The 115,343-nt window shown below is 49.4% G+C and carries 103 protein-coding genes and 1 tRNA gene (2 of these 104 running past the window's edge); 52 read left to right on the forward strand and 52 right to left on the reverse strand.

The genetic code is table 11. The features are described 5' to 3' along the window. Together RGU75_RS11490 and RGU75_RS11495 are read right to left on the reverse strand one after the other, a co-directional pair. A protein-coding gene (locus RGU75_RS11490) for a M13 family metallopeptidase (RefSeq protein ID WP_322235986.1) crosses the window boundary here: on the reverse strand, nt 1-1,352 show its 5' portion. The gene continues 739 nt to the left of window position 1, outside the view; 1,352 of the gene's 2,091 nt are visible here — the first part of the coding sequence; its start codon is at nt 1,350-1,352; the stop codon falls past the left edge of the window. Between the two features lie 266 nt (nt 1,353-1,618). Further along, nucleotides 1,619-2,383 carry a hypothetical protein gene (locus RGU75_RS11495; RefSeq protein WP_322235988.1) on the reverse strand — a complete coding sequence of 255 codons (765 nt, stop codon included), beginning with the start codon at nt 2,381-2,383 and terminating at the stop codon, nt 1,619-1,621. 377 nt (nt 2,384-2,760) lie between these two features. Here RGU75_RS11495 and RGU75_RS11500 point away from each other — a divergent pair, with 377 nt between their 5' ends. Both RGU75_RS11500 and RGU75_RS11505 read left to right on the forward strand, forming a co-directional pair. Next, a complete protein-coding gene (locus RGU75_RS11500; protein ID WP_322235990.1) occupies nt 2,761-4,065 on the forward strand; it encodes an MFS family transporter in 1,305 nt (434 codons plus the stop codon). A gap of 326 nt (nt 4,066-4,391) precedes the next feature. Continuing rightward, on the forward strand, nt 4,392-4,700 hold the full coding sequence (locus tag RGU75_RS11505; protein ID WP_322240463.1) for a c-type cytochrome: 309 nt from the start codon (nt 4,392-4,394) through the stop codon (nt 4,698-4,700). A gap of 223 nt (nt 4,701-4,923) precedes the next feature. On the opposite strand, the gene RGU75_RS11510 is transcribed toward RGU75_RS11505, so the two are convergent. After that, a complete protein-coding gene (locus tag RGU75_RS11510) occupies nt 4,924-6,081 on the reverse strand; it encodes a branched-chain amino acid ABC transporter substrate-binding protein (protein ID WP_322235992.1) in 1,158 nt (385 codons plus the stop codon). A gap of 883 nt (nt 6,082-6,964) precedes the next feature. Between RGU75_RS11510 and RGU75_RS11515 the strand changes: the two genes are divergently transcribed. Next, nucleotides 6,965-7,432, forward strand: a complete 468-nt coding sequence (locus tag RGU75_RS11515; protein WP_322235994.1) for a pilin — start codon at nt 6,965-6,967, stop codon at nt 7,430-7,432. Nucleotides 7,433-7,521: 89 nt separating this feature from the next. Here RGU75_RS11515 and RGU75_RS11520 read toward each other — a convergent pair whose 3' ends face one another. Next, nucleotides 7,522-8,709: a branched-chain amino acid ABC transporter substrate-binding protein gene (locus tag RGU75_RS11520; RefSeq protein WP_322235996.1), complete on the reverse strand. Its 1,188-nt coding sequence runs from the start codon at nt 8,707-8,709 to the stop codon at nt 7,522-7,524. 444 nt (nt 8,710-9,153) lie between these two features. After that, entirely contained in the window at nt 9,154-10,299 is a 1,146-nt protein-coding gene (locus RGU75_RS11525) for a branched-chain amino acid ABC transporter substrate-binding protein (protein ID WP_322235998.1), read from the reverse strand. 182 nt (nt 10,300-10,481) lie between these two features. On the opposite strand from RGU75_RS11525, the gene RGU75_RS11530 reads away from it, so the two are divergent. Beyond that, nucleotides 10,482-10,991, forward strand: coding sequence for an Lrp/AsnC family transcriptional regulator (locus tag RGU75_RS11530; RefSeq protein ID WP_322236000.1), 510 nt, complete (start codon nt 10,482-10,484; stop codon nt 10,989-10,991). Between the two features lie 361 nt (nt 10,992-11,352). On the opposite strand, the gene RGU75_RS11535 is transcribed toward RGU75_RS11530, so the two are convergent. From RGU75_RS11535 to folD, 6 genes are all read right to left on the reverse strand, one after another. Continuing rightward, entirely contained in the window at nt 11,353-12,669 is a 1,317-nt protein-coding gene (locus RGU75_RS11535) for a D-amino acid dehydrogenase (RefSeq protein WP_322236003.1), read from the reverse strand. Between the two features lie 136 nt (nt 12,670-12,805). Next, complete coding sequence (locus RGU75_RS11540) at nt 12,806-13,228, reverse strand: hypothetical protein (RefSeq protein WP_322236005.1); 423 nt, start codon at nt 13,226-13,228, stop codon at nt 12,806-12,808. 45 nt (nt 13,229-13,273) lie between these two features. After that, a complete protein-coding gene (locus RGU75_RS11545) occupies nt 13,274-13,699 on the reverse strand; it encodes a DNA polymerase III subunit chi (RefSeq protein WP_322236007.1) in 426 nt (141 codons plus the stop codon). A gap of 31 nt (nt 13,700-13,730) precedes the next feature. After that, nucleotides 13,731-14,369, reverse strand: coding sequence for a glutaredoxin family protein (locus RGU75_RS11550; RefSeq protein ID WP_322236008.1), 639 nt, complete (start codon nt 14,367-14,369; stop codon nt 13,731-13,733). A gap of 320 nt (nt 14,370-14,689) precedes the next feature. Further along, nucleotides 14,690-16,798, reverse strand: a complete 2,109-nt coding sequence (locus RGU75_RS11555; protein WP_322236010.1) for a M3 family metallopeptidase — start codon at nt 16,796-16,798, stop codon at nt 14,690-14,692. Between the two features lie 3 nt (nt 16,799-16,801). Beyond that, entirely contained in the window at nt 16,802-17,647 is an 846-nt protein-coding gene (gene folD / locus RGU75_RS11560; protein WP_322236011.1) for a bifunctional methylenetetrahydrofolate dehydrogenase/methenyltetrahydrofolate cyclohydrolase FolD, read from the reverse strand. 522 nt (nt 17,648-18,169) lie between these two features. Between folD and gshA the strand changes: the two genes are divergently transcribed. The 3 genes from gshA to RGU75_RS11575 all read left to right on the forward strand — a co-directional run bounded on the left by gshA (nt 18,170) and on the right by RGU75_RS11575 (nt 21,191). Then, nucleotides 18,170-19,759 (forward strand): glutamate--cysteine ligase, encoded by a 1,590-nt coding sequence (gene gshA, locus RGU75_RS11565; protein WP_322236013.1) that lies wholly within the window; start codon nt 18,170-18,172, stop codon nt 19,757-19,759. A 185-nt stretch (nt 19,760-19,944) separates the two neighbouring features. Beyond that, nucleotides 19,945-20,445, forward strand: a complete 501-nt coding sequence (locus RGU75_RS11570) for a MarR family transcriptional regulator (protein WP_323509499.1) — start codon at nt 19,945-19,947, stop codon at nt 20,443-20,445. A gap of 320 nt (nt 20,446-20,765) precedes the next feature. After that, nucleotides 20,766-21,191 (forward strand): organic hydroperoxide resistance protein, encoded by a 426-nt coding sequence (locus RGU75_RS11575; protein ID WP_322236015.1) that lies wholly within the window; start codon nt 20,766-20,768, stop codon nt 21,189-21,191. A 157-nt stretch (nt 21,192-21,348) separates the two neighbouring features. Here RGU75_RS11575 and RGU75_RS11580 read toward each other — a convergent pair whose 3' ends face one another. From RGU75_RS11580 to RGU75_RS11590, 3 genes are all read right to left on the reverse strand, one after another. Further along, nucleotides 21,349-22,134: a class II aldolase/adducin family protein gene (locus tag RGU75_RS11580; protein ID WP_322236017.1), complete on the reverse strand. Its 786-nt coding sequence runs from the start codon at nt 22,132-22,134 to the stop codon at nt 21,349-21,351. A 574-nt stretch (nt 22,135-22,708) separates the two neighbouring features. Next, entirely contained in the window at nt 22,709-23,350 is a 642-nt protein-coding gene (locus RGU75_RS11585) for a glutathione S-transferase family protein (protein WP_322236018.1), read from the reverse strand. A gap of 143 nt (nt 23,351-23,493) precedes the next feature. Further along, nucleotides 23,494-24,402 (reverse strand): LysR family transcriptional regulator, encoded by a 909-nt coding sequence (locus RGU75_RS11590; RefSeq protein ID WP_322236020.1) that lies wholly within the window; start codon nt 24,400-24,402, stop codon nt 23,494-23,496. A 250-nt stretch (nt 24,403-24,652) separates the two neighbouring features. Here RGU75_RS11590 and RGU75_RS11595 point away from each other — a divergent pair, with 250 nt between their 5' ends. The 20 genes from RGU75_RS11595 to RGU75_RS11690 all read left to right on the forward strand — a co-directional run bounded on the left by RGU75_RS11595 (nt 24,653) and on the right by RGU75_RS11690 (nt 47,056). Further along, the gene (locus RGU75_RS11595; protein ID WP_322236022.1) at nt 24,653-26,671 is read left to right on the forward strand and encodes a hydantoinase/oxoprolinase family protein; all 2,019 of its coding nucleotides are present in this window, start codon (nt 24,653-24,655) and stop codon (nt 26,669-26,671) included. Continuing rightward, on the forward strand, nt 26,671-28,446 hold the full coding sequence (locus tag RGU75_RS11600) for a hydantoinase B/oxoprolinase family protein (RefSeq protein WP_322236024.1): 1,776 nt from the start codon (nt 26,671-26,673) through the stop codon (nt 28,444-28,446). Before RGU75_RS11595 ends, RGU75_RS11600 begins: the two co-directional genes overlap by 1 nt. A gap of 28 nt (nt 28,447-28,474) precedes the next feature. Continuing rightward, nucleotides 28,475-29,653, forward strand: coding sequence for an acyl-CoA dehydrogenase family protein (locus RGU75_RS11605; RefSeq protein WP_322236026.1), 1,179 nt, complete (start codon nt 28,475-28,477; stop codon nt 29,651-29,653). A 2-nt stretch (nt 29,654-29,655) separates the two neighbouring features. Beyond that, nucleotides 29,656-30,432 carry an enoyl-CoA hydratase/isomerase family protein gene (locus RGU75_RS11610; RefSeq protein WP_322236028.1) on the forward strand — a complete coding sequence of 259 codons (777 nt, stop codon included), beginning with the start codon at nt 29,656-29,658 and terminating at the stop codon, nt 30,430-30,432. A gap of 1 nt (nt 30,433) precedes the next feature. Next, nucleotides 30,434-31,630, forward strand: a complete 1,197-nt coding sequence (locus RGU75_RS11615) for a CoA transferase (protein ID WP_322236030.1) — start codon at nt 30,434-30,436, stop codon at nt 31,628-31,630. Then, nucleotides 31,630-32,754: a thiolase family protein gene (locus RGU75_RS11620; RefSeq protein WP_322236032.1), complete on the forward strand. Its 1,125-nt coding sequence runs from the start codon at nt 31,630-31,632 to the stop codon at nt 32,752-32,754. The genes RGU75_RS11615 and RGU75_RS11620 overlap by 1 nt, the downstream gene beginning before the upstream one ends. Nucleotides 32,755-32,918: 164 nt before the next feature. After that, nucleotides 32,919-33,347 (forward strand): Zn-ribbon domain-containing OB-fold protein, encoded by a 429-nt coding sequence (locus RGU75_RS11625; RefSeq protein ID WP_322236034.1) that lies wholly within the window; start codon nt 32,919-32,921, stop codon nt 33,345-33,347. A 183-nt stretch (nt 33,348-33,530) separates the two neighbouring features. Further along, nucleotides 33,531-34,766 carry an ABC transporter substrate-binding protein gene (locus RGU75_RS11630; RefSeq protein ID WP_322236036.1) on the forward strand — a complete coding sequence of 412 codons (1,236 nt, stop codon included), beginning with the start codon at nt 33,531-33,533 and terminating at the stop codon, nt 34,764-34,766. Between the two features lie 84 nt (nt 34,767-34,850). After that, a complete protein-coding gene (locus tag RGU75_RS11635) occupies nt 34,851-36,074 on the forward strand; it encodes an ABC transporter substrate-binding protein (protein ID WP_322236038.1) in 1,224 nt (407 codons plus the stop codon). Nucleotides 36,075-36,139: 65 nt separating this feature from the next. Next, complete coding sequence (locus RGU75_RS11640) at nt 36,140-37,465, forward strand: acyclic terpene utilization AtuA family protein (protein WP_322236040.1); 1,326 nt, start codon at nt 36,140-36,142, stop codon at nt 37,463-37,465. Then, on the forward strand, nt 37,462-37,776 hold the full coding sequence (locus RGU75_RS11645) for a hypothetical protein (RefSeq protein ID WP_322236042.1): 315 nt from the start codon (nt 37,462-37,464) through the stop codon (nt 37,774-37,776). The genes RGU75_RS11640 and RGU75_RS11645 overlap by 4 nt, the downstream gene beginning before the upstream one ends. A gap of 143 nt (nt 37,777-37,919) precedes the next feature. Beyond that, nucleotides 37,920-38,831 carry a crotonase/enoyl-CoA hydratase family protein gene (locus RGU75_RS11650; RefSeq protein ID WP_322236044.1) on the forward strand — a complete coding sequence of 304 codons (912 nt, stop codon included), beginning with the start codon at nt 37,920-37,922 and terminating at the stop codon, nt 38,829-38,831. A gap of 1 nt (nt 38,832) precedes the next feature. Further along, entirely contained in the window at nt 38,833-39,867 is a 1,035-nt protein-coding gene (locus RGU75_RS11655; protein WP_322236045.1) for a phosphotransferase family protein, read from the forward strand. Further along, entirely contained in the window at nt 39,867-41,162 is a 1,296-nt protein-coding gene (locus RGU75_RS11660; protein ID WP_322240469.1) for an acyl-CoA dehydrogenase family protein, read from the forward strand. Before RGU75_RS11655 ends, RGU75_RS11660 begins: the two co-directional genes overlap by 1 nt. Beyond that, the gene (locus RGU75_RS11665) at nt 41,159-42,793 is read left to right on the forward strand and encodes a class I adenylate-forming enzyme family protein (protein ID WP_322236047.1); all 1,635 of its coding nucleotides are present in this window, start codon (nt 41,159-41,161) and stop codon (nt 42,791-42,793) included. The genes RGU75_RS11660 and RGU75_RS11665 overlap by 4 nt, the downstream gene beginning before the upstream one ends. Nucleotides 42,794-42,825: 32 nt before the next feature. Beyond that, complete coding sequence (locus RGU75_RS11670) at nt 42,826-43,326, forward strand: MaoC family dehydratase (protein WP_322236049.1); 501 nt, start codon at nt 42,826-42,828, stop codon at nt 43,324-43,326. Between the two features lie 17 nt (nt 43,327-43,343). Further along, nucleotides 43,344-44,138, forward strand: a complete 795-nt coding sequence (locus RGU75_RS11675; RefSeq protein WP_322236051.1) for an enoyl-CoA hydratase/isomerase family protein — start codon at nt 43,344-43,346, stop codon at nt 44,136-44,138. A 39-nt stretch (nt 44,139-44,177) separates the two neighbouring features. Then, a complete protein-coding gene (locus tag RGU75_RS11680) occupies nt 44,178-45,032 on the forward strand; it encodes a 3-hydroxybutyryl-CoA dehydrogenase (protein ID WP_322236053.1) in 855 nt (284 codons plus the stop codon). Between the two features lie 195 nt (nt 45,033-45,227). Continuing rightward, complete coding sequence (locus RGU75_RS11685) at nt 45,228-46,202, forward strand: NADPH:quinone oxidoreductase family protein (RefSeq protein ID WP_322236055.1); 975 nt, start codon at nt 45,228-45,230, stop codon at nt 46,200-46,202. A 62-nt stretch (nt 46,203-46,264) separates the two neighbouring features. Beyond that, a complete protein-coding gene (locus RGU75_RS11690) occupies nt 46,265-47,056 on the forward strand; it encodes an SDR family NAD(P)-dependent oxidoreductase (RefSeq protein WP_322236057.1) in 792 nt (263 codons plus the stop codon). Nucleotides 47,057-47,269: 213 nt separating this feature from the next. Here the strand turns inward: RGU75_RS11690 and RGU75_RS11695 are convergent, their stop codons facing one another. The 5 genes from RGU75_RS11695 to RGU75_RS11715 all read right to left on the reverse strand — a co-directional run bounded on the left by RGU75_RS11695 (nt 47,270) and on the right by RGU75_RS11715 (nt 51,435). Continuing rightward, entirely contained in the window at nt 47,270-48,493 is a 1,224-nt protein-coding gene (locus tag RGU75_RS11695) for an ABC transporter substrate-binding protein (protein WP_322236059.1), read from the reverse strand. Nucleotides 48,494-49,173: 680 nt separating this feature from the next. After that, on the reverse strand, nt 49,174-49,440 hold the full coding sequence (locus RGU75_RS11700; RefSeq protein ID WP_322236061.1) for a hypothetical protein: 267 nt from the start codon (nt 49,438-49,440) through the stop codon (nt 49,174-49,176). A gap of 599 nt (nt 49,441-50,039) precedes the next feature. Continuing rightward, complete coding sequence (locus RGU75_RS11705) at nt 50,040-50,384, reverse strand: hypothetical protein (RefSeq protein ID WP_322236063.1); 345 nt, start codon at nt 50,382-50,384, stop codon at nt 50,040-50,042. A gap of 60 nt (nt 50,385-50,444) precedes the next feature. Then, on the reverse strand, nt 50,445-50,621 hold the full coding sequence (locus tag RGU75_RS11710) for a hypothetical protein (RefSeq protein WP_322236065.1): 177 nt from the start codon (nt 50,619-50,621) through the stop codon (nt 50,445-50,447). 52 nt (nt 50,622-50,673) lie between these two features. After that, a complete protein-coding gene (locus RGU75_RS11715; RefSeq protein ID WP_322240471.1) occupies nt 50,674-51,435 on the reverse strand; it encodes a substrate-binding domain-containing protein in 762 nt (253 codons plus the stop codon). A gap of 949 nt (nt 51,436-52,384) precedes the next feature. Between RGU75_RS11715 and RGU75_RS11720 the strand changes: the two genes are divergently transcribed. From RGU75_RS11720 to RGU75_RS11750, 7 genes are all read left to right on the forward strand, one after another. Next, nucleotides 52,385-52,651, forward strand: a complete 267-nt coding sequence (locus RGU75_RS11720; protein ID WP_322236067.1) for a hypothetical protein — start codon at nt 52,385-52,387, stop codon at nt 52,649-52,651. Nucleotides 52,652-52,684: 33 nt separating this feature from the next. Next, nucleotides 52,685-53,491, forward strand: coding sequence for a tyrosine-type recombinase/integrase (locus tag RGU75_RS11725; RefSeq protein WP_322236069.1), 807 nt, complete (start codon nt 52,685-52,687; stop codon nt 53,489-53,491). A 105-nt stretch (nt 53,492-53,596) separates the two neighbouring features. Further along, on the forward strand, nt 53,597-53,875 hold the full coding sequence (locus tag RGU75_RS11730) for a type II toxin-antitoxin system RelE/ParE family toxin (RefSeq protein WP_322236071.1): 279 nt from the start codon (nt 53,597-53,599) through the stop codon (nt 53,873-53,875). A gap of 12 nt (nt 53,876-53,887) precedes the next feature. Beyond that, nucleotides 53,888-54,214, forward strand: a complete 327-nt coding sequence (locus RGU75_RS11735; protein WP_322236073.1) for a HigA family addiction module antitoxin — start codon at nt 53,888-53,890, stop codon at nt 54,212-54,214. A 111-nt stretch (nt 54,215-54,325) separates the two neighbouring features. Beyond that, entirely contained in the window at nt 54,326-54,568 is a 243-nt protein-coding gene (locus RGU75_RS11740) for a hypothetical protein (RefSeq protein WP_322236075.1), read from the forward strand. Next, nucleotides 54,532-55,146, forward strand: a complete 615-nt coding sequence (locus RGU75_RS11745) for a type I restriction-modification enzyme R subunit C-terminal domain-containing protein (protein ID WP_322236077.1) — start codon at nt 54,532-54,534, stop codon at nt 55,144-55,146. The genes RGU75_RS11740 and RGU75_RS11745 overlap by 37 nt, the downstream gene beginning before the upstream one ends. Before the next feature lie 57 nt (nt 55,147-55,203). Continuing rightward, a complete protein-coding gene (locus RGU75_RS11750; protein WP_322236079.1) occupies nt 55,204-55,845 on the forward strand; it encodes a GIY-YIG nuclease family protein in 642 nt (213 codons plus the stop codon). 160 nt (nt 55,846-56,005) lie between these two features. Here RGU75_RS11750 and RGU75_RS11755 read toward each other — a convergent pair. The 9 genes from RGU75_RS11755 to ybiB form a co-directional block, all read right to left on the reverse strand. After that, nucleotides 56,006-56,084 (reverse strand) — tRNA-Ile (locus tag RGU75_RS11755). A gap of 151 nt (nt 56,085-56,235) precedes the next feature. Then, nucleotides 56,236-58,800, reverse strand: a complete 2,565-nt coding sequence (gene rpoD, locus RGU75_RS11760) for an RNA polymerase sigma factor RpoD (protein ID WP_416186810.1) — start codon at nt 58,798-58,800, stop codon at nt 56,236-56,238. Between the two features lie 373 nt (nt 58,801-59,173). Continuing rightward, nucleotides 59,174-60,970: a DNA primase gene (gene dnaG, locus RGU75_RS11765; protein ID WP_322236083.1), complete on the reverse strand. Its 1,797-nt coding sequence runs from the start codon at nt 60,968-60,970 to the stop codon at nt 59,174-59,176. A gap of 58 nt (nt 60,971-61,028) precedes the next feature. Continuing rightward, nucleotides 61,029-61,481: a GatB/YqeY domain-containing protein gene (locus tag RGU75_RS11770; RefSeq protein WP_322236085.1), complete on the reverse strand. Its 453-nt coding sequence runs from the start codon at nt 61,479-61,481 to the stop codon at nt 61,029-61,031. A gap of 290 nt (nt 61,482-61,771) precedes the next feature. Then, entirely contained in the window at nt 61,772-61,984 is a 213-nt protein-coding gene (rpsU, locus tag RGU75_RS11775) for a 30S ribosomal protein S21 (RefSeq protein WP_005665410.1), read from the reverse strand. Nucleotides 61,985-62,176: 192 nt separating this feature from the next. Continuing rightward, on the reverse strand, nt 62,177-63,373 hold the full coding sequence (locus RGU75_RS11780; protein WP_322236126.1) for an NAD(P)/FAD-dependent oxidoreductase: 1,197 nt from the start codon (nt 63,371-63,373) through the stop codon (nt 62,177-62,179). Nucleotides 63,374-63,426: 53 nt separating this feature from the next. Then, nucleotides 63,427-64,614, reverse strand: a complete 1,188-nt coding sequence (locus RGU75_RS11785) for a YbdK family carboxylate-amine ligase (protein WP_322236127.1) — start codon at nt 64,612-64,614, stop codon at nt 63,427-63,429. Between the two features lie 117 nt (nt 64,615-64,731). Continuing rightward, entirely contained in the window at nt 64,732-65,940 is a 1,209-nt protein-coding gene (locus RGU75_RS11790) for a cation:proton antiporter (RefSeq protein ID WP_322236128.1), read from the reverse strand. 388 nt (nt 65,941-66,328) lie between these two features. After that, nucleotides 66,329-67,345: a DNA-binding protein YbiB gene (gene ybiB / locus RGU75_RS11795; RefSeq protein WP_322236129.1), complete on the reverse strand. Its 1,017-nt coding sequence runs from the start codon at nt 67,343-67,345 to the stop codon at nt 66,329-66,331. Between the two features lie 335 nt (nt 67,346-67,680). Here ybiB and RGU75_RS11800 point away from each other — a divergent pair, with 335 nt between their 5' ends. The 4 genes from RGU75_RS11800 (at nt 67,681) to RGU75_RS11815 (ending at nt 71,625) form a co-directional block, all read left to right on the forward strand. After that, nucleotides 67,681-68,250: a sigma-70 family RNA polymerase sigma factor gene (locus tag RGU75_RS11800; protein ID WP_322236130.1), complete on the forward strand. Its 570-nt coding sequence runs from the start codon at nt 67,681-67,683 to the stop codon at nt 68,248-68,250. A 202-nt stretch (nt 68,251-68,452) separates the two neighbouring features. Beyond that, complete coding sequence (locus RGU75_RS11805) at nt 68,453-68,644, forward strand: zf-HC2 domain-containing protein (RefSeq protein ID WP_322236131.1); 192 nt, start codon at nt 68,453-68,455, stop codon at nt 68,642-68,644. A 138-nt stretch (nt 68,645-68,782) separates the two neighbouring features. After that, entirely contained in the window at nt 68,783-69,808 is a 1,026-nt protein-coding gene (gene tsaD, locus RGU75_RS11810; RefSeq protein ID WP_322236132.1) for a tRNA (adenosine(37)-N6)-threonylcarbamoyltransferase complex transferase subunit TsaD, read from the forward strand. A 272-nt stretch (nt 69,809-70,080) separates the two neighbouring features. Then, entirely contained in the window at nt 70,081-71,625 is a 1,545-nt protein-coding gene (locus RGU75_RS11815) for a DEAD/DEAH box helicase (protein WP_322236133.1), read from the forward strand. Between the two features lie 138 nt (nt 71,626-71,763). Here RGU75_RS11815 and gluQRS read toward each other — a convergent pair whose 3' ends face one another. The 3 genes from gluQRS to RGU75_RS11830 all read right to left on the reverse strand — a co-directional run bounded on the left by gluQRS (nt 71,764) and on the right by RGU75_RS11830 (nt 74,767). Further along, a complete protein-coding gene (gene gluQRS / locus RGU75_RS11820) occupies nt 71,764-72,663 on the reverse strand; it encodes a tRNA glutamyl-Q(34) synthetase GluQRS (RefSeq protein WP_322236134.1) in 900 nt (299 codons plus the stop codon). A gap of 44 nt (nt 72,664-72,707) precedes the next feature. Then, the gene (locus RGU75_RS11825) at nt 72,708-73,628 is read right to left on the reverse strand and encodes a LysR family transcriptional regulator (RefSeq protein WP_322236135.1); all 921 of its coding nucleotides are present in this window, start codon (nt 73,626-73,628) and stop codon (nt 72,708-72,710) included. Nucleotides 73,629-73,867: 239 nt separating this feature from the next. Then, nucleotides 73,868-74,767 (reverse strand): sulfurtransferase, encoded by a 900-nt coding sequence (locus RGU75_RS11830; protein WP_322236136.1) that lies wholly within the window; start codon nt 74,765-74,767, stop codon nt 73,868-73,870. Between the two features lie 136 nt (nt 74,768-74,903). Between RGU75_RS11830 and dnaE the strand changes: the two genes are divergently transcribed. From dnaE to RGU75_RS11850, 4 genes are all read left to right on the forward strand, one after another. Then, on the forward strand, nt 74,904-78,371 hold the full coding sequence (gene dnaE / locus RGU75_RS11835; protein ID WP_322236137.1) for a DNA polymerase III subunit alpha: 3,468 nt from the start codon (nt 74,904-74,906) through the stop codon (nt 78,369-78,371). A 147-nt stretch (nt 78,372-78,518) separates the two neighbouring features. Beyond that, nucleotides 78,519-79,766: an O-antigen ligase family protein gene (locus tag RGU75_RS11840; protein WP_322236138.1), complete on the forward strand. Its 1,248-nt coding sequence runs from the start codon at nt 78,519-78,521 to the stop codon at nt 79,764-79,766. After that, nucleotides 79,763-81,520, forward strand: coding sequence for a lipid A export permease/ATP-binding protein MsbA (gene msbA, locus RGU75_RS11845; RefSeq protein ID WP_322236139.1), 1,758 nt, complete (start codon nt 79,763-79,765; stop codon nt 81,518-81,520). Before RGU75_RS11840 ends, msbA begins: the two co-directional genes overlap by 4 nt. Nucleotides 81,521-81,604: 84 nt before the next feature. After that, nucleotides 81,605-82,732 (forward strand): glycosyltransferase family 9 protein, encoded by a 1,128-nt coding sequence (locus RGU75_RS11850; RefSeq protein ID WP_322236140.1) that lies wholly within the window; start codon nt 81,605-81,607, stop codon nt 82,730-82,732. A 12-nt stretch (nt 82,733-82,744) separates the two neighbouring features. On the opposite strand, the gene RGU75_RS11855 is transcribed toward RGU75_RS11850, so the two are convergent. The 10 genes from RGU75_RS11855 to RGU75_RS11900 all read right to left on the reverse strand — a co-directional run bounded on the left by RGU75_RS11855 (nt 82,745) and on the right by RGU75_RS11900 (nt 92,540). Further along, nucleotides 82,745-83,725, reverse strand: a complete 981-nt coding sequence (locus RGU75_RS11855) for a glycosyltransferase family 9 protein (RefSeq protein WP_322236141.1) — start codon at nt 83,723-83,725, stop codon at nt 82,745-82,747. Between the two features lie 247 nt (nt 83,726-83,972). Further along, nucleotides 83,973-84,950: a glycosyltransferase family 8 protein gene (locus tag RGU75_RS11860; RefSeq protein ID WP_322236143.1), complete on the reverse strand. Its 978-nt coding sequence runs from the start codon at nt 84,948-84,950 to the stop codon at nt 83,973-83,975. A 17-nt stretch (nt 84,951-84,967) separates the two neighbouring features. Further along, complete coding sequence (rng, locus tag RGU75_RS11865; RefSeq protein ID WP_322236146.1) at nt 84,968-86,446, reverse strand: ribonuclease G; 1,479 nt, start codon at nt 86,444-86,446, stop codon at nt 84,968-84,970. Next, entirely contained in the window at nt 86,443-87,063 is a 621-nt protein-coding gene (locus tag RGU75_RS11870) for a Maf family protein (RefSeq protein WP_322236148.1), read from the reverse strand. Before RGU75_RS11870 ends, rng begins: the two co-directional genes overlap by 4 nt. Before the next feature lie 112 nt (nt 87,064-87,175). Beyond that, on the reverse strand, nt 87,176-87,646 hold the full coding sequence (gene rlmH, locus RGU75_RS11875) for a 23S rRNA (pseudouridine(1915)-N(3))-methyltransferase RlmH (protein WP_322236150.1): 471 nt from the start codon (nt 87,644-87,646) through the stop codon (nt 87,176-87,178). A 12-nt stretch (nt 87,647-87,658) separates the two neighbouring features. Further along, complete coding sequence (gene rsfS / locus RGU75_RS11880; RefSeq protein ID WP_322236152.1) at nt 87,659-88,309, reverse strand: ribosome silencing factor; 651 nt, start codon at nt 88,307-88,309, stop codon at nt 87,659-87,661. Then, nucleotides 88,310-88,978, reverse strand: coding sequence for a nicotinate-nucleotide adenylyltransferase (locus RGU75_RS11885; protein WP_322236154.1), 669 nt, complete (start codon nt 88,976-88,978; stop codon nt 88,310-88,312). Between the two features lies 1 nt (nt 88,979). Next, nucleotides 88,980-89,915 (reverse strand): oxygen-dependent coproporphyrinogen oxidase, encoded by a 936-nt coding sequence (hemF, locus tag RGU75_RS11890; protein ID WP_322236156.1) that lies wholly within the window; start codon nt 89,913-89,915, stop codon nt 88,980-88,982. A gap of 380 nt (nt 89,916-90,295) precedes the next feature. Continuing rightward, entirely contained in the window at nt 90,296-91,570 is a 1,275-nt protein-coding gene (gene purD / locus RGU75_RS11895; protein ID WP_322236158.1) for a phosphoribosylamine--glycine ligase, read from the reverse strand. Between the two features lie 241 nt (nt 91,571-91,811). Next, nucleotides 91,812-92,540, reverse strand: a complete 729-nt coding sequence (locus RGU75_RS11900) for a YebC/PmpR family DNA-binding transcriptional regulator (RefSeq protein ID WP_322236160.1) — start codon at nt 92,538-92,540, stop codon at nt 91,812-91,814. A gap of 102 nt (nt 92,541-92,642) precedes the next feature. On the opposite strand from RGU75_RS11900, the gene RGU75_RS11905 reads away from it, so the two are divergent. The 5 genes from RGU75_RS11905 to RGU75_RS11925 all read left to right on the forward strand — a co-directional run bounded on the left by RGU75_RS11905 (nt 92,643) and on the right by RGU75_RS11925 (nt 97,511). Then, nucleotides 92,643-94,145 carry a DUF853 domain-containing protein gene (locus RGU75_RS11905; protein WP_322236162.1) on the forward strand — a complete coding sequence of 501 codons (1,503 nt, stop codon included), beginning with the start codon at nt 92,643-92,645 and terminating at the stop codon, nt 94,143-94,145. Nucleotides 94,146-94,451: 306 nt separating this feature from the next. Then, nucleotides 94,452-95,363: a DMT family transporter gene (locus RGU75_RS11910; protein WP_322236164.1), complete on the forward strand. Its 912-nt coding sequence runs from the start codon at nt 94,452-94,454 to the stop codon at nt 95,361-95,363. A 2-nt stretch (nt 95,364-95,365) separates the two neighbouring features. After that, nucleotides 95,366-96,145, forward strand: coding sequence for an SDR family oxidoreductase (locus tag RGU75_RS11915; RefSeq protein WP_322236165.1), 780 nt, complete (start codon nt 95,366-95,368; stop codon nt 96,143-96,145). A 189-nt stretch (nt 96,146-96,334) separates the two neighbouring features. Beyond that, a complete protein-coding gene (locus tag RGU75_RS11920) occupies nt 96,335-97,309 on the forward strand; it encodes a quinone oxidoreductase (protein ID WP_322236167.1) in 975 nt (324 codons plus the stop codon). A 22-nt stretch (nt 97,310-97,331) separates the two neighbouring features. After that, a complete protein-coding gene (locus RGU75_RS11925) occupies nt 97,332-97,511 on the forward strand; it encodes a hypothetical protein (RefSeq protein ID WP_322236169.1) in 180 nt (59 codons plus the stop codon). A gap of 134 nt (nt 97,512-97,645) precedes the next feature. Here the strand turns inward: RGU75_RS11925 and RGU75_RS11930 are convergent, their stop codons facing one another. Further along, on the reverse strand, nt 97,646-98,284 hold the full coding sequence (locus RGU75_RS11930; protein WP_322236170.1) for a DUF4136 domain-containing protein: 639 nt from the start codon (nt 98,282-98,284) through the stop codon (nt 97,646-97,648). 367 nt (nt 98,285-98,651) lie between these two features. Here RGU75_RS11930 and pepN point away from each other — a divergent pair, with 367 nt between their 5' ends. The 3 genes from pepN to RGU75_RS11945 all read left to right on the forward strand — a co-directional run bounded on the left by pepN (nt 98,652) and on the right by RGU75_RS11945 (nt 103,469). After that, complete coding sequence (gene pepN / locus RGU75_RS11935) at nt 98,652-101,378, forward strand: aminopeptidase N (protein ID WP_322236172.1); 2,727 nt, start codon at nt 98,652-98,654, stop codon at nt 101,376-101,378. 19 nt (nt 101,379-101,397) lie between these two features. Next, complete coding sequence (locus RGU75_RS11940) at nt 101,398-102,399, forward strand: class 1 fructose-bisphosphatase (RefSeq protein ID WP_322236174.1); 1,002 nt, start codon at nt 101,398-101,400, stop codon at nt 102,397-102,399. A 326-nt stretch (nt 102,400-102,725) separates the two neighbouring features. Further along, complete coding sequence (locus RGU75_RS11945) at nt 102,726-103,469, forward strand: transporter (RefSeq protein ID WP_322236176.1); 744 nt, start codon at nt 102,726-102,728, stop codon at nt 103,467-103,469. 68 nt (nt 103,470-103,537) lie between these two features. Here the strand turns inward: RGU75_RS11945 and RGU75_RS11950 are convergent, their stop codons facing one another. The 6 genes from RGU75_RS11950 to RGU75_RS11975 all read right to left on the reverse strand — a co-directional run bounded on the left by RGU75_RS11950 (nt 103,538) and on the right by RGU75_RS11975 (nt 108,760). Beyond that, nucleotides 103,538-104,605: a GlxA family transcriptional regulator gene (locus RGU75_RS11950; RefSeq protein WP_322236178.1), complete on the reverse strand. Its 1,068-nt coding sequence runs from the start codon at nt 104,603-104,605 to the stop codon at nt 103,538-103,540. A 424-nt stretch (nt 104,606-105,029) separates the two neighbouring features. After that, entirely contained in the window at nt 105,030-105,335 is a 306-nt protein-coding gene (locus RGU75_RS11955; RefSeq protein WP_322236179.1) for a transposase, read from the reverse strand. A gap of 19 nt (nt 105,336-105,354) precedes the next feature. Further along, a complete protein-coding gene (locus RGU75_RS11960; RefSeq protein WP_322236181.1) occupies nt 105,355-106,308 on the reverse strand; it encodes a hypothetical protein in 954 nt (317 codons plus the stop codon). A gap of 91 nt (nt 106,309-106,399) precedes the next feature. Continuing rightward, nucleotides 106,400-107,245, reverse strand: a complete 846-nt coding sequence (locus RGU75_RS11965; protein WP_322236183.1) for a hypothetical protein — start codon at nt 107,243-107,245, stop codon at nt 106,400-106,402. A gap of 750 nt (nt 107,246-107,995) precedes the next feature. Then, complete coding sequence (locus tag RGU75_RS11970) at nt 107,996-108,247, reverse strand: GlsB/YeaQ/YmgE family stress response membrane protein (RefSeq protein WP_322236185.1); 252 nt, start codon at nt 108,245-108,247, stop codon at nt 107,996-107,998. Nucleotides 108,248-108,559: 312 nt separating this feature from the next. Then, nucleotides 108,560-108,760, reverse strand: coding sequence for a hypothetical protein (locus RGU75_RS11975; RefSeq protein ID WP_322236187.1), 201 nt, complete (start codon nt 108,758-108,760; stop codon nt 108,560-108,562). Between the two features lie 48 nt (nt 108,761-108,808). Here RGU75_RS11975 and RGU75_RS11980 point away from each other — a divergent pair, with 48 nt between their 5' ends. Next, complete coding sequence (locus RGU75_RS11980; RefSeq protein WP_322236189.1) at nt 108,809-108,952, forward strand: hypothetical protein; 144 nt, start codon at nt 108,809-108,811, stop codon at nt 108,950-108,952. A 52-nt stretch (nt 108,953-109,004) separates the two neighbouring features. On the opposite strand, the gene RGU75_RS11985 is transcribed toward RGU75_RS11980, so the two are convergent. Next, entirely contained in the window at nt 109,005-111,104 is a 2,100-nt protein-coding gene (locus RGU75_RS11985; protein WP_322236191.1) for a 3-hydroxyacyl-CoA dehydrogenase NAD-binding domain-containing protein, read from the reverse strand. Between the two features lie 502 nt (nt 111,105-111,606). Here RGU75_RS11985 and glpT point away from each other — a divergent pair. Continuing rightward, nucleotides 111,607-112,959 carry a glycerol-3-phosphate transporter gene (glpT, locus tag RGU75_RS11990; protein WP_322236193.1) on the forward strand — a complete coding sequence of 451 codons (1,353 nt, stop codon included), beginning with the start codon at nt 111,607-111,609 and terminating at the stop codon, nt 112,957-112,959. A gap of 119 nt (nt 112,960-113,078) precedes the next feature. On the opposite strand, the gene RGU75_RS11995 is transcribed toward glpT, so the two are convergent. From RGU75_RS11995 to RGU75_RS12005, 3 genes are all read right to left on the reverse strand, one after another. After that, a complete protein-coding gene (locus tag RGU75_RS11995) occupies nt 113,079-113,603 on the reverse strand; it encodes a DUF2127 domain-containing protein (RefSeq protein ID WP_322236195.1) in 525 nt (174 codons plus the stop codon). Between the two features lie 168 nt (nt 113,604-113,771). Next, nucleotides 113,772-114,620, reverse strand: coding sequence for an ethanolamine ammonia-lyase subunit EutC (gene eutC, locus RGU75_RS12000; protein WP_322236197.1), 849 nt, complete (start codon nt 114,618-114,620; stop codon nt 113,772-113,774). An 81-nt stretch (nt 114,621-114,701) separates the two neighbouring features. Next, a protein-coding gene (locus RGU75_RS12005; protein WP_322236199.1) for an ethanolamine ammonia-lyase subunit EutB crosses the window boundary here: on the reverse strand, nt 114,702-115,343 show its 3' end. The gene runs 762 nt beyond the window's last position; the window shows 642 of its 1,404 coding nt (coding positions 763-1,404); its start codon lies beyond the right edge, outside the window — the gene reads right to left on this strand; the stop codon is at nt 114,702-114,704.

Below are 115,343 nucleotides of genomic sequence, written 5' to 3' on the forward strand. Positions count from 1 at the left end.
ATCGTGAGTGTTGCGTAGTCACGCCACTTGTTCGGATAACCGATCTTGGTCATCAACGTTGAAAGCTTTTTCTCCGCCTGCTGTTTGGTGGCCGGTCCCATCCAATCCAGCGTGTGGATACTTTCCCGATAGGCTGCGATCAGGTTGCTGACCAGTTTTTCCATGCGCGCTTTATTCTCCGGTGGGAAGTATTGCGCAACATACAATTCACCTAATCCCTCGCCAAGCGTATCTTCCACCATTTTTACACCGCGTTTCCAGCGTGGTTCGTTCTGTGGAACGCCGCGCAATACGCTGCCATAAAACGCAAAGTTTTCATCAACATAAGGCTTGGATAGCGATGAGGAAAATCTACTCAGGACATGCCATTTAAAATAGGCTTTCCAGGCATCCATCGAAGTCGATTCCAGCACATGATCGAAGCCTTCAATATAGCTTGGCTGACTGATCACCACGTACGATATTTTATCTTTCAGTCCAGCTTCTGCCAGATAGCTATTCCAATCGTTATGCGGTGCTAACGTTGGCAACTGGCTTAATTCAACTTTGTTATACGTTTTGACCGGATCACGATTTTGGACCTTGGTCCATTGCAGTTTTGCCAGCGCGGTTTCCAGCGTGAGTATGCTGGCTGCATTTTGCGCTGGGGCTTTGTCGCCAGCCAGCGTAAGCATCTTTTCGATGTGTGCAAGATATTTGATCCGCGTCTCTTTCAGCTTCGCATCGTCATCTTTGAGGTAGTAATCCCGATCAGGCAATCCAAGGCCACTTTGTCCCAGGTCGACAATGACTTTGGTGGAATCCCTGGCGTCCTGATGGATCCCGATGTCATAAGGGACTTTGACGCCGATGCGTGATAAATGCGCGATCATGCCAGCGATTTGTTTTTTGTTTTGCAGTGCATCAATCCGCGCAAATTGCGTGGTTAATGGCGCAACACCTAGTGCGTCGAGTGTATTTTCATCCATGAAACTTGCATACACGTCGGCGATTTTTTGTTCATTTGAACCAACTTTGACTGTCTTGTTTTTGCTCACAGAGTCAACGATAGTGCGTAGTTGATTTAACGAATTTTCGCGTAATTCATAAAAAGAACCCCAAGACGATTTATCGGCGGGAATCTCAGTCTTTTTCAACCATGTTCCGTTGACGTAGCTATAAAAATCATCTTGAGGACGCACCGCCGTATCGGCGTTATGCATATCGATGCCAGACATTAATGGCGTAGTTGAGTTTGTCATTGAGGTTGTCATAGTGGTGGCGAAATGCGCTCCTTGGGAGGCATCGGCAGCATTGCTTGTGCCGGTGGTAATCATCGTTAGTCCTGCTGCGGCGATGAGAGTTCTAGTCATAATACGATTCACGGTTAAAAAATCCTTTGCGAGATTATTCGGAGTGTAGTCTGAAATAAGGCGGTATGCAGAAAGCGCTGTCCAAGACTGAGTTCCAAGGCTGAGTTCCAAGGATATCTTAGGATGAGAAAGAAGGGCGCTTACAGCCTTGTAGTGTGGCAAAAATAAAAGACACCATTTGGCGCAGGTCAAACGTCGCGCCGCGGTAAACGCCACCAAGGTGTTCCTCATCTATGATTGTCGATTACGATCATGCGGGATAGTCATTAGCGGCGATAAGTACTCTCTTTGGTCGGTGGGCCGTTGAAATCACTACCGATTGCGTACAAGGAAATCACAATCCGTGCGGGTTCGGTAGTTCTGGTCAGAATAACTTTGCTGACCGGAACATCATCGACCACGCATTTGTTGCGTCGATCGATCCTTAACTCGACAACCGAATCGTTGGTGGCGACGATTGTATGGTTAGCCCGTTTGCAGTTCGGTGCATTCAATATCTTGTTGGAAACGGAGAGGGTCTCGTCCGTAGCGTAATTGACATTCGGAACGTCTGCGGACAGGCTTTCGGTCCACGTCCCTTTTGCCCATTGCGGCATAGAAAAGCCCGATAAAGAAACCGATGATACTGGCGTCGCTAATAAGCTAGGGAACACATCGTGTGCCATTTGACGGGTTAAAAACAGCTTTAGATGCGGCGTTTTGAGAGGGGCCATTAATTTGACGGTGCTGACGACGTTGCCATTCAGGCTAATTGTTAAATCTTCGTTGAGCGCGTCGCGAGTGACATCTTGCAGGCGGTGCAGGGCGGCCGGAGTAAGTTTTACGCTCAGCGCAACAAACTCCGTATCGTTTTGGCCCTGGTCGCGAATATTGAGATTAATTTCTGCAAAGTCGCGGTCTGATGAAAAATCAATTTCGGCAGCGTTAGCTGAGATAACAAAGAACGCGCTCAACGAAAGCATTAGAAGCTTAAGCTGCTGGCACCGTCTGGACATTATTTTCTCTCCAAAGCGCATTTTATCGGCATCCATTCGTATAATTATTCGATCTTACACAGATACTGGGAGAAAAGACGGTATTTGTACTATGACCTTGGCAGACCAGCGCTGACGTGACAAGGTGTCGACCCAGGTCGCTCACGTGATCGATTAGTGCGTGACCTAGTGCGCCATGTCGTTCGTCATTCGCTATCCATAAAATTGGAGTCATAGAACGGGATGAAGTTCACTTGCCTACAATCGGGAGAAGTGGTTCTGGAAAATATTGAATAGCCCCATTCCAGTTGTTTGTCCTACAATGCATGCGATAACATGAAATATAAAGAAACGGCTATATAAGATTTCAAAGCAGCCGTTAAAGACGTTGTACAAGACATAATATAAAAACGTTGCACTTAATGAAAGATAAGATGACATCTATAGCACAGCAAGAGCTTTCACCTGCAGACGACCGCCGCAAGCGTATTTTTGCAATTGTGGGTGCCTCATCCGGCAATCTGGTTGAATGGTTCGATTTTTATGTCTATTCATTTTGTGCAATCTATTTTGCACCGGCTTTTTTCCCCAGTGGTAATTCCACTACGCAATTATTGAATACTGCTGGCGTATTTGCCGCTGGATTTTTGATGCGCCCGATTGGTGGATATATTTTCGGTCGCCTTGCCGACAAACGCGGTCGCAAGACCTCAATGATGGTTTCCGTGTTGATGATGTGCACGGGATCGTTATTGATCGCCTGCCTGCCAACCTATGCCACCATCGGTGCTGCCGCACCCGCGTTGCTACTATTTGCGCGTTTGTTGCAGGGCTTGTCAGTTGGTGGCGAGTACGGCACCAGCGCAACATATATGAGTGAAGTCGCACTAAAAGGACAGCGCGGATTTTATGCATCGTTCCAATATGTGACCTTGATTGGTGGTCAGTTGCTGGCGGTATTGGTGTTGGTTATTTTGCAGCAATTGCTGACGACTGAACAACTGAAAGACTGGGGATGGCGTGTTCCGTTTGTACTAGGTGCTTGTGCAGCTGTCGTAGCGCTGTATTTGCGTCGCTCGCTGAATGAAACCTCGACCACAGACTCGCGCAAAAATAAGGATGCCGGAACCATCGCGGGACTGATGAAGCATAAGGTTGCCTTCATGACGGTGATCGGCTTCACTGCTGGTGGCTCGTTGATTTTTTATACGTTCACCACATACATGCAAAAGTATCTCGTGAACACCGCAGGCATGAACGCCAAAACAGCAAGCGCGGTCATGACTGGCGCGCTATTGGTTTATATGTTGATGCAACCGTTGTTCGGCGCGCTGTCGGATAAAATCGGACGGCGCACCTCAATGATCTGGTTTGGTGCGCTGGCCACGCTGATGACAGTGCCAATTTTGCACACCTTGGCCAGTGTGACCAATCCTTACGCGGCCTTTGGATTAGTTATTCTGGCGTTGGCGGTGGTGAGTTTATATACCTCGATCAGCGGCCTAATCAAGGCAGAGATGTTTCCACCCGAAGTGCGAGCGCTGGGCGTTGGATTATCTTACGCGTTGGGTAATGCGGTATTCGGCGGTTCGGCTGAGTTCGTGGCCCTGAAACTTAAATCGATTGGCATGGAGTCGACGTTTTACTGGTACGTCACTGCGCTGTGTGCGATTGCGATGATTGTTGCGATTCGCATGCGCGATCCGGGTACCGAAGGTTATTTGCGGCACGAGAATTAACACCAAAATTGGTGGACGCCTGAACCTGAAGTGGCAGTTATGTTTCGATTCAGGTGGCAACTTGGTGATGGTTGATATTGAATAAGTGTTGATTAGTGCGTGGTAAGTAATGAATGGCAAATGGCGAGTAGTAAAGGATGAGTAGTAAATGACGAGTATTAAATGACGAGTAGCGAATGCGTAACCGATGAGAGCTGAAAGCCTTCTCTCATTGGCAACGCGAAAGCACGTAAATGATCGCTGACCAGATGTTGAACAGCGCATCATTCTATCTGCGACATTTTTAATGATGTGGGCAATACAGTAATTTATTCGGAGAAGTGATGATGAAGCAGTTGTTATTGATTGGAGGCGTATTCGCCTTTTTAGTTTCCGGTAGTGCGTTGGCAAACGCAGATCTTGCCAAAGCCAAAAACTGTATGGCGTGCCACTCTATTGGCAATAAAATTGTCGGTCCAGCCTTTAAAGACGTGGCTAAAAAGTATGACGGACAACCCGATGCAGAAGATAAGTTAGTCCAAAAAGTATTGAAGGGCGGCTCCGGCGTGTGGGGTCAAATACCAATGCCTGCCAACGCACAAGTCAGCGATGCAGAAGCGCACACGCTGGTTAAATGGATATTGTCATTGAAATAGGCGATTGATCAGCGATTGATTAGCGCTTAACCACCGGTTGCGGGCAGATCGCTGAGACGCGCAGGCATGAAAGAACGTAAAAAAGGGTGCTCATTTGAGCACCCTTTTTTTGTAAACAACAGAGGACAAAAAATAAACAACGAAATCGACTGCGGACATTCGCAAACGGTATGTTGAATTTTCCCCCTGTTTATTTCGTACTATGAGACACCAAGTTACTGACTTACTTGGTTACGCGAATAAGTGTGCGTTGTCCCGCTTTATACGTATACAACGTCAATGTCGCATTTTTCATATCGCCGTGCGTATCGAACGCAATCGTGCCGGTAACGCCTTTGTGATTGATCTTCGCCAAAGCTGGCAAATAGACTTTTGGATCGGTGGAGTTGGCTTTTTGCATCGCCTCCACCATCGTCATCAACGCATCATAAGCATACGCCGCATAGATCACTACTTCGTGCCCATAACGCGCTTTGAAGGCCGTCTTAAACGCGTCTAGCGCCGGTCGTCCGGCATCAGGAACACCGCCCGCTTCTGCGCAAATGACTTGATCGTCGGACAGCGCATCGCCAGCCAGTTTAGGCAACTCCGTGGTGCAGATGGCATCGCCGCCCATCATTTTTGCCTTGATCCCTAATTGCTTCATTTGACGCAACATCGGCCCCGCGCCAGCATCCAGACCGCCGAAGAAAATCACGTCAGGTTTCTTTGCCTTGATCGCCGTCAAAATCGCGCTGAAGTCGGTTGCCTTGTCGTTGGTGTATTGGGTCGCAACAATATTTGCACCGGCTGCCTTGGCGCGCTTGGCAAACTCTTGCGCCAGACCTTGACCATACGCCGTGCGGTCGTCGATCACGGCGATATTTTTGGCATGCAAAGTCTGGACCGCATAGCGTCCCAATGCGCCAGCTAACTGACCGTCGTTTGCCACAACCCGGAACGCGGTGTTATAGCCTTGTAGCGTGTATTTGGGATTGGTCGTGCCGGGGGAAATTTGCGGAATCCCCGCGTCGTAATAAATCTTGGATGCAGGAATACTGGTGCCGGATTGCAGATGACCGATGACGCCCTGGACCTTGGCATCGACCAGTTTTTGCGCTACTGAAGTACCTTGTTTTGGATCGCCGCCATCATCTTCTGTCATCAATACAAATTTAATTTTCTTGCCACCTATCGTCAGGCCTTTGGCATTCAATTCTTCGACAGCCATATTCGCACCGTTTTGCAGATCCTTGCCGACGTACGCAATGGGGCCAGTTGTCGGGCCAACTTGCGCCAGCTTGACGATTTGTTCTTGCGCACATGCGCGACCAGAAAGTGTCAATGAAAGCGCCAGTGCAATGACAGCAGATAGAGAAATGATCGTTGTTTTAGATGGCATCGTAGATCCTCCTGAGGATTTCAAATTTGAGGGTATTCATGTAAAAGCGATTGCGGCTGGTTATTCGTCATTACGTTTCAATACGTTTAATTATGCTTCACCTTGCATCGCCATGCGTTGTGCCCGTTGGATGAATTAGATGCATTGGATGCGGTCCGCGACAAACATTGTAAATGAGCTTCTGAGTAAATTGATTATTTGCGATTGGATGGCGAAATAATTCTATCGTGCTTATCAACGATTTAGTTCTTTACTGATATTGAACGCATGTGTCGCGTGCAGGGATAACATTAGTGCGCGCCGCAATAATGCTTTACGAACGTAGTTTTTTATTCTTCTATTTAACGACACAATCTGTTTTTCGCAGCTGCTGGAAGATCGAGACGACTTTTTCATCAAGCACCGAAAGAGCAGCGTGAAAGCAGGGAAAAGGGCCTGCGATATTCACTGCGCTATCAACGTATGTAAAAACGTATGTAAAAGCAACGCCACAGTATCGTAAAAGAGACAGTTCCTTTGGACGAATCTTAAGGCGACAGTTTCTCTATTTTTTTCACCGGAATTTCATCTCTGTCTCCCATAGGATCAATCTTTTTGATCATAGCCTCTAGGACAATATATGTGATTTAAAAGTACAAATTTCGTGGATTGAGAACTAAGTAATCCCCCTAACTGCCTCTGTCACGCCGCTAATCCGTCGAAGCGTCGGGTTATAGTCTTTTCATACTATTAGGCATCGTTTCTACCAAATAGTTTTAGTCAATTGGCGCATGCACTCCATGCGGTTTGTTTGCTAAGTAGTTTACATAATTATTCACAAAAAAGTTCTATTTACGAAGGGCGAACCGAATTTTTTCGGCGCCACTAAAAGGGGAGTTTACGTATGAAATTTGCGCATTATAAACGGCAAGTACAGAAGGGTTTTACACTCATCGAGTTGATGATTGTGGTGGCAATTATTGGTATTTTGGCGGCTATTGCTATACCAGCGTATCAGGACTACACCTTTAGAGCGCGATTTGCCGATGTTATTGCAATAACCAATCCTTACAAGACCGCGGTTGGATTGTGTATCCAAACTACTGGAAGTGCAACCGCGTGTACAACAGGTTCAAATGGTATTCCGGCCTCGCAGGAAACTGCTAACGTCGCATCTGTAAATGTTGCAGGGGGAACAATTACTGTAGTGCCGACAATTACTACAAATGCAGATTCCACATTGATCCTTTTACCGGCGATTGGCCCTGCCGCAATTACCTGGTCTAACGCCGGTAGCGGATGTCTGACAGCGCGATCGCCAGCTCCAGTTCTATGTGAGTTAATCGCACCTATCGTTCAGCCAAAACCTTAATCTAAAGAATATGATTCAGTATCAGCGTTACCGCTTTGAATCGTAAAGTTTGCGGTGTAAGGGCAGCGTTGTAAATACTTACCAAGCTACTAAGTAACCGTCAAAACGGTGCGTTGTCCACCTCTAAAAGTATAGACGGTCAACGCACCATTTTTAATATCGCCATTCGCGTCAAAACCGATTTCGCCTGTCACGCCTTTGTGAACAATCTTCGCAAGTTGTGACAGGTATTTTTTTGGATCTGCTGAGTTTGCTTTTTGCATGGCGTCTGCAATGGTCATGACTGCGTCGTAGGTATAAGGCGCGTATTGTTTGATCTCGCTGTTATAGCGTTTCTTGTAGGCTGCTTTGAACGCATCCAGTTTTTTCTGCCCCGATTTTTCTACGCCACCCGCTTCTGCGCACACCACCTGATCATCACGCAAGCTGTTGCCAGCTAATAGCGGCAACTGATTGGTACAGATCGCGTCGCCACCCATCAACTTTGCGTTTATTCCGAGCATTTGCATCTGACGCAACATCAATCCGGCGCTGGCATCAATGCCGCCGAAGAAAATTAAGTCCGGCTTTTTTCCTTTGATAGTAGTCAGGATCGCATTGAAGTCAGTCGCTCTGTCGCTGATATATTGTCGCGTCACGATGGTGACACCGGCGGCTCTGGCGCTTTTGATAAATTCATCAGCTAATCCTTGTCCATAAGCGGTGCGATCATCGATGACCGCAATGTTTTTTGCGGTGAGCGTTTTTGCGGCATAGCGTCCCAACATGCCGCCAAGCTGACCATCGTTGGCGACTACGCGGAATGTCGTATTAAAACCTTGCTGCGTATATTTGCGGCTAGTCGCGGAGGGCGATATTTGGGGAATACCCGCGTCGTAATATATTTTTGATGCAGGGATTGACGTCCCGGACTGAAGATGGCCGATCACGGCCTGGACTTTTGCATCGACTAGTTTTTGGGCAGCGCTGGTTGCCATTTTCGGATCGCTGCCGTCATCTTCTGCCAACAGAACGAATGTCACTTTTTTACCGGCGAGGGTGACGCCTTTGGCGTTCAACTCTTCGATGGCCATGCGCGCACCATTTTCATTGTCTTTGCCCATGTGAGCAACTGGTCCAGTCAGTGGGCCGACGTGGCCGATTTTTACCAGCTGTGTCGGCGCAAACGCTTGCCCTTGGGCTGATGCGCTATCTGCGGTGATGACCAACGCCAGGACTGGAATTATTACAACAGCGATCATCGCCGACAATGGATCACGTCTGACATAAGCTTGCATGACTTTTCCTCTGAAAATAAAAACGGAGACGTTCACTTGCTATGCGATGCCATGCAGAACCAAGCGAAGAGTGCTTGTTTAATGTGAAATACACATGTGAAGTGCATGTCACGGTGTTTTATCGGGATGGCTGTACATTCCGATCATCACTAAAAAGGACTGGAAACCGTTCGATGGCAAGATTTTACACAAGCAAGATAGCAGACGCCAAATAGGGCATGCTATTTATGGGAAAAGAGTATAAAGCGAATGATATTTAAAAAGATCCGCTGTGAAGACGGACGAAAAAAAACGCTTCGGTGTTGAAGCCGAAGCGTTTTGAGAGTGTATATGATCGATAGCTTAAACTAAATGTAGCGAGGGTTTATTGCGATCAAGGTTAACTTTCTAGTTCACCGTTTGTCGCTCACCACTCACCACATACCGATCAATGGTTGCCGCACTTTATTTAGTCACAGCCAGCAACGTACGTACGCCGCCTTTGTATGTGTACAAAGTCAAAGAACCGTCTTTGATATCGCCTTTTTTATCAAAAGCGATATTGCCGGTCACACCTTTGTGACTGATCTTAGCCAGGAAAGGCAAATATTTTTTAGGATCGGCAGACTTGGCTTGCTGCATCGCTTCAACCATGGTCATCAATGCATCGTAGACGTACGGTGCGTAGATCACGACTTCCTGGTTGAATTTCTTTTGGTAAGCGACTTTGAAGTCTTCCAGTGCTTTTTTGCCAGCGTCTGGTACACCACCAGCTTCGGCGCAGACTACCTGATCATCCCGCAGGCCTTCGCCAGCCAGTTTGGCCAACTCTGTCGTGCACAGGCCATCACCGCCCATGAATTTAGCGTCGATACCAAGTTGCTTCATCTGACGCAACATCGGGCCACCGACTGCATCCATACCACCGAAGAAAATCAGGTCAGGCTTTTTGGCTTTGATCGATGTCAGAATCGCGTTGAAGTCAGTTGCTTTATCGTTGGTGAACTGGGTTGATACGATAGTAGCGCCGTCTTTTTTAGCACCTTTCGAGAACTCTTCTGCAACACCTTGGCCATACGCAGTACGGTCATCAATGACCGCGATGTTTTTGGCTTTCAGTTTGTCGACAGCGTAACGACCTAAAGTACCGCCCAATTGACCATCGTTAGCGACAACACGGAAAGCAGTGTTAAAGCCTTGTTGAGTGTATTTTGGGTTAGTGGCAGATGGTGAAATCTGTGGAATACCAGCATCAAAATAAATCTTCGATGCAGGGATAGTAGTGCCAGAGTTCATGTGACCGATAACGCCATTAACGTGCGAATCGACTAATTTCTGTGCAACAGTTGTCGCAAGTTTAGGATCGGACGCATCATCTTCACCATCCAAAACGAATTTTACTTTTTTGCCGCCGATCATGGTGCCTTTGGCGTTCAGCTCATCGATCGCCATTTTCGCGCCATTTTCATTGTCTTTACCAATGTGGGCGTTAGGGCCGGTGAGTGGGCCAACGTGACCGATTGTGACGACTTGTTCTTGTGCGAATACTGAACCAGCAAGTGCGAACGCAATGGCGCCAACTAAAGGAAGCATTTTGGTCTTGATCTGCATGAATTTCTCTCCTGAGGATTTAAAATAACACTAAGTACTACAAAGCAATATAGCTCGGCCCAAAAACTTTGTTCCTCCGTTTGCAGCTTATTAGGTTGCTGCGAACATGCAAACGGTACATCATAAAAAACAGTTCGCAAAGCGGTTTTATGCGTTTTTTTTGAATCCCTCACACTTCCCATATGACCAAACAACACGTCCTCGATAAGGTAGATCGCAAGTTACTCAACTTGTTGCAGCGCGACAATCAAATTCCTACTCGTACCCTCGCCGAGAAGGCCCATATTTCACAACCAACCTGTCTGCGCCGCATCCGCGATTTGCGTGAGGCTGGTGTGATTAACGCTGATGTGGCGTTGGTCGATCCGTTTGCGCTCGGGTACGGCATGCTCGCATTTCTCGAAATTTCTCTTACCAATCAATCAGATGAACATATGCAGGAATTCGAACTGCGTATGAACAAAGAGGTTGAGGTAATGCAGTGTTATTTTGTTTCTGGCGACTATGATTATTTTTTGGTAGCCCATGTTATAGACATGGATGCTTATTATCAATTCGTCAGACGGGTTATTTCAGGTTCTGGCAATGTTCGTCACTTTCAATCTCGTTTTCCTATGAAGCGTGCAAAATTTGTCACTCGGATTGCCTTTGATGAGAAGGCCGCGACAATTCAGGTTCGCGCGCCAAAATAGGCTGACGCCCTGAAATGATGCGCAATAGCGGCAGAACAGGTGCATTAATCCCTTTTTTACTTGCTCGCACGACTCATTACGCAATATCTGGGCCAGGCTGTTTAAAACAAAAAAAGCCCAATCCTGACAGTGGGGATTGGGCTTTTAAGTGGCACTCAAATACGTTGTGGCATTGAATGGTCATCAGATTCTCGGTGAGCTCGGAACTCGCTCGACCTAAATCGAACTAGTTCGAACCAAGTATTAAATACTGAATTTATTACTCCGACAAGCGCTGGTGCAAGGCGCGGCGCGTGACGCAAGTGCACTGGCCTTGCTATTCCGTTCAACTCATCTGAGTCCGATTTTTTATCGCTTTAGTTCAGACCGGAACTTCACGCGGTTGCAGTGCCTTTTGTGGAGCGCGACGCGGCATGCCGGTAAATGCAAAATCAATTTCAGGCTGGCGACCGGACATGATTTCTGCAATTGCGCGACCTGACCCGCAGCCCATGGTCCAGCCGAGTGTGCCGTGACCGGTGTTGAGGAAGAGATTGCTGATTTTGCTCTTGCCAATATACGGCACGTTAGACGGCGTTAATGGTCGCAATCCGGTCCAGTACGTTGGATTGTCGTAGTCGCAGGCGTCTGGAAATAATTCACGGGTACGACGTGTAATGGCTTCGCAACGGGTGGTATTAAGTTCACGCGTGTAGCCGTTTAGTTCGCACGTTCCTGCGACGCGCAAGCGATCGCCCAAGCGCGATATTACTAGCTTGTAACCGTCATCGGTCAATGACACGCTAGGCGCGGCGGCAGGATTGGTGATCTTATAGGTGGCGGAATAGCCCTTGCCCGGATAAATCATCAAATTAATACCAAGCGGTTTCAGCAATTGCTCGGAGAAACTGCCCATTGCGACCACAAATGCGTCAGCGTGCAAAACTTGATGTTTTCCTTCTGCGTTAATGATTTCGACGCCGGTAATTTTTGCGTTAGCGCCGTGGCCTTCGCTGATCAAACGCGTAACTGTGGTGTTGAATTGAAATTTGACGCCAGCTTCTTGTGCTTTGTCAGCGAGTCCGGTAGTGAACTTATAGACGTCACCGGATTCATCATTGTCGGTGAAGTCGCCACCCACAATTTTATCGCGTATGCGGGATAACGACGGCTCTATCCTGACGACCTCGTCGGCGCTGATGGAGTTGCGTGGGCAACCCAGATCGCGCATCAATTTGGCCGCTGCCAGTGAGTCGTCGAATTCTTTTTGTTCTGTGTAGAAATGCAGAATGCCGCGTACCAAATGATCGTATTCGATACCTGTTTCAGCACGGACCGACAGCAGCGTTTGACGACTGTATTCGCAGATAGCGACGATTTGGCGAATGTTGGCGGCGGTGCGTGATGGTGTGCATTCGCGTAAAAAATTCAACGCCCATTTCCATTGCAGCCATTCAGGACGAAAGCGATACAGCAACGGTGCATCTTCCTTGCCCAACCATTTCAGCACCTTCAGCGGCGCTTGCGGATTTGCCCATGGCTCGGCATGCGAGACTGAAATTTGGCAACCGTTCGCAAAACTGGTTTCTTGTGCTGCGCCTGCCTGACGGTCAATGACAGTGACGTCATTGCCTTCTTTGTTTAGGAACCATGCTGACGAAGTACCAATGATGCCGGCGCCCAATACAATCACTTTCATGCGAAATCTCCGAATTGTCTTAACTAAGTGCCAGTATTGTAAGAAATTCTTGATTGTTTAGGTAATTCAATTTGATGGTCACTTTTTTTCTATTTATTCATTAGCGGCTAATTTTTGATTAATAATCAAAAATTAATTATTCTAATTTTGTTTTTCGCAATTTAACTAATTCCAGCGTCACTGCACTTGAAATGACCTCATTTAAGGTCTGATGCAAGCCTGCTTTGATTTGATCAGCCATTGCCTTAACAGCCGATTGCAACACCTCTGCCAAACTATCCCGCACGCGTTGTTCGATGACAAAATCTATACGGTCTTGTAGTTGCCATAATATTTTTTCGTGCAATTCATGCTTAAGCGTTTCCCAGTCGCGCTCGGTTAATGTCATCGCTGCGTGGGTTGCGGGGTGGATAAACTGATCATCTTGCACGCTCGACTGAGATGCTTGGATATGGTCCGTGGCGTTAGTGAACCAGGTATCTTCAATCGCGTCATCCTCCGCCGTTTCAATGATTTCAGTCAACAATGGAATACCTGCATCCAGCGCGTTATTTTTCATAGAATCTCCTCATATATCGGCGGATGCCTGTTTTTGCGTGTGCACCTACGCGTTTGCGGCGATAGAGTGGCTAAGTTGGTAGCCACGTTGCTGATAAAAGCGATAGCGCTCGCGACTATTATTCTTGTCGGTCTCGTTGAGAGTGACGATTTCAAACATGCGTTCAAACCGCGCAAAATGAGAAGGTGTATTGCCGGATAAATTAATCAGTACCTGATGATGCGGCAGCACGATGGTTTCATCGTCGGTCAAAATGACTGGCGTTTGTTGGGCAAGCGGATCATTGGCGACAACATGCGGTACAAAATCGTGCTCGGAAAAGGTCCACAGCGTCCGATCCATAGTAGCGAGGTCTTCGGCGTTACTTGTTAATATTACAATTTGACATTGCGCCATCCGCGCTTTGCGGACGAGTCGACACGTATAGAGAAATTTGTCGGGAATATTAGTGTGAAAATCGATTTGCGTCATGGTCTGTGCCGAAGGGCGTGCTAATTGCGGCTTAAAATCTGAATCCAGGCGGCGTATTGCCTGTCGCGGGACGCGGCGTACCTTGTTTGCTATTGTCAGTTGAATCGTCTATCGCGGGACTCGCCGTACTCGTGTTTACCGTTGGCGCGGCGGCAGTCGCTTGTCCATTTTGATATGTTTTTGGCAAACGATTGTTTTGCGGGTAACCGGCAGCGCTAAGTGCCGCATTCCAGGAAGTCGCTTCAAAGCCACTTTCTTTATTGCGTCCGATCACCATGAATGGCAATTGACTCTCTCCGGCAACTTCCTTTAAGCGCGCAATGTCATTGTTGGTACTAATCGTTTTTTCGCGGAACGGAATACCCCGATTACGTAGTAATTTTCGTCCATCGTCGCATGGAATGCATTTGCTGGAAGTATATAAAGTGACCGGACTATTTTTTTTAGCTTGCGCCAATTCATACGGTAGGTCGCTATTATCAATGTCGCTTTCGCTGTTTTTGGAGAGCGATTTTGAATCAACGATTTTGCCTGAATTAGGGGGAATATCGCTGTAAGTAACGCGACCGTCTGCGCCGATGGATTTGTAGAGTTGGGCTTGCGCAACAGATGTCGCTAACAGGCAAACTGCGAGGCCTGCGGTTGAAAATAATGATGCCACCAGTTTCATCTAATTTCCTAAAATGAAGAATTGCCACCTTGGTTGTCCAAGGACAAGCGGTTGCAATTCGTTTGAGTCCGTATTGTATGCCGGGTAACGCCGCGGGTGCGATGACTTCTGCGCACTAGTCGCCCTTTGCCCATTATGCCAATAGCTTCTACAAAGAAAAAATAAGAAAAACCGGCGAATGACTATGGACCTGATGATGCCATTGATCGGAATGGCCGTGGAGGCGCTTTGGCACATTCCACGGCAGACCTGCTTATTACTTGCTTATTACTTGCTTATGATTTGCTTATGATTTGTTTTTTATTACCTGTTTCGATTGGTTACGCTGCCATTCCGCTATGCCGTAATAAAGCATCAATATTTGGTTCACGGCCACGGAAGGCTTTGAATGATTCCAAAGCAGGGCGAGAGCCACCTACCGCCAAAATCTCACGTTGAAATTTACTGCCAGTTTCTGCTGATATCACATTACCACCGTTAGCGATTTCTTCGAACGCGCTATAAGCGTCTGCGGATAATACTTCAGCCCACTTGTAGCTGTAATATCCGGCCGCGTAACCGCCAGCAAAAATATGCGAGAACGCGTGTTGAAAACGATTAAACGCTGGCGGACTGAGAACGGCAATCTGCTCGCGAACTTGGTTGATCAGTTCTTGCACCGTTTGAGTGCCAGACGGATCGTATTTGTCGTGCAGATGCATATCCAGCAGCGAGAACTCAACTTGACGCAAGGTTTGTAGCCCTGACTGGAAATTTTTGGCGGCGGTCATTTTGTCAAACAGCGCGCGCGGCAATGGCTGACCATTCGTAGCTTCGGCGGTCATGTCTTGCAGAACGTCCCATTCCCAGCAGAAATTTTCCATAAATTGAGAGGGTAATTCAACCGCGTCCCATTCCACGCCGGAGATACCGGAGACGCTAATTTCATCCACTTGCGTCAGCATGTGGTGCAAACCGTGACCAAATTCGTGGAATAAGGTGATGACTTCATCATGCGTAAACAGCGCTGGCTTGGTGATCCCATCGACCACCGCAGGTGCGGAGAAATTGCACGTCAAATAGGCAATCGGCGTCTGAATGCCTTCCCCGTCGTTCAATTTGCGACGCGCACGTGCGTCGTCCATCCATGCGCCGCCACGTTTGCCAGTGCGCGCATAGAGATCAAGATAGAACTGTCCGAGTATCTTGCCTTCTTTTTCGATCTTGAAAAACTTTACATCAGGATGCCAGACCGGTGCTTTATCCAGACTGATTTCGACCGAGAATAATTTTTGTACCAGTGCAAATAAACCTTGCACGACTTTTGTTTCAGGGAAATATTGTTTTACTTCCTGCTCTGAAAAGGCATAGCGTTGCTCACGCAATTTTTCCGATGCGTAGGTGCTGTCCCAAGCTTCCAGCGGCGTAATACCTAACTCGGTTTTTGCAAATTCACGCAATTCAGCTAGGTCTTTTTCTGCGAACGGACGCGCACGCTGGCCGAGATCTTCCAGGAAGGCGATCACCTCTTCAGGGGTTTGTGCCATTTTTGTCACCAGCGACAATTCGGCATAATTCTTCAAACCTAATAGTGCGGCTTCTTCGTTGCGGAGCTTTAGAATACTGACGATATTTTGGGTGTTATCCCATTCCGGTTTGCCGCTGAGCTCGGACGCTTTGGTAGCATTTGCGCGATAGATTCTTTCACGCAGGACGCGGCTATCAGCATATTGCAATATCGGGAAATAAGACGGAAAGTGGAGCGTAAATTTATAGCCTTCCTTGCTATCCTTTTGGGCCGCCGCAAGGGCCGCTTGCTTGACATCGTCCGGCAAACCAGCCAGTTCGGCTTCATCCAATACAAACAGCGCGTAATCATTGGTGGCGTCGAGTACGTTTTCTGAAAACCGGGTGGTTAATGCACCGTGTTTTTCTTGAATGTCAGCAAAACGTGCTTTCTCTGCGTCTGGCAATTCAGCACCACCAAGACGGAAATCGCGCACCGCATTTTTAATGATTTTTTGACGTGCCGCCGATAAGGTCGAAAAGTCGGCGCTGGTTTCCAGCGCTTTGTATTTGTCGAATAACGCCAGATTCTGTGACAACGAGGTCGAAAATTCTATCAGTTTCGGCTGATTTTCGTTATACGCCGCACGCAGTTCGGGACTGTCCATGACCGCATTCAAATGCCCAACAATGCCCCACGCGCGCCCCAGATTTTCGGTGGCGTTTTCTAGCGGCGTGACAAAGGTTTCCCATTTAACCGACGCTTGCGGCGCTTCCAGTTGCGTGACGACAATACTGGCCTGTTCGAGCAAATAGGCGATGGCAGGCGTTACGTGTTCCGCCTTGATGGTATCAAAATGTGCCAGACCAGAAAAATCCAGAAGCGGATTGTTTTGTGGTGTCGCTGTCGTTGTGTCGCTTACTATTGCGGACGTGGATGTCATAAATTAGTTTCTTTCTGCGGCTTCAATCGTATTGACCAGCAACATGGTGATGGTCATCGGCCCGACGCCGCCTGGCACCGGGGTGATATAACCCGCAACTTCTCTGACATTGGCAAAGTCGACATCGCCGCACAATTTGCCATTGTCATCACGATTCATGCCGACGTCGATCACGACAGCACCCGGTTTGACCATGTCGGCGGTGACGATATTGCGTTTGCCGGTAGCAACGACAAGAATATCAGCCTGACGCGTATGGTGACCAAGATCGCGGGTCTTTGAGTTGCAGATGGTGACGGTCGCACCCGCTTGCAAGAGCAGCATGGATTGTGGTTTACCGACAATATTTGACGCGCCTACGATGACCGCATGCGCACCACGCACCGGATAATCGATCGATTCCAGCATTTTCATGACACCGTAGGGCGTGCACGGGCGGAATAATGGCTTTCCTGTCATCAATAATCCAGCATTGCTGACGTGAAAACCGTCGACGTCTTTTTCTGCGGCGATGGCTTCAATCACTTTATTAGCGTCAATATGCGCAGGTAAAGGCAACTGAACCAGGATACCGTTGATTTTTGGATCGTGGTTTAGAGCGTCGATCCGTGCCAGTAAGTCAGCTTCGCTCAGATCGGCGTCATATTTTTCTAATACCGAATAAAGACCGTTGTCTTCACAGGCTTTGACCTTATTGCGGACGTATACTTGTGAAGCCTGACTCTCACCAACCAGAATGACTGCTAGTCCTGGTTGTTTGCCAAGCGCCGTCAGCGCGGCGGCGCGAGTGGCAACCTCGGCGCGTAATTGTTTTGAAAGGAGGGTTCCGTCAATGAGTTGAGCTGGCATAGTGGGGCGGTGTAAAAGCAAATTAAAACGAGATTATAAAGGTTCGCGTGCCATACAGAGAGTGGTCCGTGACTTTGCTGCCATATAGTTTCAGTATATATATGTCTCAAATCGACAATTTTCATCTTGGCAGCGCAAAGTTGTTTAATTTTATCCGGGACAAACGCTTTACGATCTAGTGTCCATGGTTGATTGAGCAAGTAAGCAGCCTTTAGCGCATCCGACGCACTTTTTGATTTTCGGCTATTCTCGCGTATTAGGACGCTACTGAACCTAAGAGTAGTCGGCTGCAAAATGATTTGGACGGCCCATGTTTCTTCAGTTTCTTGACCAATAGCTAGCTATTGGCGCTTCGAATCTGAAAAAATCTGTTCTCGCCTAGTTCATTTGTCGCTTTAACCTCGTAATTCCCATAGCATCCTGGAGACTTTTGGGTCTGATTCAGCACTTTAATGAATCACCCGATAACAATCGCCGCAAATAAAAAAATAGACGGTAAAGCACAATTAAAAGGATAGTGAATTGACAAATTATTACACCCGCCGTCTGGCTTTACTCGGACAAGAACAGCATCGCGCTTTGCTTGGCAAAGGGTTGCGCGGGATAGAACGTGAAACATTGCGTGTCAATCCAGACGGAAAGTTGGCGCTGACGCCACATCCGCGCGCCTTGGGTTCAGCCTTAACGCAGCCCCAGATTACGACCGATTATTCGGAATCGTTATTGGAGTTCATCACGCCACCGGAGAGCGATGTTGCGGTCGTGATGACCGAGCTAGAGGCTATTCATCGCTTTGCGTATTCGCAATTAGGCGATGAAATGCTATGGAGTGATTCCATGCCATGCGAGTTGCCCGATGAGGAGCAGATTCCTATCGCCTGGTATGGTACGTCGCATATTGGCATGCTAAAGCACGTGTATCGACGCGGCCTTGCGCTGCGGTATGGCAAGCGCATGCAGTGCATTGCAGGGATTCATTACAACTACTCGTTAGCGGATGAAATCTGGGCGGTGTTGCAACTTGAAGCCGGGCAGCCAACCTGCACGACAAAATCATTTCAGTCCGATGGTTATATTGCGTTGATACGCAATTTCCGGCGGTATAGCTGGCTATTAATGTATTTGTTTGGGGCCTCGCCAGCGCTGTCCAAGAATTTTTTGGCCGGTCAGGAACACAAGCTTGAAACGCTTGATGAAGATACGTTGTATCTGCCGTACGCAACCAGCTTGCGTATGAGCGATCTGGGTTACCAAAGCAAGGCGCAGGAGAACTTAACGCCGCATTACAACAATCTTGATAGCTATATTAAAAGTCTGTCGCAGGCAGTCAGTCAATCGTATCCCCCTTATGCCGCCATTGGCACGCATCGTGATGGTGAATGGATACAGATTAATACCAACATACTGCAGATCGAAAACGAGTATTACTCCACAATTCGCCCTAAGCGTGTAATTAACAGCGGCGAGCGGCCAATTCAGGCTTTATCGGCACGCGGGGTTCAGTACATCGAAGTGCGTTGTATGGACATCGATCCGTTTGAGCCAACTGGAATCAGCCTTGAAACAGGTCGTTTTCTAGATGCTTTCCTACTTTTTTGTGCGCTCGATGATAGCCCGTGCACGAGTGACGAAGAAAGTGTTGAAAACGTCGAGAATTTCTCTAAAGTGGTGAAAGAAGGACGTCGGCCGGGTTTGGCGTTACAACACAATGGCGCTTCCGTAACGTTGCAAGCATGGGGTTTGGCGTTGCTGGAAAAAATTTCAGCGGCCGCAACCTTATTGGATGCGCAGCGTGACGATCACCAACACAGTGATGCTCTGGAAAAGCAGCGTCGCAAATTGCACGATCCTGAACTGACTCCTTCTGCGCAGGTGTTGGCGGCACTGACGGAGCATAACGAAACCTTTGCTGAATTTGCGTTGCGTCAGAGCAATGTCCATGCCGCCCAATTTCGCGCTTATCCGCCAAGTGCAGAAGAGCACGCTTATTTTGCGGCCATGGCAGTAAAATCATTGGAAGAGCAAGATCAGATAGAGCGCACTCAAACCGGCGATTTCGATACCTTTGTGGCGGCGTATCGCGCTAGTACACTTGGCAATATGAGTGTCTAAATCCTGAGAGTGGCAGCAATTGATCGGCAGGTGGGAATAACGGGAAAATTCCTGTAATTCTTGGCCTGTGACTGTTGCTGTCATTTTTTTGCTGAACGCTGTGACACAATTAGACGTGTACCAACATGGTGGCAATTATATTAAATTGCTTGCAATTTAATTTTGCGCTGTGTATTATCTCAGTTATGGAAACGCACATTGAGAATGACATCAGTTACAAAGTAGACACAGAAAAAGATGTAAAGCATCTTGGATCTGAAACTTTGTTACTAGATAATCAATTGTGTTTCGCGCTATATTCCGCGTCGCTAACGATGACGAAGATTTACAAGCCGCTATTACAGTCATTAGGTGTTACTTACCCGCAGTATTTGGTCATGTTGACATTGTGGGAGCGCGACGAGATCACTGTATCGGAAGTCGGCGAGCGTTTGTATCTGGATTCTGGAACGTTGACGCCTTTGTTAAAAAGGCTTGAACTCAGTGGTTTGGTCAGGCGTCAGCGCTCAGTAAAAGATGAGCGGCAAGTGATTGTTAGTCTAACTGATCAAGGAAACGCTCTGCGGCAAGACGCCCGATTGATTCCGCAGCAAGTGAGTTGCTCTGCGCAATGTTCATTAGATGAGCTGCGCGCTCTGACAGGACAATTGCAGAGATTGCGCGCGGCGATGGCAAGTAATGTTTAGGTGACCCTGACGTCGGCGTAATTTAGTGGGCGCCTTTATTCCGGATCGCAATGTGACGTGAGCTGAGCATGCGTTTTTTATTTAAAAGATAGTATGCAATAGATTGCGCACAATTTTATTGTGTAAATTATATGCCTGGTTTATAGTTGATGTATAAGTACTTTTTAGATGCACGTTCTAAGAGAAGCTCTCACAGTATTGGTTTTTGTTATTTCATATAATTGATCTATTTTTATCCGACTTTTCAGTAGGGCCGACTGATTAGTTTTAACGGATTGTTTAAGCGGCCATTTCATTCAATTTGAAAAAAAGGAATCACCATGTCAGTCGAAAAAATTCTATTTACAGCCTCAGCCACAGCAACTGGCGGTCGTGATGGTCGTGCTACGACATCCGATGGCATTCTGGACGTAAAATTGACAACACCGAAAGAACTCGGCGGCGCAGGCGCGGCTGGTAGCAATCCAGAGCAACTGTTCGCAGCCGGCTATTCAGCTTGCTTTATTGGCGCGATGAAATTTGTTGCATCACAAGACAAAATCACATTGCCAGCAGACACATCAATCACCGGCTTGGTCGGCATTGGTCAAATCCCAGGTGGATTCGGTATCGAAGTCGAACTAAAAATCTCGATCCCGGGCATGGACAAAGCAGAAGCGAAAACATTGGTCGATAAGGCACATCACGTTTGCCCATATTCGAACGCAACACGCGGTAACGTTGACGTTACGCTGACACTGGTTTAATCGCATAGCGATAACCATTGCAATGACTTGTTGATCGCACCTTGCGATTAGCAGGAAGATCGGCAAGAAAGTAAAAAAGCGCATTACGTTCACCGTCATGCGCTTTTTTATTTTGCAGCAGATTGCCTCGTTATTAAAAAAACAGAATGTGCTCCGTTCAATGCCGGTAACTATTATCAATCCGGTCAAGCTTGCGCATAAGCGCCTCAAACTCAACCCCGCCTTCGCCTTGCGGATGCAAACTCTGAAAACTATCCAGATCTGCTCCGGATTGTGCGGCTAGCGTGATTGGCATGATATTGAGCTTGCCAGCGGCGGCGGCGTCAATTTGAACCTGACAGGCGCGTTCGAGTCGATACAAACGCAGGAACGTTTCGGGAACCGTACTACCCACAACCAGCAATCCATGATTCTTCAAAATCAGCGCTTTGGCGTTACCAAGTGACTTGACGATACGCTCACGCTCATCGAGCCGCAGCGCTGCGCCTTCATACTCATGATAAGCAAGTCGGTTATGGAACGCGGTAGAAAACATCGAAATCGGTTGGAGACCTTCTTCCAATGCTGCAACCGCCATTCCAGCGCGGGTGTGCGTATGCATGACGACGTGGTTATCTGAAGAGTGCACCATATGCACCGCGGAGTGGATAATAAAACCAGCGTAATTGACGGTGTGCCGCCGCCCCGCAATCACGTTACCATCCAGATCAATTTTGACCAGATTGGATGCCGTGATCTCGTCATAATTGAGCCCATAAGGGTTAATCAAAAAATGATTCTCGGCACCGGGAACGCGCGCCGTCAAATGACCGTAAATCATTTCAGACCAGCCATAAAATTCAACCAGTCGATAGGCCGCCGCCAGTTGCACACGCAGATTCCACTCTGCATCCGAGATATCCTGGGCATGCTGAAGCTGGATCGAATCAGGGTTTGTTGTCATCGTTCACCTCGTGATGTGTTGAGCCTTCGCTTGTTATCGAAGAACCGATTTTATAAGCTGTCAACATCTGAGTCGGAAAACACTGCGTTGGAACTGGCAGTATTTAGGTCCGATTGCGAAGCAAACTTACCGCAGCGTTCGGACGGATTATCAATGTCTCCAGATAGTTATCATGCCGAGGCAGGCAGCAAGGCAAAGTTTGCCTAACGCAATTCACGACAACGGCGCAGTTTTCCTACCTTTGGTCAGGTTATGCGCACAAGTACTCTTCGTTACTCTTGAGTTATATCGTATACCTCTTGGAATGAATAATCTAGGAGCGTGATATATTTTTTGCGTAAACTTTGGTTAGGCGCTGAGCAAACTGTTGGCATTCAACTATTTACTCAGTCGTTATTCGACACTTGAAACTCAGGTTCCAACGTCATTTATCCGTGTTGTCGATGCAATGTTTTTTGAAGCAGGATCAATGCCATTGTTAATTTTATGGTCGGCATAGATCCTGCTAAATATTATTCGTTGGCGCCACGTAAGTGATTTTTGCGTGCTCTTTATTTACTGATCAGGTACGTTTTCAGGTCAAAAGAAGTGTCATTCCCGGATCACCTTTTTCCATCGCACGCTGATAGCCTGTGCGTTGGCCGATCCGGCCAAGGTATGCCAGAATGTGCGGGTATGCGGTAAGCTCGAATGGCAAAAAGTAACGCATTGTCGTGAGCGAAAAGATGATCATGATATCCGCCGCCGTGAATTCGCGACCGGCTAGATAATCCACGTTCCCCAAGCGTGCTTCAACCAAGGCAAGCGCGCGATCCAGGCGCTCTTTTGTTCCTACCAAAGTCGGATTATCAGATGCTAAATTGAGTCGACGCAGCATCATATTTCGGCCCATGTGCGACTGAAGATTGGCGTTGGCAAAATGTAGCCAATAGAGATATTGCGCATAATCCGGATGCGTCGGGGCAAGGGCAAGGCGACCATCGCCATATTTACCAATGATGTATTCAATGATCGCCCCCGACTCGCCGAGAACCACTTCGCCGTCAGTAATAACGGGCGCGGTACCTAACGGATGAAGCGCTTTAAGTTCCGGCGGTGAGAGCATCGTAACCGTATCGCGCTCGTAACGCTTGATGATGTAAGGAAGGTCAAGTTCCTCGCAAAGCCAGATAATGCGTTCCGACTGTGATTTTCCGAGATGGTGAATAGTGAGCATTTTTTTGATCCTCGTTTAAAGTCCTGAGTGTACTAGTTTCTCGAAGATCGCAACGGTTGGTCGATTTTTTGTCGTTATTTTCTCTGTCGTTGCTGTCGTTGTTAATGTCGATCAAAGCCGGATTTACGCTTAGACTTTAAGCCCTATTTGTTGATAGCTGGAATTGGTTCTGCTCCGGCGACCGCCAGTCGCTTCCACATTTCTGTAGCGGCAACCGATAAGCTACGGTGCCTTCGTTTGACCATATAAATTGGTCGAAATGCTTTGCGATCACTCACCAGAACCGTTGCCAATCCCGGCTGACGGCATAGTTGCACGGCGAACTGCGGCACGATGCTGATGCCAAAGCCATTGACGACCAAACCGGCAAGCGTACTAAAGTGTGACACTTCCAGGCCGCTATCGTGAATCCCTGCGGCGCTCAGCATTGGTTGGGTCTGTTGCCAAACGCTGCCGGTACGCACTGTTTGAATAAACTCCTGATTGCGTAGTTCTTTTAGCTTGACCTCTTTTAGGTTTGCCCATGGATCTTCCGTCCGGCAGACAAGGTACATGCGCTCGTTAAATAGCAAATGAGATTCAAATTCAAGTTGATTTCCCTGTTGCGCATTCAAGCCGAAATCGACGTCACCATGCGCGATCAAATTCAGGCAACGATCGGACACCACATCATCGAGCCGCAACGCGATGCCCGGATATGCCTGACGGAACAGGGCCATTTGTTCGGGTAGCCAGGACGCCGCCATCGACGGTGGGGCAGCAATGGTAACGCGGCCCATGGTGAATTGCGCACGATCCCGCAACTCGGTCAGGGAGGAATTTATCTCAGCAGCAATACGGTGTGCGCCCTGAGAAAAAATTTCACCTTCTGGCGTCAGTGCGACGTTGCGCGTATCGCGGTCAAAGAGGCGTGCGCCGACTTGCGCTTCAAGTCGCGTGATCATCTGGCTGAATGCCGATGGCGAAACGTAACAACGCTCGGCCGCAATAGCAAACCGTTTAGTTTCTTCCAGCGCTAAAAAAGCATCAATTAACCGGCCCGATAGATTCATTAGCAAACCTGCATAATTGTTCAGATAAATTCAGTTTACATGGATAAGGCGCGAGAACACAATCAAAATAGTGGTGACGCTACCTGGACCAAATTGTTAACAACGCGATTGTGCAAAGCAGCAAATGCAAAGCCCGCAGAAGTTCATAATTTACATCGAAAAGTCGATCATCCATAAAAAGAAACATAAAGAAGAAAAATAAAAAAAGCATAAAAAATAAACCAAACGGCACGCAGCCGAAGGAGACGAAATGGCAGGTATAGTTGGCATCGATGTCGGCGGCACGTTCACCGATCTGTTTTATTCAGGTAATTCCACACAGCCGCACCTGATTTTAAAAGTCCCTTCAACGCCGCAAGATCCTTCCATTGGTTTGCTCAACGCATTGCAGGCTGCCGGTCTGACACCGGATGAACTGGATGCGATTCTGCACGGAACCACCATTGCAACCAATGCAGTAATTGAACGACGCGGGGCCAAATGCGCGCTTATCACCACTACCGGCTTCCGCGATATTCTTGAACTGGGACGCCGCGACCGCCCGACAATGTATGGACTGGAAGGCACACACGAACCGTTAGTGCCGCGTGACCTGCGTTTCGAGGTCAATGAGCGCCTTGATCATGAAGGCAATATTCTAGTGCCGCTGGATGTCGCAGGTCTGCGCACCATCGGCAACATGCTCAAGGACAGCGACATCGAGTCTGTCGTCATCGCCTTTCTCCATGCTTACGCCAATCCTGCGCATGAATTACAGGCCCGCGCTATTCTGGCCGAGATCAATCCGGCATGGGAGTTGGTCGTTGCCACTTCGGTGGTCCGCGAATATTACGAGTTTGAACGCACCAGCACTGCGGTAGTGCAGGGCTACTTGCAGCCTTTGGTGGCGCGCTATGCCAAGAATCTGGCGCGTCAGTTGAGCAACTGGGGCTTTGACCGGGATGTCGCCATCATGCAATCCAACGGCGGCGTGGCGCCGTTACGGCAGTTGGGTCAGCGCTCGGCCTACATTGTCCGCTCCGGCCCTGCCGCTGGCGTCATGGCCGCAGCCAGGTTGGCTGGCGAGGCTGGCTTCTCGCATATCATTACCGCTGATATGGGCGGTACCAGTTTTGATGTTGCCGTGGTGATAGATGGCGAGCCAAAAGTCGCAGAAATCACTAATCTGGATTTCCGCATTCCGCTGCGTTTGCCCATGATCGATGTGCATACCATTGGCGCGGGTGGCGGTAGTATTGCGTATCTGGACCGTGGTGGCATGCTGTTAGTCGGACCACGCAGTGCCGGTGCTGTACCGGGCCCCGTGGCGTATAGACGTGGCGGCACGGAACCGACAGTTACTGATGCCAACGTTGTGCTCGGTCGCATCAATCCCGAAAGCCTGATGAATGGATCCGATACTGCGCTTGACGTTGCCGGTGCGCGTGCCGCTGTGCAACGCTTGGGCATCCAGCTCGGTCTGGGTTTGGAAGAAGCCGCTGAAGCCATTCTGGCGGTAGTAAATCAACGTATGGCGGGCCGCATTCGCCTGATGTCAATTGAACGCGGTCTTGATCCACGCGATTTCGCCATGGTCGCGTTTGGCGGCGCTGGTCCATTACACGGTGGTGCATTGATCCGCGAAGTGGGCGTCGGGACCATGTTGGTTCCACTCTATCCTGGCGTGCTGTGCGCGCTTGGTTGTGCTTACGCCGACTTGCGTTACGACATTTCTCAAACCACTGAAAAGCGTCTCGACAAATTGTTACCTGGCGAGCTGAGCGACATTATTTTGCGGCAGCGTGAGGAAGGTCAACAGCAGCTCAACGACAGCCAGGTGCCAATCGACGTCACGACGATCACGCATGCAGCCGACATGGCCTACGCCGGTCAGATTCATTCATTGCGCGTCACGATCGAATCGGACTGGGATGCGCCACGACTAGAGCAGGCTTTTAATGAAGTGTACAAAGCCACCTTTGGCAACACGCTGGTTGGTATTCCAGTCGTGATCGTCAACCTCCGTACGATTGCCGTTGGGACTCGCACCAGCGTGCCATTGCCGCAGTGCAGCTCAACTGCAACTGGTCAGCCGAAGCCCTCATCGCGTCGTCGGGTCTATTTTGGTGGCTGGCACGACACGCCGGTATTTGCCCGTGAGAACCTTGCGCCAGGCATGCATTTCGATGGTCCGGCAATCATTGAACAAAGTGATACGACGACCGTTGTCGAACCGGGCATGCGCCTGGACGTCGATTCGAAGGGCAACCTCTTGGTGAAGGTCAAATAATGGATCCGGTAACTTTGGCCGTGGTACGCGGCAGTCTCGAACAAATCGCCGATGAAATGGATTTGCATCTGATCCACGCGGCCATCTCTCCCATCATCTCTGAAACCAACGACTGTGCCAACGGCATCTTCCACCCGATCACGGGAGAAACCATTGCGCAAGGCCGCTACGGTCTTCCTGTATTTCTGGCTTACATGCAATTCACGGTCCAAACCGTCATTGGCATGGCGCTCAAAGACGGCGGCTTCAAGCCTGGGGATATGTGGATTCTCAATGATCCCTACATTGGCGGCAGTCATTTGCAGGACGTTCAACTCATTGCACCGGTGTTTGTGGACGGTGAATTATTTGCTGTCATGGCGACTACCGGCCATTGGATGGATATCGGCGGCAACGTGCCCGGTGGATGGGCCCCGCGCGCTACCGAAATTCATCAGGAAGGCATTATCATTCCGCCGGTTCGGCTATACGATGAAGGCAAGTTGAATAAAGCATTGGTCAGCATGTTCAAAGCCAACGTGCGTTTGCCGAGTGAAATTGCCGGTGACCTTGCCGCCATGTCGAACACCTTCTCGGTGGGTACACGTGGTATTGAAGCCCTGGTCAAGCGTTATGGCCGCACGATACTGGACGAATGTTTGAACGAAATGATTGCGTACTCAGAACGTCAGATGCGCTCTTACATTGCAGAAATTCCCGATGGCACTTATGCCTTTGAGGATTACTTCGACAATGACGGCATCATTGATGAACCGATACGCATCAATCTTGCGATCACGGTCACTGGTGACGATATGCATTTTGACTTCACCGGGACCGGACCGACTTCACGCGGCCCGCTCAACATGTCGCGCAATACCACGCTGTCGTCCTGTTACGTCGCGATCAAACATATTTTCCCGGATGTGCCGGTCAACGGCGGAACCTTCCGACCAATACACTTTACGCTGCCCGACAACACTTTATTATCGGCCCAATATCCCGCCGCAGTCGGTGGTTATCTGGACCCGGTCGGGCGTGTCATCGATGTTGTTTTTGGTGCTTTGTCCAAGGTCATCCCAGAAAAATCGCCCGCTGCATTTTTTGGTACGACCGGCGTGGTGACGGTGAGTGGTGTGCATCCACGCACTAAAAATTATTTTGTAGGCGTGTTTCCATATCCGGGCGGCTACGGAGCAACACAAGCCAGCGATGGTTTGATTAACGGTAATCCGCCCCAGTCGATGGCTAATTTTATGTCGCTTGAGATGTCGGAGCATCGCTTTCCACTGCGTTTCGATTATTTCAAAATCCGTGACGATTCAGGTGGCGCTGGCTGGCATCGTGGCGGCTGCGGTACCGAATATGGATTCACTGCCTGGTCCGATTGTATCGTCTCGGTGCTTGGTGATCGGGTCGACTACGCGCCGTTCGGCATCGTCGGCGGCGGTCCAGCGGCCGCCAACAATGTCGAGTTTGTTACGCAAGGCAAAACCTGGAAACCAGAGTTACGCAGTAAGCAGGAAAAAGAGCCATTTACAGCCGGCGATTCCATTCGCGCAGCATCGCCGGGTGGAGGCGGCTTCGGCAATGCTTTAGATCGCGATCTGTTGATGGTCGAACGCGATCTGAACCGTGGCTACATCAGCCGTGAAACTGCTGAAAAGAGTTATGGCGTCGTCGTCGGCCAGGCAGTCGCGCTATCGGCCGAGCACACACGCTTCCAACTCGACCCGATTGCCAGTGCCACACGGCGTCAGACACTCCAGAAATTGTTAGTCAATTCCACCAAATAAAAACGTCAAACAACCAGAGGATTCAAGCATGGATAGGACAGGGAGTTGGGAACTACCGGAAGAACTGAGAATGCTCAGGGATACCGTGCGTCGTTTTATGGTGCAGGAAGTGAAACCGATTGAAGACAAGCTGGAGCACGATGCCTATACGCTGGAGCCTGAACCGCTTAAAGCCTTGCAGAGTAAAGCCCGCGAACTTGGGTTGTGGTGTCTGGAAACGCCTGCGGAACACGGCGGCGCTGGCTTGAATCTACTTGCACAATGCGTAGTGGCTGAGGAAACCTCCAAGTGTCGCATGGGCGCTTATATTGCTGGCTGCGGTGCGTTCGGTTTCGATCCTCCGAACGTGATCTGGAAGGGAACCGACGAACAAATTAACAAATTTGGTCGTGCTAATGTCGCCTCTGGCGACAAGGCTTTCGTTGCCATCAGCGAGGCCAGTGGCGGCTCAGATCCGGGCCGGTCCATTACAACGCGTGCTGAACGTAAAGGGGATCGTTATATTCTCAATGGTACCAAGTTATGGATATCCGGCGCAGGGCAGGCCAACTGGGGCATTGTATTTGCTCGAGTTGGAGAAAGCAAAGGCCGCGAGGGGATCACCAGCTTTATTGTAGAGAAAAATAAGCCGGGTATTTCGTTACAGCGGATTCCGGTGATTCGTTCATATTCGCCGTATGAAGTGCACTTTCAGGATTATGAAGTGCCGGTCGAAAATCGGCTGGGTGAAGAAGGGCAAGGCTTTGCGCTGGCTGAGGATTGGTTGGTACATGGCCGCGTGCCGTACGCAGCGGCGACGATCGGCATTGCGCAAGCCGCGCTCGATCTGGCGGTCGCATGGGCCAAACAGCGCAAAACATTCGGTAGCCATCTGGCGGATAAACAAGCCATTCAATGGATGATCGCCGACTCCGAGGTGGAACTGCGTGCCGCGCGATTGATGGTCTATCAGGCCGCTTGGAATGGCGATTTAGGGCGTGACATTAAGGTCGATGCGTCGGTTGCCAAGCTATATGGAACGGAGGCGGCAGGCCGAGTGGTTGATCGCTGCATCCAGATTTTTGGTGGTCTCGGTGTTGCGCAAGAAATGCCGCTTGAGCGTTGGTATCGTGAACTGCGCATCAAGCGTATCGGCGAAGGGCCATCCGAAGTCCATCGCATGGTGATTGCACGTGAACTGCTTGGCAGTAAGCGCGGGGAGTCCTGATTATGGCGATTGACTTTGAAGTATCAGATGATGGTATCGCGCTCATTACGATCAATCGTCCTGAGCGACTTAACGCCATGGATATTGATCATTATCAAGGATTATCACGTGCCTGGTGCACCGTGCGTGATGATCCGGCGATCCGGGTCGCCATCATCACAGGGGCGGGCGAACGTTCGTTTACTACCGGTGCGGATATCAAGAGTTTCGTCACCGCTCCGGCAGGTATTTCCGAAATGTGGCTGACGCAACGTGATCAGTTGCTCAATCGTGGCTTGGAAGTATGGAAACCCGTTGTGTCCGCAATCAACGGCTATTGTCTCGGGGGCGGTATGACGCTCATGATGGCGACCGACATCCGGCTCGCTGCGCCGCATGCGACGTTTAGTCTGGCCGAAGTAAAACGCGGCCTGATTCCCGGTAACGGTGGTACACAACGCGTGCTGGACCAACTGCCTTATCCCATCGCCATGGAAATGTTACTCACCGGCGATGGCATCGACGCCGTAGCGGCTGAACGTTGGGGGTTGATCAACAAGATCGTACCGTTGGAGTCGCTTCTAAGCACAGCATACGACTATGCGCGGCGCATCGCCATCAATGCGCCGCTGGCAGTGCAGGCGGCGAAAGAGCTCGCGGTGCGAAGCATTGACATGGATTTGGCGACCGGGTTGCGGATGGAAGCGGTCATCAATCGCATGTTACAGACTACCGAGGATGCGAAAGAGGGTCCTGAAGCCTTTAGCGCACGTCGAACACCGAACTTTAAAGGGAAGTGAAATGAGCGGCCACTATCCACTGGAAGGCGTCACCGTTATCGATCTTGGTCAAATTTATAACGGCCCGTATTGCACGTTCATGATGGCGATGGCAGGTGCAAAGATCATCAAAATTGAAGCAAAGGGTGGTGAACATTTACGCCGCCGTGGCGTAGTTGGCGGCGCGGCATTGCCGTTCGCCATGCTCAACTCAAACAAAACGTTTGCCACCTTAAATTTGAAATCCGAACGTGGTCGTGTACTGTTAAAAAAGATGGTGCGCCGTGGCGATGTATTGGTTGAAAATTTCTCGCCCGGTGCGATGGAGCGGCTTGGCCTTGGCTACGACGTTATGCGCGAAGTCAATCCTCGCTTGATTTACGGTGCCGGTTCCGGTTATGGCCGTACTGGTCCGAATAAAGACTATCCGGCCATGGATTTGACCGTTCAGGCGATGGCGGGGATTATGACAGTGACCGGATATCCGGATCGACCGCCGGTCAAGGCTGGCCCCGCGATGTGTGATTTTTTTGGTGGCGTGCATTTGTACGGCGCAATCATGACCGCACTTTATGAACGTGAAAAAACTGGCGTCGGCAGATTGGTTGAAGTTTCGATGCAAGAAGCGGTATATGCATCGCTCAGTTCCAACCTTGGTCTACATTACAGCATGGGCGAAACGGTCGCGCCGCGCACGGGTAACCGGCACGGTGGTCTGGCCGAAGCGCCGTATAACGTCTATCCAACCACTGACGGCTATATAGCGATTATTTGTGTCGGCGAGTCGCACTGGAAATCGCTCCTCAGTGTCATGAAGCGTGACGATTTGCAGACCGATCCACGCTATGCGGATTTACTTCATCGCGTGGAAAATATAGATGCCATAGACGAACTGGTCAGCACGTTCACCTCGGGTTATTCGAAACAGGCGTTGTTCGAATTGTTGATGGAGTATGGCGTTCCCTGTGCGCCGGTACGCAATCTTACGGAGGTCGTTAATGACCCGCATATGCATGCGCGGCGTGCGTTGGAATGGGTTGAGCATCCTCTGTACGGACGCGTCTGTTTGCCCAATTCGCCGCTACGCTTCGACGGTGTGGAGCCCATGGAAATCAAGCCAAGCGGCGAACTTGGTCGTGACAATCACGCCGTGTATTCCGATTGGCTTGGACTCAGCGATGCCGAAATCCAGCAACTGATCGAAGAAGAGGTGATTTGATGCGGGAAAAAGCAGTGATTGCAGGAATCGGACAAACCGCATTTGGCAAGCTGGAAGGACGCAGCACGCTATCGATGAATGTAGAAGCGGTAAGCAAAGCGCTGACAGATGCCGGAATCGATAAAAGTATGGTTGATGGCCTGTTCGTAAAGTGTCCGACATCACGGTTTGAGATGATGTACGCACAAAAACTCGCCGAATCAATGGGCATCATGCCGCGTATCGGCGGCGTATGGGATCAGGGTGGCGCATCGAGCGCAGGAATGATCGGTTATGCCGCGATGGCAATCGAAGCTGGACAGTGTGAAATTGCGTTGGTATGTCTTGCCGACAATCCAAAAACCGGATCACGCCAGGCATATGAAAAGGCCTGGGGCGATGACGGTCTGTATGGTTGGTTCGGTACGCCAGCAGGTTACGCGATGATTGCACGTCGCCATATGGGCGAGTTTGGGACGACTAGCGATCAACTGGGTGCGATTGCTGTGGCATGTCGCAAACATGGCGCAGCCAATCCACACGCGCAATTACGCAAACCGTTAACGCTGGATCAATACCGCGAGTCGAAGATGATTGCCGCACCGTTACGGCGTGACGATTGTTGTCTGGTCTCCGATGGTGGCGCGGCAGTCGTGGTGATGAGTGCCGAGCGTGCGCGTCAGTTGGGTGTTCCAAAGCCGGTCCCTATCCTGGGATTTGGACAAGGCCAGACCTCATGGGAAGTCGAACAGCGTCCAGATCTGACCTCAACCGAGGCGGTGATCTCGGCAAGGGCTGCGTTCAAGATGGCAGGATTGTCACCGAAGGATATCGATGTCGCGCAAATTTACGATTGCTTCACCATCACCGCGCTGATGACATTGGAAGACTACGGCTTCTGTGCCAAGGGCGAGGGCGGTCATTTTGTTGAAGATGGACGGATTGAAATCGGCGGTGATTTACCGATCAATACCGCGGGCGGATTGTTGTCGGAAACCGGCATGCCCGGCATGCAGTTGGTGCTCGAGGGCGTGCGCCAGATGCGGGGTGATGCATCGACGCAGGTCAAGAATGCACGCACCTGTGCGATTAGCAATCAGGGCGGGATCATGCACACGCACTCGACTTTGATACTTGGACAATGACAGCCGGACAATAACACCCAGACAATGATTCGATAAAACAATGAGACACACGCAAAACGGCTTCGCTAGCGTTAGCCCTTCCGCTTAGGTATCCGGGATGTCTTGGTCGGGATACCTCGACGAGTCGGTTTTGCATAAGTCCACAATAAGAAAGAATGTCATCTATGAATGCAACGTCAACGCCAGCTTCAACGCCATCCGCACCTGCGCCGCAGCGCGACGCCCTCAACGCACCGTATTGGGACAGTCTTGCGCGTGGCACTCTGTCGTTCCAGCGTTGCGGTTGTTGTGGAAAAGCATGGTTGCCAGCCCGCAGCGAATGTCCCGGTTGTCTGGCTACTGACTGGCGCTGGGAGCCAGCATCCGGCTCCGCCAGACTAATCAGTTGGGTCGTGTACCACGTGGCATATCACCCGGCATTCGAAAACCGCCTTCCTTATAACGTCGCCGTGGTCGAGCTGGACGAAGGTCCACGACTGATCAGCAATGTCGTCGGGATCGAAGATGCTGAAAATTTAAAAATTGATCAGCCGTTACGGCTAGTTATTGAAGAGGAAAACGGGATCGCGGTGGCCCGTTTTACACCGGCCTGATTGCTGTCAATAAACGCAGTAGAAAACGAGGCATCAGAGGGGGGGAACTGCAACGAAAATCATCCTGTAACAAGTAACAAAAAAAGCCGCAGCAACGTGGAACGTGGAACGTAGGACTTAGGGACGTAGGACCGAGCGGTGGAAATCATAATAATTATAGTTAGATCATTACAGGAGATGGATATGAAGGCATTGAAGAAGACATTAGCACGCGTCGCCGGGATTGGCCTTTTGGCCGGTACATGGATGTTATCCAATGCAGTTTTTGCTGCAGAACCGATCAAGATCGGGGCGATTAATCCTTTCAGTGGCGGGTTGGCGTTGTACGGTACCGAAATGACCCGCGGCTTTGATCTGGCGGTGGATCAGATTAATGCGGCTGGGGGCTTATTAGGCCGCAAGGTCGTATTGATTCGCGGTGACGCTGCCAATCCACAGCAGGGTATCGCAACCGTCGAACAACTTGCCGTTAAGGAAAAGGTTGATCTTTTTGTCGGGACTTATACCAGTGCTGTTTCCAATGCATCCAGCGATGCAGCGATGCGCTATAACAAACTGTATTGGGAGACGAACGCCTTGGTTGATAGCCTGACCGAACGCGGCTTGCCAAACTTTATCCGCACCGGCCCAAACGGCAGCAACTTTGCGGCAGGCACGGTCGATACTGTGCGCGACGTAATTGCGCCAGTGCTTAAAAAAGACATGAAGGACATCACCGTCTGGATCGAGCATGAGGATTCGATTTTTGGCACTTCAGTTGCCAACGAACAAAAGCGATTGCTGGAAGGTCTGGGCGTAAAAGTAGTTGGTATGGGCGCACATTCTGCACGTGCCATCGATATGACAGACATGGTGCTGAGGGCTAAGCAAGCGCATCCCGACGTGGTGATTGAGACGGGGTATGTACCCGACGGCAGTCTGTTATTGCGCACCATACGTGATCAAGGTTTCAAACCACCGGCGCTGGTCCTTGTTGGAACCGGCAATGAACCAGAAACCCTCGCAGCGGTGGGCGCACCTACACTCGAAGGCATGCTGGTAGTCGCCTATCCCCTGACCAATGTGGCTGAGAGTTATGCCCACGGCGCAGCGGCCTATCTTGAGGCTTATCGCACCAAATACAAGGTAGAGCCAAGTTTGCCGCAATCGATCAACGCTTATGTTGGTATGCAGATGCTGTTCGATGCAATCAAGATAGCTGGAAGCACCGATGTTGAAAAGGTGCGTGCTGCCGCAGCCACGATGGACAAACCGCTCGGTAGCTATGCAACAGGTTACGGCGTCAAGTTCGACAAGAATTTCCAGAACATCCGGGCACTCATCACCACGGTGCAATGGCAAGGTGGCAAGCCAGTAACGGTGTTTCCGAAAAAAGCGATCGCTCCTGGCGATGCGTTAAAAACGCTGGCACGTAATTAAATCGTAAGAGATTCTGCTGTGTTGGGATAGCAGCAAACTGGTCGGTGGTAACTAAAATAATTCAATAAATCACAGGAGAGAGACATGAAGGCATTTAAACGCGTCGCAGGCGTTGCGCTATTAGCTGGTACTTCGGTGTTTGGACAAATGGCATTTGCCGCCGACCCAATTAAAATCGGCGCCATTAATCCCTACAGCGGTCCTCAAGCGTTGTATGGAACCGAAGTGACGCGTGGGTACGAATTGGCAGTAGATGAAGCCAATGCCGCCGGTGGTGTATTTGGCAGAAAGATCGTATTGGTACGCGGTGACGCCGCTAATCCTCAGCAGGGCATTGCCTCCGTAGAGCAATTAGCCAACAAAGAAAAGGTCGACATGTTTGTCGGCACCTACACCAGCGCGGTCTCCAATGCCGCCAGTGATGCGGCGATGCGGTATAACAAACTGTATTGGGAAACAAACGCGTTGGTCGATAGCCTGACCGAGCGCGGATTGCCCAACTTTATTCGCTCCGGCGCTTACGGCAGCACGTTTGCAAATGGCGCGGCAGATACCGTCCGTGACCTGATTGCGCCCAGGCTTAAAAAGGATGTGAAGGACGTCACCGTCTGGATCGAGCACGAGGACTCGATTTATGGTTCTTCAGTGGCCAAAGAGCAAAAGCGCTTGCTCGAAGCAATGGGCGCAAAAATTGTCGGCGTTGGTGTTCATGCGTCCACTTCGATCGACCTGAATGATACTGTGCTGCGGGCTAAACAGGCACGTCCCGATGTGTTCATCGAAACCGGCTACGTACCGGATGCCAACTTGCTGCTACGCACGGCACGTGACCAAGGCTTCAAACCGCCTGCCATGGTGTTTGTCGGCACGGGTGATACACCGGAAACGTTGGCGTCAGTCGGTGCAGCTTCCCTCGAAGGCGTGCTAGTGGTGAATTACACGCGTAGCGACGTGGCCGAAAGTTTTGGTCCGGGTGGCAGAGCTTATTTAGCGGCGTATCGCGCAAAGTACAAGTCAGATCCCGTCGCGCCGCAGGGAATGAACGCCTATGTCGGCATGCAAATATTGTTCGAAGCGCTTAAAGAAGCAGGCAGCACCGACATGGAAAAGGTACGTGCAGTGGCTGCCAAAATGGATAAACCGTTAGGCAGCTATCCAACCGGTTCTGGTATCAAATTTGACAAAAATTTCCAAAATACACGTGTGGTGACGACCACCGTTCAGTGGCAAAAAGGGAATGTGGTCACGGTATTTCCTAAGAAAGCCGTCATGTCTGGCGTGGTCCTTGAAAACTTGGCGCGCAACTAGAAGATTGCTAAGTTATGAATAATCAGAAATATAAAGCAGGAATACTAAGTGGGGAAACTGAGACGATGAAAAATCAAAACACAGTGGTGTGCAGTATCGGCGCAGGCGCTGGTTTCGCTGGTGATCGCATCGATCCGGCGGTGGCGTTAGCCGCTTCTGGCAAAGTCGACACCGTGGTGCTGGAGTGTCTGGCGGAGCGCACGTTAGTACCGGCTCTCAAGGCACGTGCTGATAATCCGCGCGCAGGTGCTGATCCGCGCCTGCGCCGCCGCTTGACCCCGCTGTTGCCTGTTGCCGTGGCCAACAAGTGCCGTATCGTATCGAATCTGGGTGCCGCCAACCCACGCGCAGCGGGTGATGCCATTGCCAGACTGGCGGCTGAACTGGGTTGTCGCGGGGTGCGCGTAGCAGCCGTTCACGGTGATGACGTGCTCCATCTGCAAAATAACATTGCATGGGTCAGGCCGGTAGAGGGCAAGTTACTTGGCGCACACGTTTATCTCGGCAGCGGTGCACTGGCCGAAGCGCTAGATAATGGTGCTGATGTCGTGGTGAGTGGACGGGTGGCAGATTCTGCTCTATTTGCAGCAGCAGCTTTGCGGCATTTGAATCCGGGACCTGCGGCACTTGCCGGTGCGATTGCTGTTGGTCATTTGCTGGAATGTGGTGGTCAACTGACTGGTGGTAACTACGATCCGATCGGCCAAAAACTGCTCTCCGCAGCGGATTACGCAAAGCTTGGCTATCCGCTTGCGCATATATACGCCGACGGCAGCGCCGACATCACAATTCTGGACAATGCGCCGGGCATACTTGATGCGGAAACCTGCACGCTACAATTATTTTACGAAGTCCATGATCCGGCACGTTACGCCACGCCCGACCTGATCATCGATTTCACCGGTATTCGTTTTGAGCAGATAGGCAAAAATCGCGTACACATGTCCGGTGCTCGCTCACTGGGACCGCCGCCCACCTTGAAGGTCGCCGGTTTTCTAGAGTTGCCCGGTTACATTGCGGATGCTGAAATTGGATTTGCAGGGACCGGTGCGATGATGCGCGCGCAACGTGCTGCGGAAACCTTACGACTACGCTTATCGGATTGGAAGGATGCAGATATTGCGATTGATTTGGTCGGTGTCAACTCAGTGTTGCGGGCGGGGTCACTTGCGACATTATCGGATCCGGCCGAATTGCGGGTGCATGTCTCCGCACGTTGTGCCGATCTGGAAATCGCGCAAATCATCGAAGATGAAATCTACGCGTTAACATTATCTGGTCCTGCCGGAGGATGTAGCGTACGTAGCGAGCGCCGCCCGCGCATTGAAGTGTTGGATGGTTTTATCGCTCACGATCTGGTGCGACCAGAAATTGAATGGAGTCAATCATGAGAGTTGGTGATATTGCGACCGGCCGCGCCGGAGACAAAGGGAACGTCCTGGACCTGACACTCGTTGCCCGCGATGAAGCGGCGTACGCCATCCTGACGCGCGTTCTGACGGCAGAGTTTGTTGGCACGGCGCTTAACCGTGTCGTTCCAGGACCAACGGTGCGTTACGAAATTCCCGGACTGCGCGCACTTAAATATGTCTCGGATGAGGCACTCGCTGGTGGCGTTTATGCCTCGCTACGTCCAGGATTACATTGGCAAAAAGCGGCGATCTGGTTGCTGCTCGATTTGGATATACATGTTAGCGAATAATAATCCTAATAGTAATCCGTCTAAGCCTTCATCAGACCGCAAAAAAGAACAGAAAATAACCGCATGATGGCGTGATAATAAAAAATAGCTTGATAAAAATGACCGACATAGAGTCAACCCCAGGATAAGAGATCGGAGACGCAATGCAATACAGCACTATCGCTTATCGGGTGGAAAATGCGATCCTGACGCTCACTCTGAATCGCCCGGATCGCCTCAATGCGTTCACGGTAACGATGGCGGACGAACTGATCCATGCGCTTGATCGGGCCAGTGAAGATGATGCTGTGCGGGCAATTGTAGTCACAGGAGCGGGGCGTGCATTTTGTGCCGGTATGGATTTGGATGCATCCGTTGATGTTGGTAATGACGATGCTGATAGCAATAAAAATAACGTTTTCGGCCTCAACGAAGCGCTGCATCCAACCTTGCAAAGTCTGGAGGAGAACTTCGATGATCCTCTCGTAGTGAATGGTGTGCGTGATACCGGCGGCCGTGTGGTGTTGGCAATCTTTGACTGCAAAAAGCCGATAATTGCAGCTATTAATGGTGCGGCAGTCGGAGTTGGTGCAACGTTGACACTAGCCATGGATATACGCATCGCCTCAGATAAAGCACGTTTTGCCTTTCCATTTGGCAAGCTCGGGATTGTACCCGATGCCTGTTCAAGCTGGTTTCTCCCGCGGATTGTCGGTTTGGCCAAAGCGCTTGAGTGGACCTACACTGCGGAGATGATCGACGCGCAGGAAGCGCTGAACTGTGGATTGATAAAAGCCGTCGTGCCGCAGGAAAAATTGCTGGAAGAGGCATACGTTATTGCACAAAAAATCAGCACCGATCGTTCGCCGGTCTCGGTCGCACTGATACGGCAAATGATGTATCGCAATTCAGCAGAACCGCATCCGATGCAAGCGCACAAGATCGAGTCGCTGGGTATTTTCTATACTAGTCAAGCGGATGGTAAGGAAGGTGTCGCTGCCTTCCGTGAAAAGCGACCTCCTCATTTCAAGGCGGCATCCTCCGAGATGCCGTCATTCTATCCCTGGTGGAAATAATATGGACTTTGAACCAGCTCGTCTGGAAGCATTTTTGAAGAATGCAATTCCTGCGTTGGAAGGTGATATGACGCTGGAACGCATCGGCGGCGGCCAGTCCAACCCGACCTATTTTGTCAATTTTTCCAACCGCTCGTTGGTGCTGCGCAAGCAACCGGCGTCGAGTTTGTTGCCATCCGCGCATGCAGTAGACCGTGAGTATCGGATCATGCAGGCATTGTTTGGCACGGATGTACCAGTCCCAAAAATGGTGTTGTTCCATGCTGAGCGCGACGTAGTTGGCACGCCGTTTTACATCATGGAGCGATTGCAGGGCAGAATTTTTCCTGGCTATGCACTGCCGGGGATGGTGCCTTCTGAACGGCACGCCATCTATATGGCGATGGCCGAGGCCATGGCACGCTTGCACAAAGTTGACTGGGCAGTGATTGGGTTGACCGATTACGGACGTCAGGGCAGCTATTTCACACGCCAGATTGCGCGTTGGACCAAGCAATGGCAGATGTCCAAGACGCGTGAAAATGCGGACGTTGAGCAGTTGATCGTCTGGTTACAAAAAAATATCCCTGATGAAACAGAGACAAGGATCAGCCACGGTGATTTTCGGCTTGGGAATCTGATGTTTCATCCAACCGAGCCACGTGTGATCGGGGTGCTTGACTGGGAACTCTCGACCTTGGGCCATCCGTTGGCCGATGTGGCTTTCAACTGCATTGCTTACCGTACAGTGCCGTCCGAATATGGCGGCATTCTGGGGCTGGATCATGCCGCGATGGGGATTCCATCGGAAGTTGAATATTTACAACATTATTATCTCCACAGCGGGCGCCGCGATGGCCTCACTGCGTTCCATTTTGCTTTCGCATTATTTCGTCTTGCGGTAATTTTTGAAGGCATTGCGGCGCGCGCGCTTAGTGGCAATGCCGAGGCTGACAACGCACTTGAAGTTGGAGAGTTAAGTGTTGCTTTCGCCCATCGCGCAGTGGAATTTATTAACGGCACATCGCAACCTTCACCTAAAGGAAATTCCGCATGATGAATTTTGAATATTCGGAGAAAGTCACCGCACTACAGATTCGCGTGCGCGACTTCATGGAGCGCCACGTTATTCCCGCAAATACCGATTGGCATCATCAGGCTGACCAAGGCATATTTCCTATCGAATTAATGGAAAGGCTCAAGGTATTGGCGAAGACTGAAGGTTTGTGGAATTTTTTTCTACCGGGGCTGCGGGAGAATGAGCCGGGCACACGTCTGACCAATCTGGAATATGCACCGCTGGCAGAAGCTATGGGCCGGATTCCGTGGGCGGCTGAAGTGTTTAACTGCAATGCGCCCGATACCGGCAACATGGAGATGTTGCATCTATGCGCGACACCAGAGCAATCGCGACAATGGTTGCGGCCAATGCTGGAGGGACAGATTCGCTCGTCATTTTCGATGACCGAGCCAGAAGTTGCATCCTCTGACGCCACCAATATTCAAACCACTATTCGTCGCGACGGTGATCACTACGTTATCAACGGGCGCAAATGGTTCACCAGCGGTGCTTTGCATCCATTATGCAAAATGACCATTGTTATGGGCGTGTCCGATGAAAGTCCGGACGCAGCCAAGCATCGACGTCATTCCATGTTGGTGGTGCCGCTTGATACGCCCGGCATGCAGATTCTCCGTAATGTTGCCATCATGAATCATTTGGCACCGGAAGGTCATTGCGAAATTGTATTTAAAGACGCACGGGTTCCGCTGACAGCGCTGCTGGGTGACGAGGGCGGTGGTTTTGCATTGGCGCAAGCGCGCCTGGGACCCGGTCGAATTCATCATTGCATGCGCACTATCGGACAATGTGAACTGGCATTGGAAATGATGTGTGAGCGTGCCTTGGAACGACGTACTTTTGGCAAGCACCTGGCCGATTACGCCAACATTCAGGATTGGATCGCCGAATCACGGCTCGAAATCGATCAGGCCCGTTTGCTGGTTCTGCGCGCCGCATCGATTATTGACCGCTTCGGCAATCAGGCGGGACGCGTCGATGTGTCAGCGATTAAAATCGTCGCGGCACGATTACAGACGCGGGTTCTGGACCGCGCGATTCAGGTTTTTGGCGCAATGGGCATGACGCCTGACACACCGCTTGCATTCTTGTGGACATGGGGCCGAGCGATGCGTTTCATCGATGGGCCGGATGAGGTACATTTGCGTGTAGTAGCGAAGAATGAATTGGCCAAAGCAAAGGCAAATATGGGCAGCACCAAAGCTTATTTTACTTTGCCACAGCGCAGCGATAGCATCACACCAGATCAAAACAAGGATCACTTGAAATGAAACAATGGGACGATACCTGGCCTGCCACGCGACTGGAAACACATTTTGACGGGCGCGTGGTGCGCTGTTTTGTTGAGCGTCCAAAAAGTGTATACGCGATGCTGGATGATGCTGTGCAGCGCAATCCCAACGGAGATGCCATGGTGTGCGGCGCAGACCGCATTACGTGGAAGGGTCTACGCGATTCATCAGCGCGCTTAGCGACAGGTCTGGCAAGTCGTGGTATTGGTGTCGGCGATCGCGTGGCGATGCTGATTGGAAACCGTAACGAATTCGTCATCAGCTTATTTGCCATCGCCCGTCTCGGCGCCATCGCGGTTCCGCTCAGTATCCGCGAGCAGACTCCCGGGCTTGCTTATATGCTCAATGATTGCTCAGCAAGCCTCATCGTGCATGACGCCGAATTGGGTGAACGGCTGCCAGTCAGCGCTGACGTGCCATCACTGAAGACTCGCGTGTCAATCGGCCATTGCAGTGGATCTGAAGAATTCGCATCTTTGATGACCGCTTCGTCGAAAGAACTGCCAGCCAAAGTTAACGAAGAAGACGTCGTTGCAATCCTGTATACCTCCGGTACCACCGGTAAGCCGAAAGGTGCCGCCCTGACGCATCTTGGCGTTGTGCATTCTGGCATGCATCTTCAGACCGCAATGGGATTGACGATATACGACACTGCCGTGGCATCCGTGCCGCTAAGTCACGTCACCGGCCTGATTGCACTGGTCGCGACGATGGTGCGCTGCGCTGGAAAACTGGTCATCATGCCGAGTTTTAGAGCGACTGATTTTCTCGCGCTGGCAGCGCGTGAACGCATGACCTACACGCTGATGGTTCCAGCGATGTATAACCTGTGCTTACTGCAACCCGATTTTGAACGCCATGATATTTCCTCGTGGCGGGTGGGCGGATACGGTGGTGCGCCAATGCCGGTGGCGACCATCTCCAGCCTCGCCCAAAAAATACCAAGCCTGACCCTGATGAATTGCTACGGCTCTACGGAAACCACATCGCCTTCCACGTTAATGCCGCAGGGAGAAACTGCCGCCCATAACGACACCGTTGGCCGTGCTCTGGCGTGTGTTGAAATGGCGATTTTCGATGAATCCGGGTGTGAGGTCGAACCGGGTGTGTTGGGCGAAATATGGATCAAAGGGCCGATGGTGGTAAAAGGATATTGGAACAATCCAAGTGCCACCGCTGACAATTTTACCGGTGGATTCTGGCATTCTGGCGATATAGGCTCCATCGGTTCGGACGGTTATATCAAGGTAGCCGACCGGATGAAAGACATGATCAATCGCGGCGGCTATAAGATATATACCATCGAAGTTGAGAACGTCCTTTACCAACATCCCGCTGTGCTGGAATGCGCGGTAGTTGCTAAGCCTTGCCCGGTGTTGGGCGAGCGTGTGCACGCATTCGTGACGTTGCGCCAACCTGATACGCTTGCCGATGGTTTGTTACAAGCTCTCACGACATACTGCGCGGAACGTTTGTCCGACTACAAAGTGCCAGAAAGTTTTACGCTCTCAGAATCACCGTTGCCGCGCAATGCCAACGGAAAACTACTCAAACGCGCGCTGCGCGATCAGGCCAGCGCGCTGTTGCCAACCCCCAAAGCGCACCAATAATGACAGCGTCGGTCACCATCAAGGAAATCCCCATGCCGGAATCAATCATTCCACAATCAACCATTCTGCAACCCGATATCGGTACGCTGGCACTTCTCCGCACGCACATAGGAAGTGAGATTTTTGTCTCCGATTGGGTGCTGATGTCACAAAGCCGCATCAATCAATTCGCGGAGGCGACGGGCGATTTTCAGTGGATTCATGTCGATGTTGCCCGAGCAAAAAAAGAGTCGCCGTTTGGCTGTACCATCGCGCATGGTTTTCTGACGCTATCGTTGCTCGGCAAGTTTTATCAGGACAATTTTGAGTTGCCGTTCTGCGAGATGGGGATTAACTATGGTCTGAACAAGGTTCGTTTTACAAATCCGGTGCGGGTCGACAGTCGGGTTCGCGGTCGATTTTTGCTCAGCAGCGTCGCGGATATCCCCGGTGGCATCCAGATTGTCTTGACGGCAACGATTGAGATCGAAGGTGACGCCAAACCAGCCTGCATCGCTGAGTCGGTGGTACGCCAATATTTCACCAAAACCTAAAAATCAGGAACACAGCCATGAGCAATAGCGACGCAACCATTTTGTTTCATGTAGAAGATCAGATTGCCAACATTCGTTTCAATCGACCATCGGCCCTGAATGCGCTTGATCGCACTATGGCCGAAGGCTTGCTAACGATTTGCAAGAGTATCAAGGCTAGCCAAGATATTGGGGTCGTTGTCATTAGCGGAGAAGGGCGTGCGTTTATGGCAGGCGGCGATCTGGATTATTTTAAAGCTGATCTGGCCGCCGCTGCACAAGCAGCGCCAACTGTCATTGATCCGTTGCACGAAGCATTGTCGATTTTAACCAATCTGCCGCAACTCGTGATTGCCAGTGTGCACGGTGCAGTGGCGGGCGCGGGCGTCAGTCTTGCGCTGGCTTGTGACCTGTCAATTGCTGCAGAAGGCACGCGGTTTAACCTGGCATATTCCAAGATCGGTGCGAGTCCGGACGGATCGGCCTCGTGGTCGTTACCGCGCATGGTCGGCTTGCACAAGGCGCTTGAACTGACACTGTTGGCCGAGACCTTTGACGCAGCAGAAGCGCAGCGTCTTGGCATGATTAGTCGCGTGGTTCCAGCGGCGGCGCTGGCTGCCGAAACAGAAGCGCTGGCGCAACGTCTTGCATCGGGACCGGCATTCGCCTTTGCGAAGACTAAACAATTAATGCGCGCATCATTTGCGCGCACAATGGAAGACCAAATGCTGGCCGAGCGCGAATCCTTTATCGCGTGCGCTAAATCAGCAGATTTTGTTGAAGGCGTCAGCGCATTTTTTGACAAACGTCCGCCGCGCTTTACCGGAAACTGATTGCTCTACAATAGTTAAATTTAATTGAGGGAAGCAGCAATGCGCAAAATCAACACAGTCGGCGTTATCGGTGCAGGGATCATGGGCAACGGGATTGCGCAGTCATGCGCTATGGTGGGCATACCGGTTGTCATGTTAGACATTAGTGAGGTAGCAGTACAAAAGGGCCTAGTAAAAATAGGCAATAGTCTGGACCGACTGATCAAAAACAATACACTCACCTTGGCGCAAAAAGACGCTGTGATAGCGTTGATCACGGGTACGACTGATATCAATGCGTTTAAGACCGTTGATCTGGTAATTGAAGCCGCTACTGAAAATCAGGCGCTCAAGATAAAACTCTTGAAAGAAGTGGACGCTGTCATCGGTGAAGAGGTGATTCTTGCCAGTAATACTTCATCGATTTCCATCACAAAACTGGCCGCGGCGACCAAGCGTTCGGATAGAGTGATTGGCATGCACTTCTTCAATCCGGTCCCATTGATGGATTTGGTCGAGTTGATACGCGGACTTCAAACCAGTGACGCCACGCATGCAAAAGTGGAAGCGTTCGCCAAACAATTGAACAAAAGCCCCATCACGGTGCGGAACAATCCCGGCTTCGTAGTTAACCGGATTCTATGTCCGATGATCAATGAGGCGATCTTTGTTCTCGCTGAAGGATTGGCCACTGCCGAAGCAATCGATAACGGTATGAAGCTTGGATGCCATCATCCAATCGGCCCGCTGGCATTAGCCGACATGATTGGTCTGGATACGTTGTTAGCCGTAATGGAAGTGCTGTATGAAGGATTTAACGATTCCAAATATCGGCCCGCACCACTGTTGAAAGAGATGGTCGCGGCTGGCTACCTAGGGCGCAAATCTGGACGTGGATTTTTTACGTATTCTTGATGCGGTCGATTGAAATTAACTAAAAGGTATTGCGTGGACGTCGTTGTCGACATTTGGTGCTTAACCACCAATTTGGCATTGAACGCCATGTTCGAACAATCATCAGCGTGATAAATCGTCACTTTCACAAATTGGCAGGCGCGCTGGCGCAAGATAGATTGCCGAGTTTGAGAACTTATTCAGGAGAGTGTGACAATGAGAGCAGTACGATGTCATCAATATGGGCCGCCCGAAATGTTGGTGGTCGAAGATATTCCATCGCTAATCCCCGATGCTGGTCAGGTGATTATCAGCGTAAAGGCGGCTGGTGTGAATTTTCCGGATTCACTGATTATTCAGAATAAATATCAAATCAAAACCTCACTACCGTTTTCGCCGGGTGGTGAGTTGGCTGGTGTGATCAAATCGGTTGGCAGTGGCGTCACCAAATTCGTGGTGGGCCAGTCGGTGATCGCATTCTCTGGTTGGGGTGCGTTTGCGGAAGAGATTGCGATAAGTCAAGATAGCCTGATTCCGATGCCAGCCGAGATGTCCCACGAGATTGCAGGGACTTTTTTGATGACTTATGGTACGGCGTATCACGCGCTGAAAGATCGGGCCCAACTTGCTAAAGGTGAGACGGTGCTGATTTTTGGCGCTGCCGGTGGCATTGGCATTGCGGCTATCGAGATTGCCAAAGCGCTGGGCGCTAGAGTGATCGCCGCCGCATCGTCTGCCGAAAAACTGGCAGTTTGTAAAGCACACGGCGCGGATGAATGCATTAATTACCTCACGGAAAATCTGCGCGAGCGGCTCAAAGTACTGACTGATGGGCGTGGCATTGATGTCGTGTGCGATCCGGTCGGTGGCGCATACAGCGAACAGGCAATCCGCAGCATGGCGTGGCGTGGACGGTTTTTGGTGGTCGGTTTTGCAGATGGCGAAATACCCAAAATTCCACTCAATTTACCGTTGCTGAAAGGCTGTTCGATTTTAGGCGTTTTTTGGGGTGATTTTATCCGCAGAGAACCAGAAAATCTGGAGGCCGATTTAACCGAACTGGTATCGCTTTATCGACAGAAAAAAATCAAGCCATTGGTATCGGCACGTTATCCACTTGAAGGTGTCTGCGATGCGCTGAATGCGATGATGCAACGCAAGGTGAGCGGAAAAATCGTCATCATTCCATAGCACTTGCAACATTGGCACAAAATGCCATCCGTTAGTTGTCCTGCATTGTTGAGAGAAACCCTATGTTGACGAATCGAAGAGTCGCACTTATTACCGGTGGCGCGACTGGCGTGGGCGCGGCGGTCGCCAGGTTACTCGCCAGCCGACATTACAATGTGATGATTAACTATAGCCGCAGCAGCGAAGCCGCCGCTGGCGTGGTTGAAGACTGTCTGGCCCTGGGCGCGGATGCCGTCGCAGTGCAAGGCGATGTGTCCAATGACAATGACTGCAACGCATTGGCGTTACAAGCGATGGCGCGTTGGGGGCGTATTGACGCGCTGGTCAGCAGCGCGGGTACGACCCAGTTTATCCCGATGGCGGATCTGGACGCTGTGACCACTGCCGACTTTGAGCGTGTGTATGCGGTCAACACGATTGGACCATTTCAGATGGCTCGTGCGGTCAAAAAGTATATGCAACCTGGCAGTGCGATTGTGAACGTCTCATCGGTCGCTGGCGTTACTGGCAGCGGTAGTTCTTTCCCTTATGTATTATCCAAGGCCGCATTAAACACGCTGACCGTTGCGCTGGCGCGCACGCTCGCTCCGGCTATCCGCGTCAATGCCGTATTGCCCGGGTTGATCGAGGGACGATGGATGCGCGATGGTCTGGGTGACGAGGCCTATGAGCGCGTGAAAGGGGAATTTGCCGCCGTCGCTTTACTGGGAAAAGTCAGCACGCCAGAGCAAATTGCCAGCGCTATTTGTTGGTTGCTTGAGCCGGATTCAGTTGTCACTGGTCAGCTCATTACGGTAGATGGTGGATTTACTTTAGGACGGCCGCCATCAGCGGCAGGACAGTCGATGAAATAAAGAAGGTGGCATTTTTAAAGCGCCTGTGTGGCGCTTTTTTGATGACCATTTTATGGCAATACAACTTTAAAAATTGATGCCACGAATGGCGCGTTACATAAAGTAAACGCCAACGTATTGAAAAATAAATACCCACGTGTTGTAAAACGCGTTCGAATCAATACGAGGTGCCGCTCGCATCGTGCAACGGCCCCCCGATTCATCATTCTATTATCAATTTCTTGCCAGATTCTGAAGAACAACGCCAGGCGCTACAGCCTTTTCTGGGAAGACTGTCACCATCTTGCCCGACTGCCATTGTCCGGTGGTGGGAGAGGCTCGCATATTTTGGAAATTTTTGTCGAATTTGATGCCGAAGCCGGTTGCATAGCTTCCTAGCGGTTTATCCATATTTGCAGCGGCAAGACGGACTTTTTCGAGATCAATGCTGTTCGCTGCTTTAATTGTGTCGAACAACATTTGAAGGCCAACATAGCCTGCCATACTTTGGGGTGCGATGGGATCACTTTTAAACTTGGCGCGATAGGCGGTGAGAAATGCTTTAGCACCGGGGCCAAAGCTTTCAATGACATCGTTGCGCGGCCATCCAACCACCAACAAGCCTTCCAATGAAGTGCCGCCCAAAGACGCCAGCGTTTCGGCAGTATCACCCGTTCCGACGTATAGCATCGCAGCGGGCTTGAATCCTTGATCACGCGCCGTGCGTAGTAGCAGATTGCCATCCGGGACATAGCCAGTTTCGATGAACACATCAGGATTGGCCTGTTTGGCACGCAGGATCGTATCGTTCATATCAATCGAACGGGACGCATGCGCGCCCACGCCCACAATTTTTGCGCCTAACGCCTCCAGCATGCGCTTCTGTGAGATTGCAATTGACGTTCCGTAAATCGAATCCTCATGTTCGATCCATACCTTCAGATCTTTGACATTTTTTTTCAATGCAGGCGCGATCAAATCCTTCACCGTATCGACAGTGCCAGCAGCGAAGCTGAGTGCGTAAGTGCCGGAACGTATAAAGTTCGGCAAGCCGCGTTCTGTCAGATTTTGCGCCACCGCACCGGTATCCCAATAGAGCTTGTTATAGCGACTTGCCGCATCGCTTGCTGCGTTGGAGACCGCGCTAATGTAAGTGCCAGAAAACATATCAACGTTATCGTTGGTCACTAGCTGCTCGACAGCGGCAATCCCTTGCTGCGGATTGGCGGCATCGCCACGCACCAATGCCACTTTGCGGCCAAGCAATCCGCCACTCGCATTAACCTGATCCACCGCTAGTTCATAACCGCGTGTCATCTCAACGCCGTACAAAGCGAGTGGACCGCTAAAGGGATTGATAACGCCAATCTTGATCGGTTCGGCTGCAAAGAGGGCGGGTGATAATCCAGCCGCGCCCGCTATCAGGGCGATACTGGTAATCTTTTTTATTACATGCATGTTGGTCTCCGGGACTTATTTTTTATATTTTATTTTTATGCTTTAGTTTGCGTGCTACAGACATTTTTTTATTTATCCATCCATGTGATGACCTCTTTCTTTTTCGCGATTATTTTTTTAGGGCAGGTACTTACAGGGTTTCTTTTTTAATGTGTTATTTTCGCATTCTCGAAATCTGTTATGAGATTTTTTAATGTGCTTTAGTATGACCCGACATTGAAAACTTATGTGCATAAGTTGAGCAACAATGCGCTATCAACCGAAAAGCTTTTGCTGGTTGGATTGATGGTAAATTATCGTTTAGTTTTTTGCGCCAACTTCACGTCACGCAGACTTTTCTATTTGATTTTTTCTTGTTCCAGCCAAGAAATTCATTCAATTTTTTTATCTATTTTTTTATTTGTTTTTTGATTTTTTGATTTTTTGATTTTTTTAATAATATTTTTTGAAAGCATGTCCGCTTTCAACGTGAGTAAAAATCATCCTAAGGAAAAAACGCGATGCCGACGAAGCTATCAGTAGTTTTTATTCCCGCCTTATGATGCGATGCCAGGCTTTATGGTCGGTGCGTGGCAAATCCAGCAATGCATCTCTGCGGAACGATTACCAATTGAAGCAGTTAATTGAATCAGTGAATTGAAGTTGGTGGCGACTACCAAAAGAGTCGTCGCCATCATTCATCATTCGCTTCTGCGTAAAGTTAAATCACGTTTATTGTGGCGTCGCGGAGATATGGGAGGACAGTTCAGTCCCTGTCTGAAGCGGCTATCAAGTCTATTGATATGCCGTGCAGCGGTGTCGGCCAGCATCTGCGATGACGTGAGAGCAAGGCGCAACAAACGCTCGGTGGCAATTATATCGAGTGTCGGCATGGTGTCGGTGCCACGATCCGCGTTGCTGACCTGCGTGACGTCAATACAGGTTTGAATGCCATGACAGACATCCATCGTCAGAGCATAAAATTGTGCCGACTCATTAGTTTGGATGCGCTGGTAACCATGAAAATGCGTGATGGAATGCTTCGGGTTCTGGAGGTGGCGACGATGTTGTTATGGTCGCGCCTCACGACTAGAAGTCGCTTGGCAGGCAAGTCGCTTGATGAATTGTATTTGAGGGAGAGTCGGGGAAATAATGGTGTTGAGCATTGTTGCTTTCTTTGTCCGGTTGAACCGCTCCCGCTGTCAGGCGGGTGGGGGGCAAATAACAGGGTTGACAGACCGACGTACAAGATCCTCGGCAGGCCGAAGCCTCCCTGCCACTGCCGCCCATAAAAGGTGCAACAACGGTTTACACACATAAAAAGACCGCTATGCGCGGTTTGTGCGTTTTGTACGTTCGAGCTGTCAAACCCGTTCCCCTTTTTTCGGGGACCTATAAACGATAGCGGAGATTTCCGATAAGCATAATCTTTTAAATAAAAAGCAAGATTTAACTTACGTAAATACCTAGGCAATTTCGGAGAAGGACGCACAAATGCAGGCGACCGAATCATTCCCGTTGCCTGCAAAAGTTGCTTCTGTTATACGACATCGACTACGACGACAATTTACTTACCAATTTGTCGGCTGACGCCATTCTCTTGCTGGTTCAACACTGATTGTTCGGCTTTGGTGATGTGACCGCCATTTTGCCGGGACATATCACGTTCTTCTTGTCGAATCGCATGGTCATCCTTGTGCAAGGTTCTGGCCTGACCTTTGGTTATCTGACCATCTTTGACTTCAGTCTTGATACGATTGTTTTGATTGTTCAGCCGATTATTGACCTGTTCCCGGCGTGGATGATTTTTTTGCCACGTTGTCTCAGCCATTACACTACCGGCTGCGCTGGCAAAAACCGTGACAAGTGCAGTGAGTATGATGGCTTTACCTGAGCGATTGCGCGTAAACATAATGTGTCCCCTAATTTAGGTGCAGTATTTGGCGTTAATATTGATGGGTGCTACGTGACATTAACGTTGGTGCTCTTTATTCGGCTGACGATACAAATTGTTTTTGTCGTAACGAATTGTTTCTGCAATCGCTTTCGATCTCTGCTGTCTCTCTTTGGTAGTGCCGAGTGTGGGGATATAAATTGTTGTCAGGTGGAGCGAGACGGTGTGCATCACCACTGTCAACATGCTAGCCATTATCAGACCCAGTTATGGCCCATTGAGCTGATAATAGACTAGTGGGAGGCTATTACTTTGGATCGAGTCCACTCTTGATGACATCGGCGCGCGCTTCTGGCGAGGCAAGGTAACGAATCAATGCGCGGGCGGCTTCCGGATGTTTGGCACCGACTGGAATGCCGGCTGAGAAGGTGGTGATACTTTGCACCTGCTCCGGGATCTTGCCGACAAATTCGATGCCCTGCACCGGCAGAATCTCGCTCACCTGCTGGAAGCCTAGTTCGTATTCACCGCTGGCCACTAATGAACCGACCGGGGTTTTCTCAATCATGTGTGCTTTCGGAATGATCTGTTTTTCAATACCCAGTTTCTTGAATAGTTCGGCCTCAATGTAGACGCCACTGGCGCTATCGGAATACGCGATTGATTTTGCATGGATCAACACCGACTTAAACTTCTCCACTGTGCTAATGTCCGGCTTGGCACTGCCTGCTTTGACCGCCATGCCAATGCGGGAGTCGGCCAGATCAACGCGGCTATCTGCCATCACTTTACCCTGTTTGATCAGATCGCCCAATGCATACCCTACCATGATCACGACGTCAGCCGGTTCGCCACGCGCCAGACGGGTGGGGATTGCCTCCGGCGCTTTGCCCATTGATGGCCCCCACGCGGTCGTCAGCGTGTTGCCGCTAGCCGCTTCATATTTAGGTTGGAGTGCTTTATAAGCAGCGGTAAAGCCACCTGAATTCATGACATTGAGTTCATCGGCTTGGGTCGCGCCAGAGCACAAGGCCAGGCTGAGCGTGCCGAGAATGAATAGCTTTGGCATGATTTGTTTAATACGCATAATCTTTGACTCCTGCTTTTTTTAGATATCGAATGGGTTTTGCCGAGTCATTATCGCGAACGTGATTGATAAAGTAAATTCGCTCAGTTTTAATGCGTAGAGCGCATCAATAAAAAGAGCCCTCCACGATTATGGCAATCGTCGCGGCCAGTTTTTTCGATCGTCTGATACAACTTGTCTGTCGCAGGCGAAAGCGCGGGACCATGGCGTTTAGTCAGCCCAGCCGTCCGATTCACAAACCACACCGCAAACCTTTTCAAATCGGCTCAAAATCGATCCTCGATTCCTTGATTCTATCGATGGAAGGCCATAAGAACTGTCGAATAATTTACAGTCGGATGTGTGAGCCGCCATGAAAGCCATCTCTCTTCATGATTAATATAAGATTTTTTTCTTCGGCATTTTGGCGCTCTACAGCTTAAAACCTGTGGTGGCTGCATGGAGGATGTATTTGGATCAACTGGCCCAGCCATGGGGCGATGAAGAAAGCTGAAAGAAAAAAGGGTTACGAGCCGAAGCCCGTAACCCTCTGATTGCATTGCCTAATTCTGGTGGCCCCCCGCAGAGTCGAACTGCGCACCAACGGATTATGAGTCCGAGAAATAAGGTGTTTATCGGTGTTGATTGATAATCCTAAAAAATACAATTTATATAAATCAATGACTTAGTAAAATTACAGTGTTGATTTTTGTTAATCGATATTGCTTGATATACTCCAAATCGGGTTACATGGCGGTTACATGGTTTACATGGGAGTGTTTGAGGGATGGCAAAGGTAAATTTTACGGCTGGTCGGGTAGCTGATTTTGAATGTGATTCTGGCAAAAGCCAATGTTTCCTTTGGGACACGTCTGCACCGGGTTTGGGCCTGCGAGTAACAGCGAATGGTGCAAAAGCATTCATGTTTTAAGCCAAGTTGAATGGCCAAGCGATGCGTATAACAATCGGCTCGCCTTCCATCTGGACCATAGAAGCCGCAAAAATCGAATCTCGCCGTCTGAAGGTCATTATTGACAACGGCCAAGACCCGCGCCAAGTGAAAACTGACGGGCTGGTCGCAGCGCAAGTAATCCGTGATGTTCAGGAAGCCAAAAAAACAGCCGCCGCTACACTAGCAGCCAAAAACTCAACTACTTTTAAACAGGTATGGAATATTTACCTGCAAGAACGAAAACCTCATTGGGGCGAGCGTCATTAACTAGACCACCTTAAAAAGATTGCTGCTGGTGGCTTGCCTTCGCTGCGGGGAACCCGTGGTCTTGGCGTAACGATAGCTGGGCCGTTGCACTACTTTTCTGCAATGCCATTAAATAATGTTGATACCGAAATAGTGGAAGCATGGGCCAAGCTGGAAGGCAAGGTCCGTCCCACTTCGGCACGGCTTGCGTGGCGTATGTTGAAAGTATTTTTTCAGTGGTGCTACGAAAGCAAGACCTACCGCGACCTAATTCAACCGCAGAACCCCGCTAAGACAAAGAAGAGCGGTGAGGCTTTAGGGAAGGCCAAGGCAAAACGAGACGACCTGGAAGCGGCACAGCTTCAGGGGTGGTTCGATGCCGTCCAAAAACTGGGCAACCCAACCATCAGCGCCTATCTGCAAACCTTGCTTCGGTCCGGTGCCCGTCCCGGTGAAGTACTGGAAATGAGGTGGGAGGATATTAACTGGCGCTGGGAGTCTATCGTTATCCGAGACAAAATGGACGGGGAGCGGACCATACCATTAACTCCTTTTGTCGCCCATCTGTTAGCGGCATTGCCAAGGCGAAACGATTACGTTTTCTCAAGCGCATTAAAAGAGGTAGCTATCATCGCCAAACCACATTTACCGCATAAGCTGGCGTGCGATGCTGCCGGGCTACAAGGCCTGACCTTACATGGTTTGCGGCGTTCGTTTGCTAGCCTTGCTGAACAGACCGAAGCCCCCGGGGGGTGGCTGCACAGATTCAAGGCCACAAACCCCAGAGCGCCAGAGAGAAAAGTTACATCGTTCGACCAATGGATTTTTTACGTAAATGGCATTTCATTATCGAAGCAATAATTTTAAAGCAGGCTGGAATCGACTTTGTTCCCGAGCAATCAGGTTTGTGCATGATAAAAGGTTGATTGATATTGATGCGTGTAACGTTACGCACTACAATAGCGTATGATTAAGACATTCCAGCACAAGGGCTTGAAGGCCTTTTTCGAAACCGGGAGCATGGCTGGCATTCAAGCGACGCACGCCCCGCGACTAGCCGCCATGTTGCGCCGTCTGAATGAATTGCCCGATGCGTCAGGTATGAATTTGCCGGGCTGGGGATTGCACCCATTACGAGGCGACCTTAAGGGCCATTTTTCGGTAAAGGTCAACGCAAACTGGCGCATGACATTCAAGTTTGATGGCACGGACGCCGTACTGGTCGATTATCAAGACTATCACTGAGGAGAATTTACTATGGCACGCATGTTTAACCCGCCACATCCTGGATTAACTTTACGCGATGACGTATTACCGGCGCTGGGTTTGTCGGTGACTGAGGCCGCGCAACAACTCGACGTAAACCGCGTCTCACTCTCCCGCGTGCTCAATGGGCGCGCTGCAATTTCGCCAGAGATGGCCTTGCGTATTGAGGCATGGCTTGGAGTGGACCGTGGCGGCGATGCCCGCATATGGCTGGCAGAACAAAGCGCCTATGACATGTGGCAAGCCGAGCAGCGGTTTAAGGCTGTACCGATGCATGTTCAGCCTGCACCGACGATAAGCATGCCTGACGCCGCCTGACGTTAGGCAAATAGTTTAAAGCGCCAGTCTATCCCGACGGGGAGACAAACCGGAAACCTTCACCGGCCTGACTGGTGCCCCATTTAATGAAGGCGCTTGAAGGAGCGCAGCATGAGTGAAAATTTACTTGCTATTCCAATATGCATTCCCATAACGTCAGACATTAAAGCACATTTGCATAAGGCTTTTGACGAACTTACTCCTGTGTTGGCCGCCAGAGTGGAGCAAGCATTTAAAGCGGTCGTTCTCGATTCACAGTTAGATGAATTAACGAGTGATGAACGGAAAAAACGGGATATTTCCACGTCACCATCGCCATGCTTGAGAACGCCCGTAAGAAATTGCGCACCTTAGTCAAATTGATTGAAAAGGGCAAAAAGAACATCGTATACACAGATTTTCGAGATGAATTTGGTGAGGATACAGCGATTACGTTGCCGGGTATCAGTACAGGTATGAACTTCGCTAAGTTCAAGGAAAAAGCCCGGCAGTTTCTGAGGGTGCATGAAAGTCACCTGTCTTTGCAGCGCCTGCGTCGCAACCAACCGCTGACGTCTTCCGACCTTGAAGAGCTGGGACGCATGCTGGAGGATGCCGGTGGTTCCGCCGATTTGATTCAACAGGCAACAGAACAAAGCCAGGGGCTTGGTATCTTTATTCGTTCTCTCGTTGGGTTAGACCGTGAGACTGCTAAGCAGGCATTCAGCCAGTTCGTGGTGGGTACTACTGTCACCGCCAGTCAGTTGGAGTTCATTAACCTCATTGTGCAATATCTGACGGAAAACGGAGTAATGGATGCGGCACGGCTGTATGAGTCTCCGTTTACTGATATCAGCTTGCAAGGGCCCGAGGCATTGTTCTTGCCAATTCGCATGACGGAGATGGTACTTGTTCTCGATGAGATAAGGAAACGTGCGATAGCGCTAAATTAGCGTTCAGCAACAGATTAATCTATAGGCAAAACATGAGACAGGCAAAAGACGGAAATTATGGCAGAAAATAGCAATCAAATTGTGTATGTACTCACAAATCCTGCAATGGTTGGATTGGTAAAAATCGGAAAAACGTCTCAGTTTGAGGTCGAAGAGCGGATGAAGCAGCTCTATGGGACCTGGGTGCCAGTTCCTTTTGAGTGCGCGTTCGCCTGCCAAGTTAAAGACGCGAGCGAGGTCGAGAAGGCATTGCATTACGCTTTTGGTAAAACACGCATCAATCCGAGCAGAGAGTTTTTTAGAATAGAGCCAGACAGGGTGATAGCCGTTTTGAAACTACTTAAGGTCGATGACATAACTGTTCAATTTGAACAACAGTTGACTAAAGAATTGGACGCTGTTGATAAGCAGTCCGGGCAAAATCTAAAAAATACGAAACGTCCCTTCATGAATTTCCACGCGCTTGGTATGCCAGACGGCTCTGTTCTGGTTTCAAAGGATGGTGCCATGCAAGTAACCGTCGCCAGTGAACGGAAAGTGAACTTTGAGGGCGCTGTATGTTCATTAATAGTGCCCACAAGAAAATTACTAAATTTAGCCTTAGATTACCCAATTCAGCCGTCCCCATATTGGACATTCAACGGAAGCACAGTTAAAGAAATTTATGAAGCATTTCATAATGAATCAAACAACGACTAGGCCAAGCCAGGCTGTGCGTTGTTAGCGGCTCTATATCTGTGAAGGTGTGGTCATTTCCTAAATCGGGTTACACAGCGGTTACATGGAACGATAAAGCAAGCAGGGAAGAAAAAGGGTCACCAGCCGAAGCTCGTAACCCTTTGATTTTACTATCTAATTCTGGTGGCCCCCCGCAGAGTCGAACTGCGCACCAACGGATTATGAGTCCGCTGCTCTAACCAAGCATGAGCTAGGGGGCCGATTTCCTACTTAAACTATTATTGCTGCCGGTATTCGCTGGCACTATTGTTTTATAAGCGGATCAGCATTGTAGAAGAATTTAGCTCTTGATAGCAACTATTGTTGAAGATTGCTACGCAAGAATATCAATGCAAGAACCGCTTAATGTTTTTAGTTGCCTTCGAGGAAGCTCTTCAGCTTGTCGGAACGCGAAGGATGACGCAGTTTGCGTAATGCCTTGGCTTCTATTTGACGGATACGCTCACGTGTAACGTCAAATTGTTTGCCGACTTCTTCTAGCGTGTGATCTGTCGACATTTCAATGCCGAAACGCATGCGCAGCACTTTGGCTTCGCGTGGTGTCAGTGAATCGAGAATGTCTTTGACCACGCCGCGCATTGATGCATGCAATGCAGCGTCGGCTGGTGCCAGCGTATTGTTATCTTCGATGAAATCGCCCAGATGTGAATCATCGTCATCGCCGATCGGTGTTTCCATCGAAATCGGCTCTTTGGCGATCTTCATGATCTTGCGGATCTTGTCCTCTGGCATTTCCATCTTGATCGCTAATGTTGCCGGATCTGGCTCAGCGCCGGTTTCCTGCAAAATTTGACGAGAAATACGGTTCATTTTGTTGATCGTTTCGATCATGTGAACCGGAATTCGGATGGTACGTGCCTGGTCGGCGATCGAGCGAGTGATCGCTTGACGGATCCACCAGGTTGCATATGTCGAGAATTTATAACCGCGACGGTATTCAAATTTGTCGACGGCCTTCATCAGTCCGATGTTGCCTTCCTGGATCAGATCCAGAAACTGTAAACCACGGTTGGTATATTTCTTTGCAATCGAAATCACGAGGCGCAAGTTAGCCTCAGTCATTTCGCGCTTAGCCATACGCGCTTTTTTCTCGCCAGCGCCCATCTTTTTGTTGATGCCGCGCAGATCCGGCAGTGGCAACACGACGCGCGCTTGCAGGTCTATCAGGCGTTGTTGTAATTCTTTGACTGCTGGGACGTTGCGGCTCAATACAACGCTGTATGGATGATTGCCGTTGACTTCACCATCAACCCAGTCCAGATTGGTTTCGTTGCCTGGAAATACTTTGATGAAGTGTAGGCGCGGCATGTCGCATTTGTTGACTGCGACGTCCAGAATTTGACGCTCAATCTTGCGAACTTCATCCACCTGACCACGCAACGTATCGCACAGTTTTTCTACAACTTTGGCCGTAAAACGAATCCCAAGAAGCTCGTGCGAGATGATCTCTTGCGCTTTGGTGTATGGTTTTGAGTTGTAGCCATCTTTTTCGAAGGCTTTACGCATTTTGTCGAATTGGGTCGAGATGGTTTCGAACTTGGCCAGCGCATCGCGCTTTAACTGCTCAAGTTGTTCTGCCGAGAATCCTGCAGCACCGGAGTTGCTGTTGGCTTCTTCCTCTTCCGCTTCTTCTTCGTCTTCTTCTTCGTCTTCTTCTTCGTTTTCGTCGTCAGCAGTTACGGCGGCGGCGGTAGTGACCGCTTCGTCTGTTGCGTTCAGGTCAACAAGTCCGTCAACGATTTCATCGATCTTTATTTCGTCTTTTGAAATTCTGTCAGCAGCAAGAATGATTTCCGCGATCGTGGTTGGGCACGCCGAAATTGCCTGAATCATATCTTTCAGGCCGTCTTCGATACGTTTGGCGATTTCGATTTCGCCTTCGCGCGTCAGCAATTCAACCGAACCCATTTCCCGCATGTACATGCGGACCGGGTCGGTAGTACGACCGAAGTCTGAGTCCACGGTTGAAAGTGCGGCTTCTGCTGCTGCTTCTGCTTCATCATCGCTGGTAACGGTTGCGACGTTATCGGACAAAAGCAGGGTTTCGGCGTCTGGAGCGTGCTCCGAAACCGCAATACCCATGTCGCTGAACGTGCCAATGATGCCTTCAATCGCTTCCGGGTCAATGATGTTTTCAGGCAAATGATCGTTGATTTCTGAATAAGTCAGGAAGCCACGTTCCTTACCCATTTTAATCAGCGTCTTGAGCTTTTGACGACGTGCTTCGAGTTCTTCTTCAGAGGCTTCAGTGTCTGAGGAGAAAGCGTCTTTCAGGAGCGCTTTTTCTTTGGCTTTCCGATCCTTCGCTTTGGCCTTGTCGACAGCTTTAAGTTCGGCGCGCTCGACCGCATTCAGCGCGGCGATTTCGTCGTTCTCTGGCTGAAATTCTTTCGGCTTGCGACCACGACGACCCGGCACTTTAACCGAAGGTAAAATGTAGCTGGACGTGTCAATCGCGGCAAGAGTCGCGGCATCGGTAGTCTGACTGACGCCCGATCCGATCATTACGCTCATGTCCTTCGGGACAACTACTACGACTACTTCAGCGGCAGCAATGTTTTTAGGCGACTTGACGACTTTGAGTAAGGGTTTCTTGTTTGGCACAGGGGCTTTCGATTTCACAGATACTGGCTTCGCAACAGTACTTGATGCACTTTTTTTCGTGGGCGTTGCAGCCGCCTTGGAAACTGCCTTTGGAGCAGCTTTGACGGCTACTTTAGGCGCTAGTTTTTTGGTATCAGGGCCAGCAACTTTCTGACCCGGCGATTTTCCTGCCGTTTTACTAAGCGACTTGATAGCGGTCGTTTCGGTGGGTTTTACAATTGAAGAATGCGCGGCTGATTTTTTTGCCGTCGGCTTCACTATCTTGGTTGAAATTGTCTGGGTTTTCGCGGGTTTCTTCATTGCGTTCGCCATGGAATCATTTACCAAACTGGTTACACTAATTTGCGCGATGCTTTGTGATACTTTGCTTAGGCCTAGTCAATCTTTTAACTTACACGCATTATTGACTTTACATAAATCGCCAATTATTAACTATTGCGTATTTGCGCACCAATCTTCAACTTTATTATTAACACTTCAAAACATTCCATCTCTATAATTCTTTGTCTGCGCTTATTGCATGATGTATTGCACGTTAAGACAGTGAATCCAAAGCCTTCTATTATAACATATGGAGGGACACTTCTCCAATTCAAGAGCATCGCTATATGATCTATAATTTGATGACTTATCGCGGTTAACGTTCCATTCGCCTGTTTGCGGATGTTGTTTTTAAAGCTGCATGTTAACGCTGTGCCAGTTCGGCTTCGGCTTTGCGACGCAAATGCTCTTTCTTTAAAGTTAACTCTTGATAACGTTTCCGCTCGTCATCTGTTCCTTGCCACGTTGCTGCTAATTGATTAAGTTCTTCTGTAATAGTCTTCATTTTGGTCTGATGAATGGCGTCGGTTAATTCCATCCGGGCTGTTTCAATTTCAGATTCCGCTTGAGCTGCTATTTCGGCAATCAGGGATTCGAATTCCGCACCGCCTTCACGTAAATGTTCGGCAAGCGAGGCAAAATTTGCTTGTGCGCCCATTGTGCGGCTGGCTTCAATCAGTTGCGCTAACATTTCTGCACGGTCTGGCGCAAAGTTTGCCACTGCTTCCAATGCCGATTCGTCTAACTCAGATGTCAATGACGGATGCGCCACCATCAATCGAATTATCTGTCTTTCAATTCCTACCGGTGCAGGGCGATTGCCGCGCGGTGGTGCCTGGCGCGCACGGGCAATCGGTTTTACCAATTCGAATAACGATTCGATTTCGGCTGCGGTTGACTGCGTTAACTGTGCTAACCCACGAACAATCTGCAATCTGAGGGAAGAGGGCGGCATAATTTGCAGCAGCGGCTTGGCATCAAACTGCGCACGCGCACGCCCCTCAGAAGTAGTCAAGTCCGCTTCAGCGGTGACTTCATTGAGTAAGAATTGCGACAAAGGCATGGCGTCATGGATTTGTCGCTCAAACGCTTCAGCACCTAATTCACGTACGTAGCTGTCTGGATCATGTTCTTTTGGTAAAAATAAGAACTTAATAATCTTGTTGTCGCTGGCGTGCGGCAAGCAGGCGTCGAGCGCCCGCCGTGCGGCACGGCGTCCGGCACCATCTCCATCAAAACTGAAAATAACCTGATCGGTCTGCCTTAATAGCTTGTGGACATGTGTAGGCGTGCAAGCAGTTCCTAGGGTGGCCACTGCTTGCGGAAAACCTAATTGCGCCAACGCAACTACGTCCATATAACCTTCCGTCACTAATACATAACCAGCATCGCGAATGGCTTGTCGTGCCTCAAATAAGCCGTATAACTCATTACCCTTCTGAAATAGGGGTGTTTCCGGCGAATTCAAGTATTTCGGCTCTCCGTTACCCATGACGCGACCACCAAAGCCGATGACCTGACCTTTGGTGTTGCGAATTGGAAACATGATGCGATCACGAAAGCGATCATAACGTTTGCGGTTATTGCCTTCTTCGTCGGTTCGGTCGATAACCAATCCGGATTCGACGAGGGCGGTGACTTCGTAATCAGGGAAAACGGTGCGCAGGCTATCCCAGTTGTCTATTGAGTAACCCAATCCAAACTTGGCAGCAATTTCGCCGGTTAATCCACGGCCTTTTAAATAGGCAACGGCGTTTGGAGCCGTGCGCAAATTTTGTCGATAGAAGTCGCAGGCAATCGTCATGGCTTCAGATAAGGCCAGACTTTGGGCCTGATAAGCCGCACGTTGCGCCGGTGGAATCTTGTCGTCGCTTTCTGGCACGACCATGCCGACATTTTGGGCTAAATCCTTTACTGCTTCGACAAATCCAAGGCCGGAATACTCGATCAGAAACCCAATCGCCGTGCCATGTGCGCCACAGCCAAAGCAGTGATAAAACTGTTTGGTAGGGCTAACAGTAAAGCTCGGGGATTTTTCGTTGTGAAAAGGACACAAACCCATGAAGTTTGCGCCACCTTTCTTGAGCTGCACATAGCGACCCACCACGTCGACAATATCAACGCGGGTAAGTAGATCCTGAATAAAGGATTGTGGAATCACTGCGGCTAATCTTTTCCGAGTTGGTCGAGTTTTGGTCGAGTGCTAGTGTGGATCAAAATTAAGCTTTGGGAGATAACGCGACCTTCACGAGCGCGGACACCGCGGTAAGGTCAGCGCGACCGGCTAATTTTGGCTTTAAGATGGCCATCACTTTACCCATGTCTTGCGGTCCGGCAGCACCGCTGGCGCTAACGGCTGAGGCAACTTCGGCGTGAATTTCTGCGTCGGATAATCCTGCTGGCATATAGGCGACAAGGATAATGAGCTCCGCTTTTTCTATATCAGCTAAATCCTGACGATTTCCTGCTTCAAACTGGGTTATCGAGTCCTTGCGCTGCTTGATCATTTTTTCAATGATGGCGAGAACTTGTGTGTCGGTAACGGTAATCCGTTCATCGACTTCTTTTTGCTTTATGGCGGCAGTGATCAGGCGAATAGTGTTAAGTTTCGCTGCTTCTTTGGCGCGCATTGCGCCCTTCATGTCTTCGGTAATTTGTTCTTTAAGACCCATGTGATTCTCCAAGGTGAAATCAATAGACTTTTTCTGAACCTGCTGCGCTTGGCAGTGGTGACAATCCTCATGTACCCAGGCAACTAAACTATCGTTAGGCAGGATTCCGTGCGCATCGTTTTCACGAGGCTTTCTACGGTCCGGCAAGAAGTCTAATTAACAAGTCTAAAACAAGCCTAGTTAAATTAGGCTAAATAAGTAAGTCTGATAAATGGGAAAACCCGCTGCGGAACAACACCGGAGCGGGTTTGTAATTCTTGTCTTGCCACCGCAATAAACGCGGTGAAGAATCAGTACAGCTTTTTCGGCAATTGCTGGCTGCGGATGCGTTTGTAATGACGCTTCACTGCAGCTGCTAGCTTACGCTTACGTTCAGCTGTCGGCTTCTCGTAAAACTCGCGCGCGCGCAACTCGGTCAATAGACCTGTTTTTTCGATGGTGCGCTTGAAGCGACGCATTGCGACTTCGAACGGCTCGTTTTCTTTAAGACGAATTGTGGTCATGTAAATTCAAACCATGGTTAAATTGGGAAGAGGGCGATTATAGCAGGGGAAATCAATAAAGGGAAGCGCTCTGATATTCCCTAATCGAAGGTAAGTGCAAATGCGCCACAATTAGTGGCAATTCAGAACTAACTTTCGCTATTCTATATTTTTTTCGCCATATAGACATTGAAATTGGAGGGCAGTCCGAAATTAAAAAGACATTCCTGCCGCCGTTGCCGAAGCCCATGCCCATTGAAAGTTATAACCACCGAGCCAGCCCGTGACGTCTACCGCCTCGCCAATAAAGTGGAGTCCGGGTACTTTATTGACCATCATGCTTTGTTGCGACAATTCGCGCGTGTCTACGCCGCCAAGCGTGACTTCAGCTTTACGGTAGCCCTCCGAGCCGTTGGGAGTGATCTCCCAGCGATTGATGGCGTCGCTCAGTGTGCGCAGCATACGGTCTGGAGTGTCGGCAATCCGCGCTGTCGGATCAATACCATTGGCCTCTAAAAGCCCTACGGCCAGACGATTCGGTAGCCATTGGGAAAATAAATTACTAAAATTCTTCTTGATAGACGTTTTGCCAGCGATCAAGGTCTCGGCAATATCAATTTCAGGTAACAAATTCAGGTTGAGTGGTTGCCCCGGTTGCCAAAAACTTGAAATTTGTAAAATGGCAGGCCCGGATAAGCCGCGATGCGTGAAAAGCAGGTCTTCTTTAAAGAAACCACGGGATTTTTTGTCGCCGGCTTCGACTTCAACTGGCAACGCTATTCCTGCGAGTGGCAAAAACGGTTGCCAACCAGCAGCATCAAATGTCAGTGGAACAAGGCCGGGACGCGGCGGAATCATTTTTAGGCCGAACTGTTGCGCGATACGATATGCAAAATCAGTCGCGCCAATCTTGGGAATTGATAACCCTCCAGTGGCGATGACGACATTCGCTGCGAGTATTTCTCCGATACCGGTATCGAGCCGAAATAAATCACCTTCTTTACCAATACTGGCAACACTGCAAGGCATGCGCCAACTAACGTTGCCGAGTTCACATTCGGCTTTCAGCATGGCAATAATTTGCTCTGCCGAGTCGTCGCAAAATAGTTGTCCCTTATGCTTTTCGTGATAGCCAATACGATAGCGTTTTACCAGGTTAATGAAATCCTGCGGGCTATATCGGGATAATGCACTTTTGCAAAAGTGTGGATTTTGTGAAAGGTAATGCTGTGGTGCGGCAGCGGCGTTGGTGAAGTTGCAGCGACCACCACCAGAAATGCGGATTTTTTCCGCCAACTTTGGAGCGTGGTCAATCAGGACTACTTTTTTCCCTCGCTGACCTGCTACAGCGGCACACATCATGCCTGCAGCACCGGCGCCAATTACGGCGACATCGAATTGTTTTGCCATTACTTTTTGGTATTTTTGTTGTGTGTATGTTGCGTATTTTCAATATTTTTTGATTATTGAAAGTACGGTGGAGGCGTTAGACCCATCCATAATTCTGAGGACAGTCGCATCATGTCATTTAATGAGCCGCGTTGGGCAAACGTTTTGCGCAACCAGCCAGCATCGCTAAGGCGCTCATTGGCCATATTGGCTAAACGTTTGAGTGATGATCGCTCGGCTTCGTTTTGAGTGTAACGGTCAAGATCTTTTAAATGTGTCAGCAAATGGGCGTGAATAGATTGTTTGGTAGATGTGGCTAATGTCTCTCCATGGATCGCGTAGGAACCATTTAGCCCGTAGCGACTGGCTTCAAAGCGGTTGAATTCATAGAGAAGATAAAAGTCGTTACGTATCACAAAAGGTCGCTCGGTCAATATCCAGCGCGCTAGTAGTTGTGCATAGCAACCCAGATGGGCGGCATGTTCGATGGTGAGTGGCGTGTCGCAAACGCGAATTTCAACCGTGCCGTATTCTGGTTTTGGTCGGATATCCCAGTAAAAATCTTTCATACTGCCGATGATGCCCATTTGGAGCAACTCGTTGTAATACCGTTCAAATTCTGTCCACCGATGCATGACTGGCGCGGTACCCGATAGTGGAAACGCACGGACTACATTGCTACGCGACGATTCGAATTGCGTGTCTGCGCCTTGATAGTATGGGGAGGCGGCAGAGAGGGCAATAAAATGGGGGACAAATCGCGAGAAGGCATGGGTTAAATAGAGGGCATCGTCGCCATTCGGTACACCGATGTGAATATGTTGACCGAATACAGTGAAAGATTTGGCGAGATAACCATATTTTTCATACAAGTGATTAAATCGTTCACTTGGCGTAATACGTTGTTCGTTCCAGTGTTGAAATGGATGAGCGCCACCGCCGGAGACATCGATATTGAGGTACTGTGCGCCTTTGTTGAGGGCCGCGCGCAGTACTTTTAGTTCTTCTATCAAAGAGTCTACGCTGGTGTGGATGTCGGAATTGAGCTCGATCATGCCCTGGGTTACTTCCAGTTTGATTTGCTTTTGCAAATCGCGTGGCTCAATCCAGGTCAGCAAATCTACCGCGTCGCTAGCGAGATTGTAATTACGTCGATTGACAAGTTGCAACTCCAGCTCGATTCCCATCGTATATGGGGTCGAGGAGGTAAATGGTAATATTTCCGGGTTTGCCGGAGCGTTTAGATCGTCGGATTCAACCATGTTTTTTCTCCGTTGGCCTTATACCGGCCAACAATTGTGTAACCTGAATTGGGTAGTTGGATAGGTCTGAGTGTGCATTTTTTAGATAAAACGCAGGGTCAATTGCCGAATTCAGGTTTAACCTTCGCGTCCACTTTCGCCAGATTTGATCAGGGCAAATTGTGTCGCTATGGGACCAAATAGTTCCAGCACGATCAGGCAACCTGCTAGCAGCGGAAGGACGTCCGCAGTCGTATGCGGATAAAGATAAGAAATAGTTTGCATCAAGCCAAGGCCCGCCTCTGTCATTGGTAACGTTGCGAGTGTTATCAATCCTGCTTGTTTCCATTTCATTCTGGCGAAATGCGCAAAAGTGAATACGCCGCAAGCCATTGCGAGGAAGCGGGCGCCAATTAATACCATCACCGATGTGCCGACCATCGATAGATCGGTCAGGCGAATCGATGCGCCGATAGAGACAAATAACATGACGATAAATAACTCGTTGGCGATGCCAAATTCCAACTCCATCAAATCGTATTGATGATCGAGGTTTTTTGACATAATCGCGAAGACGAGCATCGTCAGCAATACAGGTAGTTGTAAGGCATGTGCGGCACCGATCGCCAGCGAGATAACGGCAATGACGAGTACGAACTGACGACTTGGTTGGCGACCTAGTAAGCGTGCCAGCGGAATCATCAGCCGGTAGGTGGCATACGCCAGCAGCAACGATCCAACGAGTGAATAAGCGGTGTGCGCTGCTAAGGTTAAGAAGGGCGTGCCTTCATGCGCGATGATTGGCAGTAGGGCGTAGGCAACGAGAATGGCGACAAAATTATTCAGTGCGGTCATTGCTGCCAGGCGCCGTGTCACCTGACCTTCTGCTTTAAGGTCTCTTAAGACGACGATAATAACGGCCGGTGCGGTGGCGATGGCGAGGACGCCACCCAGCATTGCGACGACTTTTGACGTGCCGACCCAGATTAGCGCGCTGCTGACGAAGCCAAAGCAGAGTGCTGAACTTAATAAGACTGTGGCAGTTAGCCATTTTTCGCGCCGCAGCCAGCCAATGTCTACGTAACGGCCAAGTTGATAGACGACCAGTGCAACTGCAATATCGGCAAAAATATTTGCTAATTTTAGTACATCGCCAGAAAGCAGATTAAGACCACCAACGCCAAGAATAAATCCGACGACCAGATAGCCCGTAATTCGTGGAACCCAAGGGGTTTTTGTTGCTATATAGCCGCCCAGCAATCCGAATAACAGCAAGCTGCCAAATAGCAGTAGTGCATTCCACTGTATCGGGTCTGCTAAGGCAAGGGACGGAAGAGCCCAATCCATAGATACTCCCGGAGGTTAGTTTTGCTGATCTTATGCCAATCGCAATCTTTAAAGTTAGCGATAAAGTGTGGCGCAAGAAGCTGATTATGGAGAACAAACGATTAACTGCATTGCTGCAGAATTAACGCAGAATTTAATCTAGATTGAAAGAATCTGAACTATGCGAAATACCTGAGGAAAACCAAGTCTTAGCAGCGGGGTGATGGTTTTTTGATTACATCTATTATAATAAGTACGTCGCATTGGCTTGCTCCTGAAATCATGGAAGGACATTTCTGGACTTTACCCTCGTGAATAAGATATTCGTGCGTTAAATCATTAACGATTTGTCAGTTTTTATCTGAGTTGGTTCCATATTTGCACTATTTTGGTACGCTTGTAGTGCGACTTAAGGCAAAAATGGTAGTGAAGTTTGCCTGAGTTTAAGTATTTTGCAAACCTCTTTGCAATGCGAGACCTGTTCCAGGATCGGTTTTGGTATTGCAATTCGACCATCTAACGCGTCGTTTATCCAGAGCGCTGTCACACTTGCATCGCGTTCTACGGGTAGGGCAGGGATTTCTTCAGCAACGTTTTGTTTTTCTACCAACGTGCTTTGTGTGCCAAGGTGAAACCATTCTATTTGCTGTGCCCTTTTTGCATTGGCGACCGTTTCGCCCTCGGTACCACGCATGAGAAAAACATCGCCTCGTTCTGCTGCTGCGGTAGTTTTAAAATAGGTACTCAGCATGGCCAGATATTCTGGGTGCGTGTAAGAAGTCAGGCGCAAGGCCGGCGCGCTGAATGGTTGCATAATTTTTACTAACGTGTGTGTCGAGTTGCGTACACCCAAAACACGGCGCATTTCTAGCAAACGCGACATTTTTGGTGCTAGGGCGGCGATTGGCATAAAAGCGGGTTGAAGCCGTGCAAAACGTTGCGTTGCTTCATCGATGCTGGTGGCGTGCGTTTGTCCAAGTGCGGTAAAAATTTCTGCTGTGGTGATTCTTCCCGGGTCGGTGAGTACGCCATGCACCAGGACGGGAATACCTTCGCGGGCTAGCAATAACGCCAGTAAGGGCGTGAGATTGGCCATATGACGGGCGCCGTTGTAACTGGGAATGACCACCGGCGCGTAAATTGATGATCCGGTTACACCTTCAGTTTCGGGAGCGGTCGGTAACGTCGGAAAGGAAGCTTCAGCGGCGTCGAGAAAACCGGCAATTTCATCTACTGATTCGCCCTTGATGCGCATTGCCAGCAAAATACCGCCCATTTCCAGATCAGAGACACGACCATCCAACATGGCAGTATAGAGATCGTAGGCATCCGAGCGAGAAAGGCTGCGCGCACCGTCTTTTCCACGTCCGATTTCCTTGATGAAGCGGGCTGCTTTGAATGGCTCTTGTAATGTTGTGTTTTGCATATGGCAATGTGACAATGTCAGTAAAGAAGGGTTGAATAATGCCCAAATAATGTGTAAGGCGACTGACGGTATTGCAAAGTAATTAACTATTAAAACGAATGAATTTGTCGACTAATTTTGATGACAAGGCGCTATCGGTTGCATCACAGTCAGGTAAAATCAGGCTTCTAATTGATCAATCTCGTCGATGTTGTCGATCAAGCGTTTGAATACGTTGTGTGTACAAATGCTTATTTGTAGACATCATAGCGTCATTCGTGAGGTCGTTTATATGTCTTCGCATGGTCTTTGTGCCATGACTGTGTGCTATCAGTCACTCTTTTTTTGGATCAAACATGGCAATTGACCCCCGCGATCTAGAGGCTCTGCGCTCACCGTTGTTAAGATTTGCGCAACTTCAGTTACGCAACACCAGTTTGGCAGAAGACGCTGTCTCGGAAACCATCGTCGCGGTGATGGAACATCCTGATCGATTTCAGCAGCAATCTTCCCTCAAAACCTATGTTATCGGTATTCTGAAACACAAATTGATTGATCAGTTGCGACGTGGCAAGCGCGAGATCCAACTTACTGATGATCCTTATGATGATCGCAGTGATGCAGATATGGTGGATGCATTGTTCAACAGCCGAGATCACGCAACTGAAGCAATGCCCGATTGGGGAAATCCAGATCAGACACTGGAGCGCAAGGAATTTTTTGATATTTTGCAGTTGTGTATAGACAAGTTGCCAGCCAAAACAGGGCGTATTTTTATGATGCGCGAATGGTTGGAGTTGGACACCGACGCGATCTGCAAGGAACTGGATATTACTACTGCCAACGCGTGGGTGCTGTTGTACCGGGCACGTACGCGCTTGCGCGAATGTCTGCAAATTAATTGGTTTGGTATTCATCCCGCGTAGCGATCGGATAATAGTGTAGTGCCATAAAGTATGGTGTTGTAGTGTGACGTGTTATTTGTTGTTATTAGTACATGTATTTAATCGACAGATATTGCAATTAGATGTAATTTTCGCGGCGTTTCCACGACTACAATTTATGCGTTCTTGTCTTCATGTGTACTTGATGCGTTTTTTTACTGACCTTTATTCCAATAAATAAAATATGCCCCGTCAACGTCTATTTCCTACTTGCCGTGAAACGCAAAGCCTTTTGTCAGAAGCGCAGGATCGAACGCTTTCACCCATCCATCGCGTTCGCGTCAGGGTGCATTTGTGGACTTGTACTGCGTGTACCCGTTTCTCCCGCCATATTCATTTCTTGCGTGATGCAATGCAACGCTTGGGGAAAGATTAAGGACGCACAGCGTTTAAAAAGGTGTTTTGATGCTGCTGCAACACAAAATTTCTCCATAGTTAAGCCCATATGCAGAGAGTTATCTAGCCAGCGTGCGCATTCCATTACAATGCGAGATTGTAAAAATTACCTATTACCATGATTGTTCTCGGCGTTGAATCATCCTGTGATGAAACCGGTATTGCGTTATACGACACACAGCGCGGTTTGCTTTCTCACGCACTTTATTCACAAGTGGCGATGCACGAACAATACGGTGGCGTTGTACCAGAATTGGCGTCCCGGGATCATATCCGCCGCGCAATCCCGTTATTACAACAAGTATTGACTGAGGGAAACACGCATCTTGACGATATAGATGCCATCGCTTATACACAAGGGCCCGGATTAGCTGGTGCTTTGTTGGTCGGTGCGTCAGTTGCCTGCGGTCTCGGTCTGGCTTTAGATAAGCCAATGCTGGGCGTGCATCATCTGGAAGGGCATCTTTTGTCCCCGTTGCTGGCGAGTAATCCACCGAAATTTCCGTTTGTGGCGTTATTGGTGTCGGGTGGACATACGCAATTGATGCGTGTGGATGGCGTAGGGCAATACACTTTGCTTGGTGAAACGTTAGATGACGCTGCGGGCGAAGCTTTTGATAAATCGGCCAAATTGCTGGGTCTTGGTTATCCCGGTGGACCAGCAATATCGCGTCTGGCAGAGTTTGGAGACCCAACAGCGTATCAATTGCCGAGACCAATGTTGCATTCAAAAAATCTGAATTTCAGTTTTTCTGGCTTGAAAACAGCGGTACTGACCTTGGTGAAGAAGCAAACGATCAATATTTGCGAGCAGGATAAAGCTAACATCGCGCGCGCTTTTGTGGATGCTTTGGTGGAAGTTCTGGTGGTCAAATGCATTGCTGCCTTAAAACAGACAGGGCTTAACCGCTTGGTAATCGCCGGGGGCGTCGGCGCTAACCTGCAATTGCGCGACGCGTTAAATGCGGCTGCGGTGAAGCGGCGTTTCAAGGTGTTTTATCCTGAACTTGAGTTCTGTACCGATAATGGCGCAATGATTGCTTTTGCCGGTGCAATGCGTTTGCAAATCAGTCCGGATGCTGCGCAGCGCGATTATGCATTTAATGTGCGACCGCGCTGGCCGTTAGATCAGATAGGGATATGAACAGAAATGAAGAAAATTGGCGGCTAGGCGTATAATGCTGGACTAAATGCTGGACTGTAATGCAAAAGTGTGCTGATCGTACGACAGTTACACACCCCTATCGATTCAACTTGAAACTAGTCGGACGTTGCTGTTAGCGCCTTTGACATGATGTAAAAGTTGACACGAAATCACGAATTCTTTGAAAGCAATAGTGCCTTTAGGCGAATGAAAATTCGTTAATGCCACGTCTATATACATGAATGATATAGCGTGAAAGGCCGCCAATTACTATGCCTGACACTCAGTCTGAAAAGCAACAAGAAATTATCATAGCGTCCGATGCGGAAGCATTAGAGGCATCCATTAAATTTACAGATTTTGGGTTGTCTCCAGACATCTTGCGGGCGCTGAGCGATCAAGGATATGTCAACCCGACGCCTATTCAGGCCCAAGCCATTCCGATCGTTTTACAAGGTCGGGATGTGATGGGCGCGGCCCAAACCGGCACCGGTAAAACGGCAGGATTTGCGCTCCCGATTATTCAGTTGTTGCTGGCGCACGCCAACACCAGCGCCTCACCAGCACGGCATCCGGTCCGCGCCTTGATTTTGACGCCAACCCGTGAACTGGCGGATCAGGTTGCCGAAAATGTTAAAGCCTATTGCCGTCATACGGCATTGCGTGCAACGGTGGTGTTTGGTGGTATTGATATGGCCCCACAAACTGCGGCACTGCGTTCAGGTATCGAAATTGTGATTGCAACGCCGGGTCGTTTGCTGGATCACGTTCAACAAAAAACCATCAGCTTGTCGCAAACGCAAATTTTGGTGATGGACGAGGCTGACCGCATGCTTGATATGGGCTTTCTGCCCGACTTGCAACGGATTATTAATCTGCTCCCGAAAGAGCGTCAGAGTCTGATGTTCTCAGCTACGTTTTCTGCTGAAATCAAAAAACTCGCAGGTAGCTTCCTCAAAAATCCGGTCACCATTGAAGTCGCACGCAGTAATGCGACGGCTGACAATGTCACACAAACGATGTATCGGATTGATGATCAGGCAAAGCTGGACGCGGTGTCTTTTATTATCCGCGAACGCAATCTTAAGCAGGTCATCGTGTTTTCGAATACGAAAATCGGCGCATCACGTCTGGCCAAGCATCTGGAAAGCGAAGGCGTTAATGCTTCTGCGATCCATGGTGATAAAAGCCAGAACGAGCGGATGGCAGCGCTGGAAGCTTTCAAGCAAGGTGCGATTGAAGTGTTGGTCGCGACCGATGTTGCCGCTCGCGGTCTCGACATCGCTGAGCTACCATGCGTGATTAACTTCGATTTGCCTTATAACGCGGAAGATTACGTCCATCGTATCGGCCGTACCGGTCGTGCTGGCGCGTCGGGCGATGCCATTTCGCTGTGTACTGATAAAGATGAGCGGTTGTTGGTAGATATTGAAAAAATGATCAAGCACAAGTTTGTTCGTGCTGAGTTGGTGGGCTTTGTGGCGAAGGCACGCGTGGTTGAGCGTGAGCGCTCGCCGCGTCGTGATGACGGTGATTCGCGTGGCAATGCTCGCTCAGATTCACGTTCAGATTCACGTTCGGACGCTCGCTCGGACAGCAGAACCGACTCACGTTCAGGATCCTCGGATCGTAGCAGCCAGCATACGCGTAGCGCCTATACATCGTTGCCGCGCAAAGAGAAAATTGATCCGTGGTTCTTGAAACCGTACGAACCTACGCTTTCGTCAGTTGAGAGCGCGCAAAATAGTCAGTCAGGTCTTCCGGTCAAGCCTAAAGGAAAGCTTGCTGCGCTATTAGGCGGAATGCCTAAGCGCTAAGCCAGGTTATCCACAAGGTGAAATAAGTGTGCCAGTAAAATGCCCAGGCAAATTACTGGCTTTTATGTGCCACCGCCTAAAAAAATGCCATCGCAGTATGAGAGACATAGAACGTTTTGCTTCGAATCTGCTACCGTTTTAGTTGATGTTACGGCGCTCTACGCGCTGACTAGCCCAGGCTGCAATGGCAACGGCCCAGAATGTTTCAACTGAGGCAACGTGGCCAATTTCCAATCCTAGAAACCATGCGGCCTTGACCAGCGTTTGAAGTGGTTGGCTCAAATCCAGCGGTTGTGCGTCGTATTGTTTGGATAATTTTTCACCGTTGGCGTTGGTGATAACCGGCACATGCAAATAGCTTGGTGTTGTCAATCCCAGTTGCCGTTGCAAATAAATTTGTCGGGCGGTGGAATCAAGAAGATCCGCACCACGCACAACATGTGTCACACCCTGATCTGCATCGTCGACGACCACGGCAAGTTGGTAGGTCCAAAATCCATCTGCACGTTTCAGCACAAAATCGCCGACCTCTATTGCAAGATGCTGTTGCATTAACCCTTGCCATCTGTCCTCAAACCTGATCAGTTCAGCCGGGTGACCGGCATCGGGTACCAGCAATCGATAGGATCGGGTCGGCTTGCCAACTGGCAGTCCTTCCCTGCAAGTGCCAGGATAAACTGCGGCACCATCGGACGCGACACCAATTTGTGAGTCGACGATTTCACGGCGCGTACAGCCGCATGGATAGGCTAGTCGTCCTAGTTTGTCAAATGCCGCCTGGTACAAATTTGTGCGACAGCTTTGAAATACTACCGGCCCATCCCAAGCCATCTGTAGTGTCGATAACGCTTTTAAAATCGCATCGGCTGCGCCGGACGCAGTGCGTGCTTCATCAACGTTTTCCATCCGCACCAGCCATTGACCCTGATGCGCTTTGGCATCGAGATAACTCGCCATAGCGGCAACCAGCGAACCATCATGCAATAGCCCGGTCGGGGAGGGAGCGAAACGTCCAATGTATGGGCTTGCGTTGAGCATTGTTAAGTAATTAGAAAAAAATAAGGATCTGTATTTGGCATTGACTAAGGCCACTCAATAAAATTCTGCACGGTTCCAGGATCGCTCAATTGATTAATAAACCATTTAAGAGATTTTCCTAAGACCGGCGTTCGCCATGCGATTTGCGATTTGACGCCCGGTTTTGCCTCCAGTGTTTCTTTTTCAATCAAAGCGCCCGATAAAAAATAAGGAGCAGCCAGACGACGCGGCAAATGGCCGCATCCCAATCCGTTCAGTTGTGCTTGCAATTTTGTCGACATCGTCGGTACGGTTAAGATATCTTGGCCGATTAACAGTCCGGAGGTAATGCTGGGTAAAACGCGTCCCGTGTCGCCGACTGCAACCGCCCTGTACTGTTGGATCGTATTAGCGGTCAAGGGTTCCGGTGCACACGCCAAAGGATGGTGCGGCGCAACCGCGAAGGCCCAGTCGGTGAGGCCTAATTGGCGTGTCTGGAAATCTCCGCTCATACGCACGTAGTCGGGTCCGTCATGTGGCGCGGCAATGGCCAGATCGGCGCGATCATTGATCAGGGCTTCCCACACACCGGAAAGGGCCTCATGAAAAATGCGCAAGCGCGTTCCTGCATTTTCACGATCAAAAGCGGCGATCATTGGCATGAGTGTCTCGAACGGCACAATACTATCCAATACGATCCGCAGTTCAACCTCCCAGCCAGTCGCGGTACGTTTTACGCGCCGCTCCAGTTCTTGCGCTGCCTGGAGTAAGTGACGTCCTTCGGTCAATAGTTCGAGACCGGCAACTGTGAGTTTGGCGCGATGACCGGTTCGGTCAAACAATAAAACATCCAGATCTTCTTCTAACTTGCGGATACTATAAGTGAGCGCTGACGGCACCCGATTGAGTGCTATGGCGGCGGCGCCAAAGCTTCCTTTGCGGTCAATGGTATCGATGATCTGCAATGCTTCGAGCGTCAAATTCATGGTTCGCTTAGCGCCGTGATAGTAAAGTTTATCGATTTACCGCATTATGGAATAAATGAATGATATAGCTAAAATTTGAGGTGCCCATCAAAGGATGGTTAAATTAACTCTTATTTATTGCTGCCGTCGATCTCCACCCCGTTCTGCGTGATGTGTGATCTGTATACAGATTAGAAAAAAGCCCATCCGAATCAATGATGAGCTTTTATGTCTGTCAACGTGCGTAGTGGCTATGTCGTTTATGGAGTCGACGTGATTTTTGGCACTGTTGTGTCTTGTGCCGACATTTTTTTCATTCGATTGGTGGCGCAATGCGGGCAAGAGACGCCGATGATGTATTCCGGCGATAGTTGTTCGCGGGGGGTCACGACAGTGCGGCAGATGAAGCATTGCGAAGCCGCTGTTTCTTGAAGCTGAGGATTGAGCGCTGTTCGGTAGTCGAACACAAAGCAATCACCGTTATAGTGCGCGCCGCCGCATTCCTCGAAATACTTAAGAATGCCGCCATCTAGTTGATAGACGCTGTCAAAGCCAATCTCCTGCATATGAATAGCGGCTTTTTCGCAGCGGATACCACCGGTGCAAAAGGTAACAACAGTTTTGTCGATCAATGCTTCTTTGTGGGCAGAAATGACTTCCGGAAATTCACTAAACTTGTCAATGCGATAATCGACCGTGTTTTCGAAAGTGCCGACATCCACCTCGAAACCGTTACGCGTATCGACCATGACCACAGGACGACCATTGTCATCGTGGCCTTGGTCCAGCCAGCGCTTGAGTGTTTTCGGCGCAACAGAGGGCGCACGCCCTAACTCCGGTTTAATCAAAGGGTGTTTCATCGTAATGATTTCCGCCTTTAACTTCACCAGCATGCGTGTAAATGGCTGATTTTCTGAATAACTTTCTTTTACTTCGACATCAGCGAAGCGCGGGTCTGACCGTAGCCAGACTAAAAACTGATCAATTTGTTCGCGGAAGCCCGCCAAAAACATATTGATGCCCTCAGGACTCAGCAGAATGGTCCCTCTTAGCTGAAGTTGAGTACAGGTTGCCAGAAATTCCGCGCGCTTCTCTGCGGTATCATCGAAAGTGATAAATTTGTACGCTGCAATGTTGACGTAAGTAGGTGTGGACGACATAAGCTTGATTCTCTGAGGTTCTTTGAAGTTTCTGTAAGTCATTGATTTAACAGTATTATAAACGCGGCGCGACTTTTCAACGTGATTTGCTGTGCGAAAGCCGCTTCAGAGCGGGTGGCGGGGTAAAATACGGGCTATGACGACACCGCAATTTACCCATCTCCGCCTGCATTCCGAATATTCAATCGTCGATGGCTTAGTCCGCATCGATGACGTAATTAAAGCCGCTGCAGACGATCAGCAAGCCGCATTAGGAATCTCCGATCTCGCCAACCTGTTTGGCATGGTCAAGTTTTATAAGGCTGCGCGCAGCAAAGGCGTTAAGCCGATCATTGGCTGCGACGTCTGGATCACCAACAACGAGGCACGCGATAAACCATCACGTTTACTGTTGCTGGTGAAGAGTCGTGTCGGTTATTTACAGTTATGTGAATTGCTGTCCAAGGCATGGATAGAAAATCTACACCGCGGCCGCGCCGAAATTCGCTCCGAGTGGCTGGAAGACCTTCAGCACCAATCGGGTGGCAACGGCCTGATCGCACTTTCCGGAGCGCATTTTGGTGATGTCGGTATCGCCATTGATAACGGTAATCTGGCAGCGGCTAAACGTTGTGTCCAGCACTGGATGGGTATTTTTCCCGATAGTTTTTATATCGAAGTGCAGCGTGCTGATCAGCCGAATATGGAGGCGAACGTGCGCCACGCGGTTGCGCTGGCATCCGAACTGCAACTGCCGGTGGTAGCAACGCATCCGATTCAATTTCTTGATAAAGAAGAATTCATTGCGCACGAGGCACGCACTTGTATTTCTGAGGGCGAAATGCTGGCAAATGCGCGGCGCGTGCGACGTTTCAATGATCAGCAATGCTTTAAAACCCAGGCCGAAATGGCGGCGTTATTTGCTGACATGCCGGCCGCATTGCAAAACTCAGTAGAGATCGCCAAGCGTTGTAACTTGTCGCTGCAACTGGGCAAGCCGCAACTCCCGGATTTTCCGACGCCCGAAGGTATGTCGATTGGTGACTTCCTTGATGAGCAGTCAAAAGATGGGCTCGCGATGCGCATGGTGCATCTGTATCCAGACCCTGAAAAGCGTGAAGAGAATCGTCAGCGTTATGAAGATCGGTTGAAGTTTGAGATCGATACCATCGTCAAGATGGGATTTCCCGGCTATTTTCTGATCGTTGCCGAATTCATTCGCTGGGCTAAAGAGAATGGTGTGCCGGTTGGGCCGGGCCGGGGTTCTGGCGCTGGTTCACTGGTGGCGTACTCACTTCAAATTACCGATCTTGATCCGTTGCGATATAACTTGCTGTTCGAACGGTTTCTGAACCCGGAACGGGTTTCTATGCCCGATTTCGATATCGACTTTTGCCAGGAAGGCCGCGACCGTGTTATCCAGCATGTTAAGGATTTATACGGTAAGGATGCAGTGTCGCAAATTGCGACTTTCGGGACGATGGCCGCAAAAGGTGCGATTCGCGACGTTGGTCGCGTTCTCGATTTTGGCTACAACTTCTGCGACGGTATTTCCAAACTGATCCCGTTCAAGCCCGGTAAGCACGTGACGATTGCGGACGCTATTAAAGAAGAGCCGATGCTGGCCGAGCGTCTGGAAAATGAAGAAGAGGTCAAGCAGCTATTGAGTCTGGCGCAGCAGGTTGAGGGCATTGCCCGCAACATCGGCATGCATGCGGGTGGCGTACTGATTGCGCCGGGCAAGTTGACCGATTTCTGCCCGCTCTACACGCAAGGTGGCGATGCCGGTGTGGTGTCGCAATACGACAAGGACGACGTGGAAGCGGTCGGACTGGTTAAGTTCGACTTTTTGGGTTTGACCACGCTGACGATTCTTGATCGTGCAGTGCGCTACATCAAACAGCTTGATCCAGCGATGGCTGACTTTAGTCTGGAAAAATTGCCGCTGAATGACCGTGCTTCTTATCAGTTGCTGACGGCCGCCAAAACCGTCGCCGTATTCCAGCTCGAAAGCCGCGGTATGCAAGGGATGCTGAAAGATGCGCGACCGGATCGATTCGAAGACATTATTGCGCTGGTGGCACTCTATCGTCCCGGTCCAATGGATCTGATTCCTGATTTCTGCAAACGTAAGCATGGCGAACGTTTTGATTATCCTGATCCACGCACCGAAGGGATTTTGTCGGAAACCTACGGCATCATGGTGTATCAGGAGCAGGTTATGCAGATGGCGCAGGTCGTCGGCGGTTACTCGCTCGGCGGTGCGGATTTGCTGCGGCGCGCAATGGGTAAGAAAAAAGCAGAAGAAATGGCCGAGCATCGTCAAATCTTCCGCGACGGTGCCGCCAAGGATGGTTTGAGCGAAGCCAAAGCCGACGAAATTTTCGATTTGATGGAAAAATTTGCGGGGTATGGTTTTAACAAATCACATGCCGCTGCGTACGCGTTATTGTCTTATCACACCGCTTATTTAAAAGCGCATCATCCGGCAGCTTTCATGGCGGCTAACTTGTCGCTGGCGATGGATGACACCGAAAAAGTAAAAATTCTGGTGGCGGACGCGCTTGATATCTGCAAATTGACTTTACTGCCACCGGACATTAATTTATCGGAATATCGCTTTACGCCCGAAGCTGAGGCAGGTAAAAAAGCGGCGTTTATTCGTTACGGTTTAGGTGCGGTTAAAGGTTCTGGTCAAAACGCGATTGAGGCGATTGTCGCAGCGCGAAACGTCAAACCTTTTGTGGATTTGTTCGATTTTTGTGTGCGGGTCGATAAACGTCAGATTAACCGACGCACGATAGAATCCCTGATTCGTGCTGGCGCATTCGATTGCTTTAAAGTGGATCGTGGCATTTTGTTGGCATCGGTGCCGCTGGCGATGGAGGCGGCTGATCAAAAACTTGCAGCGGCAAACCAGGTCAGTTTATTCGGTGGCGATGATAGTGATCTTGAACAACCGCCAGAGTATGTCAAAGCGATGCCTTGGACTGATAGGCAAAAACTCACTGAAGAAAAGTTGGCACTTGGCTTCTATTTATCAGGTCATTTATTTGATATTTATGCGCCAGAAGCCCGCCGCTTTGCGCGCACGCCTTTAGGTAATCTGGAGCCGTCACGCGATCCACGGACGCTGGCTGGCATTATTTCCGGCTTACGAACACAAATGACTCAGCGCGGAAAAATGGTTATCGTGACATTAGATGATGGCAGCGCATCGGTCGATGTAACCATCTACAACGAGCAATTCGAACCGAATAAAGCCTTCTTCAAGGAGGATGAGTTTTTGGTCGTACAAGGTAAAGTCTCGGAAGATCGCTTTAATGGTGGCTTACGCGTATCCGCAGAAAAAGTAATGGATATCGCGAATGCACGGATTCATTATGGTCGGCAGTTTGTTTTGTCGTTGACGGCATCCAAACAACAGATCGACGTCAGCGAACTGAAAACAATGTTGTCCTCGCATCGCTCTGAAGCTGGCTTGCCGTTGACTGTCCGCTATACCGGCGGCGGGGTCGGCTGCGAGATATTGTTTGGGGATGGATGGCGGGTCTCGCCTAGCGATGGTTTGCAAAGCTCTCTGGCTGAGAAGTTGGGACGGGAATCGGTATTGGTCGAATACTAAATAGTTACAATTAATGATTAATGACCGATGATTGATGACTATTTAATAATAGTCATCAATTTTTTAATTTTATCAATAATTAGCCCGACTTCGGGCGTGCGACTCGGAAGTTAAGTAACGCAACAAAAAAATATTCGGAGAAGAACTTTGTCTTATTTGAAATGGCCGGTAATTCTCGTTATTACGTTTTTTCCTGCGCTCTCGATTGTTTTGCATAATGCAGGTAACGCCGGTTTATATTTGCTTTTCTTGTCCAGCATTGTTGCTTTGATTTGCCGGTTCAAGCCGATGGGGGCAAGTTTCAGTCAATTGCTAAAGCAATACTGGCCGCTTCATCTTGCTATGGCTTCGCTGTTCTGTGCTGTACTTATCAATCAACTCGTCTCAGGAAGTTTTCAGTTTAAGCAGTATGACCGGGCGATCAGGCTCGCCGTATTTGCTCCTATTTTCTGGGTGATACTGAGTGTGCCACTTCGCTATCTCAAGAATGTGCAGTGGGCTTTTGTTGTCGGTGTGGTAGCGGCGATGATAAAAGCGTATATGTTAACTGACGCCGGCGTAAATCGCTTCGGAAATATTGGGTTTTTATCAACCATTGCATTTTCTAACATCGCACTCTTGTTAGGAAGTATGGCGTTAATTTCCTTCGGCTGGAATGATCGTCGTGACAAAGTTATATTTGCCTTAAAAGTATTGGCGTGTTGTCTTGGCTTATATGTGACCTGGTTAGCGCAAACTAGGGGAAGCTGGATCGCGATACCCTTTTTTCTAGTGGTCGCATTCATGTTTTTTAACAACATTCAACTGCGGAATAAACTGGCGATTGCGGTAATCGCACTGGGCATATTAGTTGGCATAGTGACGTTTAGTAGTAGCGTCCAAAACAGACTGGAAGATGTGAAAGAGGATGTCACTCTTTACACGGACGGCCAAAACGCTGACACTTCCGTAGGCATTCGCCTGCAACTATGGAATGCAGCATGGATCTTATTTAAAGAGCATCCGATCGTTGGCACAGGACGTGAGAATTACAGTAGCAATGTCAATGAGTTGGTATCCCGTAAAATAGTGAGCCCGGCGGCGGCGGCTTTTGCGCACTCGCACAATGAAATTTTGTTTAATATGGCGATTCTGGGCGTATTTGGATTGCTGGCGAGCATCTCGATTTATTGCGTGCCTGCCTACTATTTTTTGCGCGAAATCCGTCATTCTGATGAAGATATAAAGACTGCAGCAGCGTTGGGAGTGACGCTTTGCCTCGGATTTTTTATATACGGCCTTACCGATCTGATGTTCTTTTGGACCGTCCTCGGTGGATTTTACACAATGAGTGTGGCGACATTTCTTGCCTGTATCATTAAACGAAAAAAAGAACTTGAATTGACTCAACCATGACTGCACCATCGTATTCAACGTATTTCAAGCGACTGGCAACATTCCATCGTCCTTACAAAAAACGGTTGGCGTTGGCCTTCCTCGGAATGGTTGTCACCGCCGCGACCGAGCCGCTGGTGGCGTATATCTTTAAGGTTTTACTCGATCATGGGTTTGTCGAAAAGCCTTCGTTCCCGTTGTGGATGGTGCCGGTGGCGGTGGTCGGTGCGTTTGTTGCACGCGGAGCCTCCACATTCTTAACGACCTACATGACTAACTGGGTGTCTACGCGCGTGCTTAATACGTTACGGCGTCAAATGTTCAGTCGTTTGCTCAATGTACCGATTGATTTTCATGCCACGTATACCGTGGGACGCGTGATCAATTCGATTATGTTTGAAGTACAGCAGATCATTGACATGATTAGCAAACTATTTACGTCTATCGTGCGTTGTATTTTGACAGTTATCGGCTTACTGGCGTACATGTTGTATATCAGCTGGAGTCTGACGATTGTCGCGCTGGTGTTGATGCCGTTGATGATGGTTGTGGTGCGAACCACTGGAAAGCGCCTCAAGAAACTGAATAAAGATGCCCTGAACGTTAACGCGCAACTGACCCAAGTAATTGAAGAAACGACGCGAGCACAACAAGTCATCAAGATTTTCGGCGGACAGGATTATGAAAAAAAACGTTTCGAAGCGAGTGCTGATCATCTTCGACAATTCAGTATGCGGCTGACAACGACCTTTGCGGCGACTGTTCCGGTTACCCAAATCATGACCGCTTGCGCGATGTCCGTCATGATCATGATGGCATTGGTGCAATCCAGCCATAACCAGATCACGGTGGGTGGATTCATCTCATTTTTCACCGCGATGATTGCATTGTTAGCGCCGCTCAAACAACTGGCAGAAGTGAATGGGCCGTTGCAACGTGGGATGGCGGCTGCAGAAGCGGTATTTACGCTCATCGATAGTCAGGTGGAGCGCTCCGATGGCAAGCAACTTGATCAGCGTGCGCGTGGCAGGATCGATCTGGTCGATGTGAGTTTTTCCTATCCTGGCCAAGAGGCGCGGGCTTTGGATGGCATTAATCTGAGTGTTGAACCGGGCGAAACGATTGCATTTGTTGGGATGTCGGGTGGTGGCAAATCTACCCTTGTGAATTTAATACCCGGCTTTTATGCGCTGACCGGAGGCCAAATTTTGCTGGATGGCGAACCGATCGAAGATATTGCGCTGACGAGTTTGCGCGAGCAAATCGCGATGGTAAGCCAAAATGTTATCTTGTTCGACGACACGATTGCCGCAAATATTGCCTATGGCGACAGTACGCCGGATCGCGGTCGTATTGAGGCTGCAGCAAAGGCCGCTTACTTGACCGATATGATCGCGAGCCTGCCTGATGGACTGGAAACACAGGTTGGAGATAACGGTTCACGCTTATCAGGCGGCCAACGCCAGCGGCTGGCAATGGCGCGGGCAATCTATAAAGATGCGCCAATCCTGATTTTGGATGAGGCGACGTCGGCGCTGGATAGTGAGTCCGAGCGCGCTGTACAAGCTGCATTAGATAAATTGATGGAAGGCAGAACCACGTTTGTGATTGCCCATCGTCTCTCCACTATTGAGCGTGCCAGCCGCATTGTGGTGCTTTCTTCGGGGCGGATTGTTGAAGTTGGCACGCATGACGAATTGCTGGAAAAGCAGGGTGCTTACGCTAACCTGTATCGCCTGCAGTTCTCCAATGAAGTGGTGAATGTCGAGGTATAAATGCCGACAGTTAGGCGACCTGGTTTTGATCGATCATCGATCGCGCTAACGTACTTGAATCCTTTTACTTGAGTTCAAAATTTTATGGTTACACAGCTGATTCCAAGCGATGTATTAAAAAAAGCGGATAAAATTTTGTTCATTGCTCATCTTGCTTTGGGCGATTTCACTTACTTGCAAAACTGTTTTCAGTCCTTTGCAGAAGCCTATCCGCACATCAAGATTCATATATGGATTGATGAAGTTCGCCGGACTAATCGACCTGAGAGTTGGGTGTTTTTAAAAAAGTATGCGTTGTACGATTGGGTCGCCGCATGTCCGTTTGTGACCAAGCTCTATAACCAGACTTATAGTCCGCCGTTGTTTCAGCAGTCCATAAAAGAAGCCCAGCAAGAAGCTTATCCGGTAGTCGTGTCGCTTTCAACGTTACGGCCGCCGATGTATGCGTCACTTGCCCGTGAAATCAGTCCACAAGGTTTTGTCGTGGGCATGAAAAAGTCGGCGAGTCTGTTTGCTGTACATAAACATTTGGCGTATCGAAAATTGGATGCGGCCCTTAATCCAGACGAGGCATCGGCACCAGGATTGCACATCAGCGATATTTACGCGGGCTGGTTCAAGCGCTTGTTTGGTATTGATACCTCCGCGTCCTCGCGATTGCCTTTTGTTCAGATTCCAGAGCGTTGGACCGATTACGCAAAGCAACAATTACGCGACTGGGGATTTGTGCGTGAGAGCGGCCAGACCGAAATCGAACCGAAGCTGGTATTCATCAATCCGTATGCAAAGACCAAGAAACGTTGTTGGCCCTTAGAGCGCGTAGTTGAACTGGCCCTGGCAATAAGAGCGCAGGACAGCTGGCGTAACACTGATCTTGTGGTGAACGTCGTACCCGAGGAAATGAGCGCTGCCAAAGCATTTTTTGCACAGCAAAAACTAGAGCGGTTTCAGCTTTTTAGTGCGCAGGAAAATTTCTTCCAGTTACCAGCAATATTACAAGAGTGCGATTTAATTATCTCGGTCGAAACCGCTGTGATGCATTTGGCCAATGCAGTGCACGTGCCGGTGATTGCGCTGATGCGCCAAAAAAATCCTGAGTGGGCGCCGGTTGATAAGGCAAATAGCATCGTCGTCAACGCACCCAATCGTAGGGATTGGGTGAGAGCGATTACCGTTGATCAGGTGATCGCTGTTTTGCCGCCCAATACCTGATTGATTTGACTGTCAGGCAGTGACCGGGATCGCTTCCTTGTGCCATTCCAGGACTATCTTTGCGACGGCACCAGGAGAGATTTTTAGCATACAAGCACATTCGGCCGCGTCAATATCTTTACATCCGGCACAATTGGTTGGGATGCACAAACTTTGGGCGTGCGTCCCTACCGGTGCCCATCTTCCTGGATGCATCGGTCGGATCGGTGGAAATAAACCGAGAGTGCGCTGCCCAATAGCTGCAGAGATATGCAGCGGGCCTGTGCCGCTGGCAATCAAACCATCTGCCGCTTTGATGAAAGAGGTGAAGACATCAAGTGTGAACCTGCCGCAAACATTACTCACATTGGGTAATCTCAATAATTCTCCCGCATTTTCTGCGAGCCACTGTCCTTCTGTGGCGCTGCCGGTTAGCCATAACTGGATATCTTTGTACGCGCTAAGTTGCTTGGCAAGCGTCACATAATGTGCGATTGGCCATTCACGACCATGTCCGTTAGATTTTGTATGAATAATCAGGTTGAACGGATGCTGCGCCAATAGACCGTTAACCTCTTCGTTCTCGGGAATGTCGAAGTCATAAAGTGCCGCAATCTCAGCAATTTCGGGAATGGTCTTAAGACCAAACGGGCGCAGAAATTCAAAGTTGAATTGCGCTTCATGATGTTCTGAATTACCTTTTTTGAACCGCACCCGACGATTGCAATATAACAGTTGGTACAACTTTTGACGGGCATTGCCAATACGATTTTTAATTCTTGCTTTGAATGCTAGTTGTGCTAATTGCTTGACCGGTTGTGCAATGATGACGGTATCGATACCAGCACGTGCAAAATACCCGGATGGATCGGATAAGAAGTCCTCCAGTTCGACTACCTCGTCAACACTGCGGCAATGCCTGACGACCGGGGCTGCATAAGCTCGACAAAGGAAACTTATTTTGATCGAAGGATGTTGTTGCTTCAGACGCGCCGCAATGGGTAGCGTTAGCATGACATCACCGATGTTGTCGGTGCGGCATATTAAAATGTGTGCGCTTGTTATTGCCATTTGTAATCGATTAAAAACGTCATGTGGAAACTGATATCAGTATCAGCGATAAAAGTCAGAAGCGACCCCGCGATTCTGACTTTTACAGAGTCTGATTATTTGCCTATTATCTTGGATCAGGTATGTACTATTTAAGTACAAGTTGAGTGGCACATTTATGTTCTGGTTTTGTTTCTTTCTTCTCTTTTTTTCAACGCGCTGAAAGATATTTCATATACCACTTGAAGCTATTAAAGACCTCACCGCGCTTCATTAGGAAACGCGAAAACATGCGCATCTCTTTATAATTTCGCGGCTCGGGATCAAGGGCTATATCGGCCCAGGGTGATAGCTTGTGGTACTTGATAAACAGGTCGGTCGATGCATGCAAACACCAATCGTTCCAGGGTTTGACTGCGCCGGCAAAATGAATGAAACCGATCTCGCCAATGTCACGCATTTGTCTTTTGTCTTTTTCCAGGTCGTGAATCAAGTCGTATAGAAAATTCCATTTTCTTTCGATAAACGTAATTTTTCCTTCAAGTACAACATTGAGCGCATCTTGATCCGGGAAGCGGTAATTTTTTCCATTTTCTAAAATCGAAAGAATTGTTTTCTCGGTGATCTGTTGTGACATCCAGACATCGACATTCATGTACATTACGCCGGAGTTAAAATAGCGCTGCGATGAAAGCTGTAAAGCAGCACAGCGTCTGCGCGTAGTTTCATCCGCGTCAGGAACCACGATCGCTGCGCTATCTCCGAAATCCATTTGAATCAGTTCAGCGATACTTCCCAGGCATAAAATATCCGCATCCAAATAAAGGACTTTATCCGTGATTCCTTGCAACGTGGAAGGGATCAGCAGACGTGTAAAGATGGTTGGAGAATAATATGAAAATTGCGAGATATGTGCAAACGGTTTAAAGATCACCGGATCAATAATATGAATGTGCGTCGCGACTCCGTACTTGGTCGTTAGCTGATTGAAACGTTGCCGGTTATCTTCGGAAATCGCAAATGCAAAAACGTGAAACGTGAAGTCAACGCCCGGATTATTATCAATGATCGACGTGATTGTTGCGCCCATGCTGCGGCAATAATGGTCGTCGACACAGAACGCAATATGAAAGGAGCGCGATGGATTTTTTTCAGATGACTGAGAAATAGCGTTTAAAGATGCATGCATTGGACTGTCCTGGAAGCCTACATCAAAATAATGTCGTACTGCTCTTGCGGATAAACCGTTTCGACTTGCAATGAAATCGGTTTAGAGATGAAATCGCCGAGCATGGCGAGATGTTGTGACTCCTCCTCTAAGAACATGTCAACTACCGCTTGCGATGCCAGAATGCGAAATTCACGCGGGTTGAATTGTTTTGCTTCGCGCAACACCTCTCGCAAAATTTCGTAACACAGCGTGCGGGCGGTTTTGACTTGTCCTTTGCCATTACATACCGAGCAGGTTTCGCACAGAATATGTGCCAACGATTCACGCGTGCGTTTGCGCGTCATCTCGACTAAGCCCAGCGCCGAAAAATCGGATACCGATTTCTTGGTCCGATCACGCAATAAGGCTTTGTTGAGTTCGGACAATACTGCTATCTTATGCTCGACATTTTCCATGTCGATAAAGTCGAGGATGATGATGCCACCAAGGTTACGCAACCTGAGCTGGCGGGCGATGGCGTGGGCGGCTTCCAGATTGGTTTTAAAAATGGTGTCGTCAAAATTGCGACCATTGACGAAGCTGCCAGTATTGACATCAATCGTGGTCATTGCCTCGGTCTGATCGACGATCAGGTAACCACCAGATTTAAGCGGCACACGACGACTCAATGCATTCAGAATCTCTTCTTCAACACCGTACAAGTCAAATAATGGTCTTTCGCCTGTGTAGTGGATTAAGCGCGCATTGACGGACGGCGTGTAGGTACTGGCAAATTCTTGCAGCTTGATAAAATTCTCGCGCGAGTCGACCTGAATACTGGTCGTTTTATCGTCGACAAAGTCACGCAGCACGCGTTGCGCCAGACTTAAATCTTGATGCAGTAGCGTCGGTGCCGGACGGCTTTTTGCCAGCTGTGTGATCGAAGACCAGGTTTTACGCAGGTATTCAATATCCATTTGCAGATCGGTGTCGGACGCATCTTCAGCCATGGTGCGAATGATGAAGCCGCCTTTCTCCTCGGGTGGAAGCAACTGTTGTACTTTAGTACGCAACAATTCGCGTTCTGCTTCGTTTTCGATGCGCTGAGAAATACCAATGTGATTATCTTGCGGCAGATACACCAGCATGCGGCCAGCGATGGAAATTTGGGTGGATAATCGTGCGCCCTTGGTCCCGATAGGGTCTTTAACAACCTGTACCATCAACGGTTGTCCGTCGAATAACAGCTTTTCAATCGGCATCGGTATCGTTGGCTGTCCATCGGCTGCTGGTACTCCACGCACGCGGGCTTCCCATATATCGGCCACATGCAAAAAGGCCGCTCGCTCCAATCCAATATCGATGAATGCGGATTGCATGCCGGGTAAAACGCGGACGACTTTGCCAAGATAGACATTTCCGGCCAATCCGCGGGATAAGGTGCGTTCGATATGTAATTCTTGCACAGCGCCTTGAAAAATCAGCGCGACACGCGTTTCTTGCGGGGTAATGTTAACCAGTATGTCTTCGCTCATAAAATATCGATTCCTGCCTGTTGTAATAGTTGAGCGGTTTCAAAAAGGGGTAAACCCATAATGCCGGAATGACTACCATTGATACGTTTGATGAACATGGCAGCAAATCCCTGGATACCATAGGCCCCGGCTTTGTCGTAAGGTTCTGCCGTCGCGCAGTAGCTTCGGATTATTTCATCGCTAAGGGTTTGAAAAACCACTTCAGATGTTTGTGTTATTTGCCAGGATTGCAGCTGATACACCACAACAACGCTGGTCAATACCTGGTGCGTTCGGCCTGACAATTGTCGCAACATATTTACTGCTTCTGCGTTATCGGCCGGTTTGCCCAATATTTTATTATCAATGGTGACTGTCGTATCTGCGGCGAGGAGCGGCCTCATTGGCAACTTACGCTGCTGCATGGTGTGGAAAGCAAATGCGGCCTTTTCCAGGGTAACGCGTTCTACATAAGCGGTTGGCTGCTCATTTGAAAGGACTTCCTCACTGACATCTGGTCCGCGTGGGGTGTTTTCGCGTAATAAGAGTAGCTCAAAATCCACACCAATTTGACGTAAAAGTTCACGTCTTCGGGGACTTTTTGATGCAAGATAAATTTTTTGGTTCCAGATTTTCATTATTTGGGCAGTAGCATTCTTCCTAAATAACCTGTTAATTCAGGTAACCTAATTTACCTCATTTTTGGTCGAACTCATACTCGCCGGATTGATATCCGTGATATCCGGCGCACTAAATCCTGTGATAAGGATGATTTTGGGTAATTGACCAGGCCCGATAAAGCTGTTCCGCCAAAAGCACCCGTACCATGCCATGCGGTAGCGTTAAACTGGAGATACGCAGCAGCGTGTCCGCCTTTGCTTTAAAAGCAGGATCAAGACCGTCGGCGCCGCCGATAATAAATGCGACGTCGCGGCCATCTTGTTGCCATTGGATCAAATGCTGCGATAGTTGCACCGAGGTCAGGTCTTTGCCGTGCTCATCCAGAGCGACGATGCGAACACCTTTGGGCAAGACAGCTTCTATGCGACCACGCTCAAGCGCTATGGCAGTTTCCGCCGTCTTGCTGCTGGAGCGATCAACCGGTTTGATTTCTTTGAGGACGATCCGGCAATCCGGCGGCATGCGCTTTGCATACTCGCCGAATCCGGTCTCAATCCAGGTCGGCATTTTGTGGCCGACCGCAGCGATGATGAGCTGCACGTTAACCTACACTCAGGCTTCGTCTTTTGGTTTAGCTGGCGCACGCGCTGTCGTCGGCGCTTTTCTTACTGGCGCTTTCCTTGGCACAGTGGCGGCTTTATGCGCAGCATTTTTGGTAGTGACGCTTTTCGATGACTTTACTTTGATGGTTTTGCCGACCGCTTGTTTAGGATCGCTTTTTACCGGTTTTTTGCGTGCAGGTGCTTTTTTCGGTGCATCGACTTCTGGTGCCAACGCTTGTGACGTGGTCAGATGACGCGACACTTTCTTCGCGGCAGCACCTTCTTCAGCGTCCGGTGCCGTGCGTTGAGAAACACGTTTGGCAGCGCCCATTTTGACTTCTTTTTCGCCCCAGATTTCTTCCAGACGATAATAAGCGCGAATCGCCGGTTGCATGATATGCACGACCATATCACCCAAATCGACCAATACCCATTCTCCGGTACCTTCGCCTTCGACGCTTAAAATATTGCCGCCGTTTTCTTTGACCTTGTCGCGGACCGATGCAGCAAGTGCTTTGGTCTGACGATTGGAGGTGCCGGACGCGACCACGATGCGATCAAACAAGCTGGTCAGATGGGATGTATCAAATACGCGGATTTCTTGCGCTTTGACGTCTTCTAGAGCGTCAATGACGAGGCCTTGCAGTTTTTTGATTTCCATTTAATTCTTATAAAGATGGTGTTGTTCAATATAGTCTAGCACTACCGCCGGGATCAGCGAGTCTGGTCTTTTTCCAGAGTGCAATGCAGCACGAATTTTTGTTGCTGATATGTCTACAAATAGGTTTTCCGCCAGATAAGTCAACCCGTGCGGACTCTGGCGAATCTGCTCGGGGGTCGCTGCGCGGCGCGTAAATTCGCGCGTGACCTCGGGCGGTACCTGTGATGCATCCAGCGCAAAGCCGGGCCGGGACGCTACTCCCAGATGCGCATAATTGAACAGTTTGTCCCAACCCTGCCAAGTATTCAGATGTTGTAACTGGTCAGCACCCATTAAAAAGATAATGGACGCCTCCGGACCCAGTTCAGCCCGTAACGATTGCAGCGTATCAATAGTGAAAGTCGCCGTTTGGCGCTCGATTTCCTGCTGATCGATGACGACCTTGACGGCCTGGTCGCTAAAAGCGCGTCGTACCATTTCTACCCGATCCGCGGCACTTGCTTCCAAACCGTGCTTTTGCCAGGGATTACCTGTTGGAATCACGCGCAAGAGATCTGGTGATAGCAAGGTGACAAAGTAACGGGCCAGAGCCACGTGACCGTCATGAACCGGATCAAAACTACCGCCTAAAACAGCGACGCAACAACGTGGATGTTGATCAGCACGCATGTCAGAGCCAGTCTCGATGAATCAGGAAATCCGAATATAGCCGTGCTTCCGGGCTTCCTGCGGTTGGTTGCCAGTTATAGCGCCATTTGACCACTGGTGGCATCGACATCAGGATCGACTCGGTACGACCACCGGATTGCAAGCCGAACAAAGTGCCGCGATCATACACTAGATTGAATTCAACATACCGTCCACGACGATATGCTTGAAAATCGCGTTGTTGTTCGGTAAATGGTATTTCTTTGTTATTACTCAAAATCGCACCATACGCGGGGATGAAGGCATTGCCGACACTTTGCATCATGGCGAAGCTTTGGTCGAAGCCAAGCTGATTGAAATCGTCAAAGAAAATGCCGCCCACGCCGCGCGGCTCCTGACGATGTTTCAAATAAAAATACTCATCGCACCATTTCTTGAAGCGGGGATATAAAGCCTGATCGGTATTTTTATCTGCATCAGTATCGAATGGCGTCAATGCGTCACGGCAAGTACGATGAAAGTGGCGGGTGTCCTCTTCCGAGCCATAATACGGCGTCAAGTCCAGGCCGCCACCAAACCACCAGATCGGCTCTTTGCCTTCTGCTGTAGCGGTAAAAAATCGTACATTCATATGCACGGTTGGTGCATGGGGATTACGCGGATGCATGACTAGTGACACGCCCATCGCTTCCCATTGACGTCCAGCAAGTTCAGGTCGACTGGCAGAGGCAGATGGTGGGAGGGTTTTCCCCATCACATGGGAAAAGCCGACGCCGCCGCGCTCAAACACATTACCTTCTTCGATAATGCGTGAAATACCGCCGCCGCCTTCCGGGCGATCCCAACTATCGATACCGAAGGGTTGTCCGTCGATATGCTCCATGGCAGCCACAATGCGCGTCTGCAGATCCAGCAAGTAGGATTTGACCGCCGTTGCGGACGGGATATTTGATGTCATTACGTTAAAGGACAAAGAATGCACAAATTGCAAAAAAATCGCGCATCAGTGTGCGCGGATCATATAAATCACGGGATAGCAGGGATTGTACCTTGCCGAGGCGGTCCTTGATAGCGGAATGGCAAAGGACGGTTGATTACCAACTTTTAATTAATGTGGATTTGGGTTAGTAATACACATTATTAATAGCCCTCAGTATTGATTCTGGCGAAATCGCCACTTTGCCGTTTTAAGGTACAACGAATCATTATTACCTAGGAAACATTTAGTTGCTTTTGATACCTCGGTTTGGCGTTCATTGCGGGGAACATTGTAAAAGCATCTAGTTATCGTTTATTGATAGCAAGATTTTTAACGCAAATTGACGCAGCCAAGGCGACTTATCCAGGCCGTTTTATCGCACGCCAGCCAATGTCACGACGAAATTGCGCACCGCTAAAATGAATGATGTCGACGATGTTATAAGCGTGCTTTTGCGCTACTTTGACGCTGTCGCCTAGGCCAACAACGCATAGGACGCGTCCGCCGGAGGTGGTTAGTCGCGTCCCGTTCAGTGTCGTGCCAGCATGAAAAGTGATGGCGTCCGCAGTCTCAGGGGGAATACCAGAAATCAGATCGTCGTTGCGCGGCGCGTCAGGATAACCAGCGGCAGCCATAACGACACCTAACGCGGTGCGGCGGTCCCATTCCAGTTCGATGGTATCGAGCGTGTTGTTGACGGCGTGTTCCATCACCATCAGCAAATCGGTTTTCAGGCGCGCCATAATCGGTTGCGTCTCGGGATCGCCCATACGGCAATTGAATTCGATGGTCTTTGGGTTGCCCTTGTCGTCAATCATCAAGCCAGCGTATAGAAAGCCGGTAAAAGGATTGCCTTCTTTCGCCATGCCTTGGATGGTCGGTGTAATGATGTCGCGCATGACGCGCGCATGCACCGCGGGGGTGACGATCGGTGCAGGGGAATAAGCGCCCATGCCGCCGGTGTTCGGTCCCTGATCGTCATCTTTTAAGCGTTTGTGATCCTGGCTAGTGGCAAGGGCAAGAATATTTCTGCCATCGACCATGACGATGAAACTGGCTTCTTCGCCGGTCAGAAAGTCTTCGATGACAACGCTTGATCCGGCGGTACCGAATTTGTTGTCAGCCAGCATCATATCTACTGCCGCATGCGCTTCCTCTGGTGTCATCGCAACGACCACGCCTTTACCTGCAGCAAGTCCGTCAGCCTTGATGACAATTGGCGCACCCTTTTGGTCAAGATAGCGATGCGCGGCTTCGACGTCGGTGAACGTTTGATAATCTGCTGTGGGGATCTTGTGGCGCTGCATGAAGGCTTTAGCAAAATCCTTGGAACTTTCCAGTTGCGCCGCTTCTTTGGTCGGGCCAAAAATTTTGAGGCCACGGTCCCGGAATACGTTCACGATTCCGCCAGCTAACGGTGTTTCAGGGCCAACGACGGTGAGGGCGATGCGCTCTTTTTCAACAAAGTCTGCCAGTGCTGAATAATCGGTAATGTCGACGTTTTGCAGGCGTGAATCGAGTGCAGTACCCCCGTTACCGGGCGCAATAAAGACGGTTTGGATACGGGGCGATTGGGCGATTTTCCACGCTAGTGCATGTTCACGGCCACCAGAGCCAACGACGAGAATTTTCATAAGATGTCCGGTTTTACGCATTTGTTGCTGACTATGCCGCCGATAAGAGCGCGGTCAGATGCCTGCAAATAGTGCTATCAATAGTTGCCAAAAAGAGATGGCAGAAAGGTTTATGAAAATAAGTTGATTTAAATAAATAAATAAATAAATAAATAAATAAATTTAATTTCATTAAATTTCATTAAATTTAAATCAACTTGATGCCATTTAATTACATAAGCCTAAGCACCTAAGCATGCTATCAATGATCTTCAATAATGGCGTTGCTGAAAACTTCCTGAACGTCGTCCAGATTTTCCAGCGCATCCAGCAATTTTTGCATTTTGACTGCATCTTCACCCGCGAACATTGTTTCAGTCGCTGGCTTCATGATGATTTCGGCCATTTCTGCTTTAAAGCCTGCTTTTTCAAGCGCCGACTTCACTACCGAGAACTCAAACGGTGCGCACAATACTTCGATTCCGCCTTCTTCATCGGTAATAACGTCGTCAGCGCCCGCTTCCAGAGCGGCCTCCATCAACGCATCTTCGTTGGTACCGGGCGCAAATAGGAATTGACCGCAATGTTTAAACATAAAGGCGACTGAGCCTTCAGTGCCCATATTGCCACCGTTTTTCAAGAACGCATGACGGACTTCAGCCACGGTGCGAATTTTGTTGTCAGTCATGCACTCTACGATGATGGCGGCGCCATTAATGCCATAGCCTTCATAGCGGACTTCTTCGTAGTTGACACCATCCAGTTCACCCGCACCGCGCTGAGTTGCGCGGACTACGTTATCCTTGGGCATATTGGCGTCGCCTGCTTTGTCGACTGCGAGGCGTAATCGCGGATTGGTGTCTGGGTCGCTACCGCCCATCCGGGCTGCGACGGTGATCTCTTTGATCAAGCGGGTCCACACTTTGCCGCGTTTGGCATCGGTGGCTGCCTTTTTATGCTTGATATTGGCCCATTTACTGTGTCCCGCCATGATGGTTCTTTCTTGCTGTAGTTAGCTATAATCAAAGCAGCATTTTATCATAGTGCACCCTCTCAAAAATCGACTTTACCGTCGCTCAGACCAAACAAAATTATGCTCAATCCCCTTCTGATTGCTAAAAATACCCAGCACGACCTTGCTTTGTTACCTGCTCTGGTGAATCGCCATGGCTGCATCACAGGCGCTACCGGCACGGGCAAGACGGTGACGCTGAAGGTGTTCGCGCAGGCGCTATCGGATATCGGAGTGCCGGTTTTTATGGCTGACGTCAAAGGTGACTTGTCTGGAATCGCCAAAGCAGGGACGCAATCGGCAAAATTGAAGGAACGTTTGGCAGCACTTGGCATGGATGAACCGCAATGGGCCGCTGCCCCGGTGACGTTTTGGGATGTCTTCGGAGAGCAAGGTCATCCGATCCGGGCCACTATTTCCGATCTTGGGCCACTTTTGTTAGCCCGCATGCTCAATCTTAACGACACTCAGCAAGGTGTCTTGCAACTGGTATTTAAGATTGCCGATGACAATGGCCTGTTATTGCTCGATACGAAGGATTTGCGGGCGATGTTGCGGTATGTCGGTGACAACGCGCCTGATTTTAAAACCGAATACGGCAATATCTCGGCGGCCAGTATCGGTGCCATTCAGCGCGGATTGATTGGTATTGAAGAGCAGGGCGGAGATAATTTCTTCGGTGAACCGATGCTGAATATCGACGATTTGTTGCAGACTAACGGCGATGGCAAAGGGATCGTGAATATTTTAGCTGCTGATAAACTCATGCAATCGCCGCGTCTGTATTCAACTTTTTTGTTGTGGCTGCTTTCAGAATTGTACGAGCAACTTCCTGAAGTGGGCGATCTGGATAAGCCAAAGTTGGTGTTTTTCTTTGATGAGGCACATTTACTGTTTGCCGAAGCGCCTAAACCATTGCTACAGAAAATTGAACAAGTGGTGCGTTTGATTCGCTCAAAAGGAGTGGGTGTCTACTTTGTGACACAAAATCCTCTGGATATACCGGATACGGTGCTCGGTCAATTAGGTAATCGTGTACAGCATGCCTTACGCGCTTATACGCCGCGGGATCAAAAAGCGGTGCAAGCCGCAGCGGACACATTCCGCGCTAACCCCAGTTTAAATACGTCGCAGGTCATTAGTGAACTTGGTGTTGGCGAGGCGTTAGTTTCTTTCCTGGACGAAAAAGGCCGACCGACCATTGTTGAGCGTGCGTATATTCTGCCGCCAGCATCGCAAATCGGGCCGATTTCGCAAGAGGAGCGTCAGCAGTTGATTGCCGGATCAATCGTCGCTGGTGTGTACGACACCGCGGTTGATCGGGAGTCTGCATATGAAAAATTGAAAGGTCGTACCGCAGCGACTTCAACGGGTGGCGCTGACGTCACTGTGCCTTCAACTATTCCCGCTACTGGCGGTTCGTGGACTGACGCATTAGGCGGTATGTTGGGTGGCAAAACCGGTTCTGGTAGCCGGGATACGTTGGTCGAAACCGTTGTGAAATCGGCTGCTAGAACAATGGGTTCGCAGTTAGGGCGGCAAATTATTCGTGGCGTTCTCGGATCGATTTTTAAAGGAAAGTAATCGATCGCATTCTGTGCTGGCCGGAGACTACTGCCTCGCAGAAATTGACAGTTTTTGCTCGCAGGCGATAAATTAAATATTCGCTCCACGCTCCTTCTGTGTCGCTTGGGCCGAAGATAGCATTGATCGCGTGGTTATTTGTGTTGTAGCTATTGATCTGCGTCGTCAATAGCTCCGTTTCAATCGAACAGGAATGCGGGCCTGACATGGGGCCTTTACCTTCCGTCGATACCTGCTTTGTGTAGACGACTCTGCTTAAATCACGCTATCAAAACGCAATTTTTTTATACCATTTACAATCCTAATATGACATCTTTACCGTTGCAGTCAGTCGACCGCAAGATTTACCTTAGTGGCTTGGCAATTGGCATTATCGGGGCTGTTCTTTTTTCTGCCAAAGCAATCGTGGCAAAGTTGATTTATCGGTACGATGTTGACGCCGTGACGTTAATTATGTTTCGTATGCTATTCGCGTTTCCTTTGTTTGCAGTGGTTGCAATATGGAAAACCCGGTCCGCGCCACCGCTGGCAAATATTGACCGTATTCGTATCGTGATATTGGGTCTAGTGGGATATTACTTGTCGAGTTTTCTCGATTTTATGGGTCTGCAATATATATCAGCGGGGTTGGAGCGGTTGATTTTGTTTTTGACGCCGTCGTTTGTTTTATTGCTGTCGTTTTTCTTTTACCAGCGACGCGTTACGTTGCTTGAATGGGGAGCTTTAGGGCTTTCTTATTTGGGCACCGTTTTGGTATTTATACATGACGTGCGACTGGGCGGGCCTGATATCGGATTGGGCAGTGCACTAGTGCTAGGCGCAGCGATTACGTATTCGTTCTATCTTTTATTGTCGGGTGAATTGGTGAGCCGTGTCGGTGCGTTGCGATTGGTGGCGTATGCAATGTGTATTTCTTGTGTCGCTTGCGTAGTGCAATTTTTTCTTTTGCGTCCGGCTTACATGATCGTGCAACCGACAGCTGTGTATGGCTTATCTTTGATTAATGCGGTTTTTTGTACAGTATTACCGGTATTTTTAACGATGATTGCGGTGGCACGGATTGGTGCCGCGACTTCGGCGCAAGCCGGCATGGTCGGGCCGGTTTCAACCTTGTTTTTGGGCGCGCTCATATTGGATGAACCGATTACGGGTATTCAGCTGGCAGGAACCGGATTGGTGTTAACGGGTATTTATCTGATTTCAAAGAAGAAAGTTTAAAAATGGATCTTGGAATTCGTGGCAAGCAAGCCTTGGTCTGCGGTGCCAGCAAAGGATTAGGACGCGGATGTGCTGAAGCATTAGCGGGCGATGGCGTCAATTTAACATTGGTAGCACGGACAGCGGAAACGCTGGAGCAAACGGCGCAGCAGTTGCGCGATGCCTACGGCGTTGAGGTAATTGCTGTTGTCTGTGATATCACCACAGCGGAGGGGCGAGCGCTGGTGTTGGCTGCTTGTCCGCAACCGGATATTTTGGTGACTAATGCTGGCGGTCCACCGATGGGTGATTTTCGTGATTGGCAGCGGGACGACTGGATCAAGGCGCTTGACGCCAATATGTTGACGCCGATTGAACTGATTAAGGCCACTGTGGATGGCATGATCGCCCGTGGTTTTGGTCGTATCGTGAATATCACATCAAGCTCGGTGAAAGCGCCGATTGACGTACTCGGTTTATCGAACGGTGCGCGTTCTGGTCTTACCGGATTTGTTGCAGGTATTGCTCGCAAGACAGTCGCACACAACGTAACGATCAATAATTTATTGCCGGGTGCGTTTGATACTGATCGTTTGCGTTCGATGCAGGCCGCATCTGCTTCAGCTAACGGTACGACCATTGAGCAAGTACAGCAAGCAAGAGCTGGGCAAATACCAGCAAAACGATTTGGAAATGCCGCCGAATTTGGTGCGATGTGTGCATTTATGTGTAGCGCACATGCCGGTTACCTGACGGGGCAAAATATTTTGCTCGACGGCGGCGCTTATCCGGGCACCTTTTAAAAATAAATTAAAAATTGCCTGTTGGTTGAATGTTTCTTGCAGTCTCGGCGGCCTCGACTCTCGGCACCTCGTACTGTTTTGTCAGAGGGTAATAAGCAGTGAGTTACCCGAACAAATTTGTGTCAGACTCATCGTTTAGGTTGGCCTTGTAAATAACAGAGCATTTTTTTATTTAGAATCGAGAAAATAATGGTTAAAGCAATCGTAATTCGCAAGACAGGTGGTCCTGAGGTGATGGAGTACGTCGATGTTGAAGTTGGCGAGCCTGGGCCGGGCGAAGTCAGAATTCGGAATGTTGCATGCGGGGTAAATTTTATCGATGTCTATTTCCGAATCGGCTTGTATCCGCAACCGCTGCCCGGTGGTGTGGGGCAAGAGGGCGCTGGCGTAATCGAGGCTGTCGGGTTGGGTGTTCTTGGTTTTAAACGGGGTGATCGCGTCGCCTATGCAGGGCGGCCAAATGGCTCCTATTCCGAAGTCCGCCTGATGCCTGTGGCGATGCTGGTTAAATTACCAGACGAGATTTCGTTTGATGTCGCAGCCGCTTCCCTGTTACAAGGGCTGACGGTTCAATATTTGTTCAGACGGACCTTTCCCGTAAAAGAGGGCGACACCATACTATTTCACGCGGCCGCTGGCGGGGTAGGGCTGATTGCCGCGCAGTGGGCGCGTTCGCTCGGTGTGAAGATGATCGGCACGGTCAGCTCAGACGAGAAAAAAGCGTTGGCGCTGGCCGCAGGTTGCACCCATGTGATCAATTCGAAGACCGAAAATATCGTTGAGCGGATGAAGGAGTTCACCAATGGCAAAGGCGTGCCCGTGGTGTTCGATTCGATTGGCAAGGATACCTTCATCGACTCATTGGATTGTCTCTCGCCGCTCGGAACGATGGTCAGCTTTGGTAGTTCTTCCGGACCGGTGCCACCGTTTAGCTTGAATGAACTGGTTTCGCGCGGTTCGTTATCCATTACACGACCATCGCTGTCACACTACATCTCGACGCGTGCCGAGCTTGATGCGGCCGCTGCTGATTTGTTTCAAATGATCGGTAGTAAAAAAATCGTGATCGATATCAATCAACGTTATGCTCTAAAAGATGCTGCGCAGGCGCACATCGATCTGGAAGGGCGTAAAACAACTGGCTCGACGATTCTGATTCCTTAATTTTTTTATTATAAAGTAAGCCATGAGCGACAAAATCGAACACCAGGAAACGGTCCATGAAAATAATCCAATGGGCCATCCAGAAGAGCAGCCGACCGGTACGGATGGTACGCCGAAATTTGGTCGCTTGCTAATAGTGCTGATATTAATGGTGATCTTGATTGGCTTTATTACGTTTGCCAGCGAGTGGTTTTATACCTGATTGTTTCAACATTAGTCTCAATTGGCTAATAAATTCCGCCACAAACGATGAAACCTGCGCCTGTCGTAAAGACATGGTGCAGGTTTCCATCGAACTATTCCTTGAGCATAGCAGCTACCCGATTTGGTGGGTCACTATTTGCTGTCTTCAACTTTTAGCTTTACCTGCCGTGGAACACCGCTTTGCCCAGGGAAGTCGCTAAATGCGCTACGGATTAAATAAGGCATTACCTTTGGCAATGCGCTGACTCGTCCCTCGCTGACAACGGTCACGTCATACAATTTTTTGGCGTCGCTGATGCGGGAAATGCCAACATTTGCACGGCGTGTGAATACCTGAAAATTCAGCTCGCGCTGGGTCACTACCGGTGTGCCGTACCAAAATGGATCATTGAATGGGCCGTAGAATCCGCGGTATCCCCATCCTGGACCATAGAACGGAGACCCATAAAAACCAGGATCAATCACCACTGGTTCCACAACGTGCACGTCGCGCGCGGTGACACCGTATGTTAACGCTACAGTTAGCGCGGCTTGCGCGCGGTTTGCCGGTTCGGTAAAGCCAAGCCGTTGAAGCTGCTGGCGCACCAGGTTCTCGTAGTTGCGGTATTCAAGATCATTATCTTGCTCGGTTGAGTGGGTAAAGGTGAATGACTTGTTGGTCAGATCAGCGGGCCACTCGTTGAACGCCGTGACGTCACTACGGATGAAAGAGGCGCAACCAGCCAGTAGCAAACACATCGCAGCCATACAAAGAACTAAAAACCGTTTCATAATTTTCCTCGGTAGAGCGCAATAAAAAAATTCTCGTCTGTTGGGTGGACCGTATTCTTGGAGTGAAATATTGCCGTAGAGTTCATCCCTGATAACTCGACGTGAAATAACGCTAACGTCGGCGATCCGTCGTTATCGCGAGCACTTCTTCTTATAGGGGATTGTACGCGTCCGTCTGTGATTCTGTTTGTCATGGACTAGTGACGCTTGTTCGTGGTCTGAATGGCTGGGGTTGTGCTCAAACAATGTAATAACAATACGCCTTTACATCTCATGCCCTGACCAAGCGTTACAGCCAAATTGCATGAACATTCGGCGGTTGCTTGGTAGAATCGTGTTTTCTACGAATTTCTCATCACTAGATCCTATGCGTAACGATACGGCAGCAACACCATCTACGATTTATCGTAAAGATTACACCGCTCCTTCTTACTGGGTTGATACGGTAGATATGGGTTTCGATCTTGATCCCGCTTCGACTCGGGTTGCTACCCGCATTGTGATGCGCCGTAATCCGGCAAGCCTTGACAAAGGAATCGTACTGGTGGGTGAGGAGCTGGAACTGATCAGCTTGCGTCTGAACGGCAAGCAGTTAAAGTCAGGCCAGTATCAGTTGCAGGGCGGCACGTTGCGAATCCCGCTTGCGCCAGCCAAAGTTACTCTTGAAATTGAAACGCTGACCCAACCAGAAAAAAATACGTCGTTAATGGGTTTGTATGTGTCGAATGGTAATTTTTTCACACAGTGTGAAGCGGAAGGTTTCCGCAAGATTACGTATTTCCCGGATCGCCCGGACGTGATGGCGAAGTACACCGTCATGCTGCGCGCTAATAAGAAAAAATATCCAGTGCTGTTATCAAATGGCAATCTGATCGAAAAGGGTGATTTGGGTGATGGTCGCCATTATGCAAAATGGGAAGACCCGTTCAAAAAGCCTTCGTATTTATTCGCGCTGGTTGCGGGCAAGCTGGTTTGCCAGCAAGAAAAATATACGCTGAAATCAGGTCGTAAAGTATTGCTGCAAGTATGGGTCGAAAAAGGAAATCTCGACAAAACGCAACATGCGATGGATTCGCTCAAAAATAGTATTCGTTGGGACGAAGAGCGCTTTGGATTGGAGTTGGATCTGGATCGCTTCATGATCGTGGCGGTCGGTGATTTCAATATGGGCGCGATGGAAAATAAGGGTTTGAATATATTCAATACCAAATTTGTCCTCGCCAATCCGCATCTGGCAACCGATGTCGATTACGCCAATATCGAAGCGGTAGTCGGTCATGAATATTTTCATAACTGGACCGGAAACCGTGTCACCTGCCGTGACTGGTTTCAATTGTCGCTTAAAGAAGGATTGACTGTTTTCCGTGATCAGGAATTTTCTGCTGACATGGTCGGTACCGATAGTGGTCGTGCGGTGAAGCGTATCGATGATGTGCGCGTATTACGCCAGGCGCAGTTTCCAGAAGACGCGGGCCCGATGGCGCATTCAGTGCGTCCGGACGCGTATGTTGAAATCAACAATTTCTACACCGTTACCATTTACGAAAAAGGTGCCGAAGTTGTCCGTATGTATCAAACTTTGCTTGGGCGCGACGGATTCAGAAAGGGCATGGATCTGTACTTCAAGCGTCATGATGGTCAAGCCGTAGCCTGCGATGATTTTCGCGCTGCCATGGTGGATGCCAACGGTCGCGACTTGACGCAGTTTGAACGCTGGTACAGCCAGGCGGGAACCCCGCGTGTGCATGCTAAAACACATTACGATCCGATTAAAAAAACCTTCGACGTGACGCTGACGCAAACGTGTCTGCCTACACCGGGTCAAAAGAAGAAATTACCGTTCCATATTCCTGTGGCGATTGGTTTGGTTGGCAAAAATGGTAGCGATTTGCCGTTGCGCCTGAAAGGAGAAAGCGCAGTTGATCACAAAGACTTACCGACTGAAATTACCCGCGTTCTTGAGCTGACTAAAGCACAGCAAACCTTCCGTTTCATTGACGTGGCGGAACAGCCTGTGCCATCCATCCTGCGCAATTTTTCAGCGCCGGTTGTACTGGATGTTACGTATACAGATGCTGAACTGGCCTTCTTGCTGGCACATGACAGCGATCCATTCAATCGTTGGGAAGCGGGTCAACGGTTGGCCACCCGCAGCTTGCTTACGTTGACAATGACGGCTGCCGCAGCCGCAATGTCCGCCACCCCGAACGAAGCGTCATTGGAGGCTATGCTGAGCGCTGCGGGAGCGAATAGCGATGCGCTTGGCGAGGCTATGCGCATTATTTTGAACGATGCAACGCTGGATGAGGCTTTCCGGGAGTTGGCGATTACCTTGCCGTCTGAATCAGTACTGGCTGAGCAAACCGAGGTGATCGATCCGCAGGCAATTCATGCAGCGCGCCAATTTTTGCGCTCCAGCCTTGCGCAGACATTGCGTACTGACTTGTTGGCCGCATACCACGCCAATCAAACTCCCGGCGCTTATAGCGCAGATGCACTTTCTGCTGGTAAACGAGCGCTGAAAAATGTAGCGCTGTCGTATTTGATGGAAGGCGACGACGATGAGATACATGCACTGGCACAGCAACAGTACAACGATGCCACTAACATGACTGATCGCTTTGCTGCTTTGCTGGCTCTGACGAATAGCAGTGCGCCAGGAAAAATTGCTGCGTTATCGCAGTTTTATACCGATTTCGCGCAGGAGGCATTGGTGATCGATAAGTGGTTCGCGTTGCAAGCCATGGCACGCACCAGCGACGTAAATGCGGTCAGGGATTTGCTTAAGCATCCGGCCTTTACTTTCAGCAATCCAAATCGCGCGCGGAGTTTGATTTTCAGTTTCTGTAATAGCAATCCAGCCAATTTTCACGCTGTTGATGGCAGCGGTTATGCATTCTGGGCAGACCAGGTGATTGCTCTCAATAGCGTAAATCCGCAAGTTGCCGCTCGGCTGGCCCGTACGCTGGATCGCTGGAGAAAATATGCGCCGACGGTGCAAGAAAAAATGCGCGGCGCTTTAGAGCGCATCGCCGCAACACCGGATTTGTCCAAAGACGTGCTGGAAGTTATTTCCAAAGCACTTGCTCATTAATATTTTAGGAAAAATTCACATGAAACGTGTAAGCCTCACACAACATCTTATCGAACAACAGCGTCTACACAATAGTATTCCTTCCGAATTACGTTTGCTGATCGAGGTCGTCGGGCGCGCCTGTAAAACGATTAGCCATGCCGTCGGTAAGGGTGCGTTGGGCGAAGTACTGGGAAGCGCTGAAAGCGAAAACGTACAGGGCGAAGTGCAAAAGAAACTGGATATCATTTCTAATGAAATTCTGCTTGAGGCGAACGAGTGGGGCGGTCATCTGGCAGCGATGGCATCGGAGGAAATGGAAACTATTCATCCGATTCCCAATCGCTATCCGCAGGGCGAATATCTATTGTTGTTCGATCCACTTGATGGCTCCAGTAATATTGACGTCAATGTCTCGATCGGTACCATCTTTTCAGTCCTCAAAGCGCCGGATGGCATGCAAGCGCCTACCGAGCAAGATTTTTTGCAATCAGGTCGCCAGCAAGTCGCCGCCGGTTATGCGGTCTACGGCCCACAAACGATGCTGGTATTGACTACCGGAAATGGTGTGCATTGCTTTACTCTGGACCGGGAAATGGGCGCATGGGTGCTGACGCAACGTGATATTCAGATACCAACTGAAACCAAGGAATTCGCCATCAATGCATCGAACACCCGGCATTGGTTTCCACCGGTCACGCGTTACGTCAATGAGATGCTGGAAGGCAGCGCCGGACCGTTGAAGAAAGATTTCAACATGCGCTGGGTTGCCTCTATGGTGGCAGACGTACACCGTATTCTTAGCCGTGGTGGCATCTTTATGTATCCAGCCGATTCACGCGATCCTGATATGCCAGGAAAATTGCGCTTGATGTATGAAGCCAATCCAATGGCAATGCTGGTAGAGCAGGCGGGCGGTGTGGCGACGGATGGAAAACAGGCAATCCTGGATATCGTCCCGCACAAACTACATCAACGTGTGCCGGTGTTTTTGGGATCTAAAACGGAAGTAGAGCGCGTTACCCGCTATCACAACGAATAAAGAGTTCAGTAGGAATGGGTTGGGTGAGATGCTACTTGGTGGAAAATTGGTACACATCCATTCCTTCTAATTCTCAATAAACGTTTAACGCTCTATATAGAGTGATACACCTGCATTTGGCCGCAATGGATAACCGTCTTCGAAGCGCACTTTCGAAGACGGTGCGGTGATAATCCGAGTCTACATTGATGGCCTGCATACAGCGTCGCAAGACTCCTAAGTAACAAGTCATATTCTTGAAATTATCCGCAGGTAAAATAGTGGAGTAATAAAAAAATAATCTGACCGCAGCTTTCAAGGCTTGGTGGTGGAATCAGCGAAGGTCAATGATGTTATTTAAAAAAATGCACGCATTAAGTGCACCTGCGCTATTGATGTTTTTGCAATCAGCGTTTGCGGCCCATCCGCTCGTCACTGACGACACCAGCACGCAGGATGTCGGAAACCGACAACTGGAAGTGAATACCGACTGGTACAAAAAACAAGGTGATTTCAGCCATGTTGCTGACGTTACTTTTACCTATGGCGTGCTATCAAATGTTGATCTTATTAGCGATGTTCCCTCGACATTATCGTCACCGCGCGGAGTGAATGATGGCTCGCTTGGGATTAAATGGCGGTTTTATGAGCAAGGTCCGATCAGTTTGGCTATCAAACCCATTTTGGTTCTGCCGACCGGTAATCAAAACAGGAGTTTGGGGACCGGTCGCAGCAGCGGAGCGCTGACCTTGATTGGGACCGTCGATATGTCTCCATGGATGTTTCACGGAAATATCGGGGTTAATGTTAATCGCTATGCGTTAGCATCAGATCGACAAAGCAATCGCGACGCTCTTTGGCGCGCATCTGCTGCGGTGTCTTACAGCCTTACCCCAAAATGCAGTGTAGTTGGAGATATCGGAATTACCCGTAACTCCGATGTCATGAGCACGATCAATCCTGCCTTTATGCTCACGGGGCTGATTTACTCTCCTAATAAAGATGTTGATCTTGATGCTGGTATAAAATTTGGTCTGAATAGCGCGGAAGTCAGCCATCAGCTTGGTGTCGGCTTGACCTGGCGCTTTTGATGTTAGCTGAAAAATAAATTACGCCAGGCAGATAGTCGACGTTTAAAATCTTCCGTGGTACCAACCGTTTAACAATCCGGTAGTCCGGCAATCCGAAGTTGCGGCGCCTTGCTTTCCGACGGGCGAATGCCACGACGATATTCTGTTGGTGATGGCCACATCTGCTTGCGGAAAAGTTTTGCGACATTCGCGCCACTGAACAGTCCACAACGACGGGCAATCTTATCGACTGGTAAATCGGTCTCGGTTAATTGCTGACGTACCGCTTCCAGTCGCAAGTTTGTGAGAAAGTCGTGTGGCGTTTGACCAGTTTCTCGTTTGAACTGGCGAACGAAGTTACGCTCACTCATGTAGACATAGTTGGCGGCATCAATCACTGAAACAGGATCGCTAAGGTGTTCAACGAACCAGAGAGAAGCCTTGTGGATTTTGCTATTAATCATCGATTCGACGGGACGCGCTGGGTTATTGATAGGTGAGGTGTCTCGGCGTCGTTGGCACACTACAAGGTTTTGCGCTACACGTTGCGCAACGGCGGGTCCCAAATCGTTTTCCAATAGACGTAAAGCGAGATCGGTAGCCATGCCAACATCGCATGATGTGAAAATATTATTGTCGTCCACGATCTGGGCTTCCCTATCAATGTTGATTTTAGGAAATTCACGCGCGAGTTTGTCTGCCAGTGCCCAATGTGTGGTGGCGCGGCGATTGTTCAGAAAACCTGCTGCCCCAATGACAAATACGCCGGTGCAGATTGCGGCAAGGCGGCGAACCTGGCTGCGCTTTTTTTGTAGCCATGTAATGAGCACTGGATCGCGATACGCGTCAAAGTTACCCGTGCCGCTGGCAATGAGAAGGGTATCAAAATCCTGATTATCGAATTGTGTAATCGGTGCTGTCAGAATTTGCACTGCGGCAGAGGACGTTACCATGCCGCCAGAAATCGACATAATCGATACCTGATAGCGCGTAGTGCCGGGAAATGCGGTTGAAATGAGTTTGTCTCCGATTCCGAATACATCCGCCGCACCCACTACATCGGCCAGTATTACGCCATCGAAAACCATAATGCCAATATGCTTGACGGCGGAAATATCGTCCGTCGCCCCGACTGTGTTTAAGCCCCCAATATTCATGAAGCTTCCCCCTAACGGCAAGTTTTAGTATTGTTATTTAGTAATTTATTGTTGCCAAATAATCATCTTTAATACTCCTATAATTGCAGACAATTTCCTTGACCTATATCAAAAAAACTTAAAAATGGTCAAATTTAGATGTAAAAAAGACAATATTTATTTCTGCTTTATTGACATCAATTAGTTTCTTTTCAGGAACTTTCATACCAAATTGATGGTTTGTTTGCATGAGGAAAGAGCGTCTTGTTAGTCGTGATAGGGTTAATTACCTACACTTCTTTCCAATGTTTTTGCGTCGCTTCACAACTCATAACCTCGCGTTATGGTTCCTAAGCCCAGTCTACAACGCCAACTTTAACGTTGGTTTTGACCGATTTAGCCTAGACCGAAATAGCGTCGAGATCGCGTTTGAATCAGCATGTTATCAATGACTGAGATGCTTGTTTTCCAATGCATCCTCAAGGCGCGAGTTTTCAAGGGTTAGCTCAGCTACAATTTGTTTCAGCTTAACGTTCTCCTCCTCCAGGCATTTCAATCGCTGGGGGTAATCCTGTAAGCCACCGTATTGCTTTTTCCAGCTCTGAAAAGTACGCTCGGTTATCCCGGCTTGTCGAATTACGTCAGCTACCGGCATACCGAGCTCCTCCTGCTTAAGAGCCTCAGCAATCCGATCGCGGGAAAGTGGCGTGCGCTTCATTGCATGTCCTTCGCCTTCTATTGATTCACTCATAGCTATGGTTAGACTATGACTATTTGGTAGTAGTTTCATCTTGTAGTGGTTCCAGGCCGAGGCGACGGCGTACGAATGGATCGCGATATTCGGTATTATCGGGATCACTGACGCTACTAGCGGTTACTGTACTAGGAACAGCAGCTGGGGCAGCCACGGGAGCAGGTGTCGGTGCAGCAGGAGCCGCTACATCGTTACGAGATATCTGTGCTAGTGCTGGTGCTGTATTTGCTGCCGCGACTGCTGGTCTTGCCATACCTGGACAATCATGACCGGTTGCCTCTACAGCTTTTCGATTGGCATCGCTTTGGCATAAGAGTGCTAGCGCCACATCGTTGAGACCCATTGCACGGAATTCCCTTGAGTCAAGGCGACGTACGCAGGCTTGATCCACCATGGTCGAGGCGGCGGTAGCGCCGAATCCAGTCAGTGATAAGCCAAATGATACTGAGCCCATGCAAGTATCGGACAGCGTTGTGGTCAGTGATGGTGCGGTAATTGAAGGTGCGCTTTTCACTGTATAAGTACCGCCATATTCGACTTTTGCGGTCGTAGTGTTTGGATCAGTCGCTGCTGTTGTGGCAGCTGTGGTCCCCGTCGTACCGGTTGTACCTGATCCTGTACCAGAGGTTCCGCTGCCTGACCCAGTGCCGGAGCCCGACCCAGAGCTGGAGTCACTGGAGGATCTGCTTGGCAAGGTCACCGAAACGCTCACGGTCGACGTATTACCGTTGGCTGTAGTACCTGAAACGGTATTTGATGCCGCTCCGCCGGTAGCGCTGCCGCCGGTAGCTGCTCCGCCAGTGGCAGAACCACCATTGGCTGATCCACCTGCTCCACCTGCTCCACCACTCGCGGTTGATGTTGATGTCGATGCGGAGGTAGGCGACACTGGAGTCGAACTGTTCGCTTCCGCGACTACTGGTACTGTGAATATTGAGGCTACCAGAATACCTAGAAGTTTGTGTTTCATGGCTTCTCCGTTATTTTTCTGTATGTTCCAGGAGAGAGGGAAAGTACTCTTTCCCTCTTCCCCTTCCCTTTACGCGAAAAACTTTATAAAGTTAGAGGTTACCCGAGGCTGCAGCTGCAGTTGCGCCGCCACCGTTACCGCCGTCACCGCCGATTGCTGGACCGCTCTTTGCGCTTCCCCCAATTGTTAAGGAGTATGCAGAACCAGCGGTATTGCTGTTACCGTTCACCGAGCTATCTGCGATACCAGTTTTGGAGCTAGCACCACCACCAACTGCCAAAGAATTACCGTTTGCGGTTTGTGACGAACCCTTAGTGAGGGTGCCAGCGCTGCCGCCTGTGGCCCCACCACCGGTAGCGCCAGAGCCACCACCGTTGCCGCCAGTAGTGTTGCCAGTTGCAGATGCATTTGCTGTAGATGAAGTAGAACCACCGCTGCTAGGCATTTTTTTCCAGCCGCTTGAGCTTCCAGCGCCAGCAGCGCCAGTCGCTGCAGAATCTGCACTGGCAGAGTTGCCTTTTGCATTGCCGGCAGGACCACCAATCGACGAAGCAGGGCCGCCAGTAGCAGCACCTGCGGTAGCAGGAGCGCCGCTAGTATTGCCGGCTGTGGTATTGCCACCTTGTGAGCTGGCTCCGCCGCCGCCAGTGCTATTGTTGCCGCTGTTAGCGTTGCCGCTCATGTTGGTTTGGGTTGCATCGCCTGCAGTCACAGCACCGCCGGATGTCGGGCCGCTTGTTACGGAGCCACTAGTGGCGCCGCCACCAGCTCCGCCAGCGCCTGCAGTTGCACTGGCGCTGGAAGAGTTTTTGACAGTTAACGTTGTCGTTGTTGTCGTTGTTTTTGATCCTGATGATGGAGCCGAATGATGTGCGTTAGCATATCCCCCAACTAAGAAAAGGGAAGCGATGGATGCGGCAATAATTTGCTTTTTCATTTTTATTTCTCCTGAGTGTAGGGCGTTAATTGCAAGGGGTCTCGTCTATATACGCCCAAAATTAACAGACAAGATTTCGTTATAAATCAAAGCTGCCACGAGGCTTTTCAGGCGGTCGGTGTTGTGAGAAAAAATCATAATCCCGACATTTTTGACAGAAAAATTGCTGCACAAAACTGCCTGTTTTTTCAAAAACATCGCTTCTCCTGCACTAACCAATCACAGCCAAAAATATTGACTGGTCCCATCCATTCATATGTTGGCAAGAGATATGTGCGTCGCGATGTATTGATCATAGGACCGTCGACAAAAGTGTTTACGACAAAACTTTGTCGAGTTAGGACAGCATAGATGGCTGATTTGGACGCCTTTCCATGGAGCACCAGAAGGTGGTGTGATGCGATTTACGTCACCTTGCTGAGGCGTATATACCGATTTTTGAAGATGGGAATAATAGATATTCGCGCGTCGAAGGGCGTCACTATGCTTGTCAAAAAGAGCCAAAACGATTATTTAATTGAGGGCGATATGTGCCAATTCAGACGTGTCAAATATGTCGACATGAAAAATATCGTGGGCTCTAGTGTGATGAGCGGATAAGTCGCAAAAAATAAAAAAACGACTCGGACATTTAAGCGTCGGAGTCGTTATATTTGCCTTACCTTGTAGCGAATTGAGAAATTTCAATAACCTTCTGAGGTTATTGAAAGACAGTGCATGCTGCTATAAGTTATAGGCCAGCATGAATTGCTATGCGCGTTTCACCAGTCGTACGATGACGAGCAGTACAATCGCACCAATCGTTGCTGTGACTATCGAAGCGATCATGCCACCACTGACGCCGATGCCGATCAGACCGGCCAGCCAGCCGCCGATGAATGCCCCCACAATACCAACAAGAATGTCGACCAAAATACCAAAGCCGCCGCCCTTAACCAAGACACCAGCGAGCCAACCGGCGATAGCACCGATGATGAGCCAAGCGAGAATTCCATGTTCCATGGTATTTCCTTTCGTAGTTTAGCAGTGGGTGAAAAAGTCTAGCGTCATTGAACGTGAGCCGCAACTATATTATTTTTTTACGGCTAAATTTTAAAAAATGAGAGAGTAATTTGAAGTGGATGCGCTGGCTCTTCTCTCTCCATTCTTTTCTAATAAATTATTATTGCGCTGATCAGCAATGCGTAAAGTATATAGTCGCCTATAAATACTATAGTTATAGTTTCTTGTTTTTACAAATGTTCACAAATTTCATTGCAAACTGGGTTCTGAGCTGCGACTTGCATCAGATAGTTTGCAGTAATACTAAAAAAATTATAGGCGATTGTCTATAAGCTGTTGTCCCCGTCTGACGCCTTCCTGGCCCACTTCTTCAAGAGATCCTATGAAGGTATTCTCATCTTTCCATTCGATACCGTTTTCCAGATTTACCTTAATTAACCACCCGGCCGAATTGAGGTGGGTAAAAACGTAAATTTTTTGGCCTTTGTATTCTCGAATAATTGTCACGTCCATGATTTTGACTATCCACCATTGGTTATGGTGAGCATGATAGAGATAACCATGTTGCCTGAATGTCGGGCGTTGTCACTTCTTTATGTAGGAGTAGAGGAAGTCGCCGCATTAATCATCGCGATGACGCCTGGCGTCGCCCCGAACGCAATGACAGTGATGGCCATAATGACAGGCGGCGTCCTGCGCCGTTAACATTACCCACTATATTTTTTTTGTGTCGAGGTGTGTAAGACGGTCATAGCGTCTAGTTAAAAGTTTTCTTTTGTGCCGCTAAGCGTGCGAGTAAGGGAGCGGTTTTCCATGCTTCTCCGTGCAAACCTTGCGCGTATTTTTCGATTGCCGCGACAACACTTTTTAAGCCAACTGTATCAGCATAAAACAAAGGGCCACCGCGGAATAAAGGAAATCCATAACCGGTCAGATACACCATATCGATGTCAGAGGCACGTTGTGCGATTCCTTCTTCCAGTAAAAGCGCCGCCTCGTTTATCAGTGAGTATATCAATCGTTCTACGATTTCCTGATCGCTTATTTGCCGACGTGCGACACCACTAGCTTTGGAGTTTTTTGTGATCAGGTTATCGACCAATGCGGATGGATAGGCTTTGCGGTCGCCCGCTTTATAGTCGTACCATCCAGCCCCGGTTTTTTGACCGAAACGTCCCAGTTCACACAGTAGGTCGGCGGTTTTTGAGTACGTCATTTCAGGTGTATCGATCGCGCGTCGTTTTCGGATAGCCCAGCCGATGTCGTTGCCAGCCAGATCGCTCATCCGGAACGGCCCCATTGCGCAGCCAAACCGTTCGATTGCTTTATCAACCTGCTCCGGAAAACAACCTTCATCTAGCAAAAATCCAGCCTGACGGACATATTGTTCCACCATGCGGTTGCCGATAAATCCATCGCAGACACCCGCAACAACGCCAGTTTTGCGAATTTTTTTAGTCAGTGCCAAGGTGGTTACCAAAACGTCGTCGGCGGTCTTTTCACCGCGAACAATTTCCAGCAGTTGCATGACGTTTGCAGGACTGAAAAAATGCATGCCGATGACATCCTGGGGACGTTTGGTGGACGCTGCAATTTCATTCAGATTCAGCGTCGACGTGTTGGAGGCTAAAATTGCACCGGGCTTCATGATGTTATCGAGGGTCTTAAAGACCGTTTTTTTGACTTCCATGTCTTCAAATACGGCCTCGATCACAATGTCGGCATCGCTGATCGCTGCATAGTCCAGCGTGCCAGTGATCAGAGCGATCCGTTGGTCAACTTTGTCTTGCGTTAGTTTGCCTTTTTTGAGCGTGTTCTCATAATTTTTTCGAATGATCGCCATACCCTTTTTCAAAGCATCAGGGTCAGTTTCCAGTATCATGACCGGGATGCCAACATTGGCAAAATTCATGGCGATACCGCCGCCCATCGTACCAGCGCCGATGACCGCCGCGCAGGTAATTGGTCGACGTGGTGTGTCCGCAGAAAGCCCCACAATTTTACTGGCTGCACGTTCGCCAAAAAATGCATGGCGCATCGCTTTGGAGGTGGTTGTTTGTAGCAGCGCAAGAAACAAGTCACGTTCATATTGCAGGCCATCGTCGAATGGTTTGGTGATTGCAGCCTCAATCGCGTCAATACATTTTAATGGAGCGGGAAATTGCTCTGACGTCCCACCGACGATCGCGCGTGCGGTCTGCAAAAAAGCCTGGTAGTCAGGATAATCAGAATGAGAAACTGTAAGATCCCGGACTTTAGGTAGTGGTCGCAGATTGGCTATCTTGTCGGCGAAAGCGAGTACGGCTGGCATCCATTCGCCATTTGCTTCCGGCATGATCAATGCATCGAAAAGGGCCGTCGTCGCCAATTTTTCCGCAGCTATCGGATTGCCGGAGACGATCATGTCCACGGCAAGTTTCAGTCCTACCGCACGCGGTAAACGTTGCGTGCCACCTGCGCCCGGCAACAGACCCAATTTGACTTCCGGTAAACCTATTTTTGCTGTTGGCGTTGAGATCCGATAGTGACATGCGAGCGATAATTCCAGGCCGCCACCCATGCAGACAGAATGGATCGCCGCTACTACAGGTTTGGTAGCGTTTTCGACAATGCTGATCAAGGTATGTAATGACGGTTCAGCTAATGCTTTTGGCGAGTTGAATTCTTTTATATCGGCGCCGCCAGAAAAGGCCTGACCTGCACCGGTAATAACAATCGCCCTGACCGCGTCATCGCTGAGCGCCTTTTGTATGCCATCAACCATCGCCGTGCGGGTTATCAAACCCATGCCGTTCACGGGTGGATTGTTAATAGTGATAAGGGCGATGTTTCCCTGGCGTTGGTATTCAGCAGTCATGTCTCTTCCTTTATTGGGCGTCTGTCAGTTTGTATCGATGTAAATAAGCTAAATAATTAAAACAGCAATCGGGTGGTCGAAAGCTTGACGACTGCAGTATGCTTTTTTGTTGTTTGCACTTTTATGGTTAAACAGCCTATGTTCCCCCGCTTTACTCTCCGTCGCTCCCTCTGTTTCGCCTATCACGTATATGTTATTACATCGCTATCAACACGTCGCCATTGTTCGTAGAGAGGTAATTCTACATGCGCGTTAATGATAGCTTTATTACTTAAATGTTCGTAATCGAACATTTATAGCCGAGTAACTGCGGATAGAGTGTTATATTCCTATTGGGAAATTGTTCTCATGTGAACATTTTTCCATCATTGTGCAAATATCGATTTGAAACGTGTGGCGCGCTAGCGACCAACGGAATCCTTGCCGCATGAAATGGCATTGCGTCATGTAATTGAAGTCAACTATTTGCATAAATGCCAACCGTATCGGAGACAACAAAATAATGTTCAATATTTTTCGCCCAGCGTTACATCAAGCCTTATTATCCAAAGAAAAAATTGACCCCACTTATCGCCGCTTACGCTGGCAGATTTTTTTGGGTATTTTTTTTGGTTACGCTGGTTACTATCTGGTGCGTAAGAATTTTTCATTGGCAATGCCAGCCTTGATAGAGCAAGGATTTACCAGAGGGCAGCTAGGATTCGCCATGTCGGGTGTAGCCATTGCCTACGGTTTATCAAAATTTCTCATGGGAATGGTCTCTGATCGTTCGAATCCACGTTTCTTTTTACCTTTCGGTTTACTCGTCTCGGCCGCAGTCATGTTCGTGATGGGGTTCAGTCATTGGGCAACATCTAGCGTCACAATCATGTTCTCGCTGCTGTTCATCAACGGTTGGGTTCAGGGTATGGGATGGCCGCCGTCCGGGCGCACGATGGTGCATTGGTGGTCTCAGAAAGAGCGCGGTAGTGTCGTCTCGGTCTGGAACATTGCGCACAATGTTAGTGGAGGAATGATCGGGCCGCTCTTTATTCTCGGCATGGGTTGGTTCAATGATTGGCGTTCAGCCTTTTATGTACCCGCAGCGGTAGCGGTAGCGATTGCCATCTTCGCGTTTGTTATGATGCGTGACACACCACAATCTTGTGGACTGCCGCCGGTAGAAGAGTATAAAAACGATTATCCGGAAGGCTACGACAAATCCCACGAAGAAGAACTGACCACTAAGGAAATTCTGTTTCGCTACGTACTAAATAACAAATTATTGTGGTACATCGCTTTTGCCAACGTATTTGTTTATTTGCTGCGGTATGGCGTGTTGGATTGGGCGCCGACTTATCTACGCGAAGTCAAACACTTCAGCATCGATAAATCATCCTGGGCCTATTTTATGTACGAATGGGCGGGTATTCCTGGGACATTATTGTGCGGCTGGATGTCAGACAAAATCTTTAAAGGCAACCGTGCCTTGACTGGAATTGTCTTCATGATTCTGGTCACCATCGCGACATTGGTGTATTGGCTCAATCCGGCTGGCAATCCCGGCATAGATATCGCTGCGTTGTGCGCTATCGGCTTTTTGATTTATGGGCCCGTCATGTTAATCGGTTTGTACGCGCTGGAACTGGCACCGAAAAAAGCTGCAGGAACCGCCGCTGGTTTCACCGGTCTGTTTGGTTATCTTGGCGGTTCAGTCGCAGCCAGTGCGCTTTTAGGTTCCACCGTGGATCATTGGGGCTGGGATGGCGGATTCATCCTGTTAGTAGGATCTTGCATATTGTCGGTGCTATTTTTCGTCATGGCGTGGTATGGCTCGCGACCGCAACATCCTGACTTGAAAGATATTTCAACTTAAATGCTGGATAAATGGTCGGCTGTACAGATGGATGAGGTTACTCAGTGAAGTAACTCAGAAGTAACACCATGAAGTAATTCTGCGATGAAGGAGCGCACGCGCTGAAGCCATTAAAAGCTTTAGCGCGTGTTGCGTTCCGCAGTGCGTTTTAGCCATATTTGCAACACCAGATAAGCCACCACAAAAACGTTTCCGGCCAGCACCGCAGCATTCGTCAAGGATGGATGCAAAACAAGATGGCGAATTTCGATAGGAATATAGATTCCACCCGATATCGCACCCAACCAGGTCGCCCAGGCGCGATTATTCCAAAGGCCATAACATTCTGTGAAACGCAGCGATATATAGGCCAATCCGATCAACGCGACGTTGCGGCGATTTTCGTCATTCAAGACGTCGGCGTAATGCAGAAAAATAGACGGATAATGCGCAGTTGGGTCCATGCCAAAATGACCGATCAACTCGATCGCCAGATGGCGAATATCATGGTGCAGCAGGTCCAGCAAGCCTAGCGTAGCGGCTAAAGCGGCCAACCCCTTAATACCCTCAAACGTAGCAATCGCTTTTAACGCCGCCCGAGATTTTTCTGATGCTGGTGGCGACTGGTTTGTGATGATGTCTTTTGTGTCATTGGATGATTGCATAAGACGATTATGCACGAAGCTGGACTTTATTATTCGGCAATAAATTCTAATGTTATCTGCCATCCAGTTATTCGCTTGCTTGGTAGTTTTACCATCTCACGCTCTAATACCTTCGCCTCTTTATCGATATAAATACGTCAATATGATTGGCTTACAATTGATTTTCCGTCACTCTTTTTCTATTAGAAAATTACGTGATGCCGGTTTGAGAGTGGGATCGTTGATAGTGCCATCTTTCAGCGATATCCCGGTTAACTGCCGACTGAATGCTTCGGATAGCAAATAATGTAGTTTACCTGCTGCGTCTGGATAGCTTAATCCGGCAGGGCGGATATTTGATATGCAGTTTCTACTTTCATCGGTCAAGCCCACATGCGGTTGCCATGTCAGATAAATGCCCATGCTGTCTGGCGAGCTTAGACCGGGGCGTTCGCCGATCAACACTACGACCATCTTTGCGCCTAGCAATTCACCAATCTCATCGCCAATAGCCACACGTCCCTGACGTACGATTGTAAAGGGTGCAGTTGACCAGTTTTCGGCTTTTAGCAACGGCATGAGCGTAGCAAGAAAAGTTGCTGCATTTTGTTCAATCGCCAATGCAGAAAGGCCATCGGCAATTACGAATGCCAGATCAACGTGCCGCTGGCTAGTGTGAGTTTTTATGGTGGTTGAATCTTTAAGCGGCGCTGATAACGCCTCCAGAATCTGATGCGAAGAAGGGGACAGTTTTCGACCAAAATCTGGTCGCTGCAAATAGCTATCCCGGGTTTCAGCGACGCTTGATAAGGTAATGCATGCATTCTGTTGACTAACGCCGCAGTCAGTTAGCGCTTGCGCCACTTTTTCGGTATCCAGCATCTGATGCACGGCGTCACGCGCCCTTGCATGGGCTAGCTGAAAGTCCAATTGAACGGCAGTTGGCAGACTTATTCCGGCACGGCCGAGCGCGATCCTTGCGCTCGTAAATTGGCGCAGGAGTTGCCATGGATTGGTAATAACCGTTGGTTTAGTCATACTTAATTAACCCGTTTCTGTCCTTCGTTTCTGTCCTTATTATCTCGCAGCTTGCGGGAGTGCGGTTGTCCAAGTGCGCTATCACGGCAGACGCAACAAGGCGTGTTTAAACGCCGGTGGTAGTTCCTCTTTAAGCATTAACGTGCCATCGCCGGAAAATATTTGCATGTCTTGCAGCCACTTTTCAAATTCGGGCGCTGGCTTTAGCCCCAATACGCGTCGGGCGTAAAGTGCGTCGTGGAATGAAGTCGATTGATAGTGCAGCATAATATCGTCCGATCCGGGCACACCCATGATGAAATTGCAACCGGCTGTGCCCAGCAATGTCAGCAAAACGTCCATGTCATTTTGATCCGCTTCGGCGTGGTTGGTGTAGCAGACATCGCAACCCATCGGCAATCCTAACAACTTCGCGCAAAAGTGATCTTCCAGACCGGCGCGGATTATTTGCTTCCCATCATATAAATATTCAGGACCAATAAAGCCAACTACTGAGTTCACCAGAAGCGGTTTAAATTTTCTGGCAACCGCGTAGGCACGCGCTTCGCAGGTTTGCTGATCGATCCCATGATGGGCGTTAGCCGACAGGGCGCTACCTTGCCCGGTTTCAAAATACATGACGTTGTTGCCGATGGTGCCGCGTCCCAAAGAAAGCGCTGCTTGCTGCGCCTCATCCAACAAATTCAACTTGATCCCAAAACTTTGGTTGGCTGCCTCGGTGCC

The sequence above is a fragment of the Glaciimonas sp. CA11.2 genome (assembly GCF_034314045.1).
Lineage (GTDB): Bacteria > Pseudomonadota > Gammaproteobacteria > Burkholderiales > Burkholderiaceae_D > Glaciimonas.

What these genes read in the sequence shown, in the direction of transcription:
- gluQRS (WP_322236134.1), bottom strand. Translation starts at nt 72,663, where the DNA reads ATGCTCAACGCAAGCCCATACATTGGACGTTTCGCTCCCTCCCCGACC.
- RGU75_RS11925 (WP_322236169.1), top strand. Translation starts at nt 97,332, where the DNA reads ATGAGCGACAAAATCGAACACCAGGAAACGGTCCATGAAAATAATCCA.
- RGU75_RS11625 (WP_322236034.1), top strand. Translation starts at nt 32,919, where the DNA reads ATGAATGCAACGTCAACGCCAGCTTCAACGCCATCCGCACCTGCGCCG.
- RGU75_RS11960 (WP_322236181.1), bottom strand. Translation starts at nt 106,308, where the DNA reads ATGAAACACAAACTTCTAGGTATTCTGGTAGCCTCAATATTCACAGTA.
- RGU75_RS11930 (WP_322236170.1), bottom strand. Translation starts at nt 98,284, where the DNA reads ATGAAACGGTTTTTAGTTCTTTGTATGGCTGCGATGTGTTTGCTACTG.
- RGU75_RS11645 (WP_322236042.1), top strand. Translation starts at nt 37,462, where the DNA reads ATGAGAGTTGGTGATATTGCGACCGGCCGCGCCGGAGACAAAGGGAAC.
- RGU75_RS11850 (WP_322236140.1), top strand. Translation starts at nt 81,605, where the DNA reads ATGGTTACACAGCTGATTCCAAGCGATGTATTAAAAAAAGCGGATAAA.
- folD (WP_322236011.1), bottom strand. Translation starts at nt 17,647, where the DNA reads ATGCCAGCTCAACTCATTGACGGAACCCTCCTTTCAAAACAATTACGC.
- RGU75_RS11785 (WP_322236127.1), bottom strand. Translation starts at nt 64,614, where the DNA reads ATGGTTGAATCCGACGATCTAAACGCTCCGGCAAACCCGGAAATATTA.
- ybiB (WP_322236129.1), bottom strand. Translation starts at nt 67,345, where the DNA reads ATGCAAAACACAACATTACAAGAGCCATTCAAAGCAGCCCGCTTCATC.
- RGU75_RS11520 (WP_322235996.1), bottom strand. Translation starts at nt 8,709, where the DNA reads ATGCAAGCTTATGTCAGACGTGATCCATTGTCGGCGATGATCGCTGTT.
- RGU75_RS11675 (WP_322236051.1), top strand. Translation starts at nt 43,344, where the DNA reads ATGAGCAATAGCGACGCAACCATTTTGTTTCATGTAGAAGATCAGATT.
- RGU75_RS11690 (WP_322236057.1), top strand. Translation starts at nt 46,265, where the DNA reads ATGTTGACGAATCGAAGAGTCGCACTTATTACCGGTGGCGCGACTGGC.
- RGU75_RS11600 (WP_322236024.1), top strand. Translation starts at nt 26,671, where the DNA reads ATGGATCCGGTAACTTTGGCCGTGGTACGCGGCAGTCTCGAACAAATC.
- RGU75_RS11710 (WP_322236065.1), bottom strand. Translation starts at nt 50,621, where the DNA reads ATGGCTAGCATGTTGACAGTGGTGATGCACACCGTCTCGCTCCACCTG.
- RGU75_RS11985 (WP_322236191.1), bottom strand. Translation starts at nt 111,104, where the DNA reads ATGACTGCTGAATACCAACGCCAGGGAAACATCGCCCTTATCACTATT.
- RGU75_RS11780 (WP_322236126.1), bottom strand. Translation starts at nt 63,373, where the DNA reads ATGGCAAAACAATTCGATGTCGCCGTAATTGGCGCCGGTGCTGCAGGC.
- RGU75_RS11705 (WP_322236063.1), bottom strand. Translation starts at nt 50,384, where the DNA reads ATGTTTACGCGCAATCGCTCAGGTAAAGCCATCATACTCACTGCACTT.
- RGU75_RS11495 (WP_322235988.1), bottom strand. Translation starts at nt 2,383, where the DNA reads ATGGATGCCGATAAAATGCGCTTTGGAGAGAAAATAATGTCCAGACGG.
- RGU75_RS11570 (WP_323509499.1), top strand. Translation starts at nt 19,945, where the DNA reads ATGGAAACGCACATTGAGAATGACATCAGTTACAAAGTAGACACAGAA.
- RGU75_RS11505 (WP_322240463.1), top strand. Translation starts at nt 4,392, where the DNA reads ATGAAGCAGTTGTTATTGATTGGAGGCGTATTCGCCTTTTTAGTTTCC.
- RGU75_RS11740 (WP_322236075.1), top strand. Translation starts at nt 54,326, where the DNA reads ATGAGTGAAAATTTACTTGCTATTCCAATATGCATTCCCATAACGTCA.
- RGU75_RS11610 (WP_322236028.1), top strand. Translation starts at nt 29,656, where the DNA reads ATGGCGATTGACTTTGAAGTATCAGATGATGGTATCGCGCTCATTACG.
- RGU75_RS11815 (WP_322236133.1), top strand. Translation starts at nt 70,081, where the DNA reads ATGCCTGACACTCAGTCTGAAAAGCAACAAGAAATTATCATAGCGTCC.
- RGU75_RS11665 (WP_322236047.1), top strand. Translation starts at nt 41,159, where the DNA reads ATGAAACAATGGGACGATACCTGGCCTGCCACGCGACTGGAAACACAT.
- RGU75_RS11730 (WP_322236071.1), top strand. Translation starts at nt 53,597, where the DNA reads ATGATTAAGACATTCCAGCACAAGGGCTTGAAGGCCTTTTTCGAAACC.
- RGU75_RS11575 (WP_322236015.1), top strand. Translation starts at nt 20,766, where the DNA reads ATGTCAGTCGAAAAAATTCTATTTACAGCCTCAGCCACAGCAACTGGC.
- RGU75_RS11735 (WP_322236073.1), top strand. Translation starts at nt 53,888, where the DNA reads ATGGCACGCATGTTTAACCCGCCACATCCTGGATTAACTTTACGCGAT.
- RGU75_RS11540 (WP_322236005.1), bottom strand. Translation starts at nt 13,228, where the DNA reads ATGAAAAATAACGCGCTGGATGCAGGTATTCCATTGTTGACTGAAATC.
- RGU75_RS11620 (WP_322236032.1), top strand. Translation starts at nt 31,630, where the DNA reads ATGCGGGAAAAAGCAGTGATTGCAGGAATCGGACAAACCGCATTTGGC.
- RGU75_RS11870 (WP_322236148.1), bottom strand. Translation starts at nt 87,063, where the DNA reads ATGAAAATCTGGAACCAAAAAATTTATCTTGCATCAAAAAGTCCCCGA.
- RGU75_RS11500 (WP_322235990.1), top strand. Translation starts at nt 2,761, where the DNA reads ATGACATCTATAGCACAGCAAGAGCTTTCACCTGCAGACGACCGCCGC.
- RGU75_RS11685 (WP_322236055.1), top strand. Translation starts at nt 45,228, where the DNA reads ATGAGAGCAGTACGATGTCATCAATATGGGCCGCCCGAAATGTTGGTG.
- hemF (WP_322236156.1), bottom strand. Translation starts at nt 89,915, where the DNA reads ATGACATCAAATATCCCGTCCGCAACGGCGGTCAAATCCTACTTGCTG.
- RGU75_RS11750 (WP_322236079.1), top strand. Translation starts at nt 55,204, where the DNA reads ATGGCAGAAAATAGCAATCAAATTGTGTATGTACTCACAAATCCTGCA.
- RGU75_RS11670 (WP_322236049.1), top strand. Translation starts at nt 42,826, where the DNA reads ATGCCGGAATCAATCATTCCACAATCAACCATTCTGCAACCCGATATC.
- RGU75_RS11595 (WP_322236022.1), top strand. Translation starts at nt 24,653, where the DNA reads ATGGCAGGTATAGTTGGCATCGATGTCGGCGGCACGTTCACCGATCTG.
- RGU75_RS11555 (WP_322236010.1), bottom strand. Translation starts at nt 16,798, where the DNA reads ATGACATCCACGTCCGCAATAGTAAGCGACACAACGACAGCGACACCA.
- RGU75_RS11615 (WP_322236030.1), top strand. Translation starts at nt 30,434, where the DNA reads ATGAGCGGCCACTATCCACTGGAAGGCGTCACCGTTATCGATCTTGGT.
- tsaD (WP_322236132.1), top strand. Translation starts at nt 68,783, where the DNA reads ATGATTGTTCTCGGCGTTGAATCATCCTGTGATGAAACCGGTATTGCG.
- glpT (WP_322236193.1), top strand. Translation starts at nt 111,607, where the DNA reads ATGTTCAATATTTTTCGCCCAGCGTTACATCAAGCCTTATTATCCAAA.
- RGU75_RS11940 (WP_322236174.1), top strand. Translation starts at nt 101,398, where the DNA reads ATGAAACGTGTAAGCCTCACACAACATCTTATCGAACAACAGCGTCTA.
- RGU75_RS11630 (WP_322236036.1), top strand. Translation starts at nt 33,531, where the DNA reads ATGAAGGCATTGAAGAAGACATTAGCACGCGTCGCCGGGATTGGCCTT.
- RGU75_RS11605 (WP_322236026.1), top strand. Translation starts at nt 28,475, where the DNA reads ATGGATAGGACAGGGAGTTGGGAACTACCGGAAGAACTGAGAATGCTC.
- eutC (WP_322236197.1), bottom strand. Translation starts at nt 114,620, where the DNA reads ATGACTAAACCAACGGTTATTACCAATCCATGGCAACTCCTGCGCCAA.
- RGU75_RS11915 (WP_322236165.1), top strand. Translation starts at nt 95,366, where the DNA reads ATGGATCTTGGAATTCGTGGCAAGCAAGCCTTGGTCTGCGGTGCCAGC.
- RGU75_RS11830 (WP_322236136.1), bottom strand. Translation starts at nt 74,767, where the DNA reads ATGTCGTCCACACCTACTTACGTCAACATTGCAGCGTACAAATTTATC.
- msbA (WP_322236139.1), top strand. Translation starts at nt 79,763, where the DNA reads ATGACTGCACCATCGTATTCAACGTATTTCAAGCGACTGGCAACATTC.
- RGU75_RS11945 (WP_322236176.1), top strand. Translation starts at nt 102,726, where the DNA reads ATGATGTTATTTAAAAAAATGCACGCATTAAGTGCACCTGCGCTATTG.
- RGU75_RS11955 (WP_322236179.1), bottom strand. Translation starts at nt 105,335, where the DNA reads ATGAGTGAATCAATAGAAGGCGAAGGACATGCAATGAAGCGCACGCCA.
- RGU75_RS11920 (WP_322236167.1), top strand. Translation starts at nt 96,335, where the DNA reads ATGGTTAAAGCAATCGTAATTCGCAAGACAGGTGGTCCTGAGGTGATG.
- RGU75_RS11975 (WP_322236187.1), bottom strand. Translation starts at nt 108,760, where the DNA reads ATGGACGTGACAATTATTCGAGAATACAAAGGCCAAAAAATTTACGTT.
- RGU75_RS11550 (WP_322236008.1), bottom strand. Translation starts at nt 14,369, where the DNA reads ATGAAACTGGTGGCATCATTATTTTCAACCGCAGGCCTCGCAGTTTGC.
- RGU75_RS11995 (WP_322236195.1), bottom strand. Translation starts at nt 113,603, where the DNA reads ATGCAATCATCCAATGACACAAAAGACATCATCACAAACCAGTCGCCA.
- RGU75_RS11635 (WP_322236038.1), top strand. Translation starts at nt 34,851, where the DNA reads ATGAAGGCATTTAAACGCGTCGCAGGCGTTGCGCTATTAGCTGGTACT.
- RGU75_RS11640 (WP_322236040.1), top strand. Translation starts at nt 36,140, where the DNA reads ATGAAAAATCAAAACACAGTGGTGTGCAGTATCGGCGCAGGCGCTGGT.
- RGU75_RS11950 (WP_322236178.1), bottom strand. Translation starts at nt 104,605, where the DNA reads ATGAATATTGGGGGCTTAAACACAGTCGGGGCGACGGACGATATTTCC.
- rpoD (WP_416186810.1), bottom strand. Translation starts at nt 58,800, where the DNA reads ATGGCGAACGCAATGAAGAAACCCGCGAAAACCCAGACAATTTCAACC.
- RGU75_RS11790 (WP_322236128.1), bottom strand. Translation starts at nt 65,940, where the DNA reads ATGGATTGGGCTCTTCCGTCCCTTGCCTTAGCAGACCCGATACAGTGG.
- rng (WP_322236146.1), bottom strand. Translation starts at nt 86,446, where the DNA reads ATGAGCGAAGACATACTGGTTAACATTACCCCGCAAGAAACGCGTGTC.
- RGU75_RS11580 (WP_322236017.1), bottom strand. Translation starts at nt 22,134, where the DNA reads ATGACAACAAACCCTGATTCGATCCAGCTTCAGCATGCCCAGGATATC.
- RGU75_RS11590 (WP_322236020.1), bottom strand. Translation starts at nt 24,402, where the DNA reads ATGAATCTATCGGGCCGGTTAATTGATGCTTTTTTAGCGCTGGAAGAA.
- RGU75_RS11855 (WP_322236141.1), bottom strand. Translation starts at nt 83,725, where the DNA reads ATGCTAACGCTACCCATTGCGGCGCGTCTGAAGCAACAACATCCTTCG.
- RGU75_RS11825 (WP_322236135.1), bottom strand. Translation starts at nt 73,628, where the DNA reads ATGAATTTGACGCTCGAAGCATTGCAGATCATCGATACCATTGACCGC.
- RGU75_RS11515 (WP_322235994.1), top strand. Translation starts at nt 6,965, where the DNA reads ATGAAATTTGCGCATTATAAACGGCAAGTACAGAAGGGTTTTACACTC.
- RGU75_RS11860 (WP_322236143.1), bottom strand. Translation starts at nt 84,950, where the DNA reads ATGCATGCATCTTTAAACGCTATTTCTCAGTCATCTGAAAAAAATCCA.
- RGU75_RS11525 (WP_322235998.1), bottom strand. Translation starts at nt 10,299, where the DNA reads ATGCAGATCAAGACCAAAATGCTTCCTTTAGTTGGCGCCATTGCGTTC.
- RGU75_RS11530 (WP_322236000.1), top strand. Translation starts at nt 10,482, where the DNA reads ATGACCAAACAACACGTCCTCGATAAGGTAGATCGCAAGTTACTCAAC.
- RGU75_RS11700 (WP_322236061.1), bottom strand. Translation starts at nt 49,440, where the DNA reads ATGGATGTCTGTCATGGCATTCAAACCTGTATTGACGTCACGCAGGTC.
- RGU75_RS11745 (WP_322236077.1), top strand. Translation starts at nt 54,532, where the DNA reads ATGCTTGAGAACGCCCGTAAGAAATTGCGCACCTTAGTCAAATTGATT.
- RGU75_RS11720 (WP_322236067.1), top strand. Translation starts at nt 52,385, where the DNA reads ATGCGTATAACAATCGGCTCGCCTTCCATCTGGACCATAGAAGCCGCA.
- RGU75_RS11585 (WP_322236018.1), bottom strand. Translation starts at nt 23,350, where the DNA reads ATGCTCACTATTCACCATCTCGGAAAATCACAGTCGGAACGCATTATC.
- RGU75_RS11900 (WP_322236160.1), bottom strand. Translation starts at nt 92,540, where the DNA reads ATGGCGGGACACAGTAAATGGGCCAATATCAAGCATAAAAAGGCAGCC.
- RGU75_RS11965 (WP_322236183.1), bottom strand. Translation starts at nt 107,245, where the DNA reads ATGAAAAAGCAAATTATTGCCGCATCCATCGCTTCCCTTTTCTTAGTT.
- RGU75_RS11510 (WP_322235992.1), bottom strand. Translation starts at nt 6,081, where the DNA reads ATGCCATCTAAAACAACGATCATTTCTCTATCTGCTGTCATTGCACTG.
- RGU75_RS11980 (WP_322236189.1), top strand. Translation starts at nt 108,809, where the DNA reads ATGTTGCCTGAATGTCGGGCGTTGTCACTTCTTTATGTAGGAGTAGAG.
- rpsU (WP_005665410.1), bottom strand. Translation starts at nt 61,984, where the DNA reads ATGACCACAATTCGTCTTAAAGAAAACGAGCCGTTCGAAGTCGCAATG.
- RGU75_RS11660 (WP_322240469.1), top strand. Translation starts at nt 39,867, where the DNA reads ATGAATTTTGAATATTCGGAGAAAGTCACCGCACTACAGATTCGCGTG.
- RGU75_RS11910 (WP_322236164.1), top strand. Translation starts at nt 94,452, where the DNA reads ATGACATCTTTACCGTTGCAGTCAGTCGACCGCAAGATTTACCTTAGT.
- purD (WP_322236158.1), bottom strand. Translation starts at nt 91,570, where the DNA reads ATGAAAATTCTCGTCGTTGGCTCTGGTGGCCGTGAACATGCACTAGCG.
- RGU75_RS11970 (WP_322236185.1), bottom strand. Translation starts at nt 108,247, where the DNA reads ATGGAACATGGAATTCTCGCTTGGCTCATCATCGGTGCTATCGCCGGT.
- RGU75_RS11770 (WP_322236085.1), bottom strand. Translation starts at nt 61,481, where the DNA reads ATGGGTCTTAAAGAACAAATTACCGAAGACATGAAGGGCGCAATGCGC.
- RGU75_RS11805 (WP_322236131.1), top strand. Translation starts at nt 68,453, where the DNA reads ATGCCCCGTCAACGTCTATTTCCTACTTGCCGTGAAACGCAAAGCCTT.
- RGU75_RS11800 (WP_322236130.1), top strand. Translation starts at nt 67,681, where the DNA reads ATGGCAATTGACCCCCGCGATCTAGAGGCTCTGCGCTCACCGTTGTTA.
- RGU75_RS11695 (WP_322236059.1), bottom strand. Translation starts at nt 48,493, where the DNA reads ATGCATGTAATAAAAAAGATTACCAGTATCGCCCTGATAGCGGGCGCG.
- RGU75_RS11545 (WP_322236007.1), bottom strand. Translation starts at nt 13,699, where the DNA reads ATGACGCAAATCGATTTTCACACTAATATTCCCGACAAATTTCTCTAT.
- RGU75_RS11655 (WP_322236045.1), top strand. Translation starts at nt 38,833, where the DNA reads ATGGACTTTGAACCAGCTCGTCTGGAAGCATTTTTGAAGAATGCAATT.
- RGU75_RS11905 (WP_322236162.1), top strand. Translation starts at nt 92,643, where the DNA reads ATGCTCAATCCCCTTCTGATTGCTAAAAATACCCAGCACGACCTTGCT.
- rsfS (WP_322236152.1), bottom strand. Translation starts at nt 88,309, where the DNA reads ATGGAAATCAAAAAACTGCAAGGCCTCGTCATTGACGCTCTAGAAGAC.
- pepN (WP_322236172.1), top strand. Translation starts at nt 98,652, where the DNA reads ATGCGTAACGATACGGCAGCAACACCATCTACGATTTATCGTAAAGAT.
- dnaE (WP_322236137.1), top strand. Translation starts at nt 74,904, where the DNA reads ATGACGACACCGCAATTTACCCATCTCCGCCTGCATTCCGAATATTCA.
- RGU75_RS11680 (WP_322236053.1), top strand. Translation starts at nt 44,178, where the DNA reads ATGCGCAAAATCAACACAGTCGGCGTTATCGGTGCAGGGATCATGGGC.
- RGU75_RS11535 (WP_322236003.1), bottom strand. Translation starts at nt 12,669, where the DNA reads ATGAAAGTGATTGTATTGGGCGCCGGCATCATTGGTACTTCGTCAGCA.
- RGU75_RS11885 (WP_322236154.1), bottom strand. Translation starts at nt 88,978, where the DNA reads ATGCGTGCTGATCAACATCCACGTTGTTGCGTCGCTGTTTTAGGCGGT.
- RGU75_RS11650 (WP_322236044.1), top strand. Translation starts at nt 37,920, where the DNA reads ATGCAATACAGCACTATCGCTTATCGGGTGGAAAATGCGATCCTGACG.
- RGU75_RS11715 (WP_322240471.1), bottom strand. Translation starts at nt 51,435, where the DNA reads ATGCCAAAGCTATTCATTCTCGGCACGCTCAGCCTGGCCTTGTGCTCT.